Genomic DNA, 112213 nt, shown 5'->3' on the forward strand with positions numbered 1-112213 from the left:
GGCGAGCAGCGACTCGTACATCTCGATGGGGTCGGTGTCCGGGTCCACGACGGTGAGGATGCCCGCGTACGCGTCGGGGTGCCGGTCGGCGAGGAGCCGGGCGCCGCGCGAGGCGGCGGGCCAGGAGGGGCGTCCCGCGTGGTCGGTGCGCCGGGTGTTGTGGGCGGCCAGACCGCCGTCGAGGCTGATGCCGATCCGTATGGAGTGCCGGGCGAGGGTGGCGATGCGGGCGTCGGTGAGCAGGGTGGCGTTGGTCTGCACGGTGGTGTGGACGGTGCAGTCCGTGGGCGCCAGGTCGCGCACCCGGCCGGCGAGGGCGGCCAGCCGGTCGGCGCCCGCGAGGAGGGGCTCGCCGCCGTGCAGGACAAGGGCGACGTTACGCAGTCCGTGGGCCGCCGCGTGTTCGGCGATCCGCTCCGCGGTGCGGTCCAGGACGGCGGGTGCGGCGGCGGCCGGGCGGGCACGCCAGGTGTGGTCGGGGCCCTCGTAGAGATAGCAGTAGCGGCAGGCCAGATTGCACCGGCCGTGCACCTTGACGATGAACTGCCCGAAGGGGACAGGGAGTCGGCCGGTGGCGCCGGATTCCGAGCGCCCGGGTGTGTCCGGCGTCGCCTGTCGAGACACTCCGGCACCCCCGTGCTGCATGTCTGCCGGGACGGCCCCCGTTGCCGGCCCGAGGCGAGTATCCCTGGCCTGCCGTGCGGGCAAACCCGTCCCGGGCGACGATGTCCGGTTCAACCCGGCCCCGGACCGAAATCGTGCGGCCGAGGCGCCGTCCTGCGAAGCTGCGGCCCCGTCCCGCGGAGCTGCGGGGCAACCCGCCTCAGAAGGCGTTGTTGAATCCCCACAGCATCTCCCGCGGCTGCTCGGCCCGGCCGCGCAGATCCGCGACCACTGCGGAGAGCACCGGGTGGTCCAGTGTCCGCAGCGCCTCCAGATCGAGCCCCAGCAGATCCGGCAGCGCATCCGGCCCGCCGGACGACCCGCCGCCCGGCCCGCCGTTGCGTATCGACTCGCTCATCACGCCTCCCCGTACCGCGTACTGCCGCATCGGGCCTGCAATGACTCGCTCGCCGTTGAGCGCGTCCCGCCCGGCCCGTGTCCCTGACACACGTACATCTACTCGCGTTGCGATGGCGCCCGTACTGCCGGCTCCGGTACGAGTCGCACCGGTCACATCTGTACCGATGCCCCGCACATTCCGAGGTACGCCTTCTTGAGCATGCCATCGACCGGCGTCGGTCGTACGCCGGTCGTACACAGCGCGCATCACCCGGATCGCATCACACCGGCGTCGCACCGCCCGAACGCTCCGCTGCCCGGCACTCAGCGCTCCAGCTCCGCCAGCCGCTCGGCGGTCGACTCGCCCGCCGCGCCGCCGCCGTCCGGCAGTTTGCGCCATTCCTGGCGGGCCGCCCGGTACGCCTCGCGTGCGGCCCGGGGGCGTCCCGCCCTCTCGTATGTCATACCCCGCCAGTGGTTGGCTCTAGCACCCAACTCGACCGCCTGTTGGACCTGTTGTGGACTGTCCAGCTCCGCTTCCGCCGTGCCGGCCGCATCGGCCGCGTCCCGGAACGCCTCGGCCGCCTCGTCGAGCCGGGCCGGACGTTGCAGCACCCGGGAGGCATCGAGGTGGGACAGGCCCAGTTCCAGCCAGCAGCGCGCCGCGGTCAGCGGGTCGGTCGCCTCGTGGGCCGCGAGCCCGAAGAGATGCTCGGCCTCCCGCAGATCGACCCGGTCCTCGGTGGCCCGGTGCCGCAGCATCAGCGCCCGGCCCAGCATCAGCAGCCGCTCGGCCTGGCGCGCACTGCCCGCCGCCGTCTCCGTACGGCAGTCGCGCAGCACCCGTACCGCAGCGCCGATGTGCGCGCGGCCGTCCGGAAGTTGAGCGCGGCGCAGCAGGGTGCCGCCCCATTCGGCGAGCAGATCGGCGTGGGCCTGCGAGTCGCGCGGGACGCCGCGTGCGGCGCGGGCGAACCAGTCGGCCGCACCGACGAGTTCGTCCGGATTCCCGGTGTGTTCGTAGCGGGCGACACGGACTCGGCCGGCCCGGGTCCGGAGCAAGGCCAGCAGCCGCTGTTCCCGTACGGTCTCCAGGGCCTGCTCGATCAGGGTCGCGGCCTCGTCCGGTTCCTCGCCGGAGGCGAGCAGGGCGTCCACCAGGTCCAGCAGGATGCGCACCTCGGTGCCCATGGTGTGCCGGCCGCCGCCCTGTTCGAACGCCGTGCGCAAGGAGCGCGCCGCCTGACCGGCGTACACCCGGGACTGTTCGGTGTCGATGGTGGCCCCGGCCAGTTTCAGGAGGGTACGGCCGTGCGCCAGCGGCAGGGCGGCGGGCCGGTTCTCCTGGTCGGGCCAGACATCGGCGAACGCCTCCAGCATGCCGTACGCGGCCTGCAGCAGGGCGGTGTCGCCGTCGAGCCGCCATTGCGCCTCCAGGGCCCGGACCCGCTCCAGCGTGAGCCGGAGGGCCTCGGCGGGTTCCAGACCGGGGTCCGCGCAGGCGGCCGTGTACTCGCGGTCGGCGCGGCGCAGCAGTTCCAGTGCGCCGCGCCGGTCGCCGCGCCGCCGCCGGTCGTCGGCCGCGGCGTGCAGCACCTTGGCCAGTACGGCCCGTTCGCGTACCGCTCCGGGGTGTGCGGCGGCCCGTTCGGCGGCGTACTCGGCCTCACGGAGCAGCTCGGCGTCGCCCTGGACCTCCCACAGCCGCAGGACGCAGCGCGAGTACTCCGCCCACAGCTCGGGATCGGTGCCCGGCTGCTCCTCGCGCTCGGTGGCGCCCCGCAGCAGCTGCACGGCGTCGATCAGGTACTGCACCATGCTGTCCGATTCGAAGTGCCGCACGAGGACGCGGGCGCTCTCCACCGCCGCGTTCGGCGTCTGGACGGGGCTCCGGTAGCCGTCCCGGTCGGTCTGGACGACGAACTGCTCGGGCAGGGGCATGAAACGCTCCAGTACGCGGACCGCGACCTCGGCGAAGGGATGGGGGACGCGCGACCCGCCGCCTGCGTCGCCCTCCCCGTTCTCGTCACCCTCTTCGATCTCCCCGTCGGGTGCGCTGTTCTCCATGGTGTCCGTGGTGTGGGTGGCCCGCGCCGATCCGTACCTGCTCTCGCCGAGCTGGGCGAAGGCGAGGGCCGGGAAGTTCGGCCCGCCCTTTCCGAACCGCTGCTCGATGTACTGCGAGCAGTGCTTGAGTACGAGCAGCGCCTCGTCCCGGCCCAGCGGACCGAGCAGCGCTTCCCGGACGCCGGGCGCGAATTCGTACCACTGGCCGCCGCCCTCATCGCCGTCCTCGGCCTTGCTCCGTGACAGCAGTCCGCTCAGCAGCACCTCGGCGAGTTCGGACGGGCCGGAGTGGGGCAGCATCGTGCGCTGCACCAGCTGCATCACCGGCAGATACAGCGGGGCCGCCGCGAGGTAGACGGCCAGCTGCCCGGCGACCGGGGAGGCCGCGGAACGGAAGCGGCTGACCAGTTGGAGCGAGGACAGCCCGTCACCGGGGCGCTGTGCGGCCGCCGCGGGCTGATCGGCCCGCACCCAGCCGACGGCTCCGGAGATCTGCCCAGCGCCGGTGCCGGAGAGCAGCCTCGCCCAGGCCGCCAACGCGCCTTCCACCGGCGGGAGCACGGGAATCGCGAGGGCGCCCGGGTGCACGGCGGGCCCCGTTCCGGCGTGCTCCGTGACCTTCAGTGCGGCGGCTCCGCCTGGCCCGTCGCCGCGGGACAGCGAACCATAGGTGACCGGCAGCCTGGTCCGGTTCCACATCCGCTGCGGCAGGGGCTGGAGCACGGCGGTCGGGGCCTGTCCGGCCAGTTGGTGCAGCAGCCGGTGGGCCCGGCCGCTGTGCCACAGCGGACCGGCGCAGTCGCTGACCAGGACGGTGACACGGCGGCCGGTCGGATCGCTCAGCCGGTCGGCGGAGTTCAGCGGTGCGGCGGCCGGGTCGGGGCTGCGGCTCACCGCGGCCGCACCGTCGGGCCCCTGGTGCAGATAGCGCACCTGGACGTCCCGGAAGGCTCCCAACTGGCCGAAGATCTGCTGGAGTTCGCCGAACATCCGATCCCACACCAGCATCGAGGACGAGGCGTCCATGACGCACTGCAGCAGCGCCTCGCCCCGGGACACACCACGGAACACCGGCATGATCACCCCGCCGGCCCGGGCGCTGAGCTCCGCGGTCGCCGTCTCGTCGAGGGTGCGGCGCAGCGGGGGCGCGGCCGGGCGGTAGCGCTGCAACGGGCGTAGGGCTCGCTGGAGTTCGAGCGGCGCGGGGAGGGCCGGGGCGGCGGGTACGCCGAGGGTGAGTGCTCTCGCCCGGCCACCCCGGGCGGCGCTCCGCCCGCGCCCGGCCGGGCGCGGGCCGCCGGGTGGCGCGGTGCGGGGTACGGGGTAGAGGGCGATCCGCCGGTCGGCGTCGCCGAGGTCCTGCTGCTCCGCGAGCTCGCCGTCGTCCGGTGCGGGGTCCGGGGCTTCGTCGCGTCCGGTCACCGGCGGGGTGGGGTGTCCTGTCGGCCGGCCCTCCTGGGCCGGGCCGACGGGCAGGGGCGGCCCGGTCGCGTCGCCCTCGTCGTCCGGGGCGTCGGGGTGGCGGGTCCAGCGGGCCAGCCAGAGGGCGTCGCAGAGCTGCTCGGCGTCGGGGTCGAGCCCGGCCTCGCGTAACCGGGCGACGAATGCGGGCAGCAGACCTCCGCCGTACGGCTCGGAGTCCGGCTGTGGCTCACGGCCGGGCTCCGGCACCGAGTCCGGTTCCGGCTCAGAGTCCGGTTCCGGCTCCGACATCGGCCCGCCGGCTTCGGGCCGAGTGTCGACGACCTTGTCGTCCTCGTCCGAGGCAGGGATGCCGTGAGCCTCCGCGGCCTCCCCCGACACATGGGCGTCGTAAGGCTCCACGACGTCACCCGGACCGCCGTCGAGGCCGCGTCCCTCATCCGGTCCGTGCCGCGCCTTGCCGTCGGCCATCAGCGCATCACCTCGGCCGGTCGAGTCGCTGGATGAGCAGGTCGGCGAGGCGGTCGCGACCGGCCGGGGCGGCGGCGTCGGTGAGATAGATCGCGTTCAACAGCTGGTCGGTGGCGAGGAGTTCACTGCGGGAGCGTTCCAGGAAGTGGGCGATGAGGTCGTCCCCGGAGCGCGCCGCCTCGTCGCCGAGGTGGGCGCGTACGAAGGTCGCGAGCCGCTGGTGGTCGGGACGTCCGAGCTCCAGGTGGATGCAGCGGCGCATCAGGGGCGCCGGAAAGTCCCGCTCGCCGTTGCTGGTGAGCACCACGAAGGGGAAGGACCGGCACTGCACCCGGCCGCCCCTCACCTTCACCTTGTTGCCGTCGTCGTCGAGGACCTCCGCCTCGCCGTCGGGCAGCCGGTCGGCGATCCGCTCCAGCTCGGGGATGCCGAACTCGCCCTCCTCCAGCACGTTGAGCAGGTCGTTCGGCAGATCGATGTCGCTCTTGTCGAGCTCGTCGATGAGCAGTACGCGCGGCCGGTCCGAGGGCAGCAGCGCGGTGCCGAGCGGTCCGAGCCGGATATAGCTGCCGACACTCTCCGCCGATTCGGCGCCGGCCGCCCCGGACGCGGCGCTGTGCGCGGCGATCTGTACGTCCTGGAGCCGGGCGATCGCGTCGTAGTGGTAGAGGCCGTCCTGGAGCTCCGAGCGGCTGACGATGGGCCAGCGCAGGACCCGGCCGAGCCCGAGCTCATGGGCAACGGAGTGGGCCAGCGTGCTCTTTCCGGCGCCGGGGCTGCCGGTGACCAGCAGCGGACGCCGCAGATAGAGCGCGGCATTGATCATTTCGAGCTCTTCGGCGCCCGGCCGGTGGAGTTCGGCGATGTGCCGGTAGCCGCCGAGGCGGCGGTCGGCGGATCCGTCCCCGTCCTGCTCGTCGGGGGCCGGGGCGCCGCGGCCCGCGAAGTCCCGCCAGGGCGGCGGGGGCGGCAGCTGCTCGATGCCTTCGTGCGGTTCTCCGGCCCCTCGGTAGATGAGCCACTCGCTGGGTTCACTCATAGCGTGTTCCTCGTCGTCACTCGTCCGCCAGGGGCAGCAGTCGAACGTGCATCACGGTAGCGATCCGGCGTACACCCCGTAAGGGGCCGGCCGGCCCGGTCGTTCACGGCGCCTCCAGGAACTGCCCGGAGCCGGGCAGCGGATGGTGCGGATCGTCGTAGAACAGGGCGACACCGTCCGACCAGTACGTCTCCGCACGGCCCGTATGCACCCCCTGCCTCAACTCATGGACTTTTTTGGGGAGTTGAACGGCAATGCGGGCCTCGGCGACCGTATCGGCGGCGCGCCGGTGGAATTCCGTGCAGACCGCGGCCGGCTCGGCGGCCCGGCGCCGCCACAGGGCCACCCCGAAACCCCCGTCGAGCACCCGCCCGAGACCGGCCGCGCTCTCCGGGTGGACCCGGTCGCCGTAACGGCAGAGCACCGGGACTGTCTCGTAGGCCAGTTGGCGCAGGTCCCCGACCACGGGTACGGGTACCCGCATTCCGTCCTCGCAGTCGACGACGGCGGCCCGCATCGCGGCGGCCATGGTCCGGTTCCAGCGCGCCTCGCGCTCGTCGATCCCGTCATCGGCCAGGAGCGGACGGTGGTCCAGGCGGCGGATGACCACGGGGCGCAGCACTCCGAGCGGCCGCCCGTCGGGCGGCACCTGCCATCCGTCGACCTCCAGGTCCATGAGGGCCTGGGGTACGGCGACCTGGAGCACGGCGGGGTCGTCGGGTTCGTCGCACCGCCGGAACGCCTCCGCCAGCGGCCCCGCCAGCCGGGCCGGGAGGGCGTCCGGTGCGGTGCCCCGGCTGTCCTCGGCGACGGGCAGGACGTCCCCGGTGTTCTGCGCGACGCCGATCCACCAGTCGTAGCGGTCCCGTTCCCAGCCGCGCGGCTCCAGAGCCAGCAGGACGAACGGGGCGCTGCGTGTCCTGGTGGGTTCGAGCGTCGGCGTCGGGGTCCGCAGGTGTTCGAGGCCCGGGGCGTGCCGGCCGTTGTGCCGGAGCCCGGCGAGTTCATGCCGGAACTTGCGGGAGAGCCGGTCCTCGGCGATCCGCTTCACCCATTCCCACAGCGATGCCTCGGCGGGCCGGGTGGACGGCAGGACGTAGGGGCGTTCGGCGGAGATGGCGCTCATGCAGTAGCGCAGGATCAGTTCCAGTGCGCCGTCGCCGCCGGGGGCGTCGTACAGCGTCCCCAGTCCGTCGCGCCAGCCGCGCGGTGCCGCGTGGTGCTCGGTCGGGTGGGTGTCCGGCAGCCGGTCCAGGAGGTCGAGGAGGCTGCGGGTGCTGAGCGGGGGCGGGAGTTCGGCGAGCCGTCCGAGCAGGTCGACGCGTTGCTGGGGGCTGAGGGCGAGCCCCGATCCCGCACCCAGTTCCCGCTGGAGATCGGCCCAGGTCCGCTCGGTGCCGACCGGGCTGGTGTGCCGGTCGGCGTGGTAGCGGTCGTGGGCGTGGAAAACGGCCTGGTAGGGGTCGTCGGACTCGGCGGCGACCGTCCCGGGCGGCACGGGGAGCGTACGCAGCCGCTCGACGCCGATCGAGGTCCCGCCGGTCGTGCCGTCGGAGCGCGACTTGAGTACGCCGACGACCTCGCCGCGGGCCAGGTCCACCACAGGTCCGCCGGACAGGCCCGGGTACATCCGGTCGCCGTCGAGCCGCATCTGTTCGTCGTCCTCGGCCCAGTCGCCGAAGGTGCCCATCACCTGGCAGCGCCCGCTGAACCGGGTCAGCTGCCCCGACCCGCCGTCGGTCCAGCCCGTGTAGAGGACCGAGCCGCCGCCGAACATGCCCGCCGGGCGCTCGGTGACGTACACGCAGGGGTGCTCGACGGGCCGGAGCAGCCGGATGAGCGCGAGGTCGGGGGCGGGCCAGCCGCCCGAAGGCGTCGGAACCCGCGCGCCGCCGGGCCCGGCCGGGCCGTGACGGCTCTCGGGCAGGGCGGCGACCACGGTGCCCTCGACCGCGGTCTCGGCACTGCCCGGGTCCGGCTTGAAGACCACGTTCACGTGACGCCCCTCCCCCTCCATCGCCACGTGCGCGCACGTGAGGACCCAGCTCGGGGCGATGAAGAAGCCGCTCCCCAGAAAGCCGCTGTCGGATCCGTCAGGGGCATACCCGGGCTCCGGGCGATGGATGCGTACGGTCGCCGCCATCACGAGGCCCGCCAGCGCACGGTACGTACTCTCCGAGCCGCCCCCTGCGCCCCTGCCGGGTGGCTGGGTCATGACCGGCTTCCGGCGTCCGGCCCGGCCCCGTCCGGATGCGCCGGTGCGCCGGTGGATGCCCCGGCGTCCGGATTCCTCCCGGATGCGCCCGGGGCCGCCGCCGGCGGTGCTGTGGGCACGGGCGGGTGCCCGGGCAGCGAGGAGGGCGGGGAAGGCAGGGGCGGGGCGGGGTGCGGGGGTGCTTGTGGTGCGGGCTGCCCCGCATGGGGCGCGGCCGCCTGTGGCGGCGTCTGCCCCGCGTGGGGCGCCCCCGTCTGCGCCGGGATCGTCGGATCGGCGGGCGGACCGCCACCGCTCCACGTCAGCGTGACCTTGATGCCGCCCTTGGCCTCGCCGTCCGCGAGGAGGCCGACGACCTTGCCCGCCTTCGCGGTGAGCTCGATGCCGAATTCGACACTGACCTCGTCGGGCCGCACCGCCCGCAGCGGCTCGGCGAGCGAACGCGCGACGCTGGTCACGACCGCCTGGAGGCTCTCGACCCGGGCCTGCACCTGCTCGGCGAAGTCCCCGTAGCCGATGTCCGTGAACGCCGGACCCCGGGCGGGCTTCGCCAGTTCCTCCGCCCCGGAGATCCGCGCCCAGACCGGTGTGCCGTCCGGCATCTCGATGCGCGTGATACGGGCCCCGCTGTCACCCATGAAACCCCCCGTTCCCCCAACTACCCGCAGGCTAACGGCAGTACGCTGCCGATGCGAGACACATGGACCATGACGCCGGGGTACTGCGGGCCGGTTCTCGGCGGGCTCGCGCGGCCGCCGCGGACCGCGCCCGGGGACGTACTCCCGGCCTCCGAGGAGCTGCCACCAGGCATTACGCTTGCCGCATGTACTTCACCGACCGCGGTATCGAGGAGCTGGAGAAGCGGCGAGGCGAGGAAGAGATCACTTTCGAGTGGCTCGCCGAGCAGCTGCGTACGTTCGTCGATCTCAATCCCGATTTCGAGGTGCCGGTCGAGCGCCTCGCCACCTGGCTGGCCCGCCTCGACGACGAGGACGAGGACGAGTAGTCGGAGCGGCCCGGCGTCTCCGACGCCCCCGGCCCCCTCGGCCCTGAACCGGTCGTGGGCGAGGCCGAGCGCTCCGTGCGTCATCAGCAGCGCCCCCCGCGAAGACCCAGCCGCCACTGCGGCGCCCGATCCCCCGGAGGGCGAGCGGCAGCCCGGGCGCCGCCCAGTACGCGGGCCCTGGGGCCGTGCGTCCAGGGGCCGAGGCGGCTGTTCTCGACCGCGTCGAGTTCGGCCTTCACCGCCTCGCGCCGGCCGGTCCAGGTGATCGGTTCCGCTTCGGGCCGGCCGTCGGCCGCCGCGTACAGCCGGTCGCCGGGCGTGTCCGGGTCCGGACCGGACGGGAGGGCCGGGCCGATGCGGCCGAGGACGGCGAGCAGCCCGCGCAGCCGGATGCGGGCATCGGCGTCCGGGTCCGGGCGGGTCAGCCCTTCGAGCGCCTGGACATCCAGTACGGGGTCGAGGCCCAGCCGTTCGGCGAACGTACGCATGGCCTCGTCCTCACCGACCGGCGTGCCGTCCGCGAGCCAGACGCGGCCGACCGGCCGGCGGAATCCGGACGCGCGCGTGTGGCCGACCCGGTCGCCGTCCCACCACAGGGCGAGGACGGGCCGGGCCGAGCCGACCGCGAGTGCGGTGGCCCAGCCGGCCACGACCCGGTCGACCGGCTCCGCGCCCGCGCTCCCGCCACCGTCCTGCCAGGGCTTTCCCTCGGGCACGAGGACGGACCACCCGTCTCCGGCGGGCGCGAGCAGCATCCGCTCGCGCAGCAGATGGGCCACCTGCCGTACGGCCTCGGGTTCGGCACGGCACAGCAGCAGCGCCCCCACGGGGGATGTCGCGTTCATACCCCACACGTAGGGCAATTTGCCCATATTTGGCGCCCTTTGATGGACCACCGGCATCGCAACGTCCGTCACTTTCCCTTGACTTCCCCGATCCGCGATATATCGTGTTCTGCAAGAGACGCGATATGTTGCGTCATTCCGCGCTCCCCGGGAGGTCAGATCCATGCCTGTGTCGACATGGACCATCGCCGAGCCCCAGAAGCTGACCTTCGACGGCCCCGTGACGTCGCTCAATGTGCGCATCGTGGGCGGCACCGTCAATGTCGTCGGCACCGAGGAGCCGACCGCCCGGCTGGAGATCTCCGCGATCGATGGCCCGCCCCTGATCGTGACCCAGGAGGGCGGCACCCTGACGGTCGCGTACGAGGGCCTGCCGTGGAACGGCTTCCTCAAGTGGTTCGACCTCAAGGGCTGGCACCGCAGCGCGGTCGTCTCGCTCACCGTGCCGGCCGGGTCTGCCGTGGAGGTGGGCGTGGTCGGCGCCGGAGCCGTCGTATCCGGAATCCGCGGACGTACGGACGTACGGGGCGTCAGCGGCGACACCACGCTCGTCGGGCTCGCAGGTCCGGTCAGGGCCGAGACGGTCTCCGGCAGCGTGGAGGCCCAGTCGGTCACCGGCGAGCTGCGCTTCCAGACGGTCTCGGGCGATCTGACGGTCGTCGAGGGCGCCGGGGCGCCGGTCCGGGCGGACTCGGTCAGCGGCAACATGGTCCTGGACCTGGACCCGACCGGGAAGCCCACGGACATCCAGCTGGCCACGGTCTCCGGCGAGGTCGCCATCCGGCTGCCGCACCCGGCGGACGCGACGGTCGAGGCGAACACCGCGAGCGGCGCCGTCTCCAACGGCTTCGAGGATCTGCGGGTCAGTGGCCATTGGGGCGCGAAGAAGATCACCGGCACGCTCGGCGCCGGGACCGGGAAGCTGAGGGCGACGACCGTCTCGGGATCGATCGCCCTGCTGCGCCGCCCACCGGCCGAGGACGATCCGCACGATGCCGAGCCGACCGGAAAGGTGCTCTGACATGCCCCCCGTATTCGCCCACGGCCGCCTCCGCCTCTACCTGCTGAAGCTGCTCGACGAGGCCCCTCGCCACGGCTACGAGGTGATCCGGCTCCTGGAGGAGCGCTTCCAGGGGCTGTACGCACCCTCGGCGGGCACGGTCTATCCGCGCCTCGCCAAGCTGGAGGCCGAGGGCCTCGTCACCCATACCACCGAGGGCGGCCGCAAGGTCTACTCGATCACCGACGCGGGCCGCGCCGAACTGGCCGGCCGCACGGGCGAACTAGCCGATCTGGAACTGGAGATCAGGGACTCCGTCTCCGAACTGGCCGCCGAGATCCGGGACGACGTACGCGGTGCCGCCGGCAAGCTGCGCAGCGAGATGCGGGCCGCGGCACACGAGACCAGGCACACCTCCGCCGGCGCCACCGGCCGCAAGGGCGAATGGGAGTCCGCCTTCGGCGACCTCGGCGACTTCGGCGACAAGGAGGCGTGGCGCGCCGCGAAGGAGGAGCTGCGCAAGGCCAAGCAGGAGTGGAAGGAGCAGGCCCGCCGGGCGAAGGACGAGTCCCGCCGCGCCCGCGAGGACGCCCAGCAGGCCCGCCGCCAGGCCAAGGAGGCCCAGGACAGGGCACGCGAGCAGATGCAGAACGCCGCCCGCCAGGTCCAGGAGCACTTCGCGCGGGGCGACTGGCCCTCGGGCGTACGGGAGGGGCTGGCCGAGATCACCAGCCAGCTGGGCAGCTTCGCGAGGACGGGCAGCTGGCCCCCGTACATCAAGCCGGAACCCGCCGACGCCGACCCGGAATGGGGCAAGGACACCGCCGGCACCGGCGACCCGGCCCGCGATCTGGACCGCCTGCTCGACCGCTTCCGCGACGACATCCGCGACGCGGCCCGGGACCGGGGCGTCACGCAGGAGCAGCTGACGGAGGCGCGCCGCCATCTGTCGACGGCGGCGGCCCACATCGGGGCGCTGCTGCGGAAGGACGGCGCGGGGAGCTGACGCGGGACCGGGGACGGGGGCCCTCAGGTGCCGGACGGGCTGAAATCACCCCCGTCCCCGTCCCCATACAACGCACGGTTCACCGCCTCGTGCGTCGCGCCATGTGCGGCGAGTACGTCGGCGACCACGCCGGGGCAGGCGGTGAGCGCCAGGAAGAGGTGCTCGTCGCCGATGAAACGGTCTCCGCGCCCCACCGCGATGCGCAGCGTCTTCGTCAGGACGTCCTTCGAGCCTCGGGTGAACGGGCGACGCCCCGCCCCGCGCCGCCGGGCCCTGTCCAGCGCGCCCTCCCCATGGGCCTCCTCGACGCGGGCGACGATCTCGGTGACATCGATGCCGATACCGGCGAGTGCGTCCGTATCGGCCTGGGTCAGCCCGCCACGGCGGCGCGCGGTGACCAGATCGGCCTCGACCGCCGCGCGGCGGTCGGCGAGGCCCAGCGAGGTGATGGCGAAGGAGGCCCGGCCGCTCCGCCGGTCCAGCAGGGCGAGCAGCAGATGTTCCTCGGTGACCGATTCGGCGTCGGTCCGTTCGGCGTGGGTCACGGCGCCGGTCACGGTCGCCCGGGCGCTCTTGGTGAATCGTTCGAACATCAATGCCTCCCGTACTTCTTGTGCACGGCCTGCCGGCTGACGCCCAGTTCGGCCGCGATCTCCTGCCACGACCAGCCCTTCACGCGGGCGCTTCTGACTTGCACGGCTTCGAGTTGCTCCAGCAGCCGTCGCAGTGCGGCGACCGCCCGCAGCCCCACCCGGGGGTCGTGGTCACCGGCACGCGCGGCGAGATCCGTTGCTTCGGTCATGATGTCAACTTACGTTGACACGGAATCCGTGTCAACCACGATTGACAAAGGTGTTGCCGGAACCCGCTCAGCCACGCGCCGCCCAGGTCACCGTGACCGTGACGCGATTCCCCCTGCGGGCCTGGATGCGCACCTCTCCCCCGTGCCTGCGGACCTTGGCGTGCCCGTCCACGGAGACCCGCCACGCCCCGGCCGTCGGCGGCAGGGAGATCTCCGTGGTGCCACGGCGGCCGGCCGTGTAGGAGAGCCGGTAGACGCCGGTGGTGTCGTCGTACGTGTCGGAGTGGACGGCTCCGGCGACGGCGGGAGCGTACGGCGTGGCGGTGCGCTCCTTGTTGGTCGCGAAGGCGCCTTCCTTGTCCAGTGCGCAGTAACCGCCGCCGTAGCACCACACATAGCCCGCCCAGCCGGAGGTGTAGCGGCTCAGGGAGGCCATCGCGTCCCGGTAGAAGCGGGCCATCCGCGGGAGTGTGTTGTTCAGCGGGCCCCACTCGCCGACGACGACCGGGATGTTCCGCTGCTCCGGGTACGCGGTGACGGCGGCTTCGTACGACTCGATCCAGCCCGCCGACGGGTCGTAGTCGCCGCCCGCCTCCATCGCGGTGTTGTAGAAGTGCGGTGCGTAGACGGTCCGGTGGTCTTTGACCGCCCCCAGCCCGGTGGGGACGCCCTCACCGACGATGGGGGTGGGCTCGACGAACAGCCAGTTGGCACGGTCCACCGAACGGACCGCGCGGGCCAGCCGGTTGTACATCGGGGTGAGCTGCTGAGCCTCGATGCGGCGGGCAGCCGTCGCCAGGTCCTCCCCCTCCCCGATCTCCCCCATCGGCTCGTTGATGAGGTCGTACCCGAGGACGGCGGGGTGGTGCTCGTAACGGCCGGCGACGACTTTCCACATCTGCGCCTGGGCGCGCTGGAGATCGGGATCCTCGTAGAGATGGGTGAAGGCGCGCTGCACGGCGGGCTCGAAGTACTCGGCGAACCAGTCGTCGGGGTGCGGCGTGAAGGGCAGACCATCGGTACGGGTCGCCCAGGCCGGGATGCCGCGGTGGCCGAACGCCGGGCCGAAGACGTCCTGATGGGCGTCGAGCAGCACGTGGATGCCGTACGTGCGCGCCCAGTCCAGGACCCGGTCGATCCGGCGCAGATACGCGGCGCTGTAGTGGCCCCGGCGCGGTTCCAGATCGTCCCAGAAGATGAGCAGCCGGGCGAAGTCGAAACCCTTGGCGTGCAGATCGCGGAAGTGCTTCTCGGTGATGGCGGTCAGCGCCTGGCCGCCGCGGTTCGCCTTGTCCTCGACGTTCCATCCGCGCAGGGTGAGGGTGCGGCCCTCGTCATCGGTGAGGCGGGGGATGCCGGACCGGCCCGATGGTGCGGAATGTGCGTCCGGTGCGGGATGTGCGTCCGGTGCGGGATGTGCGTCGGCGGCGGGGGCGAGGGCCCCCGCCGCGAGCACGAACGAAGTGACGACCGAGGTGAGTACGCTGCCCATCCGCATCCGCGTCCGCATTCGCATGGCGCAGATGAGAGCAGTTCACCCCGCACACCTCAAGAGCAGGTGAGCACAATCTTTCCGAACTGGTCACCCGAGGCCAGCCGTTCGAATCCCTCGCGGGCCCGGTCCAGCGGCAGCACCTCGTCGATGACGGGCCGCACGCCGGTCGTCGCGCAGAACGCCAGCAGATCCTCCAGCTCGTCCTTGGACCCCATGGTCGAGCCGACGACCTTCAGCTCCAGGAAGAAGATCCGGGTCAGCTCGGCGTGCGAGGGCCGGTCGCCGCTGGTCGCACCGGAGATGACGAGCGTGCCGCCGGGGCGCAGCGACTTCACCGAGTGGGACCAGGTGGCGGCGCCGACCGTCTCGATGACCGCGTCGACACGCTGCGGCAGCCGCGCGCCCGGCTCATACGCCTCGATCGCACCGAGTTCGACGGCGCGCTTGCGCTTGGCCTCGTCGCGGCTGGTGGCGTAGATCCGCAGCCCGGCCGCCCGGCCGAGCACGATCGCGGCGGTGGCGACACCGCCGCCCGCGCCCTGGACGAGAACGGAATCGCCGGGACGCACCCCGGCATTGGTGAAGAGCATCCGGTACGCGGTGAGCCAGGCGGTCGGCAGACAGGCGGCCTGCTCGAAGGTGAGCTCCTTCGGCTTGGGCAGCACATTCCAGCTGGGGACGGTGACCTGCTCGGCGAAGGTGCCCTGGTAACGCTCGGTCAGGATGGAACGGGGTTCCTTCGGGCCGACGCCGTGCCCGGTCTGCCCGATGACGGAGTGCAGGACGACCTCGTTGCCGTCCTCGTCGATCCCGGCGGCGTCGCAGCCGAGAATCATCGGCAGCTTGTCCTCGGCGAGACCGACGCCGCGCAGGGACCAGAGATCGTGATGGTTGAGGGAAGCGGCCCGGACACTGACGGTCGTCCAGCCGGGACGCGCCTCGGGGGCGGGGCGTTCGCCCAGCTCAAGGCCGTTGAGGGGGTGGTCGCGGTCGATGCGGGATGCGTAGGCGGCGAACATGGCCCTGACGATAGGCCGGGGCGCGGGCCGATGTAACCAGCCACGGGTGTGACGCGCACCGCGGGGGGTGCGCCCGCGGCGGGCCTGTTCCCCGCACCTTTCCGAAATGGGGCTCCGCCCCGGACCCCGTGCCTCAAACGCCGGCCGAGGCCGGTTATTCAGCCCCTCCGGCGATTGAGGAGCGGGGGTCCGGGGGCAGAGCCCCCGGCTACGGGAAGGGGCGGGTAGGGGAACGCCCGCCGCAGGCGCACCCTGCAACCGGCACCCACACCCGCCCCGGACCTCAGCGCCGAGCCACACCCTCCGCCCGCGCCGCCGCGGCCACCGCGGCCGTCACCGCCGGAGCCACCCGCTCGTCGAACGGCGACGGAATCACGTAGTCCGCCGCGAGCTCGTCGCCCACGACATCCGCCAGCGCGTTCGCCGCAGCGATCTTCATGCCCTCGGTGATCCGGGAGGCCCGGACCTGAAGGGCACCCGCGAAGATGCCGGGGAAGGCCAGCACGTTGTTGATCTGGTTCGGGTAGTCGGAACGCCCGGTCGCCACGACGGCCGCGTACTTGTGCGCGATGTCGGGGTGGACCTCGGGGTTCGGATTGGCCATGGCGAAGACGAACGCACCGGGCGCCATCGACGCGACGGCCGCCTCGGGCACCGTACCGCCGGAAACCCCGATGAAGACGTCCGCGCCGGCCAGCGCGCTCTCCAGCGGACCGGAGATCCCGGCCCGGTTCGTGAGCTCGGCCAGCTCGCGCTTGACGTCCGTCAGGTCCTCGCGGTCCCGGCTGACAATGCCCTTGCGGTCGGCCACGGCGACATCGCCGAGCCCCGCCTCCAGCAGGAACTTGGCAATGGCCACCCCGGCCGCACCGGCGCCGGAGATGACGGCGCGCAGATCGCCGAGACTCCGGCCGGACAGCTTCGCGGCGTTACGCAGGGCCGCGAGCGTCACGACGGCGGTGCCGTGCTGGTCGTCGTGGAAGACCGGGATGTCGAGCCGCTCCTGCAGCTTGCGCTCGATCTCGAAGCAGCGCGGCGCCGAGATGTCCTCCAGGTTCACGCCGCCGAAGGACGGCGCGAGCCGGACGACCGTCTCGACGATCTCGTCCGCGTCGGTGGTCGCGAGCGCGATCGGGACGGCGTCGACGCCGCCGAACTGCTTGAACAGAATCGCCTTGCCCTCCATCACGGGGAGGGACGCCTCGGGGCCGATGTCACCGAGGCCGAGCACCGCGGTGCCGTCCGTCACGACTGCGACGACCTGCGACTTCCAGGTGTAGTCGTGGACCAGCTCGGGATTCTCGGCGATGGCGCTGCACACCTTGGCGACGCCGGGTGTGTACGCGAGGGACAGGTCGTCCTTGTCACGGACGGGAACGGTGGCCTGCACGGCCATCTTGCCGCCGCGGTGGAGCGCGAAGGCCGGATCGAACGGCTCTTCGGTGGCGCTGTCAGTGGTGCTGTCGCTGCGAGGATTGACGATCTCCGCTGCCATGGTGTTGACCCCTTAAGTCTTCATCGTTTGAGGGTGGCCACTCCTGGTTGAGGAGGGGTGGGCGGGCACCGCGTACGTTCCCTGCGCCCGGCGGTTGGCCCGCCCCGGCAGGGGGAAATACATACGCGCGGGCGCGCCGCACACGCGCCCTGAGCCCCGGATGAGGGGTGTAAAAGTCTTTCTTACCCGACGGACCACGTCACGGACGAGTCCATATCGACGCGGTGATGTGACTCATAGTCGAATATCTGGACAAGTCGGCCAACCGATGAAATGGCGTCCATCAGTCGAGACGCGCCGAAAATCCTCCGGCGTGAAGAAGAAAACCCCACAGATGGTCCGGCCTTGATGTACCGGCCCCTTGAAGTTCGGGGATCGCCCGTTACCCGATTTTGACATGGCTGGCCCCCTGTTTGGACTAATCCGAATGGCAAGATGCCGTAATCACGCAGGTCGGCGACGTCCGACGTCGTGTGTCCTTACCGCCTGGCAACGCCACCCTCATCTGCCGGAGGAACCCGATCATGACCGCAAGCACCACACGTCGTACGGCCGCGAAGTCCCGGATTGCAGCGGTCGGCGCCATCGCGGTCGCCGGCACCATGCTGCTGACCGCCTGCGGCGACCAGACCGACAGCGGAGGCGGCACCGACACGAACGCGAAGAAGAACGCCGCGCCGCTCTTCAGCAAGCTGCCCAAGGACATCCAGGACGCGGGCGTCATCAAGGTCGGCACCAACGCCGAGTACGCCCCGATGGAGTCCGAGGTCGACGGCAAGATCGTCGGTGTCGACCCTGACATCGCCGCCGCCCTCAGCAAGCAGCTCGGAGTGACGTTCACGTTCACCTCCGGCTCGTTCGACGGCCTGATCAGCTCCCTGAACTCGGGCCGCTACAACATCGCGATGTCGTCGATCACCGACAACAAGCAGCGCCAGGAGGGCCTGGACGACAAGGGCAAGAAGCTCGGCGAGGGCGTCGACTTCGTCGACTACTTCACCGCCGGCACGGCCGTGTACGTGAAGAAGGGCAACCCGAAGGGCATCAAGTCCATCGAGGACCTGTGCGGCCGGACCGCCGCCGTGCAGAAGGGCACCACGTACGAGAAGGCCCTGACCACCCAGTCCAAGAACTGTACGGACGGGGGCAAGAAGGCCATCAGCATCGAGCCCTTCGAGAACGACACCGAGGCCCAGACCCGCGTGAAGTCCGGCGGCGCGGTTGCCGGGGTCAACGACTACCCGGTCGCCCTCGACCTGGTCCGCAAGGCGGACAACGGCCAGGCCTTCGAGATCGTCGGCGAACAGTACGACGCCGGCCCCTTCGGGATCGCGGTCAGCAAGAAGAACACACAGCTCCGGGACGCCCTCAAGGAGGCCGTCGACGCCATCATCAAGGACGGCTCCTACAAGAAGGTGCTGGAGAAGTGGGGCGCGGAGACCGGTGCCATCGACGCGGCCGTCATCAACGGCGGCAAGTGAGCCGAGCTCACCACTGAAGGGCAGTCGCTGTGACTGAGAAGTTCGACAAGGTGCCTGCGGGCACCACGCCGGGCGGGGGCGCGGTCTCCAAGGGGTCCGCGCTCCCCGCCGAGGCGATAAAGGCAATTCCCGTCCGCCACTACGGGCGCTGGCTCAGCGGTGTGATCGTCATCGCGCTGCTGGCAGCGCTGGTGTACGCGTTCGCGCAGGGCAACGTCCAGTGGCACGCGGTGTCCGACAAGCTCTTCGACGACACCGTCGTCAAGGGCGCGGGCCGCACCCTGATGATCACCGTGCTCGCCATGGTGCTCGGCGTGGTCCTCGGCGTGATCCTGGCGGTCATGCGGATGTCCAAGAACCCGGTGACCAGTGGCGTCGCCTGGCTGTACATCTGGTTCTTCCGCGGCACGCCGGTCTACGTGCAACTGCTGCTGTGGTTCAACCTGGCGCTGATCTTCCCCATCCTGAACATCCCGTTCATCTACAAGAACGAGATGACGGACGTCATGACGCCGTTCATGTGCGCCCTGCTGGGCCTCGGCCTGAACGAAGCGGCGTACATGTCGGAGATCTGCCGCGCCGGTATCCAGTCGGTGGACGAGGGCCAGACCGAGGCGTCGCACGCACTGGGCATGACCCAGGCCAAGACGATGCGCCGGGTGGTGCTGCCGCAGGCGCTGCGGGTGATCATCCCGCCGACCGGCAACGAGTTCATCAACATGCTGAAGACCTCGTCGCTGACGGTCGCGGTGACCTATCCGGAGCTGCTCCGTGCCACGTCGAGCATCGGCTCGACCTCGTATGCGGTGATGGAGATGCTCTTCGTCGCGTCGATCTGGTACATCGCGATGACCAGCGTGTTCAGCGTCGGGCAGTTCTATCTGGAACGCCGTTACGCCCGGGGCACGACCCGCAGCTTGGCTCCCACCCCTTGGCAGAAGGTCAAGGCGAACCTGGCTACGTTCAGCAACCGCACGGGGGTGTCCTCATGACCGCCATGGTGAAGGCCGAGGGCGTCCACAAGTCCTTCGGCGCCGCGCACATCCTCAAGGGCATCGACCTGGAGGTCGCCCCGCGTGAGGTCTTCTGTCTGATCGGCCCGTCCGGTTCCGGCAAGTCGACCTTCCTGCGGTGCATCAACCACCTGGAGCAGATCAACGCCGGCCGGCTGTCCGTCGACGGCGAGCTGGTGGGCTACCGCCAGAAGGGCGACAAGCTCTACGAGCTCAAGGACAGCGAAGTCGCCCTGAAGCGCCGGGACATCGGCATGGTCTTCCAGCGCTTCAACCTTTTCCCTCATATGACGGCGATCGAGAACGTCATGGAGGCTCCGGTCCAGGTCAGGCGCGAGTCGAAGGCCGTCGCCCGGGCCCGTGCGGTGCGGCTGCTGGACCGGGTCGGTCTGGGCGACAAGGGGAACAACTACCCCTCGCAGCTCTCCGGCGGCCAGCAGCAGCGGGTGGCGATCGCCCGCGCCCTGGCCATGGAGCCGAAGCTGATGCTCTTCGACGAACCGACGTCGGCACTCGACCCGGAGCTGGTGGGCGATGTCCTGGACGTCATGCGCGGTCTCGCGGAGGACGGCATGACGATGATCGTCGTGACCCATGAGATGGGCTTCGCCCGTGAGGTCGGCGATGCGCTGGTCTTCATGGACGACGGTGTGGTGGTCGAGTCGGGCCACCCGCGCGACGTACTGACCAACCCGCAGCACGACCGGACGAAGTCGTTCCTGTCGAAGGTGCTTTAAAGGTGCTCTGAGAGCGCACGAGGAGGGCGGTACGGACCTGGGTCCGTACCGCCCTCCTCTCCGTATCCCTACTTCTTCGGCAGCAGCTCCGGGCTGAGCATCAGCGTCCGCAGCTGGGCACGGGTGAGCGGCGGGGTCTTGAGAAGCGGGCCCTGCGCCTGCTCGCTCTTGATACCGGTGCTGTCGCGAACGGCCGGCACCCCGCCGTCCTTCAGGGCGAGCCGGCCGACCGGCTCGGCCCCCCACAGAGGCCGCCTCGATGTTGTCGAGCCGCCCGTGCCGCCGTCCGCCGAGCACCACTTCGACCAGCGTCGCCTGGACCAGGTCCTCGGCCTCGTGCCGGTCGCCGCACAGCAGATACGCGCTGCGGAACAGTGCGGTACGTCTGCCCTCGACGAAGGCGTGCAGCGCGGCACCGTCAGCGATCCGCATCGTCGGCGCCCCTCTCCGGGTCCGCGGGTGCGGACCGTCTCACCCTTCAAGTGCGGCGGGACGCACGGTGGGTTGCAGCAGAGTGCAGAAAAAGAAGGGGCGGTACGGGCCAGGGCCGTACCGCCCCTTCCCGGGCATGCTGCCGCTACTTCACCGCGAGCACCAGAGTGTCCGAGGGGGACGCCCAGACGGCCCGTGCCTCACCGAACCCCGCCTCGCGCAGGGTGTCGGCGTGCCACCGCACGGACGGCATGTCGCCGTCCGCGTGCTCGCCGTAGATCTTGTACCGCTCGGCGGTCGGCCCGGCGAGGACCGGGTCCTTGGCGGCCAGTGCCCACCAGTCCGCCCAGTCGAGAGCGCCCGCGGCCTTGGCGCGGTCCATGACTGCGTGCCGGTGGGCGCGTTCGGCCGCGTTGATACGGGGGGTCCCGGTGTCGATCATGTGGTCGGCGTTCATGAACACTCCGCCGTCCCTGACGAGCCCGCCGATCCGCCGGTAGAGCGCGGTGAGCGGTTCGGTGTGCAGCCAGTGCAGGGCGGTGGCGGTGAGAACGGCGTCGTACGAGTCGTACGGCAACTGCCCTGTCCAGTCGGGATCCTTGAGGTCGGCGGTGACGAAGGTGACGCGCTCGTCGCCGTCGAAGTAGCCGCGGGCGATGGCGAGCAGTGCCGGGTCGAGGTCGACGCCCGTGCTGGTGGCCTCGGGGAACCGCTTGAGCAGCCGGTCCGTAATACTTCCCGTACCGCATGCGAGATCGAGCACTCTCGGCCGGGGCCCCACAATGGCCTCGACCATGTCCAGCATCACCCGGAACCGTTCCTCGCGGTCGGGCATGTACCACTCCTGCTGGCGGTCCCAGCTCTCCTGCCAGGCCGCCCAGTCAGTACCTGTCGTTGTCTCCGCCACGAAGAACCTCCCATGTAATACCCTGGAACCGCAAAAGCCCATTACATCGTTCGCTGCACCGACTTTAGACCGACGCCGTAAGGACTACAAGTGGAACTGGCCTATTACTCGGACTATGCCGTGCGTCTGGTCAACACCGAGGAGCCGGCCCGCAACAAGGACTCCCTCACCTCCGTCGAGGCGGTCCGCGAGCTGTTCGGCGTCAACCAACAGGCGGCCCGGCGGGCGACCGACGCGGATGTGACCCGCTTCCGGTCCGTACGGGCACGGCTGCGCGCGGTCTTCGAAGCGGCCGACGGCGGTGACGAGACACTCGCTGTCGACCTGCTCAACTCACTGCTGCTGGAGTTCCCGGTCAGCCCGCAGATCTCCGGGCACGATTTCCGCGACGAGGACGGCAAGCCGGACTGGCACATGCACCTGGCCGACCACCCGTCGAACGCGACGGCCGGGTACGCCGCCATCGCGGCCATGGGCCTCGCCTTCCATCTCACCTCGTACGGTGTGGGCCGGCTCGGCCTGTGCGAGGCGGCGCCGTGCCGCAACGCCTACCTCGACACCTCGACCAACCGCTCCCGCCGCTACTGCTCGGACCGCTGCGCGACCCGCGCCAACGTGGCCGCCTACCGGGCCCGCAAACGCCTGGAGACGGAACGCGCCGCCGACACCGGCCGCAGCGCGGAAACCGCCCAGGTCGCCACACCCCGAACCGACCGCTGATCCTTCTTCAGCGGCCGGTAGCGCGCCCGGACCCTGGCCAGCACGAGCTCCTCGGGCACCGTCCCGTAATCCGTGCTGTCACCGCCCGCGAAGGTGTTGTCGGCCAGCACCCACCAGCCGCCCCGACGGCGCTCGGCGGCCCGCTTGACGATCAGCAGATCCTGCTGGAACGGGTGCCGCAGAATCACCACATCCCCGGGGCGCACCGTTGCCCCGTACTGCACGAGCAGCCAGTCCCCGTGATGGAGCGTGGGCACCATCGACGGCCCCGTCACCTCCACCACCTGGAACGGCACGCGCGCAGTCAGCCCTCGCCCGGGCTGCTCCTGCGTCAGCTCAGGCAACTCCGGCACCTCCCGCATCTCTCCGGCACCTCCCCGGTCCGTCCAGTACACCGTCCTGTACAGCGTTCCGTACATTCGGCCACTGGGCCCATCCTCACCCTGGACTTTTGGCCTAAGCCCATGGGGGCACCCGCTAAAACCCGCCTCTCACGGAGTAATGTCCCACCTGAGAAGACGATCACGAGGAAGGACAGCTCAATGCTTTCCCGCCTGTTTGCCCCCAAGGTGAAGGTCAGCGCCCACTGCGACCTGCCCTGCGGCGTGTACGACCCGGCCCAGGCCCGCATCGAGGCGGAGTCCGTCAAGGCCGTCCAGGAGAAGTACCAGGCCAACGAGGACCCGCACTTCCGGGCCCGCGCGGTGGTCATCAAGGAGCAGCGCGCCGAGCTCGCCAAGCACCACATCTCGGTGCTGTGGAGCGACTACTTCAAGCCCCCGCACTTCGAGAAGTACCCGGAGCTGCACCAGCTGGTCAACGACGCCCTGAAGGCGCTGTCGGCCGCGAAGGCCTCCACGGACCCGGCGACGGGCCAGAAGGCGCTGGACTACATCGCCGAGATCGACAAGATCTTCTGGGAGACCAAGAAGGCTTGATCTCTGGCTAGGCTGCCTGACCTGCGGTTTCGCGGGTCGCATCGCCTACCTGTCCGCACCCGGTCCGCAGGCCGCCGAGAACGGCGTCCATCACGGACCGGGTGCGGTCTTCTTCTCCCGGCCACAGATGCGCGTAGATCCGCAGGGTGATGACGGCGGACGCGTGGCCGAGGACCAGCTGCACCTGCTTGACGCTCGCCCCGCCCGCGATGAGTGCGGGGGCGAAGAAGTGCCGCAGGTCGTGGGTGACCATGCGGGGCAGCTGGACGGGCTTGCGGCCCTCGTTCCCTGCCGCCTTGTCCTCCAGCGCCTGAAGTGCCTTCCGGGCGCAGTTCCATCGCGCGCCGGGTCGTCGCCGCCACCGGCATTGCCCCGGGGGGACGAGAAGGCGTGCCGGTGGATCGCGGTGCGCATCTTGGCCGACCCCGCGTGGCCTGCCCTGGCCACCGCCTTGGGCCGCGCCGAGACCGGAGGCCGCCCGCCGGCCGCCGTTCTCACTGCGGCCGCTGAGGGGCGTGAACTCGACACCGCCGAACACCCTGCTCAAGTGCTGATCTGGCGGCTCGATGACGCGTCCAACCGACGACTCGCAGCCGCAACAGCAGGTACCACAAAGTTTCTCCCTCTCGTCGGCGTGGGCGATGATGCCCCGACCAGGCGGACGGATTCTCGTCAAAGTGACATGCTGGATACTTCACTGGAACAAGGGAGTTGGGCTCATGCAGTGGACCGTCCATGGCGAGCGGCAGATCTACAGCAACCCATGGGTGAACCTCTGGCTCGTGGACGTTCAGCAGCCTGACGGCCGGCGGTGGGAACACCATGTGGTCCGGATGCGGCACCTGGCCGTAGCGGCCGTGGTCGACGACCAGAAGCGCGTGTTGATGATGTGGCGGCACCGGTTCATCACCGACACCTGGGGCTGGGAGCTTCCGATGGGTCTCATCGAGGCCGACGAGACCCCTGAGCAGGCTGCCGCTCGCGAGGTGGAGGAGGAGACCGGCTGGCGGGTGGAGAGCGTCAAGCCGCTGGTCTACGCGCAACCCGCGAACGGCATCACGGATTCCGAGCACTTCGTCTTTCGCGCTGAGGCCGCCTCGTATGCAGGCCCACCGACCGAGGTGAACGAGTCCGACCGGATCGAGTGGATTCCGATCTCTGAGATCCGAGGCATGATCGACCGCCGTGAGGTGGTCAGCAGCGGCAGCCTGGTCGGCCTCCTGTATCTGCTGCTGGACGAAGGGACCAGCAGCTCGTAGGGGGGTCAGCCGAGGGCGTCGCGCATGCGTTGCTCGAAGGCGAGGACAGGGGCCTCGCGTGCGTAGGGCAGCATTCGGCGGTGAAGTTCCTGGACGTGGCCGCTCACTCGTGGCGAGTCAATAGCTGCGGTGAGGTCGAGGGCGAGGCCAGCGCTGGTGCATGCCTCGTCGAGTTTGCCCAGCTGGAGCTGGGCGCTGGCCAGCCAGTAGGCGTGGAAGGCGCGGCCTCGCTGTTGGTCGGCATTTTCTCGACGCAGGCCCTCGGTGATGAGGGGTTCGGCGCGGGCTGGTTCGCCGAGGCGCGCGTAGGCGATGCCGGTGTCGACGAGGAGTTTCGTCTCGTCGAAGTAGTGGACCCAGGGAGGCGCCTCGGCTTCGTGTCCGCGTGAGCGTTCGTACTGGTCACGGGAGCGGTCCACGGCCTGGTGGCAAGCCTGGGCATCTCGGAGGGCGGCGTGGGCGAACGCTTCGCGCAGGTGCAGCATCGACATGACGAGCGGCTGTTCACCGGCGACGCGGGCCGCGTCCTGGGCACGGCATGCAAGGGTCACAGCATCGTTCGGGTTGCCGTCGTAGGTGGCCAGCAGGCTCATGCAGGACAGCACATTAGCCATGAAGAGGCTGTCGCCGTGCGCGTGCGAGAGCTTGAGCGCCTGGGTGAAGTAGGTGCGAGCGGTGCTGTACTGGCGGGCGTCGAAGTAGGCCCACCCGGAAAGCCGTGCCAGTTCGGCCGCGACCCCTTGGAGGTCGTGCCGTAACCCACCCTCGGCAGAGTCGAGGAGGCGACCGACATAGCGCAGGTGCCCCACGACGGCCGGCCGCAGGGTCGCACCGCCGTGTGCGTTGTCACGCCGCCAGTAGTCCTGGACCGAGGAACGCAGGGCCGTGAGGGTGGAACGGGTGGCACGGCCGTCGACCAAGGCGAGCAGGTCGTCCAATTCCTGTGCCGGTTCCGCGCACTGAGCCCGGTACGCAAGTGCGTGCCCTTGGCCCGCAGCCTCGCCTCCAAGACGCTCGCTAGTTGGGGATACGACCAGGAGGACATCGACCGGGTGGTCCTCGTCTGCGGAGAGCTCTCCGCCAATGCCGTCGAGCACGGCGGCAGACGAGGGCACCTCTTCGAAGTTCGGCTGACTGTTGACGGCCCGCGCTGCCTGGTCGAGGTCTCCGATGCCAGCCGCACCCCGCCCCGCCCCATAGAGGCCGGAGAGGACGACGAAGGCGGCCGGGGCCTGCTTCTCGTCCATTCGCTCTCTGAGGAGACCGGCCACCACGACCGCCATCCGGTCGGCAAGACCGTCTGGGCCCGCCTGGTCCTCGGCAGCCCGAGTGAGGAGTCCGTATGCACGAGCTGATCGCCGCCCCGTACCTCGACCACCACCTCCTCGTGCGACCGGGCAGTCCGAAGGCGGCACGCCTTCCTGTTCACCGGTACGAGGAACTGCACACCGCGCCGGGCACCTCAACAACGCCCACCTGGCTGGCCGACGTGGCCGGCCGGGCCTGGGAAATCGATCTGAGCGGCCGACGCCTCGGTGAGACTGTGCTGGTCCGCGCCCGCTCTCCCTATGGATACGGGCGCGCCTCGTACGAGCTGAACCTCGGCTGCAACTACGACTGCGAGCACTGCTACCTCGGCCTGAAGCAATTCGCCGGTCTGGAATGGCCGGAGCGTGAGCGCCTGCTGCACGCCATCCGGGACTCCGGGGTGCTCTGGCTCCAGCTCACGGGCGGTGAGCCAATGATCGACAAGCTGTTCCCCGAGACGTACCGACTGGCGTACGAGCTGGGCATGATGGTCGAGATCCTCACCAATGGCTCGCGACTTGCCGCACCGAAGAACCTCGCCCTGCTGACACGCCTGAGGCCGAACCGGATCACACTCAGCCTGTACGGGGCCACTGCGGAGTCCTACGACGGGCTGACCCGGCGTCGAGGCGCGTACCGCATGTTCGTCAAAGGACTGGACGCAGCCCACGAGGCCGGACTACCCCTCGATCTGACCTTGATCATCACGCGGCACAACGCCCATGAAGCCGACCTGATGCGAGCCTTCGCCGATCGCTACGGGCTGCCGTACCGCGAGTACACCCACATGTCGCCGACCATCTACGGCGGCGCCGAAACCCTCGCCACTCAGGCCCCGGACCACCTCGCAGATCGCGATCCCTTCAACGGCTGCAACGCCGGCCACACCTTCTTCCACGTCGACCCGCACGGCATGGCTTCCATCTGCAAGGTCGGCCGCGACGAAGCGATTCCCCTCATGACCACCGGAGTCGAGGGCCTGAGCCGCCTCGGCGGCATCGCCGACTCCCTGATGCTTCGCACCGGTGGCTGCACCGGCTGCCAGCTCTCCGGCACCTGCCGAGTCTGCCGGCCGCTGGCCAAGGTCTACCAGGAGGCGAAGGCACCACTGGACAGGTACTGCCAACACGCGACAACAAGGAGCTGAACCATGACCGCAGTAGCAGTACAGATCGCCCCCATCCGCCCGCCGTCCGAAGCCAATGAGGAGATCATCGTCATCGAAGACGTGGACGCCTTCGCAGCAGCCACCACGCCCGGCTGTGGGGACGACAATCCGTACAACTGACCACTGAGCCAGGGGCTTCCGGCAGCACTTCGTGCCGGAAGCCCCTGTTGGCACGCCAATCTGGAAACCTGACGACCATGCCCGCACCCCCCATCGCCTTCGATGAACTCCCGTCCGGCGTCCGCACCGCCATCGAGGCTGAGACCGGACCGAACCTCAGGATCGAGAACATCGCCACCGGCCTCAACAGCTCTCTCTCCGCACGTGCACACACCACCGGCGGAGCCGTCTTCCTCAAGGGCCTGCGCACCGACCATCGTTGGGTCTGGACCCAGCAGCGCGAGGCTGACATCAACCCGTACGTCACTCCGCTCGCACCGCACTTGCTCTTTCACGTCATCGCCGACGGCTGGAACGTCCTCGGCTTCGAGAACATCGACGGCCACCACGCCGACTACTCACCAGGCTCCCCCGACCTGCCCAAAGTCACGGACGCACTCCAGGAACTGGCCTCCCTCCCCTGCCCGGACATCGAACTCCGCCACGCCGAACAACGCCTGGCCAGCTACGTCCCGCACCCCGCCGACGCGGACGTATTCAAGGGCGACGCGCTACTCCACACGGACTGGAACAGCCACAACGTCCTCATCACGAACCGCCGCGCCCACCTCGTCGACTGGGGATGGGCCACCCGCGGAGCCGTCTGGCTCGACCCTGCCCACTGGATCATCTGGCTCATCGGCGCAGGCCACACGCCAGCCGAAGCCGAAGACCTGGCTGCGCGGCTGCCCGCCTGGGAATCAGCACCACCACGTGCGGTGGACGCCTTCGCTCACGCCAGCGCAAAGCTCTGGAACGAGATCGCAGGTGCTGATCCCGATGACTGGACGAGGCAGCTACTCGCTGCCGCGCTTCGGTGGCATCGACATCGACGCTCTGCGGCCGCGGGCGAGTAACTCCCTATACCAGAATCAGCAGTTCCTCATTAGCTTTTCTATGAAGTCTTGGCGTTCGCCCATTTGCGCTGCTATTACTAATGGCGGAGCGCGCCCGTACTGGGTATCGACTCTGCACCCCATGCCGGAGCTCTTCCGGAGGGACGAAGCAGCCCCACCTTGCGCAGGCAAGATCGGGCAGCTGGCAGAGGCACGAACGCAGAGAGCGGTCCTACCCGCCTTGCCACTGTTCTGGTGGATCGTGCCCGGTATGACGGCAACAGACCTTCCCCTGGTGAGGTTGGAGCCCACTTCCTGGTGACCGATTGGTCGCTGGTCGCATGCGGCTCGGCCTCACCAACGGCTGCGCTGCGCACCGGAAGGTCCCGTTGTGGATCCCATCGAAGAAGATGCCCCATTCCCTACCCCTGCCCCGGCCGACTGGCAGAAGCGCTGGGTCGACGCTGTCCTCGCCACCGAAGGCGTCAACGTCCCCAGGGCCGCGATGGAGCAGATCGCCCCGTTCATCGTGCAGCCCAAGGCCCTGCTCTATTCGCCCCGCGCGCACGACAAGGTAGAGCGTCTCCGAGACGACGCACTCATTCCCATCCTCACCGACGCTGGCACCGCGCTCGCCGTGAGCGTGAAACTGGCGGGCTACGCCGGGGCAACCTGGTGGCACAACGAGCGCATCAGCACGGCCTTCCGCTCCCCGGTCGACCCGTCTGACGGCCCCAAGCCCAACTTGCCTGCTGTGCGCCCGTGGACAGCAGTCACCACCGACGGCTCGGAAAAGACCTTCAGTGCACTGCGTAGCGAGTTCCGAGCTCTCCCAGATCTCCTCACCACCATCGAGCGCTCTGGCAACGAACTCGCCGGGCGTGACGGCCATCGGCCTTACGACCTGCGCGAGGACCTCGTCCTGAACGGCCAGATGGAACCGTGCATGTACATCGCACAACAATTGGTGCTGGACGAAGCCTCCCTAAATGATTCTGGAGACCAGCGCCCCTCCTCGTATTGGGTATGGCCGGCAGTCCGCGGCAACAACCGAACCAAAGCACGGCAGGAACTACTTGGCCTGAGCTCCGCCGAGGTCGTGGCCGGCGTCCCCATGTCGAAGCTCGGCATGGACAGCCTGGACGTCTCCACCAATCCGTCTTACTGGCTGCCAAAGTACTCGTCGAAACTCAACGACGAGTACAAGGCAGCCCGCGAAGCCGGCGATCTCGACACACTCGCAGTCCGAGCCCGCAAGGTCGCCGTCGTTACAGCGCACCTGGTTATCGGTAGCCCCACCCCGGAGCGGCTTTACCGCATCGTCCAGAGCAGTAACCGTCGCGACCATGTGCACCCTCCGTTGGAGTTCAAGCCCAACGACCGGAGCCGGTCACTCGGACGCAGCATCCTGGGGGCGTACAGCGCCGCCGGCATCCTCAGCGAAGATGTCGCTGATGTCCTGGCAGGAACCCAGCCCATCAGCCGGTTGGCCAGCGGCCCCGGAGACGCATCCGTTTCCGTGCAACGAGACTGGCGGTCGATGCGGCTCCTAAGTGAACTGTTCCCTGCGGAAGGCGACCTGCGGCGTGATCTCATCCGCGCAGCACTAAGCGAACCCGCCCCTTCCACTCTCGGACGACAGCATGTAAACCGACGCCTACGCGCCTGGTCGGCTCTCACGTCGGAGAGCTACCCCGAACCCTGGAATCCCCGCGTTGCGGATGCGCTTCCCGTTGCACTCGCCAAGGAAGGCGTGACGCCTTCAGAACGTCCCCTGCTGGACCTACTCGGCACCGCAAGTGAAGACGCCGATGCCTTCGAGGAACTGCTGCTCTACCGAGCACCTCATTGGCTCGCAGCATTCGATCTCATCGACGCAGACCGAGGGTCTGTAGGCGCGCAACGCGGTGACAGCGACACCGACCAGACGGTCGATAACGAAGAGTCGTTGCGCATTCGCCGTGGGGTGAACAACGCCATCGCCGCCATGCGTGCTAATCGAGTCCGCGCGGTTGGATTGCTTCGCGAGCTGGCGGCTGCAATGGACGAGTCCGACCGACCGCCCATGCAGATTGGCGAGTCAGGAGAGGCGCTGGATAAACCGGCTAGTCGGGCCTGGTTCAACAGGACGTTCCCGAAGGTGGCTGGAGCAACTCGGATGAGCACGTCAGTGCCTCAGCCGAATATGGCAGCTGCTCCGCCAGAGACCGACACCGAGGCCGTCAAGCGGCTACGTCGGGAATTGACCGACGTACTGACAACGCTCGAGGAGGGAGTCAAGTTGCTCCCCACCATCGCGTCCCAGATGCGGACTCACGCCCGCGCGGCAAACATCGCTCAACCCATCTCTGACAGCCGCGCCCAGAGTGCCGTTCTTCAGGTGACCGCATTGGTCCAGCCACTACGGGAGCTCCCCGAAGTGCTCCTCGCCCTCGGAAATCGTGAAGCGTAACGATGCCTCAGGCGGTCACTCGGGCTGCCTGTAGATCTCGTCCGCAGTCCGCACACAGTCCGCAGGCCACCCGATCACGACCGCCGGAAGCCATCGCCAGCAAACACGAAAAGGCCAGGTCAGCGCCCCGCAGCGATGATCGCTGCAGGTCGCCGACCTGACCGATTACTTGGAGACCAAGAAGGCTTGATCGCCCCGCCCCGACGACCGCGGCCGAGCCGCAGGCCGGACGGGCAATCAGAAGGGCCCGACCGCTCGACCGGTCGGGCCCTTCTGCGTTTCCCGGGATCATCCGGGAACAGCGCACCAGGCGTCAGGTCTTGACGATCCAGACGTCGCGGTTACCGCTCACCCTCGCGCCTGCCACCACCTTCCCGGACTTCGAGACCTTGAGGTACCCACCCACCGGGTTCCACGGGGTGTTCTTCGAGTTGTTGTTGTGGGAGTACAGGTTCCAGCTGATTCGATTGCCCTTCATCTTCGAGCAGGCCCGCCCGTACACCCGCCCCTCGTGCTTGCTCGGGCCGGTCAGACAGCCCTCGCCCACGAGAGGCGTGGCCAGACTGACCAGGTGAGTCCCGCCGACACCCCAGTACTGGCTCTTCGCTTTTGCGCAGGACACCTGCGTGACCGGCTTGTTGTATCCGTTCCACTTCAGACACTTGCCCGTGGTCTGGTTCTTGAGACGGAACGACATCAGCGCGGCATTGGCCGGAGTGCTGGCAAATCCCAGCGTTGTAGCGGCCGTAAGCGCACAGACGACGACGGCTGCCTTGAAGTCATGCCTCATTGCTCTCCCTGTGTGTCTGGAGTCCGATCCCGCTGGACCGGTAAAGCCCGAACGGGATCATGCACCGTTGAATTCGCGAACGCAACGGTGTTGAGCAAAATTTGAGGGCCCGTCACCGGACCGAGGGGTCAGGTGGTGGCGGTCGGCGGCCGATTCTCCGCCATCACCTGACCTTGTCGGTGCCCGGCCGGTCCGGGGCCGCGTGGAGCCGAACGGCGCTGATACCCCTCTTCGTACCCGGCGGACGGGAATGGCCCCGGCCCGGACCGGACACCCGCTGAGCCGCGGCTGTCCACCGTGGGCCGGGGTGCCACCGATGCCTCCCATATGCGACCGATGAGTTTCCGGTATGGGATCAGTCGGTATGGGTGGACATGCGCACACGACGGGGATGCGCTCACGACAGGAGACAGCGATGACCACCGAGGGCTTCACCACATGTCTGTGGTTCGACGGGCAGGCCGAGGAGGCGGCGGAGTATTACCTCTCGGTCTTCAAGAACTCCCGCCTCGGCAGGATCGGCCGCTACACCGAAGCAGGGCCCGGGCCCGCCGGATCGGCGATGGCAGTCGAGTTCGAGATCAATGGCCAGAAGTTCGTCGGGCTGAACGGCGGGCCGCAGTTCACCTTCAACGAATCCATCTCGTTCCAGATCCGCTGCTCGGACCAGGACGAGGTGGACTACTACTGGAGCAGCCTCACGGACGGGGGCGAGGAGGGGCCCTGCGGCTGGCTGAAGGACAGATACGGCGTCTCCTGGCAGGTCGTCCCCGAGGTGCTGATCGATCTGATCGGCGACCAGGACGCCACGAAGGCCGCGCGGACCACCGCGGCGATGATGACCATGAAGAAGCTGGACATCGCCACGCTGCGGAAAGTGCACGCCGAGGGCTGAGAAGGGCTGGGAAGCGCTGACACGGCGGAGATGCCGGACGGAGGTCCATCCGTCCGGCATCTCCGCGTCATCGGCGGGTGGGCCCGTTCTCACCGACGCGCGCCACTACCTGCTCGACGCGGGCCGAGGAAGGTGCCGGCCAGCAGGGCGCCGGTCAGGACCAGTGCCGAGTTGACCAGGATCGCGACCGAGACTCCCGACAGGACACCCTCGGGGCCGGTGTCGCCGAGGGCGGACATCCGGGCGGTGACGACGGCGCTCATCACCGGGATGCCCATGGTGATGCCGACCTGCTGGGTCATGGTGGCGAGGCCGGTGGCCAGACCCTGTTCCTCGTCGGGGAGTCCGGAGGTCGCGGTGACCATGAAGCCGACGATCATCAGCATGTTGCCGATGCCGCCGGTGAAGGTGGCCACCAGCAGAAGCCAGATCCAGGCCCCCGACGTCCCGAGCGCCACCAGGGACAGCGTGGCTACGGCCTGGATGACACCGCCGGTGACGATGGTCCTGCGGCTGCCGTACCGGCCGACCGCACGGCCGCCGAACGCGCCGCCGATCACGGTGCCGATGCCCAGGACGCCGAAGGCGAGACCGGTGGCCAGCGGTGAGTAGCCAAGGACTTCCTGCAGGTAAAGGGTGAGCAGGAAGACCAGTGAGGTCTCGGTGACGAAGGCGATCAGGCCGGCGGCATTGCCCCAGATGACGCTGCGCCGCTTCAGGATGCGTACGGGAACCAGGGGCGCCGCGGCCCTCTTCTCGACGGACCGGAAGCCGATGAGGAGCGCGAGACCTGCGAGGAGTGCGGCCAGGGTGGTGGGCGTGGTCCAGCCGGACTCACCGGCCTGGGTCAGTCCGTAGACGAGCAGCAGCAGTCCGCCGGTGACGGTCACGGCTCCGGGGACATCGAGCCGGGGGCGTTGTGCGGGGCGCGAGTCGGTGATGACGGCCGGGGCGAGGGCCACCACCAGGGCGGCCACGGGCACGTTGATGAAGAAGGCCCAGCGCCAGGAGAGCAGATCAGTGAGCAGGCCGCCGAAGATGGCCCCGGCGGTGAATCCGGCGGACATAAGTGCGCCGTTGAGGCCCAGCGCGCGTTCCCGCAGCGGGCCCTCCTTGAAGGCGGTGGTCAGCAGCGCAAGTCCGGCCGGGGTGACGGCCGCCGTGGCGAGACCCTGCAACACCCGTGCAGCGAGCAGGACTTCGGGCGAGGTGGCGAGTCCGCCCAGGGCGGAGGAGAGACCGAGAACGACCATGCCGCCCAGGAACAGCCGTTTGCGGCCTACGAGATCGGCGACGCGGCCGAACAGCAGCGTGAACCCGGCGGCGGCGAGCGCGAACGCGGTGGCGATCCACTGCAGGTGGGCGAGGGAGAAGCCGAGGCCCTCGCCGACGACCGGCAGCGCGACGTTCAGGATCGAGAAGTCCACGGCGATCATGAACTGGGCGCCGAGGAGGAGAGCGAGGACCAGCTTCTGCCGTCCGGTCATGCGAATTTTCGAGGACACGGCGGGCGGAGCGGAGGTGTCGGCGGTGTCGGGAGACTGGGCCCGGCTGGGTGCGGACATGATTGGCCTTCCTCAGAGAGAGGTTTAACGGGGCTACAGTTCCGTTAAGGTGGGAGTCACCGTAACAGAGGAAGACTTACTAATGGAACTGGAGACCCGTTATGACGTCTGAGGGTGTGGAGCCCGGCACCGTACGGCCCGGTGGCCGTACCGCCCGGGTCCGTGAATCGGTCCTGCGGGCCGCCGGCGACGCCCTGGCCGAGCACGGCTTCGACCGGCTGGACCTCGCCGATGTTGCGCGCCGCGCGGAAGTCGGCAAGACGACCGTCTACCGGCGCTGGTCCACCCCCACCGGCCTGATCGCCGACCTGCTCGACGACATGGCCGAGCAGTCCTCACCCCGTACGGACACGGGTTCCCTGGCCGAGGACCTCCGGGCCAATGCCCGGCTGGTGGTCACCACCCTCACCGATCCACGGCAGGGCGCCCTCTTCAAGTCCGTGATCGCCGCGGCGACCTGCGACCCGCGCACGGCCGAGGCACTGCACCGCTTCTACGCGATCCGCATCAAGGAGTGGTCCGGCTGCGTCACCGAGGCCGTCGAACGCGGGGAGCTGCCCGCGGGCACGGACGCGGACGAGGTGGTCCGCGCCGTATCGGCCCCTCTCTACTACCGGCTGCTGGCCAGCGGCGACCCGCTCGACGAGGCGGCGGCGGACCGCGCCGCCGAGGCCGCGGCCGCGGCGGCGCGGGCGGGCGCGTATGTGAGGTGAGGGGCGATCAGCCGTCCTCGTCCCGCGCTCTTCGCCGCGTCAGCCGGCCGGGTGGGCGCGCAGACGTGCCGCCCACGGGTGGCCGGCGCCCTGGGCCAGGGTGATCGTCTCGGTCAGCCAGGCGCGCTGGTCCGCGGTGAGCGTCGGCAGCGCCGTCGCGAAGTCCTGCTCGTCCTTGGGGCGCGGGGACTCGGCCTTGTACAGGAGCTGTACCTCAGGGGAGAGGTACGGGACGCCGCCCTTCGAGACCCGGCCGAGCCGGTCGAGCGGGAGGCGGATACGGGGGTCGCGGCGAAACAGCCAGTCGGCGCCCTCCGCGTCGTCGAGCATGAGCTGGATACGCCAGGGTTCGGCGGGTCCGGGGCGGCACCAGATGTCGTGGACGTACGGCGGCAGGACCTCGCCGGGGAGCCAGGGGCGCAAGGTGCCGGGCGGATCGGCGGCCCACCACTCCCAGCCCACCAGGATCTGCTGGGCGGTGAGCTGGTCGCGGCGGAGCAGGAGTACGTCGATGTCGCCGTGGTCCCGGAAGGTGTGGCCCACGGCGAGTTCGACCGCGTATCCGCCCGCGATCCACCAGGGGGTGCGCAGCGGGGCGAAGAGCCGGGCGGCCTCTTCGGGCGGGGCCGGGTCCCAGGGGCCCCAGGCGGTTTCCGTACGCATGGGCCGGCGGCCCCTCTCCTTCTCCGGTGTCGCCCGCCGTGGGGTCAGTCCGTCCTCAGCAGATGCCGATAGCTGTCCGGATGCTCCCTCAGATACGTGGCCAGGTTCATCGCCGGGTGCCCGGTGAGGTTCGGTACGGCGTCCGAGACCGTGGACATCTCACCGGTGGCGATGGCCTCGTACGACGTCACCCAGCCGGCCACCTCCCAGTCCTCGGCACCGTACTGCGCCCGTGAGGCATAGGCCTCCTCGCGGGTCTCCGGTACGTAGGTGATGGTCCGGCCGGTGACCCGGCCGATCTCCTCGGCCGCTTCGGCGAGGGTGAACGCCTCGGGGCCCGTGAGGTCGTACGTGACCCCGTCGTGGCGGGTGTCGGCGCTCTCGGTGTCGGCCAGCAGCACGGCGGTCGCGGCGTCCGCGATGTCCTCGTGCGCCACCGCCGCCACCCGGCCGTCGCCGCCCGGACCGCGCAGTGCCCCGTCGGCGCCGGTCATCGCCGGGAGCCCGGCGAGGTACAGGCTGTCGCGCAGGAAGGTGTAGCGGACATCGGCGGCCCGGATGTGCGCCTCGGTGTGCCAGTGGTCCCGGGCGAAGGTGAACGTGGCTTCCGGCGCCGCGCCGAGGAAGGAGACGTACACGATGCGTTCGACGCCCACGGCGACCGCCGCGTCCACGGCCGTCGTGTGCTGGCGCACCCGGTCGGGGCTCTCGTGCGCCGAGACGAGGAACAGGGTGTGCGCCCCGGCGAGGGCGCGGCGCATGGCCTCCCCGTCGCCGTAGGGGGCGGGCGGGGCGGCGACGGCGCCGGGCAGCTCCGGCAGCCGGGACGGGTCGCGGCCGAGGAGCCGCACGGGCACGCCGGCGCGCGCCAGGCGCTGTGCGACACCGCCGCCGACCGCACCGGTCGCGCCGGTGACGGCAACGATGGGGGCGCCCGGGTCCGTGGGGACTGTGGGCTCTGCGGGGTCTGTGGGGGGTGGGGGGTTCATGCGGGGTCGCCTTCCTTGCGCAGCCAGGGGTGCACCTCCACGACCGCGTCCACCGGGACGGGTCCGTAGATGTGCGGGAACTCCTCGCCGCCGGGCGCGACGGACTCGTACCGTACGGGTGCCGGGAGCCGGGCGGGATCGATGACGAGGACCACCAGATCCTGGTCACCGGCCCCGGCCCGGCTCCCGGCGCCGTACAGCATCTCGGCCACGCCGGCCAGCTGGTGCGGCAGCGAGCAGTGGATGAAGCCCTCTTCGTGCAGGGTGCGGCCGCGGGTGGACATCTCGTATGTCCCGATCCCGCGGGCCGCCTCCCACAGCGGGCCTTCGGTGAGGTGCAGCAGCAGTTCGGCCATGGGCCAAAGCTAGCTGCGTCGACGCGCTCCGCGGGCCATCAGCGTGGCCGCCGATCCGGCCGCGAGCAGAACGGCCGCGATACCGCCGAGAATCCATTCACCGCCTCAGGAACCCGTGTTCGGGAGCGATCCCCCGTGGCCGGGGTGGTGCGGCCAGTTCCGGTCGGGCTCGTCCGGCCAGCTGTATGGATGAAACGATTGAAATGCCACGGCGTTCGGTGTCCCATGCACCCGGATACCCGGATACATGGAACCGCGTCGGGGTATTCATGCGCGCGAGCGCGCGTCAGGCCGTCTCCGCCAGCAGTGCGGCCTCCACCCGCGGGTCCAGACCGACCGCGGCCCGGTCCGGCCGTTGCGGGGCCGCACCATCCAGTTCGACCAGCCACTTCCAGGTGTCGGCGACCGTCTCATCGACCGGCCGGCAGCGCAGACCGGCCGCGTACGCCTTGCTGACGTCGCCCCCGTGCATGGTGTCGTACAGCTCACCCGGCGGCAGCCAGACCGGCAGGTCGCTCCAGGGCTCCACACCTGCCGCGAGGATGGTCTCCGCAGGGGTCCAGCGGAGCTCCGCACCGGAGCCGGTGGCGCGGACACAGGCGTCCAGCAGTTGCCCCATGGTGGCGTGGCCCGGGCGGCTGACCAGGTTGTACGGCCCGTGCAGACCGCTGAGCCCGGCGTCCAGGAGCCAGTTCGCGAGGTCACGGGCGTCGATGTACTGGAGCATCAGGTCCGGTGTGCCCGGGGCCAGTACGGGTCCGCCGCGGGCGATCCGCAGCAGCCACCAGGGCAGCCTGCCCACGTTCTCCCAGGGGCCCAGGATCAGTCCCGCGCGGGCCAGCAGGGCCCGGTCCCCGAAGGCGTCGAGTGCGGCCAGTTCGCCGCCGCGTTTGGCGAGGGGGTACGGGACGTCCGCACCGGCGTCGGGCGAGGCACCGGCCACCAGCGGGCCGTTCTCGGGCAGACCGGCCGGGGCCGGGTAGTCGTACACGGAACGGCTGGAGACGTACGCGTACCGGGCGGCCCGGTCGGCCAGCAGACGGGCCGCGTCCCGTACGGCCGAGGGGGCGCCGCTCCAGGTGTCGACGACCAGGTCCCAGGCGTACGTGCCCGAGCCGCTGCCGGCGGCTGCGGCCAGCGCGGCGAGGCCGTCGTCGGTGATGCGGTCACCGAGGAGCTCCGTCACGCCCGGCGGGGGTGCGTGACGGCCGCGGTGGAACACCGTGACCTCCCAGCCGCGTGCGAGCGCCGCCTCGGTGACGGCGCGACCGACGAATTCCGTACCGCCCAGCATCAGAAGCCTCATGGGACCGACTCTGCCCGCCGGACGGCCGGGCCGGAACCGGTCCTCGCTCTCGGCAGAATCGGACAGCGGTCCTTGGAGTCGGGCGACGGTCCTTCACTGTGTGCGGGCGAGCGGACAGCGGCCCTTCACTGTGTGCGGGCGAGCGGGCTGCGGTTGCGCAGCAGCCACTGGTGGTACCCGGCCGCCTGCTGGGCCGCCTCCCGGTAGGCCGCCTCCAGCTCCCCGTACACCGTCGCCATGTCGGCGCCCGGCCGGGACACCAGCAGCAGCCGTACGGCGAGGGGGTCGTCGCGCAGCGGCCGGATCGCCATGTCGTCGCGCGGCCCGGAGGTGGGCTGGCAGGGGGCGACCGCCTCGCCGAGCACGACGAGGGACGCGGCCGTGAGGTAGTCGCCGTGCAGGACGGTCGGTGCGAGGCCGGCCTCGCCGAGCACCCGGCGCAGCCCGTCCCATTCGCCGTCCACCGTGGGGTCGACCATCCACCGGTCGGCGGCCAGGTCCACGAGGTCGACCACGGGCCGGGCGGCGGCCGGATGGTCCCGGGCCATGGAGATGAACTGCGGTTCACGGTCCAGGAGTACGCGCTGCTCCAGGCCGTCCGGGATGGCCAGCGGGCAGCCCTCGACCTCGTGCACGAAGGCGACGTCGAGCCCGCCGGCCTCGACCGTACGCAGCAGGGCACTGGCCGATACGTCGACCCGTAGCGAGATGTCCGTGCCGGGCAGCCGGAGCCGGAGCCTGCGCAGCCAGCCGCCGATGACCCGGCTGGCGGTGCAGCCGATGCGCAGCCTCGGGCCCGAGGTGCGGACCGCTTCGGCCTCCGCCTTCGCTTCGCTGACCAGGGCGGTCATTCCGTCGACCAGGGGGCGGGCCCGGCTGAGGACGGCGCGGCCGAGCAGCGTCGGTCGGCAGCCGGTCCGTTCTCGGCTGAACAACTCGGCGCCCAGGGTGTTCTCGATCCGCTGCAGCTGGGTGGTCAGGGAGGGCTGGCTCACGCCCAGCCTGCGGGCGGCTCGGTGCAGGCTGCCCGTGTCGGCGATGGCGCACAGCGCCCTGAGGTGTCTCACCTCAAGCTCCATACGGTCGAGCGTAGGACGACGGGCGGTTGTCGCACCAGACGTCACAATCCCATCAAAGGACGTTAATTCACCGGGAGTTGGCGGATGCGTCGACGGCGGTACCGGTGATGGCGATAGGCCGGTGCTATCGCCGGTTGACATCATCCGCCACGGCCTCCGCTCCCCGACACTCTCTCCGTACCGCACCCCGTCCGAGTCCGATGACCGGACGGGTTCATCGGACAGGTAATCGGTAGGAGACCCCCCATGAGACACCCCAGGACCGTCATGTCGGCCGTGGTCGGCCTCGGCTTCGGCCTCGCGGCCGCGCTGGGCACCGCACCCGCCATCGCTTCCTCTCCCGCACCCGCCGCACCCCCCGCCGCCACCTCGGAGGCCCACGCGGGCTACACCTCCCACTCCGGGTCGCACGAGAGCGCCGCCGCGAACAAGGCGTTCTTCGAGGCGGTCGCCAAGTCCGTGGCCAAGAAGCGGGCGGCGAACCCCGGCGCCCAGGCGGTCACCATCGTCTACAGCACCGCCAACGCACCGAGCTTCCGCACCGAGATATCCAACAGTGCGCAGATCTGGAACAGCTCGGTCTCCAACGTCCGGCTCCAGGAAGGCTCCAGCGCCGACTTCTCCTACTACGAGGGCAACGACCCGAGCGGCTCGTACGCCAGCACCGACGGGCACGGCAACGGGTACATCTTCCTCGACTACGCACAGAACCAGCAGTACGACTCGACCCGCGTCACCGCGCACGAGACCGGTCATGTGCTCGGCCTTCCGGACCACTACTCCGGTCCGTGCAGCGAGCTGATGTCGGGCGGCGGCCCCGGCCCGTCCTGCACCAACCCGTACCCGAACGCGAACGAGAGCAGCCAGGTGAACTACCTGTGGCAGAACGGCTTCGCAGCCGCACTCGCACGCAGCGCCTCCTGACCGCTGTCCGGCTGCTCCACACCGCTGGGGGCCACCTCGTAGGACGGGGTGGCCCCTTGGGCCTTCGCCGGTCGGTGAACGCGCGCCCCCGCTTGATCCGCCCGCAGCGAACGGGCCGGGCGCGCCGCTCGTTCCGGGGGATGCTGGAAACGGCCGCACAGGCGGGCCGTCCCCCATGGAGGTACGAGTGTGAGCGAGCGCCCTGAATCCCTGTACGAAGCCGTCGGCGGCATGGACGCACTGCACCGGCTGAGCAACACCTTCTACGACAACGTGCTGGCGGATCCGCTGCTCGCACCCGTCTTCGCGGATTTCACCCCGACCCATATCGAGCATGTCGCCGTCTGGCTGGCCGAGATCTTCGACGGTCCCGCCGGCTTCACGGCGGAACACGGCGGCCACCAGGCCCTGTTGCGCGCCCACCTCGGGCTGTCCATCACCGAGCCGCAGCGGCTGCGGTGGATGGAGCTGATGACGGCCGCCGTCGAGAAGGAACTCCCGGACGACGCGCTGCTGCGCCGCCGGGTCCTGGAGTACTTCGACTGGGGCACGGGCGTCGCCCGCGATGTGTCGGCGTCCCCGGTCGGCGAGGACCTCGGCGATCCCGGCCCGACGCCGCGCTGGGGCTGGGACGGCCTGCGCTGACCCACGGGATGTCGAGTGCGGCTTACGGGTGGTCGAGTGCGGTCTACGGGTTGTTGAGTGCGGTACGGACCAGGGTGAGCAGCTCGTCTTCCGTCATCCCCAGCTCGCGTGCGTCCGCGACCACTTCGCGTACGCGGTCCAGCAGCCGGGCCCGGTGCGGGGAAGCACCGCCGGTGACGACCGCTCCGCGCCCCCGGCGCAGCTCGATCAGTCCCTCCTCGCGGAGCTGCTGGTAACCGCGCAGCACCGTATGGACATTGACCCCGAGGGACTCGGCGAGCACCCGGGCGGCGGGCAGCCGCTCGCCCGGTACCACCGCCCCCTCGGCGACGGCGCGGCGCACGGACGCTGCGATCTGATCACCGAGCGGCACGGTGGAGGTGGGATCGACCCGGAAGAGCATGGTCAGTGCTCCGCCCGTCGCTGGTCGATCAGGGTGTTGAGGAGCGCGGCCCCGGTGGCCGAGTCGTCGACGGTCACCGCGAAGTCCCGGCCGCCGGCCAGTGTCGCCACGATTCCCTCACCGGAGCGGATCATGACACCGCTCCGTCCGGGGCGGATGCGGTAGCCCCAGCCGCCGTACTCCGCGAGGGGGTTGATGTCCCTGCTGGTCGCGGCCTCGATCCGGTCGAGTGGCACCCTGAGGCGCGGCCAGGGCAGCATTCCCGAGATGGTGATGCCACGCCGGTCCACCACCACGTACGGCCGGGCGAAGGCGGCCAGCAGCAGGCCGAGGAGGAGCAGCGGAATCGCGGCCGCCCAGCCCGAGACGAACAGCAGCCCCACCCCGCAGGCCACGAGCGCGAGCGCGACCAGCGGCAGCCACCAGCTCCCTGCGCTGCGCGCCCATCCGGCGACCTCCCCGTCGGAGAGCGCGATCCGCGCACCGTCCCCGGCCCGCCCGGTCGCGGCCGGCTGCTCCGGTACGGGAGCGAGCGCGGCCAGCACCAGCCCCAGCCCTGCGGCGAGCACGGCGACCCCCAGGGCGACGGCGAGCTGCCACATCGGGAACGACACACCTTGCGCCTCCCTCTGCGCATTCTCACCGGCATCCACGTTGGCGAGCAGCACAGCGGCCATCACCCAGCCGAGGAACCCGGCGAAGGCATAGCCACCGGCGACCAGCCAGCGGTAGGCCCGCCCGTAGAACTTCCCCCGCACCACCATGAGGGCCCACAGAGCACCGGTCACGGCGAACAGCAGGACGTTGGCCACGGCGTACCACACCTGCCCCGCATGCCCGTCCGCCCGGCCATCGGACCGGAAGTGGCTGGCCAGTTGTCCGGGGAGCCGGTCGCGGAAGACCGCGAGCAGCACCAGATCGACGACGAGCGCGAGCAGGAACGGCAGAGCGGCGAGGGTCGCGCGGCCCAGGTTCTTACGCATCATGAAAACCTCCATTGTTCGCATGTTAGTAGAACAATGAAGATGTGGCAAAGCTTTGGCGGCGTGCCGTCGGCGGCAAAAGCAGCAGCCCGCTTCAGCCCGACCGGCCGACAACGACCGGTCGGGCAGGGTGGATCAGGCCAGCTCCAGCGGGAACGCACCCCGGTGCCCGGTGCCGGCGCCCCGGTCCGGGCGTGGCTCGTACTCGCGGCAGCTCCAGATCTCCTGGACGAATCCGGTCCGCCGGTCCCACAGGTCCAGGACATCGCCCTCACCGGCCACCCCGCGGTAGGCGTCCTTGGCACCCCGGAAGCAGGCGAGTCCGCCGGAGAGGCCGCGGCCGGGGGCCGGGAAGTAGTCCGAGAAGGCGCAGGCGATGCAGGTCTGGAGGCGCACGTCGGGCGGCAGGGCACGCTGGATCGTGGCGAGGGCGGATGCGAAGTCGCTCTCGGCGCGATGGGATCGGTAGGCCGCGCCGCCGAACTGCAGCTCCAGGTAGAGATACGGATCGGGACGGCGCAGCGACAACAGGCAGCTGAGCGTGGCCTGATGGACGGCTCCGTCCCAGAGGACCGGGAGCGGCAGGTCCCACTCCAGGACGCAGTCGCCCAACGCACCGTCCACCAGAGCGAACAGGTCGTCGGCCGGTGGTGTGCCGGCCACCGGGGTGAGGCTGTCGAAGCTTTCGCCCTCGAAGTCGATGCCCCTGATCCGGAGGCGGAGTTGCTGTCCGTCGGTGGTGAGGATGACGGCGTCGGAACCCTGTCGGTCCCGGTACCACCCTGTCCATGACTCATCTGTCATGGGCACGGACTGTAGCCCGTGCCCATGACAGTCGCCCGGTCGCCCTCCTTTTCGTCTCACGGGCCTTGTGACCTCGGCACCTTGCTCCGTTCTCCTTCCTCTGCCCCCTTCGTCACCATCGGCTCCCCGCTCCCTTCTCCGTGCCCCCTCCGATGCCGCTGTGCGTACGGCTCCCTCCTTTCTGTGCTCAGTGCGTCCGGCGGGTGACGAACTCCGCCAGGGTCAGGAGGTCGCCCGCCGGGGCCAGGTCGGGGACCGCCCGGGACAGGTGGTAGACCGCGCGTGCCATTCGGTCCGCCGCGCAGATCTGCGCCCAGTCCCGGCCGCCGGCCCGGTCGACGGCGTCGGCGGCGCGGCTCACTTCACCGGGTGTGTTCATGGATCCCCGGTAGAGCACGGCGAGTTCGTCCGCTGCGGGCGTGCCGGAGGTGAGTGCGGCGACCACGGGCAGGGACTTCTTATGGGCCACGAGATCCGCCCCGACCGGCTTCCCGGTCCGTGCCGGATCGCCCCAGATGCCGATCAGATCGTCGATGAGCTGGAAGGCGAGGCCCGCCTCCCGGCCGAATCCGTCCATCGCGCCGACCGCCCGCTCCCCCGCGCCGGCGTACAGCGCTCCCAGTGCGCAGGCGCAGCCGAGCAGGGCGCCCGTCTTGGCGGTGGCCATGGTGAGGCACTCGTCCAGCGTGACTTCGTCCGGGCCGCGGTCCTCGAAGGCGCAGTCGGCCTGCTGCCCCGCGCACAGCTCGATGACACAGGTCGAGAGCCTCGCCGAGGCGCGGGCCGAGGCCGGGCCGGTGTCCTCGGCGAGCAGCCGCTGGGCGAGGGCGAGCATGGCGTCACCGGCGATGACCGCGTCCGGGATGCCGAAGACCGCCCAGGCCGTGGGCCGATGCCGACGGGTCCGGTCCTCGTCGATGACGTCGTCGTGCAGCAGGGTGAAGTTGTGGGCCAGCTCCACGGCGACGGCCGCCCGTACCGCCCGTTGCGGGTCACCGCCCAGCGCCCGGGCGGCGGCGAGGACGAGCGCGGGCCTGATCGCCTTGCCCGCCCGTCCCGCTGACGGGGTGCCGTCGGCCTGCTGCCAGCCGAAGTGGTACATCGCGACGCGGCGGATCGATCCGGGCAAGGAGTCGACGGCTGCGCGCAGTTGGGGATCGACGAGGGTCCGGGTCTGTTCCAGGAGGGCTGCGGCCTCATGGCCCTGCGTCGCGAGGGCAGCCGGATCGTTGTCACCCGGGGCCCGGGGCATGGGTGGTTGGGGTGCGTGGTGGGTCTTCACTGGGGCGTCCTCCCGAGGCCGCCCCGGGCACGGCTGCCCGGTGGCGGAGGTTGACGGGGGCCCGGACATCGCCGTCCGGGCCCCCGATGGGCTACCGCCAGCGGCTCACCTCGACGTTTTCCAGTACGCCGAGGGCGTCCGGTACGAGGATGGCCGCGGAGTAGTAGGCCGTCACCAGGTAGGAGATGATCGCCTGCTCGTCGATGCCCATGAAGCGGACCGACAGGCTGGGCTCGATCTCGTCGGGGATGCCGGTCTGCTGGAGTCCGACGACGCCCTGCTCGGCCTCACCCGTCCTCATGCAGATGATCGATGTGGTCCGGGCATCGGTGACCGGGATCTTGTTGGACGGGAAGATCGGTACGCCCCGCCAGGCCGGGACATGGTGTCCGCCGACCTCCACGCTCTCCGGCACCAGTCCGCGCTTATTGCATTCGCGGCCGAATGCGGCGATGGCCCGCGGGTGGGCGAGGAAGAGCTTCGAGCCGCGTCGGCGCGAGAGCAGTTCGTCCATGTCGTCGGGGCCGGGCGCCCCGTCGTGCGGCTGGAGGCGCTGCCCGTAGTCGCAGTTGTTGAGCAGACCGAACTCACGGTTGTTGATCAGCTCGTGCTCCTGGCGCTCGCGCAGCGCCTCGACCGTGAGCCGCAACTGCTGCTCGGTCTGGTTCATCGGCTGGTTGTAGAGGTCGGCGACCCGGCTGTGGACCTTCAGCACGGTCTGGGCGACGCTCAGTTCGTACTCGCGCGGCGCCGATTCGTAGTCCACATATGTGTGCGGGACGACGGCTTCGCCGACATGGCCGGCGGAGAGATCGATCTCCGCCTCGCCGTACTTGTTGGTGCGCTGCCGCGGGATGCTGAGCAGTCCGGCGAGATGAGTGCGGAGCGAATCCGCGCGCTCGGCGAGATTCAGCAGATCGGACCGCCTCAGCGTCAGCACCGTGCAGGCGGTGACGGCACGGGCCGTGTACTCCCAGACGGCGTCGCCGTCGATCAGGGCGTGGTCACCGAAGTAGGCCCCGTCGGCGTGGACCCCGAGCACCGCCTCGTCCCCGTACGGGCCGGTGCCGATCTTCTCGACCTTGCCGTGCGCCAGCAGGAAGACGCGGTCCGCCGCGTCCCCGGAGGCGGCCAGCACCTGGCCGGCGGCGATATCGCGCTGCTCGCACCGCCGGGCCAGCTCGCCCAGCACCTCCTCGTCGCCGAACTCCCGCAGGGCGGGAAGCTCTCCGAGCTCGGCGGGGATGACCGCGACCCGGTCACCGGTCTGCACGAAGGTCACCCGGCCGTCCCCGACCGAGTAGCTCAGCCTGCGGTTCACCCGGTAGGTGCCACCCTGCACCTGCACCCATGGCAGCATCTTCAGCAGCCACCGCGAGGTGATCTCCTGCATCTGCGGAGCGGACTTGGTGGTCGTCGCGAGGTTCCGCGCCGCTGCCGTGCCCAGACTCTGCTGCGGCGGCACCGGCGCGTTCTGAACCTCTTCACCAACGGACATCTGACGTCCTCTCGATCATCGGCTGACCTGCCCGAAGAAGCCTTTCAGCACGGAGAGTCGCCCCGCCATTACACAAAAGAGTGTGACTATTCGGGCTTTGGGCTGGGCACGACGCTCGGCGATGTCCACGGATCCCATTAAGTTGCATCCTTGATGCAACTTATCTACCGTGACCGTCATGCGGCTGACGAGATTCACCGACGTGGCGCTGCGCGTACTGATGCGCCTGGCCGTCGTGGAGAACGAGGACCCGCCGACCACCCGGGAGGTGGCGGCGACCATGCAGGTGCCGTACACCCACACCGCGAAGGTCGTCGCCAAGCTCCAGCACCTGGGCCTCATCGAGGCGCGCCGGGGCCGTGGTGGCGGGCTCAGCCTCACCGGAGCGGGCCGGTCCGCCTCGATCGGCGGACTCGTCCGGGAGCTGGAGAGGCCCGGCGGCGTCGTCGAGTGCGAGGGCGCCACCCCCTGCCCCCTGCGCTCGGCCTGCCGGCTGCGCGGCGCCCTGCACCGGGCGGAAGAGGCCTTCTACGCCTCGCTCGATCCGATCACCGTCGCCGAACTCGTCACCTCCCCCACCGGACCGCTGCTGATCGGCATCAGCGGCAGCCACCCGGCAGTCGGCTGAGCCACCGCACACCACACCATGGGCGCCACCGCCCGGCTACACGCCGCCCAAAAATACGAATCTCACATACCGATTCAAGCTCCGCGAGACCCAGGAGTCACCGATGCTCTCCGAGACGTCCACCGCCACCGTCCGTGCCACCCTCCCCGCCGTGGGAGCGGCCATCGGAGACATCGCCGATCTCTTCTACCGCAGGCTCTTCGACGCCCACCCCGAGCTGCTGCGCGACCTCTTCAACCGCGGCAACCAGGTGTCCGGCGCCCAGCGCCAGGCCCTTGCGGGCTCCATCGCCGCCTTCGCGGCCCAACTGGTCGAGCACCCGGACACCCGCCCCGATGTGATGCTCAGCCGGATCGCCCACAAGCACGCCTCGCTCGGCGTCACCGCCGCGCAGTACGACATCGTGCACGCCCATCTGTTCGCCGCGATCGCCGAGGTGCTCGGCGACGCGGTCACCCCGCAGGTCGCCGCCGCCTGGGACGAGGTCTACTGGCTGATGGCGGGCGCCCTGATCTCGATCGAGGAGCGGCTGTACGCACAGCAGGGCGTCGTCGCCGGTGACGTGTGGCGCGAGTGGGAGGTGACCACCAGGATCGAGGAGACGGCGGATGTCGCCACCTTCCAGCTCCGCCCGGCCGACGGCGCACCCGCCCCCGCCTTCCGCCCCGGCCAGTACGTCTCCGTACAGGTGGAACTCCCCGACGGGGCCCGCCAGATACGCCAGTACAGCCTCTCCAGTGCCCCCGGCTCCCCGCTGCGCTCGATCACCGTCAAGCGGGTGCACGGCGGCGGCTCGCCCGACGGCGAGGTCTCCCGCCGCCTGCACGCCGAGGTCGGGGCCGGCGACCGGCTGCGGGTCTCCGCCCCGTACGGAGATCTCGTACTCGACTCCGCCGATGCCCCGCTCCTGCTCGCCTCCGCGGGCATCGGCTGCACCCCGATGCTCTCGATGCTGGAACACCTCGCGGCGACCGGACACCGCGCCCCGGTCACCGTCGTGCACGGGGACCGCTCCCCCGCCGACCACGCGATGCGCACCGACCACGCCCTGCTCACCGGCAGACTCCCCGACGCCACCGCCCACTTCTGGTACGAGGACCCGGAGCCCGGCCACCCCGCCGACCGCACCGGCCTGGTCGACCTGAGCGGCCTCGCGGTCGCCCCCGGCACCCACGCCTACCTCTGCGGCCCGCTGCCCTTCATGCGCGCCGTACGAACCCGGTTGCTGGCCAAGGGCGTCCCGGCGGCCGACATCCACTACGAGGTGTTCGGCCCCGACCTGTGGCTCGCCCAGGGCTGAACCCGGCCCATTGCTCACGGAATTGACCGGATCGACTCGCACACGGCCCGAACAACCGCTTCGGGGATGGCCCGGAGAGGGACGTTCCGGTACAAGCGGATCAGAGCGTCCGGACGCTCTGAGGCCCGATCCCCCCACGCGCAAAAGGAGTCGGCCATGTCTTCCCCCATGTCCGCGAGCACCTTTCTGGAAGCCCTGATGAACGAGGGGATCACCGTCGTCCAGGTCGGCGACTGGCGGACCCACAACCGCAACCACAAGGGCTCCTGGGGCCCGGTCAACGGCGTGATGATCCACCACACGGTCACCGAGGGCACCGCCTCCACCATCCGCATCTGCCGCGACGGCTATCCGGAGCTGCCCGGCCCGCTGTGCCACGGCGTGATCGCCAAGGACGGCCGGGTCCACCTGGTCGGCTACGGCCGCGCCAACCACGCCGGACTCGGCGATGACGACGTACTGCGCGCCGTCATCGCCGAGAAGCGCCCCCCTTCCGACAACGAGGCCAACGCCGACGGAAACAGGCACTTCTACGGCTTCGAGTGCGAGAACCTCGGCGACGGCAAGGACCCCTGGCCCGCCGCCCAGCTCGAAGCCGTCGAGAAGGCCGCCGCCGCCATCTGCCGCCACCATGGCTGGACGTCCCGCTCGGTGATCGGTCACAAGGAGTGGCAGCCCGGCAAGATCGATCCCCTCGGCTTCACGATGGACTCCATGCGGGCACGGATCCGCGACCGGCTGAAATGACCCGCACCCACCCGCACCCACCCGGCACGACATGGCACAGCACGGCGACAATTGCGGCATGCCCTCCGAAGCACTCGACCTCTCCCGGCTGCAGCCGCTGCTCCCCTCACCCCTGCAACCGGCCGAGGACGGACGCTTCGCGCGCCACGGCGTACGGCTGCTGCTCAAGCGCGACGATCTGATCCACCCCGATCTGTCCGGCAATAAATGGCGCAAACTCTCCCCCAACCTGCGGGCCGCCGCCGGGCGCCCCGTGCTGACCTTCGGCGGCGCGTACTCCAACCATCTGCGGGCCACGGCTGCCGCCGGGCGGCTGCTCGGCTTCCCCACTATCGGGGTCGTACGCGGTGATGAACTGGCCGGCCGCCCCCTCAACCCCTCGCTCGCCCAGTGCGCCGCCGATGGAATGACCCTGTACTTCGTGGACCGCACGACGTACCGCACGAAGGCCGATCCAGAGGTCCTGGCGGGGCTGCTGAGCGCCTTCGGGGAGTGCTGCGTCATCCCGGAGGGTGGCAGCAACGCGCTGGCCGCACAGGGCTGTACGGAGCTGGGCCGCGAGCTGCGCGGCCGGGCCGATGTGGTCGCGGTGGCCTGTGGCACCGGCGGCACCCTCGCCGGGCTGGCCGCCGGCCTCGCACCGGGGCAGCGCGCCCTCGGCATCCCGGTGCTGCGCGGCGGCTTCCTCGGTGACGCGGTACGGGAACTGCAGCAGGAGGCGTTCGGCGGGCCCGCCGGGTCGTGGTCCCTGGACGAGCGCTTCCACTTCGGCGGCTACGCCCGTACGCCCCCGCAGCTGCACGCCTTCGCGGACGACTTCGAGCAGCGGCACCAGCTGCCCGTCGAGCGGCTCTATGTCGCCAAACTGCTGTACGCGCTCACCGCGCTGGCAGAGGAAGGCGTGTTCCCTACGGGAACCACGGTCGCGGCCGTCGTCACGGGCCGGCCGTAGGCCCACCCCCTCAAGGCGCGTCCGACTCCTCCCGGTAGGCCGCCGCCTCCTCCAGGTCGAGCCGTCTGAGCAGCGTCCTGAGCATCTCGTCGTCGATCCGCCGCTCGTCCCGAAGCCGTACGAAGACCTCGCGCTCGGCTTCGATCATTTCCCCGGCCAGGCGCCGGTACGTGTCGTCCGCCGACTCCCCGGTCACCGGATTGGCCGCGCCCAGCCGCTCCCACACGGCGTTGCGGCGGCGCTCCAGGACGGTACGCAGCCGGTCGGTGAGCGGTCCCGGCAGACAGTTGCGCCGGTCGGTGAGCAGCTCCTCCAGGCGCGCCTCGGCGGCCGTGGACGCCTCGCTCTGCGCCTGTGCCTCGGCCAGCGTCTCCGCCGTGACATCGCGCCCCGGAAGCTTCAGGACGCGCACCAGCAGCGGCAGGCTGAGCCCCTGGATGACGAGGGTGCCGATGACGGTGGTGAAAGTCAGGAACAGCACCAGGTTGCGGGCCGGGAAGGCCTGCCCGTCGGTCGCGACCAGGGGGATGGAGAAGGCGATGGCGAGCGAGACGACGCCGCGCATCCCGGCCCAGCCGACGATCAGCGGCGCCGTCCAGTTGGTCCCGGGCTCGCGCTCCCTGATCCGTTTCGACAGCCACCTGGGCAGATACGTCGCCGGGTAGACCCAGATGAAGCGGACCACGACGACGGCGAGGAACACAGCCACCGCGTACCAGAGGGCGTCTGCCACGGCGTACGTACCGAGCCCCTTCAGTACGAAGGGCAGCTGGAGCCCGATCAACGCGAAGACCGCGGACTCCAGGATGAACGCGACCATCTTCCAGACGGCGGCCTCCTGGAGCCGGGTCGCGAAGTCGACCTGCCAGGACCTGTGGCCCAGATAGAGCGCGACGACGACCACGGCGAGCACTCCGGAGGCGTGCACGCGTTCGGCCGCCGCGTACGCCACGAACGGGATCAGCAGCGACAGCGTGTTCTGCAGCAGGGCTTCCTTGAGGTGCGTACGGAGCCAGTGCAGCGGCACCATCAGCGCCAGGCCGACCACGACGCCGCCGACCGCGGCGAGGAGGAATTCGCCGATCCCGGCGCCCCAGCTCATGCCCTCGCCGACGGCGGCGGCGAGCGCTACCTTGTAGGCGGTGATCGCGGTGGCGTCGTTCACCAGGGACTCGCCCTGCAGGATCGTCGTGACCCGGCCGGGCAGCCCGACCCGGCGGGCGATCGCGGCGGCCGTGACGGCGTCCGGCGGAGCGACGACCGCGCCGAGCACCAGCGCGGCGGTGAGTGGCAGGTCGGGCACGAGGCGGTACGCCAGCCAGCCGACCGCGACGGTCGCGAACAGGACGTAACCGACGGAGAGCAGCCCGACCGGCCGGAGATTGGCCCGCAGATCGAGATACGAGCTGTCGACGGCCGCTGTATAGAGCAACGGCGGCAGCAGCAGCGGCAGCACGATGTGCGCGTCCAGGGTGTACGTCGGCACCCCGGGCAGGTACGAGGCGATCAGCCCCGCCGCGACCAGCAGCAGGGGTGGCGGCACAGGGGTGCGGCGGGCGGCCCCCGCCACGGCCGCACTCACCGCGACCAGTGCCACCAGCTGCAATGCGTCCATTTCACGGTCCTCGCATCCGTCGTAACCTGACAATCATGAGTGAATGCCCGCACGTGTCCGAACTGCCGCGCCCCGAGCCGGCCCCGCTCAGCGGGACCTGCCTCGGATGCCTCGAGGCGGGCACCCACCCGGTGCAGCTACGACTCTGTCTGCTCTGCGGCCATGTCGGCTGCTGCGATTCGTCGCTGCTGCAGCACGCCACCGCGCACTTCAAGGAGACCGGTCATCCGGTGATGCGGAGCTTCGAATCGGGCGAAAGCTGGCGATGGTGCTTCGAGGACGGTTCGATCGTCTGACGTCTGGGTACGTCAAACCGGCGCCGGTTGTTCGTAATTGACCACCGCAGACCTCTACCCACCGTGCGTACTCATGGGCTTACCATGAGTGACAGTCATGGGCTGGGCAGGACCCAGGGGGCCTGCGACACGGCATCATGGATCGCGATAGCGTCGCCGGGCCAGAACCGAAGACGTACCGCATGGCTCCGGGGCACCCTTCCCGGATCCTCGAAAGAGTTTGTGCCACCTTGGAGGTGAGGGTGTCCCAGATCGCAGGCGAGCCCGGGAATCAGGACTTCGTAGAGGTCCGGCTGCCCGCTGCGGGTGCCTACCTGTCGGTGCTGCGTACGGCCACGGCCGGTCTCGCAGCGCGCTTGGACTTCACTCTCGACGAGATCGAGGATCTTCGCATCGCGGTCGACGAGGCCTGCGCGATCCTGCTTCAGCAGGCCGTGCCGGGCTCCGTCCTCAGCTGCGTCTTCCGGCTCATCGAGGATTCTCTTGAGGTGACGGTGTCGGCCCCGACGACGGACGGCCGGGCGCCGGAGCGGGACACCTTCGCCTGGACGGTGCTCTCCGCACTGGCCGGAAAGGTCGACTCCTCGGTCGCCGACGACCGTACTGTCAGCATCAGCCTCTACAAACAGCGCGGCGCGGGACCCGGGCCGGCGTGAGCAACGGGAACGGGGACGGTCCTGTGCGGGACGAGACGATCCGACCAGGGGTGGTGCGCGCAGCAGGCATCCCGGAACAGCAGGCCCTGCCCCATCCGGTGGACGGGGCGGACGGGCCTGCGGGCCGTACGGTCGCGGTGGAGCAGTCGCAGGCGGAGCGGGCAGGCCAGATGAGCGAGCACAGGCACCACGATCCACACGACCGCAGCGGGGCGCGGGCGCTGTTCATCGAACTGCGCGAGCTTCCCGACGGGTCGGCCGAGAAGGCGGAGCTGCGCAATCAGCTGGTGCGGATGCATCTGCCGCTCGTGGAGCATCTGGCCCGCCGGTTCCGCAACCGCGGTGAGCCGCTGGACGATCTGACCCAGGTCGCCACGATCGGCCTGATCAAGTCGGTGGACCGGTTCGACCCGGACCGCGGCGTCGAGTTCTCGACGTACGCGACCCCCACGGTCGTCGGCGAGATCAAGCGCCACTTCCGTGACAAGGGCTGGGCGGTCCGGGTGCCACGCCGGCTTCAGGAGCTGCGGCTCTCGCTCACCACGGCCACCGCCGAACTCTCCCAGCAGCACGGTCGCTCGCCGACGGTGCACGAGCTGGCGGAGCGGCTGGGCATCTCCGAGGAAGAGGTCCTGGAGGGCCTGGAATCGGCCAATGCGTACAGCACGCTCTCGCTGGACGTACCGGACACGGACGACGAGTCCCCGGCGGTCGCGGACACGCTGGGCTCCGAGGACGAGGCGCTGGAGGGCGTCGAGTACCGGGAGTCGCTCAAGCCGCTGCTGGAGGACCTGCCGCCGCGCGAGAAGCGGATTCTGCTGCTGCGCTTCTTCGGCAACATGACCCAGTCGCAGATCGCGCAGGAGGTCGGCATCTCGCAGATGCACGTCTCGCGGCTGCTGGCCCGCACACTGGCGCAACTGCGCGAGCGGCTGCTCGTCGAGGAATAGCGGCAAGGGCCGATTCGGGCGCGGGAGGGGCCGGCGGAAACGGCCATGCCCGCGCATGGGGCAGCCGGGCCCGGACAGTCGACGGCACCCGAAGGACGCCTCATCCGGTCACCCGGGCATCCGGTTCAGGCGTCCGGCGTGGTGCCCGGCCGGCGGATGCCGAGTGCCTCGACCGTCGTCGGCCTGACCAGCTGGTAGAGCGCCGTCAGCACCACCGCGGCGAGAACGATCCCGGCCGGGATCAGCGCGCCGTGAGACCTCAGCAGCGTCCAGGCCACCGGAAGCGCGATGATCTGCGTGATGAGCGCGGGGCCGCGGCTCCAGCTGCGCCGCCGCAGGAGACCGCGCGCGGCGATCAGCGGGATCAGGCCGAGCGCGATCAGCGTGAGGCCGCCCATCTCCGCCTGCTGCGGGCTCTCGGGGCGCCCGAGCAGCCCCATCACCAGCATGTAGATCCCGCCGGCGACGAGCGCCGCCCCTTCCAGGGCGGTGAGTCCGGCCACGAGGGTGATCCTGCTCGGCTTCGCCGGTTCGACCGACGGCAAGGGCGACGAGGAGGGCGTGTTCTGCTGAGTACTCACTCTTGCAGGTTGACATCCCGGCCCTGCGAAAGCGAAGCCGGGGTCGGGAACGGTTACGGGAACGGACGACCATCCCCGCCCGACCGCCCCGGCCCGTCACCGAGCGTGAAGGTCTTGGGGCAGGACTTCAGAGCGATACCGCGCGGTAGGTAGTCTGGCCGTCATGCGCGCACTTCTTGTGGTCAATCCAGCTGCTACCACCACCAGTGCGCGGACGCGTGATGTGCTCATCCACGCGCTGGCCAGCGAGATGAAGCTGGAGGCCGTGACCACGGAGTACCGGGGCCACGCCCGGGACCTGGGGCGGCGGGCCGCCGACTCCGACGACATCGACCTGGTGGTCGCCCTGGGCGGCGACGGCACGGTCAACGAGGTCGTCAACGGACTGCTCCACAACGGCCCCGACCTGGACAACCTGCCGAGTCTCGCAGTGGTTCCCGGCGGCTCCACCAATGTTTTCGCGCGCGCCCTGGGCCTGCCCAACGACGCGGTGGAGGCGACCGGCGCAATCCTGGACGCGCTCGCCAACCACACCGAACGCACGGTCGGTCTCGGACTGGCGGCCGGCACCCCCGGCACCGAGGACGAATCGGTCCCGGAGCGCTGGTTCACCTTCTGCGCCGGACTCGGGTTCGACGCGGGCGTGGTCGGCCGGGTCGAACAGAAACGCGAACGCGGCAAGCGCTCGACGCATGCGCTGTACGTACGCCAGGTGGTCCGGCAGTTCCTGGAGGAGCCGCACCGGCGGCACGGGACGATCACGCTGGAGACCCCCGGGCAGGAACCGGTCACCGACCTCGCGCTGTCCATAATCTCCAACACGGCCCCCTGGTCCTACCTGGGGAATCGCCCGTTGTACGCATCCCCGAAGGCAACCTTCGACACCGGCCTGGACGTACTCGGGCTGAAGCGCCTCTCCACCCCGGCGGTCGCCCGCTACGGCACTCAGCTGCTCACTTCGAGCCCGGAGAAGGGTCCGTCCGGAAAGCACGCCGTTTCACTTCATGACCTCACGGACTTCACCTTGCATTCAAAGGCGCCGCTGCCCTTCCAGATGGACGGCGACCACCTGGGAGTGCGTACCAGTGTGACGTTCACAGGCGTACGCCGTGCACTGCGTGTGATTGTGTGAGTGGAAGAGACCAAAGTCCTTTAACTCGAACGTTTGGGCTGGGCTCCACCCCATAGAAGTACGGCTGTGACCTAGTCGACACCGAGGAATCAAAAAAAAGTTTCCGGAAGGGGTTGTATCCGCCGCCGAGGTTTGCGAATCTCTACATGGCGATCGGGACGGCCCGCAACAACGGCCTCCACTGAGAGCCAGAACCCCTCCTCACTTCACAGGACCACAACCAGTTCGTCTGGGCGTCGGCCCATCACTTGTGGGGGGATTCGTGAAAGCGTTCACATTCACAAGCAACTGTATGTAATACCAAGGAGAGGTAGCAGCCATGGACTGGCGTCACAACGCCGTTTGTCGTGAGGAAGACCCCGAGCTGTTCTTCCCCATCGGCAACACCGGTCCTGCGCTGCTGCAGATCGAGGAAGCCAAGGCCGTCTGCCGTCGCTGCCCCGTCATGGAGCAGTGCCTGCAGTGGGCGCTCGAGTCCGGCCAGGACTCCGGCGTCTGGGGTGGCCTCAGCGAGGACGAGCGCCGCGCGATGAAGCGCCGTGCCGCTCGCAACCGGGCGCGTAACGCCAGCGCCTGATCCGACGCCACCGCTACGAGCCTCAGCCAGGCGGCGCGTACAGAGCGTACGCACAACCCCGCCCCCCGAGTCGCAGCGCGCAGTACCCCCGAAGCGCATGCATGAACAGTGAGCCCGGACCGTGATCAACGGTCCGGGCTCACTGCTGTGTTCGTGTCTTGCCGGCCGCCGGTACTACTTCTCGGCGCGGACCGGGATGTCGAGGACGACCTGGGTGCCGCGCCCGGGGGCCGGGACCATGCCGAAGATACCGCTCAGCTCGCCCTCCACCAGCGTCCTCACGATCTGCAGTCCCAGATTGCCGGCGCGCTGCGGGTCGAAACCCTCGGGCAGTCCGCAGCCGTCGTCCTGGACCGTGATCAGCAGCCGCGTCCCGGCGGAGGAACCGCCGCGTACCGCCGACACCTCCACCGTGCCGGACTCGGCGAGAGTGAAGGCGTGTTCCAGGGCGTTCTGCAGGACCTCGGTGAGCACCATCGCCAGCGGTGTGGCCACTTCGGCGTCGAGAATGCCGAAGCGCCCCGTGCGGCGGCAGGTGACCTTGCCCGGGGAGATCTCGGCGACCATCGCGATGACCCGGTCGGCGATCTCGTCGAACTCCACCCGCTCGTCCAGATTCTGGGACAGCGTCTCATGGACGATGGCGATCGAACCGACGCGCCGTACCGCCTCGTTGAGCGCCTCGCGGCCCTGCGCGGAGTCCATCCGGCGGGCCTGGAGCCGCAACAGGGCAGCAACGGTCTGGAGGTTGTTCTTCACCCGGTGGTGGATCTCCCGGATGGTGGCGTCCTTGGTGATCAACTCCCGCTCTCGGCGGCGCAGTTCGGTGACGTCCCGGAGGAGGACCAGGGAGCCGATCCGGACTCCCTTGGGCTTGAGCGGGATCGCCCGGAGCTGGATCACCCCGCCCGCGCACTCGACCTCGAACTCGCGGGGCGCGTAACCGCTGGCGAGTTTGACCAGGGCCTCGTCGACCGGGCCGCGGGAGGGGGCGAGTTCGGCGGTGATCCCGCCCAGGTGCTGGCCCACCAGGTCGGAGGCGAGGCCGAGGCGGTGGTACGCGGAGAGGCCGTTGGGGCTGGCGTACTGGACGACTCCGTCGGCGTCGAGCCTGATCAGCCCGTCGCCGACGCGCGGCGATGCGTCCATGTCGACCTGCTGGCCGGGGAACGGGAAGGACCCGGCGGCGATCATCTGGGCCAGGTCGGAGGCCGACTGGAGGTAGGTGAGCTCCAGTCGGGACGGCGTACGTACGGTCAGGAGGTTGGTGTTGCGGGCGATGACTCCGAGGACCCGGCCCTCACGGCGTACGGGGATCGACTCGACCCGCACCGGCACCTCCTCGCGCCACTCCGGGTCGCCCTCGCGCACGATCCGGCCCTCGTCCAGCGCCGCGTCGAGCAGCGGCCGGCGGCCGCGCGGCACCAAGTGGCCGACCATGTCGTCCTGGTAGGAGGTGGGGCCGGTGTTGGGCCGCATCTGGGCCACGGACACGTAGCGGGTGCCGTCGCGGGTGGGAACCCACAGCACGAGGTCGGCGAAGGACAGATCGGAGAGCAGCTGCCACTCCGAGACCAGCAGATGCAGCCACTCCAGGTCGGTGTCACTGAGGGCTGTGTGCTGGCGGACGAGGTCGTTCATGGAGGGCACGTGTGCGAGCGTACCCGCGGATGGGTAATGGTTCCGAACCGAACGACGCGGCCGTACGTGTAAGGGGAAGGGGCCCGGAAAATTGCGGTGCTCCGATGGATGGACACGGGCGAATGGTCTAGTCCACAATGCTCAAGACAGAGCTTCCGCTCTCCCCGCACAGGAGAGTGGATCGAGGTACCCGCGCTCTCTGCCCTGACTGCGCAGGCACCTCTCCCCGGCCGGGGGCACCGCACACCGCCGGCCGAGCAGACCGTCCGGCGCCCAGGCGGTGGTCGGTCTTACTCCGGGCTGCGGTGCCGGACGGGCTGAGGGTCCCGTCCCGGCGCCGCGGCCCGCGGGTGTTTCCGTGGGCCCCGCCCCCGTGATCAGCGGGTCTCGGTGACCTTGGCCAGCGCGCGCGGCGCGTCCGGGTCCTGGCCGCGTGCGATCGTCACCTCGTACGCCAGCATCTGCAGCGGCAGGATCTCCAGGATCGGCTGGACCTCTTCGGCGACCCCGGCCGTCGGCAGCACGAAGCCCGCGGACGCCGCCTCCACCTGGGCCTTGGGGCCGACCACGAAGAGGTCCGCGCCACGGCCGCGCAGCCGGTCCAGGACCGGCTGGAGTGCCTGGCCACCCCGGCCGTCCGTGACGACGGCGATCACCGGGGAGATGTTGTCGACCATGGCGAGCGGGCCGTGCAGCAGATCGGCGCCGGAGTAGGAGAGAGCCGGGATGTAGCTGGTCTCCATCAGTTTCAGGGCGGCTTCCTTGGCCGTGGGGTAGCCGTAGCCGCGCGAGGTGATGACCATGCGCTCGGCAAAGCGGTAGCGCGAAGCCAGGGCCCTGACCTCGTCCCTGCGGGCCAGGATGGCCCCGGCCAGCTCCGGCAGGATCTGGGCGGCCGCACCGTCGCCGCCGCCCAGCCCCTCCACGAAGAGGTAGAGGGACAGCAGCGACGCGGTGTACGTCTTGGTGGCCGGGAGGGCCTTCTCCGGGCCCGCCAGGATGTCGATGTGGTACTCGGAGACGGCGGCGAGGGGCGAGTCCGGGTTGTTGGTGACGGCCAGGGTGATCGCGCCGGCCTCGCGGGCCGCCTTGGTGGAGGCCACCAGGTCGGGCGAGCCGCCGGACTGGCTGACGGTGATGACGAGGACGTCCCGCAGATCCGGCTTGGCGCCGTACGCCGTGGTGGTGGACATCGAGGCGAGACCACAGGGCAGGCCGAGCCGGATCTCCAGCAGGTACTTGGCGTAGAGCGCGGCGTTGTCCGACGTACCGCGGGCGGTGAGGAGGACGAAGCGCGGCTTCTTCGCCGCGATCTCGGCTGCCACCTCGCGGATCCTGGAGGCACCCCGGCCGAGGATGCGCCGCAGCACTCCGGGCTGTTCGGCCATCTCACCGGACATGATCCGGCCCGGCCGCTCGCTCTCCTCGGCCGGAGACGTGGCGGACATGTCGAGTGCCTCCCAGGGGTGTCCCGGTGCGTCAGGAACGCCGTTCGACCCAGTCGACCACGGGTGACCGGAGACCCGCCAGCGGGGTGCGGCCGGGACGGGCACAGCCGTCGTGTCCGCGTTACCGGATTCTGCTAGATTGGACCTCGATTGGTCTATACCACATGATTCAACTCTTCAGATCGGCAGGCCACGCGTGGAAGTTGTCATCGTCCCGGACGCCAAGGCAGGCGGCGAACTCATCGCGGAGGCCATCGGCGCCCTGCTGAGCCGCAAGCCCGACGCCCTTCTCGGCGTTGCCACCGGCTCTACCCCGCTGCCCATCTACCAGGCGCTGGCGGCCAAGGTCCGCTCCGGCGCCGTGGACGCCTCGCGCGCCCGCATCTGCCAGCTCGACGAGTACGTCGGGCTGCCGGCGGGCCACCCCGAGTCCTACCGCTCCGTGGTGCTGCGCGAGGTCGTCGAACCGCTCGGCCTGTCCGAGGCGTCCTTCATGGGCCCCGACGGCTCCGCCGAGGACGTCCTGGCCGCCTGTCAGGCGTACGACAAGGCGCTCGCCGAGGCCGGCGGGGTGGACCTGCAGCTCCTCGGCATCGGCACCGACGGGCACATCGGCTTCAACGAGCCGTGCTCCTCGCTGGCCTCCCGTACCCGGATCAAGACGCTCACCGAGCAGACCCGGGTCGACAACGCGCGCTTCTTCGACAACGACATCACGCAGGTGCCGCACCACGTGATCACCCAGGGCATCGGCACCATCCTGGAGTCCCGCCACCCGATCCTGCTCGCCACCGGCGAGGGCAAGGCGGACGCCGTGGCGCAGACGGTGGAGGGGCCGGTGGCCTCGATCGTGCCCGCGTCGGCGCTGCAGTTGCATCCGCATGCGACGGTGGTGGTGGACGAGGCTGCGGCGTCGAAGCTGAAGCTGGCGGACTACTTCCGCGCCACGTATGCGGCGAAGCCGCTGTGGCAGGGCCTTTAGTCGTCCCGGACGTGGGAGAGGGCCGGGGCACCCGTGGTGGGTGCCCCGGCCCTCTCGTATGCCGTCGCGCGTCCTGCGGACGTGCTTGTCCTCACACGCCGGACGGGACTTGGATTTGCCCTCGCGCCGCGGGGAGGCGTGTCCGGGTGGACAAGTGTCCTCAAACACCGGACGGGCCTGCAGTTGCCGTCGGGTGCGTGCGTGTGCGCGAGGGTGTCCTCAAACGCCGGACAGGCTTGATTTGCCCTCGCACCACGGGGAAGCGCGGCCGCGTGGACGGGGTTTCCTCAAACGCCGGACAGGCTTGAATTACCGGGGGCGGGCCTGATCTGCCGGGTGGGCTCGGAATGGTTCGTACAGGGCTGCATTGGTCCGTACAGCAGGCAACGCCCGTCCATCCGGACGGGCGTTGGGCAGGCGTGACGCGGCCCCTCGTTCCGCGTTGGGCAGGCGTGACGCGGCCCCCCGTTCCGCGTCACGCCCTGCTTCAGGTCTGGGGGCGGTCCGTACCCCTGGTGATGATCTCCGCGGCCGCGAGGCCGCAGACGCGGGCCGCGCCGTGGGTGGCGATGTGCAGGGCGCCCCTGGGGTCCGCCTGCGGGACACCCATTTCGACCACGACCGTGTCGGGGCGCTCCGCCACCAGGGCGTCGAGGGCCTCGGCCATCCAGGCGTGGCGGTGGGCGTCGCGGACGACCACGACGATGCGCCGCTCCCCCGCGGCCCCCAGCACGGCGGCCGTCGGCGCCTCGGTCTCGCTGCTGTACGTGCCGGTCTCCGTGCCCGGCAGCAGCCGGCCCAGCTCCGCGGCGACGCCCCACGGAGTCTCGTCACCGACCGCGATGTTCGACTCGGAGGTGAACGCGGCGACGTACGCGGCTTCGGTCAGCGGCTCGGCTGAACCGGTCGCCTTCACCGCGCGGCGGGCGGCGACCAGGCCGATGTCGGAACCGATTCCGGTGCCGGGCGCAGTCCCCTCCTGCACTGCCGCACCCGGCTCCGAACCGGCCCCCTTGACCCCCTGCGTCCAGGACGCGAGGGCGCGTACCCGTGCGGCCGCGTCCGCGAGCCGCTCCTCGGCGAGTTCACCGCTGCGTACCGCCGCGACCAGCGCGTCGCGCAGCCGCTGCACCGTGCCGTCGTCCTCCAGGCCGCCACCGATGCACAGGGCGTCGGCCCCCGCGGCGATCGCGAGGACGGAGCCGCGCTCGATGCCGTACGTCCCGGCGATGGCCTGCATCTCCACGGCGTCGGTGACGATCAGGCCGTCGTACCCCAGCTCCTCGCGCAGCAGACCGGTGAGGATCTGCCGGCTCACCGTCGCGGGGCGGTCCGGATCGAGGGCGGGCAGCAGGATGTGGGCGCTCATCACACACTTGGAACCCGCGGCGATGGCGGCCCTGAAGGGCACCAGTTCACGGGCGTGCAGCGTCTCCAGGTCCACGTCGATGCGCGGCATCGCGTGGTGCGAGTCGATCGCGGTGTCGCCGTGCCCCGGGAAGTGCTTGGTGCAGGCGGCGACTCCGGCGGCCTGGAGGCCCTCGATGTACGCGGCGGTGTGCCGGGCCACGAGCTCGGTGTCGGCGCCGAAGGACCGTACGCCGATGATCGGGTTGCCCGGGTTGGAGTTGACGTCCGCGGACGGCGCCCAGTTGAGGTTGACGCCGCACTCGGCGAGCCGGCGGCCCAGCTCCTGGGCGACCGCACGGGTCAGCGCCACGTCGTCGACGTGGCCGAGCGCGAGGTTGCCGGGGAAGGAGGAGCCGGTACGCACCTCGAGGCGGGTGACGTCACCGCCTTCCTCGTCGATCGCGACGAGGAGGTCGTCGCGCTCGGCCCTGAGCTGGGCGGTGAGCGCGGCAACCTGCTCGGGCGTCTGGATGTTGCGGCCGAACAGGGCGACGGAGGCGAGGCCTTCGTCGACCCTGCGCAGCACCCAGTCCGGTGCGGTGGTGCCGGTGAATCCGGGCTGCAGGACGGCGAGGGCGTCGCGGGTGACGGTGTCCGTGGTGGATATCAGGGTGGTCATGGAGCGGTGTTATCCCTTCACGGCGCCGTCGGTGAGGCCGCTGACGGCCTTGCGCTGCAGGAAGACGAAGAGGATGAGGATCGGGATGGCGAAGATCGAGGCCGCCGCCATGGTGGCGCCCCAGTCGTCGCCGAACTGGCTCTGGAACTGGGAGAGCCACAGCGGAAGCGTCTTGGCCTCGGGGTCCTTGTTGAGGATCAGGACCAGCGGGAATTCGTTCCACGCCGTGATGAAGCCGAAGAGCGAAGTGGCCATCAGGCCGGGGGCGAGCAGCGGCAGGATCACCTTGACGAAGGCCTGCGGACGGGTGCAGCCGTCGACCATGGCCGACTCCTCCAGCTCCTTGGGCACCGCGGCGACATAACCGCGCAGCGTCAGGATCGTGAAGGGGAGCACCATCACCATGTAGAAGAGCGTCAGCGGGACGAGGCTGTTGAGCATGTCGGCGTCGCGGACCAGCATGTAGATCGCGATGACCATGACTTCCCACGGGGCCATCTGCGCGATCATGAAGACCAGGATCATGCTCTTGCGGCCCTTGAACCGCATCCGGGCCAGTGCGAACGACGCGAAGAGCGCGATGATCAGCGAGAAGACCACGGCGAGCAGCGTGACGGTGAGCGAGTTCCCGACCAGGGTCAGGAAGTTCGGTGCGTGGTACGCCGTCTTGAAGTGCTCGAACGTGACGTCGGTCGGGAACCAGACCGGTGTCTCGGTGATGATGTCGCCGGTCGGCTTGAACGCCGTGCTGAACATCCAGTAGACGGGGAAGACCAGTGCGGCGAAGAGGACGATCGCCGTTGCGTTGGGCCAGATGCGGCTGAGCAGTGAGCGCTTCACAGCTCGTCCTCCTCTTGCTTGAGAACGATGCGGAGGTAGTACGAGGTCAGCCCCAGCATGATCAGGATGGTCAGCAGCGAGATCGCCGCGCCCATGCCGTAGTGCTGGTTGCCGACACCCTCGACGAAGGCGTAGACCGGCAGTGTCTCGGTGAGACGGTTGGGGCCGCCCTCACTGATGGTGAAGATCTGCGGGAAGGCCTTGAAGACCCAGATGACCTCAAGGAAGGTCGTGGCGTAGAGGAAGGGCCGCAGGAACGGGAACGTCACCGAGGTGAAGCTCTTCCAGACGCCGGCGCCGTCGAGCGAGGCGGCTTCGTACAGCTCCTTGGCGATGGTGGTGGTCGCCGCGTACAGGTTGATCGCCACGAACGGGATCGACTGCCAGACGATCATCAGGGTGACCACGAAGAAGGTGGAGAACTGCGATCCGGTCCAGTTGAAGTCGGCCATCGAGTGCCAGCCGAGCTTGTCCAGCACGTAGTTGACCACCCCGAAGCGCGAGGCGAACAGCCACTGGAACACGGTGGACGCGGCCACGACCGGCATCGCCCAGGCGAGCACCAGGCCGATCATCAGGGTGAGGCGCATCTTCTTGCCGAGGCGGGCGAGCAGCAGTCCGACCAGGGTGCCGATGATCATGATCAGAACGACGTTGACGCCGGTGAACACGACCGTGCGGAGCGTGACTTTCCAGAAGTCCTCACCGGTGAGGATCTCCTGGTAGTTCTTGAAGCCGTTCCACTCGGTGACATGCTGGATCAGCTGTCCCATATTGAGGTTCTGGAACGACAGCATGACGTTCTTCACCAGGGGATACCCGAGGAAGACCGCCGTCACCGCAAGTGCGGGAACCAGCAACAGGTACGGCGCTGTGCCGACACCCATCTTCCGCTTGCTTCCCCCGTGCTGCCCGACGGGTGTTCTCCCGTCCTGCCCGCGGGCTGCGGCCGTCTTGGCCACATCCGAGGGGTTGGTCTGCACTGCCATGCTCGCCATCTCTTCCAACAAAGCCCAACACGGAACGGTGCGTACAGCCGGGGCGGCGGGTCGAGACCCGCCGCCCCGGCGCGGGACGCGCTACTGCGATTACTGCTGCTGGCTGAGGCGCTTGTTGAGCTCGCCCTCGACCTGCTTGGCGGCGTCGGCGGGCGACTTACCCTGCAGGACCAGCGTCATGTAGGTCTTGATCGGGTTCGGCGGGTTCTCGACCGGCGCCCACTCCGGGATCAGCGGGGTGGTGCCACCGGACTTGGCAGCGGCCGGGCCGGCCGCCTCGGCGGCGGGCTGGCCGACGGTGTACTTCTGCATGGCGTCGTTCTTCGGGGACCAGCCGGCCTCGGTGATGAGCGCGCCGTCGCTCTTCTCGGAGAGCGCGATCTTCAGGAACTCCTTGGCCAGCTCCTGCTTCTTGCTGCCTGCGGCAACGGCGAGGTTGGAGCCACCGAGGAAGACGCCCTCGGGCTTGTCGGCCGTCTCGCCGGGGATGGTGAAGAAGCCGATGTCGTCCTTGAGCTTCGGGTTGGCCTTGAGGGCGGTGCCGGCCTCGTAGCCCATCGCGATGATGGCGCCGGTCTTGCCCTTGGCGAAGACCTCGGCCTGCTGCGGGGTGGCCTCGTCCTTGTCCTTGGGGGCCTTGGAGTAGGACTGGTACTGCTTGTACACGTCCATGGCCTCGGCGACCTTCGGGTCGGCCAGGTTGGAGACGTACTTGTCGCCTTCCTTCTTGACCGGCGAGACGCCCTTGCCGACGAGCAGGCCGTCGAAGAAGTACCAGTTCTGGCCGGGCAGGTAGATCGGCTCGGCGTCGCCCTTCGCCTTGATGGCGTCGAACGCCTTGAAGAGGTCGGCGCGGGTCTTCGGCGTCTCGGTGATACCGGCGTCCTTGAAGACCTTCTTGTTGTACATGACGACGCGGTTGCCCACGTACCACGGCAGGGCGTACTGCTTGCCGTCGTAGACGGAGGGCTGGTTGACGCCGTCGGCCCAGGCGGAGCCGATCTCCTTCTTCAGGTCACCGAGGTCGGCGAGGCCACCGGTCTTGGCGTACGCCGGGGTCTGGGTGTTGCCGATCTCCAGGATGTCCGGCGGGTTGGACTCGGAGAGGGCCGTGGTGACCTTCTGCTGAATGCCGTTCCAGTCCTGGACTTCGATCTTCAGCTTGGCCTTGGTCTTCTTCTCGAACTCATCGGTGACCGTCTTGGTCCACCCGGGGGGGTTCGATCCGGACATCGTCCAGACGGTGAGCGTCTCGCCCTTGTAGCTGCCCGGGCCGGTCTTCTTACCGCTGTCGCTGCCGCCGTCGTCGGACCCACATGCCGCGAGGCCGATCATCATGCCCGCGACGCCGACCGCCGCGATGAGCTTGCGCTTCACGCCAAACCCTCCTCAGGGATACTGCAACCCCGCCCACCGCGAAGACATTCGACGAGTACTGCTGGGGCTGGACCTGGTCTTTAATGGTTTAGACCAGTACCGGGAGCTTGGCCTAGACCTTTAGGGGTGTCAAGGGTGTATAAGAAGTGCACTCGCGTCCGTTATAGGACCGACACCTAAGGGAGGGCGACGAGCCGTGACCGGACCGTGCCACCATGTGAGCCGCGACAGACGGAGGAGCCGGTGACGGCAGCAACGCAGCAGTCGGGAAGGCGGGCCATGGGTGCCGACGGGGGCAGTACGGAGAACGAGACGGGCGTGGCCACGCGGACGGCGCGCGTCCCGAAGTACTACCGGCTGAAGCGACATCTCCTCGACATGACGGACACCATGCCGCCGGGCACCCCCGTGCCGCCGGAGCGGACCCTGGCCGCCGAGTTCGACACCTCGCGCACGACCGTGCGCCAGGCGCTCCAGGAGCTGGTCGTCGAGGGCCGGCTGGAGCGCATCCAGGGCAAGGGCACCTTCGTCGCCAAGCCGAAGGTCTCCCAGGCCCTGCAGCTCACCTCGTACACCGAGGACATGCGCGCCCAAGGACTCGAACCGGCATCCCAGTTGCTGGACATCGGCTATGTCACGGCCGACGACACGCTCGCCGGGCTGCTCGACATCACGGCCGGCGGCCGAGTGCTGCGGATCGAGCGGCTGCGGCTCGCCAGCGGGGAGCCGATGGCGATCGAGACCACGCACCTTTCGGCCAAACGCTTTCCGGCGCTGCGCCGTTCGCTGGTGAAGTACACCTCGCTCTACACCGCCCTGGCGGAGGTGTACGACGTCCGGCTGGCCGAGGCCGAGGAGACCATCGAGACCTCGCTCGCCACCCCGCGCGAGGCCGGACTGCTCGGTACGGATGTGGGCCTGCCGATGCTGATGCTGTCCCGGCACTCGCTGGACGGGCGGGGCGAGCCGGTGGAGTGGGTGCGGTCGGTCTACCGGGGCGACCGGTATAAGTTCGTGGCGCGTCTGAAGCGGCCGACGGACTGATCCCGAGTGCGCCGGCCGACTGATTCCGGCCACCGCACCCGTACGCACAACCGTCGCGGCCCCCATGGAATCCACTACTCCACGGGGGCCGTTCGCGCATCTTGGTACAGACCAACTTCCGTACGTTTGACGGCATTCCGAACATTCGCGCCCGCTCGCGAGACCGTTGCCGGACCGCAATGCGGACAGGGGGTGACGGTGACCGGAAGCCTCCCCTAGATTTCGTGCGCATTACACCAGGTGATCAGCGAGGGGACGGAGTCGCCGCATGCCAGCAGACCCAGAAGGAAAACCACCCACCGTCACACCTGTACGGGTGGTCATCGCCCTCTGTCTCATCGCGCCGTTCGTGGCGATGCTCTGGGTGAGTTCGTACGCGAAGGTGGACCCCACCTTCATCGGTATTCCGTTCTTCTACTGGTACCAGATGCTCTGGGTGCTGATCTCCACCGCGCTCACGATGACCGCGTACAAGCTGTGGCAGCGTGACCAGCGCTCCCGCAAGGGGGGTGCGTCCGCATGAAGGACGGCGTGAACGGCGTCGCGCTCGGCGTCTTCATCTTCTTCTTCCTGGCCGTCACAGTCGTCGGCTTCATGGCCGCGCGCTGGCGGAAGGCCGAGAACGAGGCCAGCCTCGACGAATGGGGTCTGGGCGGACGGTCGTTCGGCACCTGGGTCACCTGGTTCCTGCTCGGCGGCGACCTGTACACCGCGTACACCTTCGTCGCCGTTCCCGCGGCGATCTACGCGGCGGGCGCGGCCGGCTTCTTCGCGGTGCCGTACACCATCCTCGTGTACCCGCTGATCTTCACCTTCCTGCCGCGGCTGTGGTCGGTCTCGCACAAGCACGGGTACGTGACCACCTCGGACTTCGTCCGCGGGCGCTTCGGCTCGAAGGGGCTTTCGCTGGCGGTCGCCGTCACGGGCATCCTCGCCACGATGCCGTACATCGCGCTCCAACTCGTCGGCATCCAGGCGGTGCTGGACGTGATGGGCGTCGGCGGCGGCGAGAACACCCACTGGTTCGTCAAGGACCTGCCGCTGCTGATCGCGTTCGCGGTGCTCGCCGCGTACACCTACTCGTCCGGTCTGCGGGCGCCGGCACTGATCGCGTTCGTCAAGGACGGGCTGATCTACCTGGTCATCGCGGTGGCGATCATCTACATCCCGATCAAGCTCGGCGGCTTCGACGACATCTTCGCCAAGGCCGGCGAGGCGTTCTCGCAGAAGAATCCGGCCACGGGCGCACCGCGCGGCGCGCTCGCGCCGGGTGAGGCGGGCCAATGGGGCTACGCCACCCTGGCGTTGGGCTCGGCACTGGCGCTGTTCATGTATCCGCACTCGATCACGGCGACGCTCTCCAGCCGCAGCCGCAATGTGATCCGGCGCAACACCACGATCCTGCCGCTGTACTCGCTGATGCTGGGTCTGCTGGCACTGCTCGGCTTCATGGCGATCGCCGCCGGGATCAAGGTGGACAACGGGCAGTTGGCCATCCCGCAGCTGTTCGAGAACATGTTCCCGGACTGGTTCGCGGGCGTCGCATTCGCCGCCATCGGCATCGGCGCGCTGGTGCCCGCCGCGATCATGTCGATCGCCGCGGCGAACCTCTTCACCCGCAACATCTACAAGGACTTCCTGAAGCCGGACGCGACCCCGGAGCAGGAGACCAAGGTCTCCAAGCTGGTGTCGCTGCTGGTGAAGGTCGGCGCGCTCGCCTTCGTCCTCACCATGGACAAGACGGTCGCGATCAACTTCCAGCTGCTCGGCGGGATCTGGATCCTCCAGACGATGCCGGCCCTGGTCGGCGGCCTGTTCACCCGCTGGTTCCACCGCTGGGCGCTGCTCGCGGGCTGGGCGGCCGGCATGGTGTATGGGACGGCGGCCGCGTACGGGGTCGCCAGCCCGACCCAGGCGCACTTCGGCGGGTCGTCCAAGGAGATCCCCGGCATCGGTGAGATCGGTTACATCGGTCTGACCGCGTTCGTGCTGAACGTGGTGGTGACGGTGGTGCTCACCTTCGTCCTGAACGCCGTGAAGGCACCCGCCGGGATCGACGAGACCTCCCCGGCCGACTACACGGCCGACGCGGGCGACCCGGGCGTCCGGGCGGAGCTCCCGCCGGCCACGGCGGGGGCACCGGGCGGCGGCCACTGACGGCCGCTCCCAAGACCGCTCCCACGGCCGGATGGCGGCCCGTCGAGCCCTTCTCACCGGGGCGCGACGGGCCGTTCGTCTGCTCCGATAGGGGATCGCACGGCTTGTCCCGCCGGCTCGGCTTCCGTTGCGCGACACAACATGTGGGGGCTGCCTCATCGGGCGGCCCCCACATGTATGCTCGTGCTCGCTGTCGCCGCAGGGGAATCCGGTGCGAATCCGGAACTGTCCCGCAACGGTGTGTTCGGTGTGCTTTTGCGCACCCGGGAGTCCGAAGACCTGCCGACAGTGCGTCCGGCTCGACCGAACCGGATGCCAGACGTCCGGGCCTCGCGGAGGGCCGGTGGACGCCGTGCGCAGCGCCGCCCTTCCCCGGGCATCGCCCTGCCCGGCTCCCCGCTCCCGCCGGCCCCGAGCCGAGCGAGGGATAGCCCCAGTGACCATCGCGCCAGCCGATCCGGTTTCAGTGGCCGATTCAGCCGAGTCCACGCACGCCACGACCGACGGGCCCGGGACCGCACTGCTGCGGACCCTGACCGACCTCACCGTCGATCTGCCCGACACCGACCCCGGTCGCGTCGCCGCCGCCGCGCTGCGCGGCCGTAACGCCCGGTCGGACGAGGCCGAGCTGCGCTCGCTGGCCACGGAGGCCGCCGCGGGGCTGATCTCCGAGGACCCCGCCTACTCCCGGCTCGCGGCCAGGCTGCTGACCCGCATCATCGCGGACGAGGCGGCCGGCCAGGGCGCGGTCTCCTTCTCCGCCTCGGTCGCCGTCGGGCACCGCGAGGGCCTGATCGCGGACCGTACCGCCGAGTTCGTCGCGCTGCACGCGGCCGCCCTCGACACGCTGGTGGAGCGTTCGCTCGCCGACCGCGCCGACGACCGCTTCGGTTACTTCGGGCTGCGGACCCTGCACAGCCGCTATCTGCTGCGCCACCCGCTCACCCGCCAGGTCATCGAGACGCCCCAGCACTTCATGCTGCGCGTCGCGGCCGGGCTCGCCGAGGACGACTCGAAGCGCGCCCTGGACGAAGTCGCGGCGCTGTACGGCCTGATGAGCCGGCTCGACTATCTGCCGTCCTCGCCGACTCTGTTCAACTCCGGCACCCGGCACCCGCAGATGTCCTCCTGCTATCTGCTGGACTCCCCGCTCGACGAGCTCGACTCGATCTACGACCGCTACCACCAGGTGGCGCGGCTCTCGAAGCACGCGGGCGGCATCGGGCTCTCGTACTCCCGCATCCGAGCCCGCGGTTCGCTGATCCGTGGCACCAACGGGCACTCCAACGGCATCGTGCCGTTCCTGAAGACGCTCGACGCCTCCGTCGCCGCCGTCAACCAGGGCGGCCGGCGCAAGGGCGCCGCCGCCGTCTACCTGGAGACCTGGCACGCGGACATCGAGGAGTTCCTGGAGCTGCGCGACAACACGGGTGAGGACCAGCGGCGTACGCACAACCTCAACCTGGCGCACTGGATCCCGGACGAGTTCATGCGCCGGGTCGACGCGGACGGCGACTGGTCGCTGTTCTCGCCCGCCGATGTGCCCGAGCTGGTCGACCTGTGGGGCGACGAGTTCGACGCCGCGTACCGGAACGCCGAGGCCAAGGGGCTGGCCCGCAAGTCGATGCCGGCCCGTGAGCTGTACGGCCGGATGATGCGTACCCTCGCGCAGACCGGTCAGGGCTGGATGACGTTCAAGGACGCCTCCAACCGGACCGCGAACCAGACCGCCGAGCCGGGCCGCGTCGTCCACTCGTCGAATCTGTGCACCGAGATCCTCGAAGTCACCGATGACGGCGAGACGGCGGTCTGCAACCTGGGTTCGGTCAACCTCGGCGCGTTCGTCGCCGACGGGACCATCGACTGGGAGCGGCTGGACGCCACCGTCCGCACTGCCGTGACCTTCCTCGACCGGGTCGTCGACATCAACTTCTACCCGACCGAGCAGGCCGGCCGCTCCAACGCGAAGTGGCGCCCCGTCGGCCTGGGTGCCATGGGTCTCCAGGACGTCTTCTTCCAGCTGCGGCTGCCGTTCGACTCCCCCGAGGCCCGCGCGCTCTCCACGAAGATCTCCGAGCGGATCATGCTCGCGGCGTACGAGGCGTCCTGCGAGCTCGCCGAGCGCTCCGGCCCGCTGCCCGCCTGGTCCCAGACGCGTGCCGCGCGCGGTGTGCTGCACCCCGACCACTACGACACCGAGCTGAACTGGCCGGAGCGCTGGGACGCGCTGCGCGCCCGGATCGCGAAGACCGGGATGCGCAACTCGCTGCTGCTCGCCATCGCGCCGACGGCGACGATCGCCTCGATCGCGGGCGTGTACGAGTGCATCGAGCCGCAGGTCTCCAACCTCTTCAAGCGCGAGACGCTCAGCGGTGAGTTCCTCCAGGTCAACGCGTATCTGGTGGATGAGCTGAAGCAGCTCGGCGTGTGGGACGCGCGGACCCGTGAGGCGCTGCGCGAGGCGAGCGGTTCCGTGCAGGGCTTCGCCTGGATCCCGGAGGATGTGCGGGCGCTGTACCGCACGGCGTGGGAGATCCCGCAGCGCGGTCTGATCGACATGGCGGCGGCCCGTACGCCGTTCCTCGACCAGAGCCAGTCGCTGAACCTGTTCCTGGAGACGCCGACGATCGGCAAGCTCTCCTCGATGTACGCGTACGCCTGGAAGCAGGGGCTGAAGACGACGTACTACCTGCGCTCGCGCCCGGCGACCCGGATCGCCCGTGCGGCCTCCGGACAGGCAGCGGCCGCCGCCCCCATTCCCGTGCAGCAGGCATCGGCTCCCGACGCGGACGCGATCGCCTGCTCCCTCGAAAACCCCGAGTCCTGCGAGGCCTGCCAGTAATGAGCTCCACCAACTCCGACAAGAACCTGCTCGACCCGGGCTTCGAACTCACCCTGCGGCCCATGCGCTACCCGGACTTCTACGAGCGCTACCGCGACGCGATCAAGAACACCTGGACGGTGGAGGAGGTCGACCTCCACTCCGACGTCGCCGACCTCGCCAAGCTGTCCCCCGGCGAGCAGCACATGATCGGCCGGCTCGTCGCGTTCTTCGCGACGGGTGACTCGATCGTCTCCAACAACCTCGTGCTGACGCTGTACAAGCACATCAACTCCCCCGAGGCGCGGCTGTATCTGTCGCGGCAGCTCTTCGAGGAGGCCGTGCACGTCCAGTTCTATCTGACGCTGCTGGACACGTATCTGCCCGATCCGGACGACCGCGCGGCGGCGTTCGACGCGGTCGAGGAGATTCCGTCCATCCGTGAGAAGGCGCAGTTCTGCTTCAAGTGGATGGATTCGGTCGAGAAGATCGAGCGCCTGGAGACGAAGGCCGACCGCCGTCGCTTCCTGCTGAATCTGATCTGCTTCGCGGCGTGCATCGAGGGGCTGTTCTTCTACGGCGCGTTCGCGTACGTGTACTGGTTCCGCTCGCGGGGTCTGCTGCACGGTCTCGCCACGGGCACCAACTGGGTGTTCCGTGACGAGACGATGCACATGAACTTCGCGTTCGAGGTCGTGGACACCGTCCGCAAGGAGGAGCCGGACCTCTTCGACGACGAGCTCCAGCAGCAGGTCATCGACATGCTGAAGGAGGCCGTCGAGGCGGAGCTGCAGTTCGGCCGCGATCTGTGCGGCGAGGGTCTGCCGGGCATGAACACCGAGTCCATGCGCCAGTACCTGGAGTGCGTGGCCGACCAGCGGCTCACCCGGCTGGGCTTCCCGACGGTCTACGGCTCCGAGAACCCGTTCTCGTTCATGGAGCTGCAGGGCGTGCAGGAGCTGACGAACTTCTTCGAGCGCCGGCCGTCCGCCTACCAGGTGGCGGTGGAGGGCTCGGTCGCCTTCGACGACGACTTCTAGATCCTGGCCCAGCTTCTGAGGTGGGGGCGCCGCGTGGCCGTGATCGGCTGCGCGGCGTCCGCCGTTTCCGGGGGCGCGTCCCCCCGCTCCCGTTCCGCCTCCCGCAGCTCGCGGTCGATGCGGCGCTCCCGGGCGAGCCCGAGCAGGGTGGGCAGCAGGACGAGAGCGAAAAGTACGGCTATGCCCAGGACGTTCGGGAATGTGTTCATGGCTCTACTCTCGTCCGTGCGGACGAATTCCGGCAGTGGCAGGACTGTCATAGAGCATCGAATTACTGCCACACTGGCTCCATGCTGAACAATGTCGCCGCCCTGCTGCTCGACGAGGTCCACCCCTTCGAACTGGGCGTGCTGTGCGAGGTCTTCGGCCTCGACCGCAGCGACGAGGGCCTGCCGGTCCACGATTTCGCCGTGGTCTCCGCCGAGGGCCCGGTGCTGCAGACCCATGCCGGGTTCACCATCAGTACGCCGCACGGCCTCGACCGTCTGGACGAGGCCGACCTCATCGCCGTGCCGGCCGGCAGCCACTTCATGCAGCGGGACTACCCCGAAGAGGTCCTCGACGCCCTGCGCCGGGCCGTGGACCGGGGCGCACGCGTACTGAGCGTCTGCTCCGGCGCGTACGTGCTCGGCGCGGCCGGACTGCTGGACGGCCGCCGCTGCACCACCCACTGGCGCCACGCCTCGGAACTGGCCCGTCGCTTTCCCCGGGCCGTCGTCGAACCCGATGTGCTGTACGTGGACGAGGGCCCGGTCATCACCTCGGCGGGCACGGCGGCCGGGATCGACGCCTGTCTACATCTGGTCCGGCAGGCGTACGGCCCCGATGTCGCCAACGCGATCGCCCGCCGCATGGTGGTGCCGCCGCACCGGGACGGCGGGCAGGCGCAGTACATCAAGCGGCCGCTGCCCCGCACCCGGTGCGACACGGTCGGCGAGGCGCTGGTCTGGATGGAGCGCCACCTCGACCAGGAGATGACCGTCGAACAGCTCGCCGTACAGGCGCACATGTCGCCGCGCACCTTCGCCCGTCGCTTCCAGCAGGAGACGGGCACCACTCCGTACCGCTGGCTGCTCCGCCAGCGAGTGCTGCTGGCGCAGCATCTGCTGGAGACGTCCGATGAAACGGTGGACACGATCGCCGGGCGCACCGGCTTCGGGACCGCCGCCGCGCTGCGCCATCAGTTCGTACGATCGTTGAGCACCACGCCGAATGCATACCGCCGCACCTTCCGCGGTCCGGGCGCCATGTCCGAAGTTGCTTGACCTGTCACAGATCTGACCTCCGATCATTCGTCCAATCGTCCGCCGCATCTGTCCATGGACCGCGGCCCCCGTGACCCAAGAGGGTCGGGCGCATGGACATGCGGATGGCAAGACGAAGGACCATCGGGGCCGTGGTGGCTGCGCTCGCCGCCGCACTGCTGCCCTGGCAGAGCGCCGCAGCCGAGGACGCCCCCGCAGCCGCGTCCCCGCCCGGGGTGCTGCCCACGCTGCGTGAATGGCAGGGAAGTCAGGGCGAGTTCACGCTGACCGATCGGGCGCGGATCGTGCTGGACGGGGCGCGTGACGGCCGCACGGCCGCCGATGCGCGCCGCTTCGCCGGTGAGCTGCGGGGGAGGGCGTCGGTGTCGCAGGGCCGGGTATCGGCCCGTTCCGGTGACATCGTGCTGCGCCGGGATCCGTCTCTGAAGGGCGCGTTGGGCGCGGAGGGCTACCGGCTCGATGTCGGCGACCGGGTCACCGTCACCGCCGCGACCTCCACCGGCGTCTTCTACGGTTCCCGGACCGTCCTCCAGCTGCTGAACGACGACGGGCGGGCGGCGCGGGGCTCGGCGACCGATGTGCCTGCGTACCGTGAGCGCGGGGTCGGGGTGTGCGCCTGCTACATCAATGTCTCGATCCCGTGGTTCGAGCGGCTGATGAAGGACATGGCGTCGCAGAAGCTCAATCAGCTGTGGATCGAGGCCAAGGTCAGGAGCGACACCGACCCGGCATCCGCGTTCTGGGGCTACTACACCAAGCCGCAGGTCCGCTCCCTGGTCGCGATGGCGAAGAAGTACCACATCGAGCTGGTGCCGGAGATCAACTCCCCCGGCCACATGGACCCGTATCTGGAGAACCACCCGGAGCTCCAGCTCAAGGACAAGAACGGCGTCGCTTCCCCGCCCCGGCTCGACATCTCGCGGCCCGAGGCGCTGACGTACTACACCTCGATGGTCGACGAGGCGCTGAAGGTGTGGGACACCCGCGCCTGGCACATGGGCGCCGACGAGTACATGATCGGCTCCTCGTACCCGGACTACCCGCAGCTTCAGACCGCCGCGACGGCGAAGTTCGGCGCGAGCGCGACCCCCGACGATCTTTTCGTCGACTTCATCAACCAGGTCGACAAGCATGTGAGGGCCGAAGGCCGGTCGCTGCGGATCTGGAACGACGGCCTGGCAGGCAAGAACGGCGTCGTCCCGCTGAACCGTGGCATCACCGTCGAGCACTGGCTGAGCGGCGGCACCATCCAGAAGCCGTCCGCGCTGCTCGCCGAGGGCCGACCGGTCATGAACTCGGCGTACGCGCTCTACCTGGTGCGCGGCGGCTACACGACACAGACGCAGCAGCTCTACGAGAGCGATTGGACGCCCCTGCGCTTCGAGGGCGAGACGCTGCCCGCCGCGGCCGCGAACCTCACCGGCGCGAAGATCAGCCTGTGGCCGGACAACGCGACGGCCGAGACGGAGAACGAGGTGGAGGCGAAGACCTTCATGCCGCTGCGCTTCCTGGCGCAGGCCACCTGGGGCGGCCCGAAGCCGAGCCCGACGTACGCCGGTTTCGAGGCGCTGGCCCGGAAGACCGGTCACGCACCGGGCTGGTCGAACACCGACCGCACCCCGCTCGCCGACGGTACGTACCGGCTGACCACGGGCGACAGGGCGCTCGCCCCCGGGGCGGACGCGGGCGTCTCCCTCGTCCGCGGCAGCGCTGCCTCCTGGGCACTGACTGCGACCGCCGACGGCTACTACACGGTGCGGTCCACGGAGACCGGCCAGTGCCTGGACGCGGTGCGCGGCAAGAAGTACCTGGGCGCTCCGCTGGAGGTGGGGGCCGAACTCTCGCTCGGGGCCTGCTCGGCGACGGTGCGTACCCAGCGCTGGCAGCTGGACACCGGGGCGGGTGCGCTGACCCTGCGCAACGCGATTTCGCAGCTCCATCTGACGGAGCGGGCTTCGGACGGCGCCGCGGTCCAGACGACGGGCGCGACGCGGCTGACGGCGAAGACCGCCTGACGCGGCGCACGGAAGGGCCCCCTGCGCCGGTTCGGACGGACCGGCGTACGGGGCCCTCGTGTGTCAGATGCCGCAGTTCGGCGCCGACCAGAAGTGGCTGGGGCCCTGGTTGACGTGGACGTGGTCGCCGTGGTCCGGGTAGCCCGGGCCGAGAATCCCGTTGAAGCCGTGGTTGCGGGCCTCCTTGGCGAGGGTGCACAGGGCGTGCGGACCGGCGCCGAGGTCGGCTGCGTCCCCGTACAGATGACGGCTGTTGGACGCACCGCCGACCGCACTGTTGCAGGAGGTGGAGCGGAAGCCACTGGTGATCCGGATCGGCTGGTCACCGAGTGCGTGCCGCAGCGCCTCCAGCTTCCACATGGTGCTCAGGGCGCCGGCCTTCGCCGTGCCCGCCGCGACGGCACCACCCGCCCAGGTCGTATTGCACTGGTTGTGCTCGGCGTACGTGAAGTGGACCGGGGTGCAGTCGTTGTCCTGGAGCTCATAGATCTTGGCCTGGGTGGCCGGGCCCGCGATGCCGTCGGCGGCGAGGCCGTAGGCGGCCTGGAACCGCTTGACGGCGGCGGTGGTGGCCGGTCCGTAGGAGCCGTCGACGGCGAGCACGGAGTTGTAGCCGGGGTAGCCGGCCACCCGTATCTGGAGCTGGACGACGTCGTTGCCGGTGGCGCCGGGGGACAGTGTGCGGGTCCAGGTGTAGCAGCCGTCGGCCTGTGCGGTGCCGGCGGTGACCACGGCCCCGCCCAAGGCGAAAGCCATGGCCATGACAAGACCGAGCAGGAGTCGTGCGGTGCGTCCGAGCATGAGGGGGCTCCCTACCGCGACGGAGATGGGGTGAGAGAGCTTGTCGGACGAGTCGACGCGCGTCAACTGCATGTGAACAAACGGCAGTTGACGATCCGCAGAGTGGTGGAGAACCGGCGGACCCGGTCGCCCTCGTAAGGGAGACCGGCTCCGCCCGGTGGCCATCGGATGCTCAGTCGTTCGGCACGATCTCGTAGCGCGGCGTGTTCTCCGCCATCTGCCGCAGCGCGTCCTTGCGGTCCCGCTTCGAGAGCCGGTCGATGTACAGGTAGCCGTACAGGTGGTCCGTCTCGTGCTGGAGGCAGCGCGCGAAGTAACCGTCGCCGCGGACCTTGATCGGGTTGCCCTTGGCGTCCTGTCCGCGCACCACCGCGTAGTCCGGGCGGGCCAGCGAGGCGTACGCCGTCGGGACGGAGAGGCAGCCCTCGTTGGAGTCGTCCAGGATCCGGTCCTCGGGCGCCAGCTCCTCCAGCACCGGGTTGCAGACGGCGCCCACGTGCCGCACACCCTCGTCGTCCGGGCAGTCGTAGACGAAGACCTTCAGGTCCACGCCGATCTGGTTGGCGGCCAGGCCCACGCCCTCCGCCGTCTTCTGGCTGGCGAACATGTCGTCGATCAACCGGGCCAGCTCGTCGCCGAACTCGGTGACGTCCTTGCACTCCTTGTGCAGCACCGGGTTGCCCACGACCGTGATCGGACGGGAGGTGCCGCGCTCGCGATATGCCGCCTCGCGCGCCTCACAGTCCTCGGTGTCCACGACAAAACCTTCGTCGTCGACGCTGATCTGCTCGTCCGTCTCCTGCTGCGCCATGTCCGCCGTACGCCTTCCTCAAAACCCGAATCGATGCCCGTACAGCCTAACGGCCGGGCCGCGGACGCACGGCTCAGCAGACTTCTTCGAGATCCCGCCACTCACGGCTGTCCGGGCCGTCCGCCACCCAGCCGTCCAGCAGGCCGCGCACGAGCCCGGCCGGTGCCGCTATCCCGCACTCGCGCTCGGGCACCCACAGCTCACCGGCGGTGCGGTGCCCCAGCGGGCCCGGATGCCCCGGCTCGCTGTGGTCGTGCGGGTCCAGGTGCTCGCCGTCGCCCTCGTCGCTCTCCATCCGGCTCTCCGAGCAGGCCCGGCAGAGCAGCCGCACGGAGGACGACCAGTCCTCGGCGGCGAACCCGGCGTCGGACGCCAGCTGCTCCAGGGCGTCCCGGTCCTCCTCGGTGGCCGCTTCGAGCAGCACGACCCAGGTGGGTACGGGGGACGGCGCCCACAGCTCGATCTCGTCGAAGACGGGGTACGAGGGGCCGGCCGAGGTGACCCGCTCGCCGTGCGGCACGCCGTCGTGCAGGACGACCTCGCCCCAGCGGCGGCCGGACGACGGCAGCGGGATGGACAGCACTTCCATCCGGGCCGGATCGAGCCTGCGGCCCCAGACGACCTCGGCCTCGCCCTCCGGCGACAGCCGTACCGCGGCACTGCCCAGCTCCATGCCGACCGGCTCGCTGTTGGCCGCCGAGGTGTGCTGGCCCGCGCCCGGCACCTTCAGGCCGTACGCCTGCCAGGCGCGGCGCGCCAGCGGCCAGTCCTGAAGTGCGGTGGCGGCGATCCCGACGTTCCACCAGTCGGGAGCGCCGGATTCCTTGTCGAGCAGCGCGACGGCCCTCAGGCCGGCGGCTCTCGCCTGTTCCCAGTCATGCCGGAATTTGTGCAGCAGCGCCAGGTTGAACCACGACTCGGAGAGCCAGGGTTCCAGGTCCGCCGCACGTGTCAGCAGTGCGCCCGCGTCCTCGTACCGGCCGTCGCCGATCAGCGTGAACGCGCGGTCCGTGGCCTGCCGCCAAGAGGCGGAGGGCCGATGCCGTACCTTCCCGAAGATCCTCACGATTCCCGCCTGTCCCGACTGGACACCCTCGTTTTCCGCTCTTCTTCGCATCCAACCATGCCAGGCCGGACACCCGCTCATTACCCATGGGTTACCCAGGTGGGACGGGGGTCAGACCGCCCCGGGCCAGGACCCTGGCCAGTGATTCCACGACCTCGGGCTGATAGTCGTGACCGGTACCGAGCCTGAGTTGTTCCAGCGCACCCAGCGGCCCGATGAGACTTTCCCCGGAGAGGTCGTCGTATGCGTTGACGGCCCTGACGATCCTGGCGGACAACGGCTGCTCTCGGTAGGGGTCGGCCTGCCGCTCCACCACGACGGCGACCTCGGTGTCCACCCCGGTCTGCCGGACCACGGCCCCGCCGAGCAGCGCGATGCGGCGCTGCTCGGCGGCGGGCAGGGTGGCTGTCGCCCCGTCCGGGACCGGGTCGACGAGGGAGAGCTGGCCGATGTCGTGCATCAGGGCCGCGTACTCCAGCACGGTCAGCTCGCTCCCGGAGAGCCCGAGCTCACGGCCGACGGCCGTGCAGAGCACGGCGACCCTGCGGGCATGCCCGTGCGGGGTGTATCCGGCGATCTCGGTGGACCGGGCGAGCGAGGTGATCGTCTGCCGGTAGGTGGTGCGCACGGCGACGAACCGGCGGAACGAGACCTGGGTCAGCAGCAGCGGTACGCACAGGACGGGCAGCGCCCACAGCCCGGCGACGGCGACCCCGAGGGCCATCACGACCCCGGTCGCGCAGACCGCCGACCCGATGCCGGTCAGGGCGCGCAGCTCGTCGCGGAGCACCGGCCCGTACGGGTAGCCGGTGCGCGAGCGCAGCAGCAGGGCGGCGAGCACGGCGTCGCACAGGGCGGTCAGGACGAGGAACAGGAGCATGAAGAGCACGTAGTACGGGCCTTCGCCGAACCAGTCCGCGGCGCGGCCGGAGTTGTACAGCGGCTGGAAGCACACGGCGGCGAAGGTGACGGTCAGGATGCGGCGGGCCACCCGGTCGGGTGCGGGTCCGCTGCCGCGCGCCACATGGGGCACACAGGCGACGAGCTGTGCCGCGACGAGTACGGCGATCACCTGGAGGACACCGTGGGTGGTGGGTGTGCCGCCGCTGCGGCCGAGGAGGGCGTACGCGAGTGCTCCGGCGGCTCCGAGCGGCGCGGGCTCGCGCTCGCCGGGCAGCGCGCCCCAGCGGGCCAGTTCACCGACGGTGATGAGCACCCCGAAGGCGAGGGCGTGTCCGGGTTCGTGGACACCGTCCCAGAGGGTGTGGCCGAGCCCGGCGACGGCGAGCACCACGGCGGCGCCGCGGACGGCGAGGACGACGGGGGGCAGCCGCGTCCCGACCCGGGTCATCGGCGGCGGTCCGCGGACGACTGCGGAGCGGGGGTGACATGATCAGGCCCGTCGGGTGCCTCCTCAGGCCCGTCGGCGGGTGCCTCCTCAGGCCCGTCCGGCGATTGAGGACGGACCGCCCCCCGGACGGCCCCGGCACCCCCGCCCGCCGTCCCCTCCCTGCGCGGCCGCGGAATCGCTTCGTCCGCCGTCACCACCACCGTTGCGGCCGACCACCCGTGCCGGTCCACCGCCTGCACCAGCGCCCGCACCATCTGCGGATCGAACTGTGTGCCCGCGCACCGCTTCAGCTCCTCCAGCGCCGCGGGCACCGGTCTCCCCCGCCGGTAGGACCGGGTCGACGTCATCGCGTCGAAGGCGTCCGCCACCGCGACGACCCGTGCGAACTCGGGGATCTCCCGCCCGCTGAGCCCGTACGGGTAGCCGCTGCCGTCGAGCCGTTCGTGGTGGTGCAGGATCGCGGCCCGTGCCTCGCCGAGGAAGCCGATGCCGCGGACGATCTCGTGCCCGTACTCCGGATGCAGTTCGATCACCCGCCGCTCCTGAGGGGTGAGCGGTCCGTCCTTGCGAAGCACCCGGGTAGGCACGCCGAGCTTGCCGACGTCGTGCAGGATGCCGGCGAACCGGAGGACCTCCAGCCGGCCCTGGTCCATGCCCAGTTCGCGGGCGATGAGGACGGAGGCCTGCCCGACCCGTTCGCTGTGACCGCGGGTGTACGTGTCCTTGATGTCGACGGCCTGCACCAGTGCCCTGATGGTGGCGCGGTGGGCGGCGTGCTCACGGTGGTACTGGGCGAAGACCCAGCAGGAGATGTACATCGGCAGCAGGACGATGAGCGCGGACAGCGGCCCGTACGGACCGCGCCACAGGACGGCCATCATCAGCCCGGCGAGTCCGTGCACCAGATGCGGTCCCAGCGAGCGGGACAGCAGTCCGCTCCAGGCACGCCGGACGGGCAGCCGTTCGGCCGCGACCAGGATGGAGCCGTCCAGAGCGGTCAGGACGAGGCTGAAGGCCAGGGCGGCGGCGCAGGCGGGCAGCAGGGCGTACGGGAGGTCGGGGAGCCGGTCGCGGCCACTGCCGGTGCCGCCGAGCGTGGCAGCGCCGCCGAGCAGACCGTGGACGGACGAGGCCGCCCAGACGGTGAGGGCGAGCTGCGCGGTCCGCCAGATACGCCGTGCGGTGGCGGGCGGGGTCTCCACCCGGCCGACGAGCGATCCGGGGATCGCGACCAGGGCGGCCGCGGCGGGCGGCAGCAGGAAGGCGGCGGCGAGCAGCAGCGGAAAGAACGATCCGGCGCTGATCGGCACGGAGCTGCCGAAGAAGGGGCAGCGCCCGGGGAGTTCACAGACCAGATAGAGCCCGGTGAGCAGTGCGACGGTGGCCCACGGGGTCCCGGCGCCCGTTCCCAGCGCGGGGAGCACACATAACAGGGCGCCGACCGCGGCCGCCAGAATGTACGCGCGCGCCGCCCCGCGTGTGGCTCTCACCCGCCCCACCCGCCCCCCAACATGGTCAATGAAGGCGCCAGGCTAGCGAGTTGTGTGTCCCGTCGAGCGTCAATAAGCCCGATTAGCACATTCGGGTGAAGTGCGCGGGACGCGGGTGATAGGGGGCGCGGCTACGACTGACGGCCGCCGGGCGTCACTCCTTGGCGGCGGTCGGCTGACCGCTCTCCGACGCCGTCACGTCCTGCTCGGGCACCGCCTGCCCCGAGCGGATCAGATCGATCCGGCCCATCACCTTGGAGCGCAGATCGGTCGGCACGTCGTCCTGGCCGCAGCAGCGCTTCACCAGCTTCTTCACGGCCTGTTCCAGGCCGTACTTCTCCAGGCACGGGGAGCACTCCTCGAAGTGCACCTCGAACTTGGTGCAGTCGCTGTCGGGCATCTCATGGTCGAGAAACTCGTAGAGATGATCGAGGACCTCTGAGCAGTCCGTCTCGTGCGGCTCTCCGCAGCTCATGAGCCCGAGCCTTTCCGATCGTCCGACTCACCGGCACCGGCCGGGACGAGCCCGCGCTCACGGGCGTAGTCCTCCAGCATGCCGCGCAGTTGGCGGCGGCCCCGGTGCAGTCGGGACATCACCGTACCGATGGGAGTCCCCATGATGTCCGCGATCTCCTTGTAGGCAAAGCCCTCTACATCGGCGAGATACACGGCAATGCGGAACTCTTCGGGGATCGCCTGCAGAGCGGACTTCACATCCGAGTCGGGCAGGTGGTCGAGAGCCTGCGACTCCGCGGAGCGCAGACCGGTCGACATGTGCGACTCGGCGCGCGCCAGCTGCCAGTCCTCGATCTCCTCGGCGGCGCTGCGCTGCGGCTCGCGCTGCTTCTTGCGGTACGAGTTGATGAACGTGTTGGTGAGGATGCGGTACATCCACGCCTTGAGGTTGGTGCCCTCACGGAACTGGTGGAAGGAGCCGTACGCCTTGGCATACGTCTCCTGGACCAGGTCCTCGGCGTCTGCGGGGTTGCGCGTCATGCGCAGCGCGGCCGAGTACATCTGGTCGAGGAAACCGAGAGCGTCCCGCTCGAAGCGCGCATTGCGCTCGGCGGTCGTCTCCTGTGCGCGGCCGTCGTCGGTCCCTGTGTCGGTCCCAGTGACCGGACCCACCTCCTCCAACGCTGTGGCGGAGCCGAAACCGGACCCGCTCGAATCGGAGAATAGTCGACCTTGCTTCGAGACGGGCTGTCGATCCGATCCGCTCAGTGCCCGCTCGGGAGTGGTCTTGGCCGCATGCAGCACCGTCCACTCCAGGTCAGCGGCGTTCGAGCGGCGCGGGCAGATGGTCGAACCCATGCGACGGACTCCCTCTCCACATACGACGTTGATGTACCGATGTCACCGACAACAGTGGCCCCTCGCTCAACATTCCCGGGGGTGTGCCCGGGCTGCTGCCGTGGGTGTGACCGGCTCCACCGGCAGGGGGGCGTACATCAGGGGCGTACGTCATACGAGGGTGGACAGCCACGCGGTCACGGCAGCGGTCAGGATCTCCATCGTCTGATCCTCGGTCAGGCCGGCCTTCTTCGGTACGGCGAACCCGTGGTCGCCGTACGGCACCTCGGCGATCTCGTACTCCCCCGGAGGGAATTCGGCGGGCCGCCCGAACGGGTCATTGCCGCCCTGTACGACGAGGGTGGGTACGCCGGACCCGAGGAGCTCGTCCTTGCGGGACTTCTCCGGCTTTCCCGGCGGGTGCAGCGGAAAGCTGAGTGCGAGGACGGCGTGGGCGCCGAGCTCCGTCGCCGTACGGCAGGCCACCCGGGCCCCGGCGCTGCGCCCTCCCGCGACGACGGGCAGCCCCGCGGCGGTGAGCGCCGGCCACAGGCCCCGCCATCCGGTGTCCAGGGTCTTCGGGGCGGGCGCGAGTTTCTTTCCGGCAACCCGCCACGGCTGCTCCACCAGGGCGACGGTCACCCCGTGGGCGGGCAGTGCGGCAGCCAGGGCCCGGAGGTCACGGGCCTCGATGCCGCCGCCCGCGCCATGGCTGACGGCGAGCACCAGGCGGGCGTTCTTCGCGTTCTTCGCGGGCACCCAGGTGATCCTGGCCGGCCCGGCATCCGTGTCGACCGTCTCGGCCCTGCGGCCCGTCTCTGCAGTACTCACGCGCCCCATCCTGCCCGGTCGCAAGAGGTTCAGAAGAGCGTGCTCGCTTCCGGCGCGGCCAGCTCCTCCAGCAGCTCGGGACCGTTGTTGCGGACGTTGCTGACGGCCGTGGCCACCGGATAGGCCCGCATCAGCCCGCCGGGCGGCGGTACGAGCAGCCCCTTCAGCTCCTCGATGCCGGTGCGCGACGGGTCGAGCCAGGCGTCCCACCGGTCCGGGGTCAGCATCAGCGGCATCCGGGGGTGGATCTCGGCGAGCGTGGCCGGGCCCTCGGCGGGGGCGACGGCGAGCGGGGTGGTCTCCGCCTCGGTCGTGATCACCGAGCAGGTCACCCACCAGGCCATCGGGTGATCGTCCGGCAGGGTCCGGTCGCGCCAGAACTCGTACAGCCCGGCCATCGCGAAGACCGATCCGTCGGCGGGTGTCACGAAGTAGGGCTGCTTGCGCGGCCGCTTCTTCTTCCCCTTCTCCTCCAGCTGCCGCTCATCCGTGCCGGTGACCCACTCGTAGTAGCCGTCGGCGGGCAGGATGCAGCGCCGGGAGACGAAGGGGCGACGGAAGGACGGCTTCTCGTGAACGGTCTCCGCGCGGGCGTTGATCATGCGCGCGGCACCCTCGGGGGACTTCGCCCAGGACGGTACGAGCCCCCATTTCAGGACGCGCAACTGGCGAACCGGACGCTGGTCGTCTGCGTCTTTCACAGGACGTTCCAGTACGGCGTAGACCTCCTTGGTCGGCGCCACGTTCCAATCGGGCGCCAGAGCCTGTGCCGGTTCCCACTTCTCGACCTTGAAGAGTCCGGTCAGATCCTCGGGCCGCCGACTCGCTGCATACCGTCCGCACATAAGTGCCAGACTGCCACGACCGTCACGACGGCAGGACGCCGATACCGCAAGGAGCCGCCCGCACCATGGACAGCACCGATCTGGGCAATCTGTGGGACCGCGTCTTCGGCACCCAGCCCGCACCCGAGCAGTGGCTGGTGGTGGTGACCGGCACGCTCGCGCTGATCGCCGTCGTACCGAACCCGATATGGCGGCTGACCCGCAACGCGATCACCATCGCGCACGAGGGCGGGCACGGACTGATCGCGCTGCTCACCGGACGGCAGCTGTCCGGCATCCGGCTGCACTCGGACACCAGCGGGCTGACGGTCAGCCGCGGCAAGCCGACCGGCATCGGGATGATCCTGACCGCGGCGGCCGGCTACACCGCCGCGCCGCTGCTGGGCCTGGGCGGGGCGTGGCTGCTGGTCGACGGCAGGATCACACTGTTGCTGTGGCTGGCCACCGCGCTGCTCGCGGTGATGCTGGTGATGATCCGCAATGTGTACGGGGCACTGACGGTGATCTTCACCGGGTCGGCCTTCCTGCTGGTGTCCTGGCTCGCCTCGCCCGCCGTGCAGTCGCTGTTCGCATACACCGTGGTGTGGTTCCTGCTGCTCGGCGGCGTACGCCCGGCCTTCGAGCTCCAGTCGAAGCGGCGGCACGGCGGTGCGCCGGACTCGGACGCGGACCAGCTGTCGCGGCTGACGGACGTACCGGCCGCGCTCTGGCTGTTCCTCTTCCACGCGGTGTCGCTCTGCTCACTGATCGGCGGCGGGCGCTGGCTGCTGGGCATGTGAGGGCCACTGCCGCCCGGCGCCACCTACCATGCTCACGTTACGCCCCCGTTTCGTCTCATTTGATCGAGATTCGGGTTTGCGGTGAGCCACTAAAGTGAGGTTCATGACCGAAAGTGCCGTGCACCCCGCCCTCTGGCCCGCCCCCCGAGCGAGCGGCGCCGTCGACGCGACCGTCACCGTGCCCGGATCGAAATCGGTCACCAATCGCGCGCTCGTCCTCGCCGCTCTCGCCGCCGAGCCCGGCTGGCTGCGCCGCCCGCTGCGCTCCCGCGACACCCTGCTGATGGCCGAGGCGCTGCGCGCGATGGGCGTCGGCATCGAGGAGACGGTGTCGTCCAGCTCCTCCGTCGCGGGCGGCCCGGACGGCTCCGGCGAGGCCTGGCGGATCATCCCGGCCGGGCTGCACGGCCCCACCACGATCGACGTCGGCAATGCCGGAACGGTCATGCGCTTCCTGCCGCCGGTCGCGGCCCTCGCCGACGGCCCGATCCGCTTCGACGGCGACCCCCGTTCGTACGAGCGCCCGCTGAACGGCGTGATCGACGCGCTGCGGGTGCTGGGCGCCCGGATCGACGACGACGGGCGCGGCTCGCTGCCGATGACCGTGCACGGCGGCGGTGCGCTGGACGGCGGACCGGTGGCGATCGATGCCTCCTCGTCCTCCCAGTTCGTCTCGGCGCTGCTGCTGTCGGCGCCGCGCTACAACCAGGGGGTGGAGGTGCGTCACACCGGCGCCAGGCTCCCCTCCATGCCGCACATCCGGATGACCGTCGACATGCTGCGGGCCGTCGGCGCCCAGGTCGACGAGCCGGAGACGGGCGGCGAGCCGAACGTCTGGCGGGTCTCCCCCTCCGCCCTGCTCGGCCGCGATCTGACCGTCGAGCCCGACCTCTCCAACGCCCAGCCGTTCCTCGCCGCCGCGCTGGTCACCGGCGGCCGGGTCACCATCCCCGACTGGCCCGAGCGCACCACCCAGCCCGGTGACGCCCTGCGGGAGATCTTCACCGCGATGGGCGGCAGCTGCGAGCTGACCGAGCACGGCCTCACGTTCACCGGTTCGGGCCGGATCCACGGCATCGACGTCGACCTCGGTGAGGTCGGTGAGCTCACCCCGGGCATCGCGGCGGTCGCGGCCCTCGCCGACGGCCCGTCCACCCTGAGCGGTGTCGCCCATCTGCGGCTGCACGAGACGGACCGGCTGGCCGCGCTCACCAAGGAGATCAACGAGCTCGGCGGCCGGGTCACCGAGACCGCCGACGGGCTGCACATCGAGCCGCGCCCGCTGCACGGCGGTACCTTCCATACGTACGACGACCACCGGATGGCAACCGCGGGGTCGATCATTGGCCTTGCCGTCCCCGGAGTGGAGATCGAGAACGTGGCGACAACCGCCAAGACCCTGCCGGACTTCCCGCAGATGTGGACCGGAATGCTCGGGGCCTGAGACATGCGCCGCTACGGCAAGAACCCCGACGAGGACGACATCCGGTTCCGCCCCAACCCGAAGGGCAACCGGCCTCGTACACATACCCGCCCGAAGCACGAGGACGCCGAGGAGGGGATGGTCCTCACCGTCGACCGCGGCCGTCTCACCTGTCTCGTCGACGGCCGTACGGTCATGGCGATGAAGGCCCGTGAGCTGGGCCGGAAGGCCGCCGTGGTGGGTGACACCGTCTCCATCGTCGGCGATCTGACCGGCGCCAAGGACACCCTCGCCCGCATCGTCCGCATCGGTGAGCGCCGCTCGGTGCTGCGCCGGACCGCGGACGACGACGATCCGTTCGAGCGGGTGGTCGTCGCCAACGCCGACCAGCTGGCGATCGTCACCGCACTGGCCGATCCGGAACCCCGCCCGCGGATGATCGACCGCTGTCTGGTCGCCGCGTACGACGGCGGGCTCTCTCCGCTCCTGGTGCTGACCAAGTCCGATCTGGCCTCCCCGGACAAGCTGCTGGAGGCGTACATCCCGCTGGGCGTCCCGTACATCGTCACCAACCGCGAGGAGCTGGAGAACGGCGACGCGGCCGAGCGCGTCCGCGAGCAGCTGCACGACCGGGTCACCGCCTTCGTGGGGCACTCCGGTGTCGGGAAGACGACGCTGGTCAACGCACTCGTGCCGAAGGACCGGCGGCGTACCACCGGGGTCGTCAACGCGGTCACCGGCCGTGGCCGGCACACCACCACATCGGCGCTGGCGCTCCCCCTGCCCGACTACCGCGGCTGGGTGATCGACACCCCCGGTGTGCGCTCCTTCGGGCTCCACCACATCGACCCGTCCCGGGTGATCCACGCGTTCCCGGACCTGGAACCCGGCACCGAGGGCTGCCCCCGCGGCTGCACCCACGACAGCCACGAACCGGAATGCGCCCTGGACGCCTGGGTGGCGGACGGTCACGCGGATCCGGCGCGGCTGGAATCGCTGCGGCGGCTGATGTCCACCCGGGAACGACGCGAAGGCGACTGACCCGGGCACGTTTGCGATCTGCTGACGCCGGTAAGTGCATAATCACGCCCAGCGAGGCAAGGCGGTCACCGACGTGGGAGGGCACTGACGATGGAGTGGCTGCTGGTCGTGGTCGCAGGACTTCTGGAGACCGGCTTCGCCGTCTGTCTGAAACTCTCGCACGGTTTCACCCGGCTCTGGCCGACCGTCGCGTTCTGCGTCTTCGCCCTCGGCAGCTTCGGTCTGCTGACGATGTCGCTGAAGAAACTCGACGTGGGGCCCGCCTACGCCGTGTGGACGGGCATCGGCGCGGCGGGCACCGCGATCTACGGCATGGTCTTCCTCGACGACGTGGTCTCCACCCTCAAGCTGATCTCGATCTCCCTGGTGATCGTCGGAGTGATCGGGCTGCAGCTCTCGGGCTCGTCCCACTGACCGAGCCTCGCGCTCACACCTCGGCAGCCGTTCGCGGGAAGTGGCAGGCGGCGGTGTGACCGGGGCCCGCGCCGACCGGCACCTCGCTCTCGCACCGCCCCCGCTCCTGGTCGCCCAGCTCCGCATAGACGGGGCAGCGCGACCGGAAACGGCAGCCCTCGTACTGCCGCGTCGGGCTCGGCGGGTCGCCCGCCAGCAGAATCCTGGTGCGCCGGCGCTCACGCTCCGGGTCGGGCAGCGGGACGGCCGAGAGCAGCGCCTGGGTGTACGGGTGCCTGGGTCGCTCGAAGACCTCTTCGGCGGTGCCCGTCTCGACCGTACGGCCTAGGTAGACGACGCTCACCCGGTCCGCGATATGCCGTACCACCGACAGATCGTGCGAGACGAAGAGATAGGCGAGGCCCAGCTCCGCCTTCAGCCGTTGCAGCAGATTGAGCACCCCGGCCTGTACGGAGACGTCCAGCGCGGAGACCGGCTCGTCCAGCACCAGCAGTTCCGGTTCGACGGAGAGCGCGCGGGCGATACCGATGCGCTGGCGCTGCCCGCCGGAGAACTCGTGCGGGAAGCGGGTGGCGTGGGCCAGCTCCAGGCCGACCCGGGTCAGCAGTTCGGGGATCCGCCGGGCCACGGTCGCCCGGTCCGCGCCCTGGGCGCGCAGCGGTTCGGCGATGATGTCGCCGACCGGCATGCGGGGGTCGAGGCTGGCCATCGGGTCCTGGAAGACGATCTGGACGCGGCTGCGCAGCGCCTTGCGGTCGGCCTTGGTCAGCGTGGCGAAGGAGCGCCCGAACAGCTCGATGTCGCCGCCCTCGGGCCGGGCGAGGTTCAGCAGCTGGAAGAGCGTGGTGGACTTGCCGGATCCCGACTCCCCGACGAGGGCGAGTGTCTGACCGGCCCGGATGTCCAGGTCGACGCCGTCCACGGCGCGGATGGAGCCGACGCGTCGTTTGAACGCGGTGCCCTTGAGGACGGGGAAGGTCTTGGTGAGCCCGGTGACGTGCAGGACCGGGTCGCCGGGCCGGCTTGTGCGTTCCGGGATCGCGGGGACGGGGAAGACCTCGGCCGGGGTGAGACCGCGCTCGGCGATCTCGTCGGAGCGTACGCAGGCGGCGAGATGGTCCGAGGCGGACGCGGCGGGTCCGGTGTCAGCCGTGGAGGCCGTCAGCCCGGGCTCCGCCGCCGTGCAGCGCTCCTCGGCCAGCGGGCAGCGCGGGGCGAAGGCGCAGCCCTTGGGCAGCCGGCCCGCCGCGGGCGGTGCGCCCGGGATCGGTACGAGGACTTCGGACGGGCCGTCGATCCGGGGCACGGCGCCGATCAGCCCGAGGGTGTACGGCATCCGGGGCCGCCGGAAGAGCGCGGGCGCCGGTGCGGTCTCGACGACCCGGCCCGCGTACATCACCGCGACCCGGTCGGCCGCTCCGGCGATCACCCCGAGGTCGTGGCTGACCAGCAACAGCGCGGCGCCGGTCTCCCGTTGGGCGGTGCGCAGGACGTCCAGGACCTGGGCCTGGACGGTGACGTCCAGGGCGGTGGTCGGTTCGTCGGCGATGATCACGTCGGGGTCGTTGGCGATGGCCATGGCGATCATGGCGCGCTGCCGCATGCCGCCGGAGAACTCGTGGGGGAACGCCTGGGCCCTGGTCCGGGGTTCGGGGATACCGACGAGGTCCAGCAGACCGACGGCGTCGGCGCGGGCCTTTTCGCGGGTGACGTCGCGGTGGGTGCGGATGGCCTCGGCGATCTGGTCGCCGATCCGGTACACGGGGGTGAAGGCGGAAAGCGGGTCCTGGAAGACCATGCCGATGCGGCTGCCGCGTACGGAGGACAGCACCCGGTCCGTGGCGCCGACGAGTTCGGTGGCCGGCTCCTTGTCGCGCCCGGCGAGGCGGACCGATCCCCGTACCCCCGCATTGGCGGGCAGCAGCCCCAGCACGGCCAGCGCGGTCGCGGACTTGCCCGAGCCGGACTCCCCCACCAGGCCGAGCACTTCGCCCCGGCGCAGGGTGAGGTCGACGCCCCGGACGGCCGGCACACCGTCGAAGTCGACGGCGAGGGAGGACACCTCCAGTACGACGTCGCTGCTCATCGTCCCGACTCCTCTGCGTCTTGCTGAACTGTGGTGGTGCGGCCGTGTCCACTGGTCGGGTCGAGGGCGTCGCGCAGTCCGTCGCCGGCCAGATTCACCGCCAGTACGAAGACAATGAGGAGCGCGGCGGGGAAGAAGAACATCCATGGATAGGTCACCGCGGCGCCGGTCGTCGACGCGATGAGCGTGCCGAGCGAGACATCGGGCGCCTGGACGCCGAAGCCGAAGTACGACAGTGCCGTCTCGCTCATCACGGCGCCGCCGACCGCGATGGTCGCGTCGATGATGAGGAAGGAGGCGACGTTCGGCAGGATGTGCCGCCAGATGACGCGGAAGGGTCCGACGCCCATGTACCGGGCGGCCTGCACGAATTCGCGTTCCTTGAGGGAGAGCGTCATCGAGCGCACCACCCGTGCGGTGATCATCCAGCCGAAGACGGCGAGGAGTCCGACGAAGGCGAACCAGCCGCCGTCGCGCAGCCGGGGCGAGATGATGGCAATGATCAGGAAGGCCGGGAAGACCAGCAGCAGATCGACGCCGAACATGAGTATCCGGTCCGTCCAGCCGCCGAAGTATCCGGCGCAGGCGCCGACCAGTGAGGCGAGGACGGTCGAGAAGAACGCCACCAGCAGCCCGATCAGCAGCGACTTCTGGAGTCCGCGGACCGTCTGGGCGAAGACGTCCTGGCCGATGCGGTTGGTCCCCCACCAGTGCTGTCCGCTCGGCCCTTCGCGCAGTGCGCCGTAGTCGATGTGGCTGTAGTCCCAGTGGCTGATCAGCGGCCCGGCGAAGGCGAGCAGGAAGAGCAGCAGCAGGATCGTTCCTCCGGCGAGCGCGCCGCGGTTGCCGACGAAGCGGCGGAGCACCACACCGGCGCGGCCGACCGGGCGCGGCGGCGCGGCCCCTGCGGCGGCGTCGGCAGCGGTCTCGATGACGGTGGTCATGACAGTCATACTCCTCGGGCTGTTCGGGCGTTCGGGATGTTCAGGCGTTCCGGATGCGCGGGTCGAGCGCGGCGTGCAGAACATCCGCGAGGAAGCCGGACAGCAGGACCATCACGGCGGCGAACACATTGACGGCGACGACCGAGTTGACGTCGTTCTTGCCGATGGAGGAGACGAACCACTCGCCCATGCCGTGCCAGCCGAAGATCGTCTCGGTGAAGGTGGCGCCGGTGAAGAGGGCGAGGAACCCGTAGCTGAAGTAGGTCGACATGGGGATGAGCGCGGTGCGCAGCCCGTGCTTGAGCAGGGCGGCGTTCCGGGTGAGTCCCTTGGCCTGGGCGGTGCGCAGATAGTCGGAGCCGAGGACGTCGAGCATGGTGGAGCGCTGGTAGCGGCTGTAACTCGCGATGGTGCCCAGCGCGATGGAGACGGTCGGCAGCAGCAGATGCACCGACCGGTCCTTCAGTACGGTCCAGAATCCGGAGTCGACGCCGGGTGTCTTCTCGCCGGTGAACTTGATGGCCTCGGTGCCGGTCTTCTGGTTGATCCAGATGGCGGCGATCTTCAGCAGAACGGCGAGCAGGAAGACCGGAGTCGACAGGAGCACGAACGAGACGAGGGTGGTCAGCCGGTCGGAGAGCCGGTACTGGCGTACGGCCGTCCAGGCTCCGGCGAGCACGCCGATCACGGTTCCAAGGACGGTGCCGAGCAGCAGCAGCCGCAGGCTGACCCCGATCCGACGCCCGAACTCCGCCCCCACCGGGGTCCCGTCGATGGTCTGCCCGAGATCGCCGCGCACCACGTGGCCGGCCCAGTTGCCGAAGCGGGAGAACAGCGGCTCGTGGTCGTTGACACCGAGCGCGGTGAGGTGGTGGTCGACCGAGCTGGGCGACAGGGGCGGTTGGCGTCCCTCGTAGTACGAGCGCGGGTCCAGCGCCAGTGACGCCAGGAGGTACGAGAGGCAGACGGCGGCCAGCAACAGGACGGCGTAGTAGCCGAGTCGCTTGGCCAGGAAGGCGGCCACGGGTGTTGGTCCTCCGCAGTGGGTCGTTCAGGAGTCGGGCGACGGGATCACCACCGCGGCAGGCTCCATTGGTGCAGGTCGTCGGCGTATTGCCCCAGCTTGACGGTTGATTGTTGCGAACATGCAAAGAATCCATAAAAGCATCCCGGCTGCTCTCCCGCCAGGCTCCGGGATCGACTTACGGTCTGCGGAGTCTGGGGCCCCGATCGGGCCGCACCGAGCCGGAGGAATGAATACCGATGCGCAGAACCACCGTGATCGCCGTCGCCGCAGCTCTGTCGGCCACCCTGGCGGTGACCGGCTGCGACTCCTCCGGCGGGGACGGGAAGGCGTCGAAGAAGCAGGCGGCGCCGAAGGTGGACGGGCAGGACATCAATGTGCACCCGGTGAGCGACCTCAAGCAGGGCGGCTCGCTGAAGTTCAGCATCGACCAGTGGATCACGCAGTACAACATCAACCAGGTGGACGGGCAGCAGGGCGACGCCCAGGACCTCATCAAGGCCGTGCTCCCCGACCTGTTCGACTCCGATGCCAAGGGCGCGATCCACGCCAACCCGAACTTCCTCGTCTCGGCGAAGGTCACCTCGACCAGCCCCCAGGTGGTGGAGTACCAGCTCAACCCGAAGGCCAAGTGGTCCGACGGAAAGCCGCTGAGCTGGAAGGACTTCGAGGCCCAGTGGAAGGCGCTGAACGGCTCCGACAAGGCCTATGAGGCCGTCGACACCTCGGGCTACGACCAGATATCCAAGGTCGAGCAGGGCGCCGACGCCCAGGGCGTGAAGGTCACCTTCGCTTCTCCGTACGCCGACTGGCAGCGGCTCTTCGACCCGCTGTACCCGGCCGCGTACACCGATACCCCGGAGAAGTTCAACAAGGGCTGGTCACAGAAGGCCCTGGCCACCGCCAACTCCTTCAAGGTCGGTACGTACGACAAGACCGCACAGACCATCACCATCGTTCCCGACCCCAAGTGGTGGGGGGCCAGGGCGAGGCTCGACTCGGTCGTCTACCGCGTCATCGACGCCTCGGCGAAGACCGAGGCGTACCTCAACAAGGAGATCGACGAGGCGCCCGCACTCCTGCCGGAGGACTACAAGCGCCTGGTCGAGGCCGCGGACACCGACATCAGGCGAGGAGCCCGCTGGGACGAGGTGCACATCACCCTCAACGGTGGCCACAGCCCGCTAAAGGACGTGAAGGTGCGCAACGCCATCCAGGCGGCGATCAACCGCAGCGGCGTCAACGAGAGCTTCAGCAAGGACCTCTCCTTCGAACTGAAGCCGCTGAACAACCACTTCTTCATGCCGAACCAGGAGGGGTACCGGGACAACTCCAGCGAGTTCGACAAGTACGACCCCGAGAAGGCGAAGAAGCTCCTGGACGAGGCGGGCTGGAAGGACGCGGGCGAGGGCAAGCCGCGCACCAGGGGCGGCAAGCAGCTGGTGCTCGACTACACGCTGAGCGCGGGCGGCACCTCGGCCCAGACCGACCAGGCCGAGCTGGTGCAGCAGATGCTCGGCGCGGTGGGTGTGAAGGTCAACCTCAAGAAGGTCCCGGCGAACGACTACTTCAACAAGTTCGTCAACACCGGCAACTTCGACATCGTCAGCTTCCGCAATGTCGACGCCGTCTACCAGACGATGCTGACCCCGGTCTTCATCCAGCCGAAGGGCAAGAACCTCTTCCAGAACTTCGGTTCGGTCGGCTCCCCGAAGATCGACGAACTGCTGAAGAAGGCCGCCGAGACGACCGACCACGCCGAGGCCATCAAGCTGTACAACGAGGCCGACGTCGAGATCTTCAAGCTCGGCCACTCCATCGAGCTCTACCAGCGCCCGCAGATCGACGCGGTCCGCAAGGGCCTCGCCAACTACGGCGCCTTCGGCCTGGCCGACACGGACTACGCCAAGGTCGGCTGGCTCAAGTAGGGACCGGCGTTCACCCGGCCGGCCGCCACTCCACCACCTCGCGCACCAGCGGTGCCGGCTCCCCCTCCGTCCCCGGGGGAGCCGGCACCAGCGCGTAGCTCAGTGCGAGCCGCAGCGCGATCTCGCAGGTCGCGGCCAGTACCTCCGGGTCGTGCGGTGGCCGGCCCTCGTCGAGGGCGGCCACCGCACGCGCTCCGACCTGGCCGAGCAGCTCGGCGGGCGTCGGCGCCCCGGCATCGGCGCGCCGCTGGGCGGGCACGAGCGACGCGGTCGGCGCCGCGGGTCGTACGGGACGGGGTAATCGCTCACCCCAGCAGCCCGTGAGCAGCCCCCTGACCAGCGCGTTCGCTCGGACGGCGCGGACGGTCCAGGCAGCGGTGGCGGCCAGCCTGTCTCCCGTACCGCCGGCTGATCCCAGCGCCCGTTCGACACCGGCCAGATAACTGTCGGCGGCGCTCCGGACCAGGGCACGGGCCAGGCCGTCCTTGCTGCCGAACTCGTTGTAGAGGGTCTGCCGGGAGACTCCGGCGGCGGACGCGACATCGACCATGCGCACCGCCGACCAGGGCAGGGCGACCAGCGCCGAGAGGGCGGCGTCCAGCAATGCGTCTCGCGCTGTGGGCATCGTCGCCTCCCGCGCCAAGGGCTCTGCGTCCCAGAGTTGACGCGCTTGCGGGGACTGTCAATGGTTCGAGCGGCCGCGGGGTCCTGTAGCTCTTGTTCACCTGCGGTCGATACTGTGACGGCATGCCCGACTACCACGATGATCTGCGCCTCGCCCATGTGCTGGCGGACGCCGCCGATGCGGCGACGATGGACCGGTTCAAGGCTCTGGACCTCAAGGTCGAGACGAAGCCGGACATGACGCCGGTGAGCGAGGCCGACAAGGCCGCCGAGGAACTGATCCGCGGCCACCTCCATCGGGCGCGCCCGCGCGATGCGATTCTGGGCGAGGAGTTCGGAATCGAGGGCACCGGCCCGCGGCGCTGGGTCATCGACCCGATCGACGGCACCAAGAACTACGTGCGCGGTGTGCCGGTCTGGGCGACGCTGATCTCGCTGATGGAAGCCGGTGAGGAGGGCTTCCAGCCGGTGGTCGGCGTGGTCTCGGCCCCCGCGCTGAACCGGCGCTGGTGGGCGGCGAAGGGTGCGGGGGCGTTCTCCGGCCGCAGCCTGACGTCCGCGACCCGGATGCGGGTGTCGAAGGTGGAGCGGATCGCGGACGCCTCGTTCGCGTACGCGTCGCTGAGTGGCTGGGAGGAGCAGGGCCGGCTCGACGGGTTCATGGATCTGACCCGGGCCTGCTGGCGTACTCGCGGGTACGGGGATTTCTGGCCGTACATGATGGTCGCCGAGGGATCGGTCGACATCTGCGCGGAGCCGGAGCTCTCGCTCTGGGACATGGCCGCGAACGCGATCATCGTCCAGGAGGCGGGCGGGAAGTTCACCAGCCTGGACGGGGTGTCCGGCCCCGGCGGCGGCAATGCGGCTGCCTCGAACGGACTGCTCCACCACGAACTGCTGGGCTATCTGAACCAGCGCTACTGATCGGGATCACGCCCCCGAGGGGCGTCGCGCACCTCCGCACGCCCCTCGGATGATCTCGTCCCCCCTTGTTCCCGTCCCGTTTCGGTGCAACTCTGAGAGTCCCCCCGCTTGTGAACTTGTGAATCGGCTCACGCAGTCGCTTCACGAAGGAGGTGGCTCCCTTCATGCTCGTCCGTGACGCCATGAGCACGCTGGTCCTCACCATCGGCCCCACCCATACGCTCCGCCAGGCCGCCCGGCTGATGTCGGTCCGCCGCGTCGGAGCCGCGGTCGTCCTCGACCGGGACACCAGCGGGCTCGGCATTCTCACCGAGCGCGACATCCTCAACGCGGTCGGCTCCGGTCTGAATCCCGATGCCGAGACCGCCTCCACCCACACCACCACCGATGTGGTCTTCGCCGCGCCCACCTGGACCCTGGAAGAGGCCGCGGAGGCCATGACACACGGCGGGTTCCGCCATCTGATCGTGCTGGACGACCACGGGCCCGTCGGCATCGTCTCGGTCCGCGACATCCTGCGCTGCTGGGCGCCCACCAGGCGCCGCCACCACGCGGAACTCGTCGGCTGAGCCCCCATGAACGACCGGTGGGCCGGTCCCCTCCGAAGAGGCAACCGGCCCACCGTCGACGACAGGCGTCGGTTCAGCCGCGCAGGGCCTGGACCGCGGCCTCCAGACGCTTGCCGAAGTCGCCGTCCGCCTGGCGGAAGTTGCTGATCGCGCGCTCGGCGATGTCATCGCGCGACACCTTGGCGATGAACCCGGCGAGGTTGTCGATCAGCCGAGCCTTCTCATCCTCGGAGAAGAGCCGGTAGAGGTTTCCGGCCTGCACGAAGTCATTGTCCTCGGCGTGGCTCGGAGCCTCGTGCGTACCGGTCCCACCCGTGACCGAGGTGGACCCCCACAGCGGCCGGTCCGTCTGCACCGGGCCGCCGAAGCTGTTCGGCTCGTAGTTCTTCGCGCCCTTGTGACGGCCGTCGTACAGGTAGCCGTCACGGCTGTTGGTGCGCGCCTCGGTGGCGTGCGGGCGGTTCACCGGCAGGTGGTCGGCGTTGATGCCGACGCGGTAGCGGTGGGCGTCGCCGTACGCGAAGAGACGGCCCTGAAGCATCTTGTCGGGGGACGGACCGATGCCCGGCACGAAGTGCGCGGGGCTGAAGATCGACTGCTCGGTCTCCGCGAAGATGTTCTCCGGGTTGCGGTTGAGCTCCAGCTTCCCGATCTCGATCGGCGGGTAGTCCTCGTGCGGCCACACCTTGGTGAGGTCGAACGGGTTGAAGCGGTACGTGGCCGCCTCGGCCGCCGGCATGATCTGGACCTGCACCGTCCAGGACGGGAAGTCGCCGCGCTCGATCGACTCGCGCAGATCACGCTGGTGGCTGTCCGGGTCCTCACCGGCGAGCTTGTTGGCCTCGTCCTGGGTGAGGTTCTTGATGCCCTGGTCGGTCTTGAAGTGGTACTTGACCCAGAAGACCTCGCCGGCCTCATTGTTCCACTGGTACGTGTGCGAGCCGTACCCGTTCATGTGACGCAGCGTGGCCGGGATGCCGCGGTCACCGAAGAGCCAGGTCACCTGGTGGGTGGACTCGGGCGACAGACCCCAGAAGTCCCAGACGTTGTCCGCCTCCTGCGAACCGGTGTACGGGTCGCGCTTCTGGGTGTGGATGAAGTCCGGGAACTTGATGGCGTCCTTGATGAAGAACACCGGGGTGTTGTTGCCGACGAGGTCGTAGTTGCCCTCTTCGGTATAGAACTTCAGCGCGAAGCCGCGGGGGTCGCGCACCGCGTCGGCCGAACCGAGGTTGCCCGCGACGGTCGAGAAGCGGAGGAACGTCTCGGTCTGCTTGCCGACCTCGGAGAGGAACTTCGCCCGGGTCCACTGCGAGACGTCGCGGGTCAGCGTGAACGTGCCGTACGCGCCGGCGCCGCGGGCGTGCACGATCCGCTCCGGTATGCGCTCGCGGTTGAAGTGCGCGAGCTTCTCCAGCAGCGACTGGTCCTGCACCAGGACCGGACCGCCGACGCCCGCGGTCTGGCTGTTCTGGTTGTCGGCGACCGGCGCCCCGGCCTCCGTGGTGAGCGGTCCCTGCGTCACGTGCGCCTCCTGCGTCGTTCCTGCACATTCGTCATGTCCTGCACAGCCTGTCCTTGGCGTATGCCGATCCCGATCCTACAATGGACTTAGTCCAAGTCAAGTAGACATCCAAAGTCACACCTGTTCGGGACCTGGTCCCCACACTGTTAGGCTTGTTCTCATGAGTGACCTGTTGGAACGACTTCGCGGACGCGGCTGGCGCATGACTGCGCAGCGGCGCGTCGTGGCCGAGGTCCTCGACGGGGACCATGTGCACCTGACGGCCGACGAGGTCCACGCCCGGGCCGTCGCCAAGCTGCCCGAGATCTCCCGCGCCACCGTCTACAACACCCTGGGCGAGATGGTGACGCTCGGTGAGGTCATCGAGGTCTCCACGGACCGCCGGGCCAAGCGGTACGACCCGAACGCACACCACCCCCACCACCACCTGGTCTGCGCGAGCTGCGGCACCATCCGCGACGTGCACCCGGCGGGCGACCCCCTGGCGGATCTCCCGAGCGACGAACGGTTCGGTTTCACGGTCTCCAATGTCGAGGTGACCTACCGCGGCATCTGCCCGAACTGCTCCGCGACGGCCTGAGTCCTGCTGCGGAAGGCCCCGGTGCGAACATCACGCGCACCGGGACCTTCCTCATGAACTCCTGCAGGGGATAAAGCACATCCCCGCCCACACCACGCGCGCACCCCCTTCCCGAATCTGACGGGTAGTCATATCGTCGGCGGCGATCACGTCCGCCCCGCGGCGGATCCGCACCTCGATACGCGCGAGGAGAGACCCGTGGGAGATCCGCACCCGACCCCACCCACAGCCACCAGCCCCAAACTCCGCGCCGACGCGCTCACCCGCTCGTTCGGGCGCGGCGCCAAGGCCCTGTCCGCCCTCGGCCCGCTCGATCTCTCCATCGCACCGGGCGAGTTCACCTGCATCGTCGGCCCGTCCGGCTGCGGCAAGTCCACGCTGCTCAGGATCGCCGCCGGACTGCTCCGCCCCAGCTCCGGCGAGCTGTCCATCCGTACGGCCTCGCCCCGCCCGGCGGCGATGATCTTCCAGGACTACGGGATCTACGACTGGAAGACCGTGCTCGCCAATGTCCGGTTCGGCCTCGACATCCAGCGCGTACCGCGCAAGGAGGCCGACGCCAGGGCGCGCGACTGGCTGGCCCGGATGGGGCTCCTGGACTTCGCGGGGGCGTATCCGGCCACCCTCTCCGGTGGGATGCGGCAACGGGTCGCGATCGCCCGCGCCCTCGCCGTCGAACCCGAGATGCTGCTGATGGACGAGCCGTTCGCGGCGCTCGACGCCCAGCTGCGCACAATCCTCCAGGACGAGCTGCTCGACCTCACCCAGACCACCCGCACCACCACCCTCTTCATCACCCACAGCCTCGAAGAGGCGATCGTGCTCGGAGACAGGGTGCTGGTGATGTCGGCCAGACCGGGGCGGATCATCGCCGAGCGCCGCCCGCCGTTCGGCCGGCCGCGCACCGGCGCGGTCCGCTCGGCAACCGAATTCACCGCACTGAAGAGCGAGTTGTGGGAACTTTTGCGCGGCGAGGTACGCAGGGAGGCGGTCCCGGCATGACCACCACCGTGAACACCACGAAGCCCGGCGACGGCGTCCTGATCCGCAGACCGGGCCCGCAGGAGCTGCATCCGGTACGCACCCACCGCAGGCGCCGCGCCCTGGAGCTCACGCTCGCCGTCGCCGTACCGCTGCTGCTCGTGCTGCTCTGGCAGCTGGCCGCGGCACAGTCCTGGATCGACGACCGGGTCTACCCCGCCCCCTCCACCATCCTGGCCGACGGCTGGGGCCGGGCGGGCGCCGGTGAACTGTGGCCGGACGTGTGGGCCACGCTCAAGCGGGTCCTCGGCGGCTATGCGATCGGCACCGTCGCGGGATACGCGCTCGGCCTGCTGATGGGCTCGCTCTCCCTCGTACGGGCAGCGCTGGAGCCGTTGCTCGATGCCCTGTACGTCGTACCGAAGCTGGCTCTCCTGCCGGTCTTCCTCAATATGTTCGGCCTCGGTGAAGGACCGCAGATCGCCCTGGTCGCCGCGACCGTCTTCTTCTTCGTCTGGATCTCCACCATGGCGGCCGTGCTCGCCGTTCCGGTCGGCCACCGGGACGCCGGTCAGGTCTTCGGCGCCTCGCCCTGGCAGATGTTCCGCCATGTGCTGCTGCCCGCGTCGCTGCCCGCGGTCCTGGTCGGGGCGCGGATCGCGGCGGGGGTGGCCGTGCTGGTCATCGTCGCCTCCGAGCAGATCGCGGCGGCCGACGGTCTCGGCCATCTGATCTTCGACTCCCGGGCGCTGTTCCAGAACGACGTGATGTTCGTCGGCATCGTGTGTGTGGCGATCCTCGGTGTCGTCTTCTCCGAAGTGGTGCGGATCGCCGGGCGGTTGCTCACACCATGGGCCCCGCGCGACCGCGGCCGCAGCCAGCCCTGAACGGCTCCCCCACGTTCCTCGTACGGAGGCACTGTGCGTACACGTACCCCCTTCACCTGCACCGTCGTGCTCGTCACGGCATCCCTGCTCGGCGCGGCAGGCTGCGCCGGGAACGACTCCGACAGCGGCGCAGCCGCCGCGCCGCGCACCGTCAAGCCCGTCGCGGGCTGCGGCGCCGGCAGCTGGACCGACCCGGCCGACCTCGCCCCCGACCGGAAACCGGCCCGCTGCGACAAGGGCGCCCCGGCCGCCCAGCCTCTGGCGAAGAAGCGGAAGATCACCGTCGCCACCGGCACCCTGAGCGCGGAGTACGTTGCTCCGCTCCAGGTCGCGGTGGCAAAGGGCGAGTTCGCGAAGGAGGGGCTGGACGTCGAACTGAAGGTGCTGCCCACCCCGGACGCCCTGCCGCTGCTCGCCAAGGGCGATGTGGACGCCCAGTGGGCGGCTCCCGAGGCGGCCGTGATGAACGGCATCAACGGCGGCTTCGACATCAAGTGGGTGGCAGGGAACTTCTCCCCCGACCCCACCTCCAAGAGCGGCCTGTGGGTGCGTCTCAAGGACGGCGAGAGCGCCGATCACGTCGAGATGGCGGGCCGGAAGATGGGCACGATGATCGGCAAGGGCTCGGTGATCGCGTACCCGATGGACACCTCCCTGAAGAAGCACGGCGGCGGCCTCGACAAAATCAGCTTCCAGCAGCTCGGTTCCGCGGATGTGCTGACCGCGCTGCAGAACGGCGGCGTGGACTCGGCCTGGCTGCTCGACCCGATCTGGCGCAAGGTGGACGGCGACAAGAAGTACGCGTTCCTGGGCGGCCAGCCCGTCGGCGAACCGCTCGGCGGCCTGCTCTTCGGCCCGACGCTGCTGAACAAGGACCCGGACGCGGGCGTCGCCTTTCTCCGCGCCTACATCCGGACGGTGAACACCTATTTCGCCGGCGACTACAAGGCCGATCCCGGGTTCGTCGCCGAGCTGGCGAAGCTGATGAAGACCGACGAGGCCACACTGCGGTCGACCCCGTCGATGCGGATGGACTGGGAGATACGGAAGGGCACGACGGACCGGCTCCAGAAGGCGTACGCCGATTCGGGCGTCTCGAAGGGCACCCCGGTGCCGGAGATGAAGGCCGTCGACCGGGCGATGTACTCGGAGGCGGTGGGCCACAAGCTCTGAATCGCGCGCATGGGCATGCGCAGAAGGCCGGATCCTCTAAAGGATCCGGCCTTCTGCGTTCAGTAGCGGGGACAGGATTTGAACCTGCGACCTCTGGGTTATGAGCCCAGCGAGCTACCGAGCTGCTCCACCCCGCGTCGTTGAACCCAACAGTACGTGACGCCCTGGACCAGCGCAAATCCGTTCCTGCGGGCCGTGCGGGGCCGCCGCGCGCTGCTACGCGGTGAGCTCCTGGTGCAGAGCCTCCCGCAGCCGGGCAGCCCGCTCGGCGACCTCCGCCGGGCCCAGCTCGACCGCCCGCGCGCACCAGCGCTGCCCCTCGGTGAGCTCCCCGCGGCGGGCGGCCAGCAGGGCGAGGCGCAGAGCGGCCCGCCCGTGTCCGTCGTTCGCGGCACGGCTCCACCACAGCGCGGCCTCGCGCTCGCTGCCCTCGCGGGCCAGCAGCAGCCCGAGGTTGAAGGCGCCGTTGCGGCTGCCCGACTCGGCGGCCTCGCGGTACCAGCGGGCCGCGCTGTCCACGTCGCCCCGGGCCGCCGCGAGCATCCCGACCCGCACCTGGGCGCGGCGGTGCCCCTGCTCGGCGGCCCGCTCGTACCACTCCTCGCACTCGGTCTTCTCCGGCATCGGCTCGCCGAGCGCGGGAGGTCCGGGCGGCGGCTGCCGCGAGTCCAGCACCCCGGCCAGCCGGAAGGCGGCCTCGGCGCTGCCGCCGCCCGCCGCGCAGCGCAGATGACGCTCGGCCTCCTGCTCTTCGCCGTGGTGCAGCAGGGCCATGCCGACCTGGAGCGCGGCCTCGGTGTGGCCGGCCGCCGCGGCGCGCTCGTACCAGACCAGTGCCGTACGGTCCTCGTCGCGTCCGGCGTGCAGGATGCCGAGGTTGAAGGCCGCATCGACGCTGCCCGCCTCGGCGGCCTTGGAGAACCAGGGCTCGGCGCCGGTCGCGTCGCCCGCCTGGAGCAGGAGTACGGCCAGTGCGTTGGCGGCCTCGCGGTGGCCCGCGTAGGCGGCGCGGCGGTACCACTGCTCGGCCTGCGGCGTACGGTCCTGGGCCGCGCAGAGCAGCCCCAGGTTGTAGGCGCCGTTGACGTCGCCCGCGTCCATGGCGGCGCGGTACCAGCGCTCGGCGGTCTGCTGCTCGCCACGGGCGGCGTGCAGGGCACCCAGGGCATTGGCGGCGTTCCCGTCGCCGTCCTGGGCGGCGCGCAGCCACCACACGGCGGCGCTCTCCTCGTCGCCCGCGTCACGCAGCAGGAAGCCGAGCGCGCAGGCGGCCCGCGCCTCGCCGGCCTTCGCGGAGATGAGGTACCAGCGGCCGGCCTCCTTGGGCTCGCCGCGCTGTTCGAGGATGGCGCCGAGGTGCAGGGCGGCACGCCGGTGGCCACGCGCGGCGGCCTGCCGATACCACTGCTCGGCCTCGCCCACGCGTCCGGCCTCCGGACCCGCCACGGGGCCGTCGTCCTTGCGCACAGCGGAACGGGCGGCGGCACCCGGACGGCCGTCGGCACCCGGACGGCCGTCGGCGCCCGCGCCGGGTCCGGGGCCGGGTGCCGGGCCCAGGCCCGGGCGGCCGAAGGCGTCGTGCGGGTCGTCGGCGGCGTTGCGGTCCAGCATGCGCGCGAGGCGGTACGCGGCCTCCCGGTGCCCCTGCTCGGCGGCGGCGCGCAGCCAGCGCTCGGCGCCGACGTCGCTGCGGTGTTCCAGCAGGTCGGCGAGGGCGTACGCGCCGAGCGCATGGCCCTGCTCTGCGGACTGCCGCAGCCAGTACTCGGCGCCGGGCTCGTCGCCGCGCTCGCGGTAGTGGCGGCCGAGGGCGTGCGCGGCGGCGGCGGAACCGGCGACGGCTGCGATACGCCACCAGCCGGCCGCGTCGTCGGTGTATCCGCGCTGGTGGAGGAGGACGCCCAGGTTGTTGGCCGCGGCCCGGTCGCCGTCGGCGGTGGCCGCACGCAGATAGGACTCGGCGCCGTCCAGATCGCCGCGGCGCAGCAGCAGAGCGCCGAGGACGCTCATCGACGTGGTGTCCCCGGCGTCGGCGGCGCGACGGTGGCGCGCCTCACTCTCGGCGCTCTCCGGACTCTCCCGGGTCTCGGGGCTCTCCGCAGCCTCAATGGCCCCGGCGCTCTCCGTGTCCTCTGCACTCTCTGTGCTCTCGACGGTCGCGGCACACCCCACAGTCTCGGCGGTCTCGGTCGTCCCGATGATCTCAGCGGTTTCAGTGGTCTCGCTGGTTTCAGTGGTCTCGCTGTTCTCCGCGGCGGCGACACCAAAAGCCGCATTCATCACGCTATCCGGCCGATGACCGCGACGCTGCACAAACCGCCCTGTCTCCAACAGAGTTGCCCTGTCCCCCATAAATACCATCGTCGCACCACCTGCAACCCGCGTACACCTGGTATGCCGCGGCCAGTGAGGTCACTTCAGCGTTTTGTCGACATGCCCACAGAGAGATAAGTCAAACACGTCCGGGCTCAACTCGTGCCCCGCGAACCGCACTTCACACCCACCGCACAAGAAAGTCGTCGCGACATGACGAAGGCCCGGATCCTCGAAAGGATCCGGGCCTTCGTCTTTCAGTAGCGGGGACAGGATTTGAACCTGCGACCTCTGGGTTATGAGCCCAGCGAGCTACCGAGCTGCTCCACCCCGCGTCGTTGTGTTCAAACCGTACCACGACGCGGGGGTGAGCCTTTACCGAGTCACTCAGCCACCGCTGCCGGCATCAGACGCTCTATTCGAGTTGTCCGAACTATCCGAATTGCCCACACTATTCGCACTGCCCGACTTGGGCTGAGCGGCCGCCGCACGCTGCAGCGCGTCCTGCAGATCGGCCTGGGCCTTGGCGTAGGCGCTCCAGTCCGGCTTCTTCAGGGCCGCCTCGCCTTCCGCGTAGGCCTTCTGCGCATCCGCGATCGCCTTCTTCAGCGCCGCGTCACCGGTGGCCGGCGGCTGTGTGGTGCCTGGTGGCCGGGTGGTCTCCGCAGGCGGCTCGGTGGTGCCGGAGTCCGTCACCCCGAAGACCGAGTTGAGCGCCTCCCCGAGACTGTTCTCGAAGACGGTCTTCGACCCGTACGAGGCAGCGACCTTGCGCAGCAGCGGATAGTTCTGCGTGCCACCGCGCGTGTACACCGGCTCGATGTAGAGGAAGCCTCCTTCGAGCGGCACGGTCAGCAGATTGCCGTACTCGATGTCGGAGTCGGTTCCCTTGAGGTTTCTCACGAACTCGGCGACATCGTCGTTGCCGTTGAGCTCACTCTGTACCTGGCCCGGGCCCTTCACCGTGGTGGTGACTCTCAACAGCCTTATCGTGCCGTAGTCCTTGCTGGCCGCATCCGCGTCCACCGCCATGAACGCCCCGAGGTCGGGCCGTCCCTTCGGGGTGAACGTCGTCGTCAGCGAGAACTTCTGGGCTGTCTGGTCCGGCATCTTTATGCTCAGGTAGTACGGCGGGACGGCGCCGGACTCCTTGTTGGTCGGATCGTCCGGGACCTGCCACGCGTCACTGCCGCTGTAGAACTGGGCGGGGTTCGTGACGTGGTAGCGGGTGAGCAGCTCGCGCTGCACCTTGAACAGGTCCTGCGGGTACCGCAGATGGTCCCTGAGGTCCTGCGGGATGTCCGCCTTGGGCTGCACGGTCCCCGGGAACGCCTTGCGCCAGGTCTTGAGGACCGGGTCCTCGGTGTCCCACTCGTAGAGCTTGACCTTGCCGTCGTACGCATCGACGGTGGCCTTCACCGAGTTGCGGATGTAGTTGACCTGGTTCTGCTGGGCGACGACCGCACGCTGGTTGGTGGTCAGCGAGTCGGCTGTGGTGTCACCGAGCGTCGTACGCGAGGCGTACGGGTAGCCGTTGGTGGTGGTGTACGCGTCGACGACCCACTGGATACGGTGGTTCACCACAGCCGGGTAGGCGTCGCCGTCGATGGTCAGCCAGGGTGCGACCGCCTCGACGCGCTCCTTGGGCGTGCGGTTGTAGAGAATCCGCGAACCCTCGCCGATGGCCCCCGAGTAGAGGATCTGCGGCTCGCTGAACGCCACGGCGTACGCGGCGCGGTTGAAGGCGTTGGAGAGACTGACTCCGCTGTTGCCCCGGTAGCTGGTGGTCTTCTCGCCGTCCTCCTCGTAGTCGAGCTCCTTCTGGGGCCCACCGACGATGGAGTACTGCTCGGTCTTCTCGCCGTAGTAGATCTGCTGCTCGTACTTGGGGAGCTCACCCGTGGTCGGCAGACCGGACTCGGTGAAGTCCGGGGAACCCTTCGGGTTCTTGCCGGTCGTCGTGCCCCGGGCCGCGATGGCGCCGTAGCCATGGGTGTAGGTGAAGTGGTCGTTGATCCAGTTGCGCTTGGGGATGCCGTCGAGGTTGAGCTCGCGCAGACCGATGACCGTGTCCTGGTCCTTGCCGGCGGCGTCCTTGTAGCGGTCCACGTCCAGCGTCTTGGGGAACTGGTAGTAGTTCCTCTTCTGCTGGAGCTGCTGGAACGCCGGGGAGACGACGTTGGGGTCCATCACCCGGTAACTGGCGGCAGCGTCCGCGCCGGCGCGCAGCTTGGCGTCGTCGCTCGTTGTGCTCTTGCCCGAGTAGTCGTCCACCTGCGCGTCGTCGATGTCGTACGCGTCACGCGTCGCTTCGATGTTCTTCTGGATGAACGGCGCTTCCTTGGCCTGCTCGTTCGGCTGGACCTGGAACTTCTGCACGATCGCCGGGTACAGCCCGCCGATCAGGATCGCCGAGAGCACCATCAGACCGAAGCCGATCATCGGGAGCTGCCAGGTGCGGCGCCAGAGCGTCGCGAAGAAGAGCACGGCGCAGATCGCGGCGATGCAGAACAGGATGGTCTTCGCCGGAAGGTAGGCGTTGGCGTCGACGTACCGCAGGCCTGTCCAGTTGTCCGTTGCCTTGAAGTCGCTGGACTTCACGGCCAGGCCGTACCGGTCGAGCCAGTACGCCACGGCCTTCAGCGAGACGAAGACGCCGAGCAGCACCGACAGATGGCCGGTGGCCGCGCCGGTCGCCCGCGCGCCGGGGCTGGTGATGCGGAGTCCGCCGTACAGATAGTGGGTCAGCGCGGCGGCGATCAGCGAGAGCACCGTGGCCGCGAAGCCGAAGCCCAGCAGGAAGCGGTACCAGGGCAGGTCGAAGGCGTAGAAGGACACGTCCAGATGGAACTGGGGGTCCTTCTGGTTGAACGCCACGCCGTTCACATACATCAGCCAGGTACGCCACTGACCGGAGGCGGATGCTCCGGCAATCAGTCCGACGAGCGCGGTGATCGCGAGCAGCACCCACTTCTTGTACGGGGCGAGGCTCATCCGGTAGCGGTCCAGGCTCTGCTGCTCCAGCGACATCGCGCTCAGCGGCGGCCGGAGCCGGTGCGCGAGCCAGATGTTCAGGCCGACGGTGATCGCCATCAGCAGTCCGAAGACGAGGAACAGCCCGATCTTGGTCCACAGAGTGGTGGTGAAGACGGACGAATACGCGACCGACCGGTACCAGAGCCAGTCCGTCCAGAACCCGGCGAACATGACGAACGCCATGGCGAGAACCGCCAGGACGCCCAGTGTCATGAGCAGGGTACGGGCGCGCCGGGACGGGCGGCCGACTCTGATCCGTGGCCCGGTCGGGCCTCCGCCGCGGTCCGGCATCTGGAAAGCCAACGTGCGCACCTCGAAGTTCGCGGGTCGTGTGAAGCGGGCCCAGCGATCGTAGAGCCCACCTATGCAACTTACTGAGGCTTTACCTAGTTCCCGTTCCCGGGGCGGAAGGAGGCAGGATGTTGGCCATGTCCAACGTTTCCCCCTCAGGCCCCCCGATGGCCGCGAGCCCCCTCACCGTCGCCGTGCTCGAAATCGACGAGTACGTCTCCGGCCTCGGCTGGGACCAGCCGGCCCGGCTCTTCGCCCTCGTCGACACCGCCCGGCTGCGGACCCAGGAGCCCGGCCTCGCTGCCCAGCTCGGTCTCGACAGCTCCGACTCCCCGACCGCCTCACTCACCCCCATCGAGCAGGAGGAGCTTCCTCCGGGCACCGCCCTGGACGAGTTCCTCGCCACGATCGCCTGGCCCGACGCAGTGATCGGATGCGCGATGACGGTGGAGCGGCTGATGCTGCCGCCGTCCGCCGAGGCCTCCGTGCCGGAGGGGCTCAGCGATGCCCAGCTGACCAAGTGGGTCGCCAAACACCCGGAGCGCCAGGAGGTGCGGATGACCGTGGCCGTCCTGCGGGACGGTGCGCGCGAGTCGGCCGTACGGCTCCGCGAGAAGGACTCCCCGAGCGAGGTGCGGACCGGCGCCGGCCTGGTGCCCGGGCTGGCCGACGCACTGGCCGCGACCTTCGAGGCCTGACCCCGCCGCGTCCCCGCCGAGGGGGCGCGGTCAGCCTGCCGAGCAGCTCGGCAGGCCGGCCGTGTCCCCTGCGCGGATCTTCTCCAGCGACTTCTTCGCGTCGTCGATCGTCTTCACCTTCACCAGCGTGAGTCCGCTCGGGGTGTCGGAGGCGGCGGCCTTGCAGTTGTCGTTCGGCGTCAGGAAGTACCGGGCGCCCGCGTTGCGCGCGCCGACCAGCTTCATGTTGATGCCGCCGATCGGGCCGACCTTGCCCTTGTCGTCGATCGTGCCGGTGCCCGCGATGAACTTGCCGCCCGTGAGCTTTGAGGGCGTCAGCTTGTCGATGATGCCCAGGGAGAACATCAGACCGGCGCTCGGGCCGCCGACATCGGCGAGCCTGATGTCGATCCGGAACGGGAACGTGTGGTCCGTCCCGGCCTGGATGCCGACGATGGCGCGGTTCTCCTTGGGTGCCTTCGCGGTGGTGATGACGATCTTCCGGCTGCCCTCGGGCTCCTTGCCGGCCTTCTCGGCCGCCTGCGCCGTCTTCGTCGGGATGATCGTGAACGTGACGTCCTCGCCGGGCTTGTGGCGGGTGACGAGCTTCGCGACGTCCTCGGGCTGATTGACCGCGTTGCCGTCGACCTGCTTGATCACATCACCGGCGTGCAGCTTGCCCTGGGCGGGGCTGTCCTTGATGACCGTGGAGACCACGACGCGCGACGACACCGGGATGCCCAGCTCGGTCAGGGCGGCGACCTTGGCGCTCTCCTGGGACTGGCTGAACTCCTCGGCGTTCTCCTGCGTCGACTGCTGCTCGGTCTTGCCGTCGGGGTAGAGCGTGTCGTGCGGTACGACCACGCTGTCGTGGGCCAGCCAGCCGTAGACGGCCTCGACGAGGTTCATGTTGTAGTCGGCGCCGGTGACCCTGACCGTCGTCATATTGAGGTTGCCCGACGTCGGGTACGTCTTGTGCCCGGAAATCTGCAGGACCGGTTCGCCTTCGACCTTGCCGAGGGTGTTCACGGTCGGCCCGGGAGACATCTCCGAATACGGCACTGGAATCAGCACGCCTGCGCAGAGCAGCGCGATGAGGATCAGCGTGGAGGCGAGCATCGTCGCGGTGCGGCGTGGCATGGAACGACAGTACGGGAAGGGTCTGTCAGTGCACCGTCGGGGCCGGTCCGCACGGGGCGGGGAGCCGGGCATGGCGCTGTGCCGGAGGGCGTCGGCAGCCGGCACCGCTGTGCGGATTGGCGACTGCGTACGTTCGGCGGAGGGTCAGACAACATCGGAACCGGAGTCCGATTTCTCCATCGCCTCACGGAACCTGGCGTACCCGGCGAGTTCTGAGACATCACCGGCCGTGCGATTACGGGTGGCCCAGGTTCCCCATATCGCAGCACCGAGTGCAGCGAAAAGCGGAATCAGCAACCAAGCGAGTGCTGCCATTACGACCTCCCTACCCCATGAGCGACCGCAACTGACCTATCAGCAGATTAACCATCTGCAGGACCAACGCTCACGGCAGGGGTGCGGTTACGCAAATCGAGGCGGACGACCACCCGATCGGCTTGCGCTCAGCAGGCGCCGACCCACTCCTCGGTGCCGTCCGAGAAACGCTGGTGCTTCCAGATCGGAACCTCGTGCTTGAGGTCGTCGATCAACTTGCGGCACGCCTCGAACGCCTCCGCGCGGTGCGGGCAGGAAACGGCGACGACCACGGCGAGGTCGCCCACTTGGAGGTCACCCACCCGGTGGACGGCGGCCAGCGCCCGGACAGGGAAATCCGCGACGACCTTCTCGGCCACCCGGCGCAATTCGTCCTGCGCCGAGGGGTGGCAGGAGTACCCGAGCGCACCGACGTCCTGACCGCCGTCGTGGTTGCGCACCGTGCCCGCGAAGAGCGCCGTGCCGCCCGCGGCGTCGTCCCCGACCGCCCGGAAGATCTCGTCGACCGACAGCGGCGTGTCGCGAATCGCCAGCAGCCGGATGGGGTCGCTTGCCGCCTGCTCGCCGGGGTGGTCGTGGGTGGGAGCCATGGGGCCCATGGTGCCGTACCGCACCGACATCGTGGAATAGCGTTTTCCACCGGCGGGCCGCTCCTGGCCTTGGAGCCTTCTACAGACGTCCCGCAGCCCCCTAGATCCGGCGGCGGGCCTTGCGGGCGCGGCGGACCAGGGCGGCGGTGCCGAGCAGCGCCACGGTCGCACCGGCGGCACCTGCCGCGGTGGCGTCCTTGCGGCCGAGGCGGCGTCCGGCGACGGTGTGCCGGCCCTCGACCTCTTCGAGAAGCGCGGCGAGCACCTCCTCGTTGGTCCAGCTCGGGCGCCAGCCCGCGTCGTGCAGCCGGCTCACGCTGACCACCCAGGGGTGCATCGTGTACGCCAGATCGCCCGCCGGGGACGGGGTGAGGCCGATCCGGTGCAGCCGGGCGGCGGCGCCGAGTGCCACGGCGGAGGGCAGTTCCATCCGGCGGACGCCGCTGAGCTCCTCGACCTCCTCCTGTTCCAGCCAGCCGTCGCAGCCGACCGCGAACTCGCCGTCGATCTTCTCCAGCGCGGCGTACTCCAGGGCCGTGACCAGGTCCTCGACATGGCAGAACTGCCAGGTGGGGCGCGATCCGGCGACGACCAGGAGGCGCGGCGACTCGAAGTAGCGAGTCAGTGCGGTATCCGTACCGCCGACCAGGACGGTGGGCCGGACCACGGTCACATTGAGTCCGGGGTGGGCGCGGGGCGCGCGACGGCCGAGCCGTTCGATCTCCAGGAGGTCGCCGACGCCGGTGGCTTCGGCCGTGGCGCGCAGCTCGGCGTCCTCGGCGAGCGGGATGTCGTTGTCGGGCAGCGCCCCGTAGACCATCGCCGAGGTGCACAGCACGACCCGGTGGACCCCGACGGCCGCGGCGGCCGTCAGCACGGTCTGGGTGCCGCGCACGTTGTAGGCGGTGCGGGCGGCGGGGTCGGTCTCCAGATCGAGATCGAGTGCCAGATGCACGACGACATCTGCGCCACGCAGCTTCTCCGCGATGGCGGGATCCCGTACGTCGAGGATGTGCCAGGTCGCCTCGGAGACCTCTCCGCGGCGTTCATCGATGGCGATGACCTGCTTGATCTCCTCGGATGCCGCGAGGCGTGCGGTGAGCAGCTCACCGACGCCCCCCGCGGCTCCGGTGACCGCGACGACGGGGCCACGGTTCCTGGAGCGGCTCTTTGCGGGCTTGTTCTCGGTCGAGGGGTCGGACAGGTTTCGCGCTGCGCGAACCTGAGGATCTGGGGAACTCACCGGGCGTCTCCAGCGGTTGTCTTCAGTACGTACCCGAATGACGCGTACGTACCAGGTGGCGTCCATCCTGCCGCAGGCCGGGAGCCGACGGAGCACTGAGGCCCCAAGCGGACTTTTGGTGTCTACGCTGGATGGTGATGTCGGGCAGTCGCCGTCGGTTCGAGCCGGCGGCCCTACGAGCCGAGGAAACCCGTGAGTGACACCCCATTCGGATTCGGCCTTCCGCCGGAGGAGCCGGAAAACGGCGACGAGGGCAAGAAGAAGGACCCCACCGGAGGTGGGCAGGGTTCCGGCGGGCCGGCGAACCCGTTCGGCTTCGGGCCCGGCGCGGGCGGGGACAACCCGTTCGCGGCGATGTTCGGCACGATGAACCCCAACGACCTGGGTGCGGCCTTCCAGCAGCTCGGCCAGATGCTGAGCTACGAGGGCGGTCCCGTGAACTGGGACATGGCCAAGCAGATCGCCCGCCAGACGGTCTCGCAGGGCACGCCGGACGGCACCAAGGACGCGAGCGTCGGTCCGTCCGAGCGGTCCGCGGTCGACGAGGCGCTGCGGCTTGCCGACCTCTGGCTGGACGGCGTGACGTCGCTGCCCTCCGGTTCGGTCTCCACCGTGGCGTGGAGCCGTGCGGAGTGGGTCGAGGAGTCCCTCCCCGCCTGGCAGAGGCTGGTCGACCCGGTGGCCGAGCGCGTCGGTCTGGCCATGGGCGACGTGCTGCCCGAGGAGATGCAGGCGATGGCGGGCCCGCTGATCGGCATGATGCGGTCGATGGGCGGCGCGATGTTCGGCCAGCAGATCGGGCAGGCCGTCGGTGTGCTGGCGGGCGAGGTGGTCGGTTCGACCGATATCGGGCTGCCGCTGGGCCCGGCGGGCAAGGCCGCGCTCCTTCCGCTGAACGTCGAGAGGTTCGGCAAGGACCTCAGCGTGCCGCAGGACGAGGTGCGGCTGTATCTCGCCTTGCGCGAGGCCGCCCACCAGCGGCTCTTCGCCCATGTTCCGTGGCTGCGCTCGCATCTGTTCGGCGCCGTCGAGGGGTATGCGCGCGGCATCAAGGTCGACACCAGCAAGCTGGAGGATGTGGTCGGCCAGTTCGACCCGTCGCAGCCCGAGCAGCTGCAGGACGCCCTTCAGCAGGGCATGTTCCAGCCGGAGGACACACCGGAGCAGAAGGCCGCCCTGGCCAGGCTGGAGACGGCACTCGCCCTGGTCGAGGGCTGGGTGGACGCGGTGGTGCACGAGGCCGCGAAGTCCCGTCTGACCTCGGCGGACGCACTGCGCGAGACCATGCGCAGGCGCCGCGCCTCGGGCGGGCCGGCCGAGCAGACGTTCGCCACGCTCATCGGCCTTCAGCTGCGTCCGCGGCGGCTGCGTGACGCCTCGCGTCTGTGGGCCTCGCTCACGGACGCCCGCGGTCTCGACGGACGCGACGCCCTGTGGGAACACCCCGACATGCTGCCGACCGCCCAGGACCTGGACGACCCGGACGGCTTTGTGCACCACGAGCAGATGGACTTCTCCGAGCTGGACAAGATGCTCGGCGAGGCCGCGAAGGGTCCGCAGAAGCCCGGGGCCGAAGCGGGTGGCGCGGGCTCCGAGGGAACCGGCGACCGCAAGAGCGACGGCAAGGACGAAACCGACCAGTGAGCCTGTACGACGACGCCGTTCTCGTACTGAAGGGGTACGAGAACCCGGTGGATCCGGCCCAGGCGGAATTGCGCCAGGTCTATCTGGACCATCTGGCCCGGCATCCCGACGGCATGTGGAAAGCCTGCGAAGCCGGGCATCTGACGGCCAGCGCACTGGTCATCGATCCGGAGCGCGGCCGGGTTCTGCTCACCCTGCACCGCAAGCTGCAGATGTGGCTGCAGATGGGGGGCCACTGCGAGCCGCAGGACACCACACTGGCCGCCGCGGCGCTGCGTGAGGCCAGCGAGGAGTCCGGCATCAGCGGCCTGACCCTGCTCGCGGGCGGACCGGTGACGCTGGACCGCCACCGGATCCCCGCGCCCTGTCACTGGCATCTGGATGTGCAGTACGCGGCGCTGGCGCCGTCGGGCGCGACGGAGCAGATCAGCGACGAGTCGCTGGACCTGCGCTGGTTCGCGTACGACGAGGTCGCGTCGGTGGCCGATACATCGGTCGTACGGCTGATGACGCGCGTCCGCGCCGCGCTGGAGCAGCGCCAGTAGGAACGGCATACGGCATGGGTAAGGGGCGGTCTCCACGGAGACCGCCCCTTACCCATGTTGTCCGTGCCGGTGCGCTGCGGTTCAGTTCCAGGAGTTGTTCTGGTTCTGGCCGTGGGCGCCGTTCTCACCCATTCCGTACTGGGCGCGGATGCCCTGGCCGATCTCGTGGTTCTGCGGGGGCAGCACCTCGCTCGGCTGGACCAGGGCGAAGCCCTGGCCGAGGAAGCTGAGCTCCCAGCCCTCGCCGGTGTTGCCACGCCGCCGCCAGACGCCCGAGGAGTGCGTCTGGGCCTGCATCTGCACGCGCAGCGAGCTGGACCAGGCGACGACCGCGTCGGCATCGGCGTTGACGTACTTGTCCGGCGTGACCTGCATCATCAGCGGCTGGCCCGAGGTCATCAGAGCGACCTTGCCGGTGCCGGAGATGTTGAGCTGGTACTTGCCGGTGCCCGAGATGCCGTACTGGCTGTCCACCGCGATGACCTCGGTGTGCAGCGAGGAGTCGAGTGCCAGGACGTAGGCGCTGTCCACCGTCATGCCGTTGTGGTCGACGTCCACGACATGGATGTACTGCGCGAGGTTGGCGAGGTAGACGGTGCCCTGCCCGGAGCAGCGCATCAGATCGAGGCCCTCACCGGTGCTCGCGCGGGCGCGGCGCTGCCCGTGCGACTGGTACTCGCCGTCGAACTCCATCAGTCCCTGGTAGGCGACCATGGCGCCCTTGCGGGCGAGGACGTCGTCCTGGCCGG

The 112213-nt window shown here is 69.8% G+C and carries 105 protein-coding genes, 2 tRNA genes, 3 pseudogenes and 1 riboswitch (2 of these 111 running past the window's edge); of the genes and pseudogenes, 49 read left to right on the plus strand and 61 right to left on the minus strand.

Going from position 1 to position 112213, the window contains the following annotated elements; translation table 11 throughout:
* From ACGFU7_RS11745 to ACGFU7_RS11770, 6 genes are all read right to left on the minus strand, one after another.
* On the minus strand, positions 1 to 645 hold the 5' portion of the coding sequence (locus ACGFU7_RS11745; protein WP_393694660.1) for an FxsB family cyclophane-forming radical SAM/SPASM peptide maturase. 600 nt of this gene lie to the left of the window's left edge; only the first 645 of its 1245 coding nucleotides appear in the window; its start codon is at positions 643 to 645; its stop codon lies off the left edge, out of view.
* 178 nt (positions 646 to 823) lie between these two features.
* Positions 824 to 1021 (minus strand): FxSxx-COOH cyclophane-containing RiPP peptide, encoded by a 198-nt coding sequence (gene fxsA / locus ACGFU7_RS11750; RefSeq protein ID WP_393694662.1) that lies wholly within the window; start codon positions 1019 to 1021, stop codon positions 824 to 826.
* A 305-nt stretch (positions 1022 to 1326) separates the two neighbouring features.
* A complete protein-coding gene (locus ACGFU7_RS11755) occupies positions 1327 to 4962 on the minus strand; it encodes an SAV_2336 N-terminal domain-related protein (RefSeq protein WP_393694664.1) in 3636 nt (1211 codons plus the stop codon).
* Between the two features lie 7 nt (positions 4963 to 4969).
* Positions 4970 to 6001 (minus strand): AAA family ATPase, encoded by a 1032-nt coding sequence (locus tag ACGFU7_RS11760; RefSeq protein WP_393694666.1) that lies wholly within the window; start codon positions 5999 to 6001, stop codon positions 4970 to 4972.
* Positions 6002 to 6104: 103 nt separating this feature from the next.
* Positions 6105 to 8216 (minus strand): trypsin-like peptidase domain-containing protein, encoded by a 2112-nt coding sequence (locus ACGFU7_RS11765; RefSeq protein WP_393694668.1) that lies wholly within the window; start codon positions 8214 to 8216, stop codon positions 6105 to 6107.
* Positions 8213 to 8854, minus strand: coding sequence for a CU044_2847 family protein (locus tag ACGFU7_RS11770; protein ID WP_393694670.1), 642 nt, complete (start codon positions 8852 to 8854; stop codon positions 8213 to 8215). Before ACGFU7_RS11770 ends, ACGFU7_RS11765 begins: the two co-directional genes overlap by 4 nt.
* Before the next feature lie 185 nt (positions 8855 to 9039).
* Here ACGFU7_RS11770 and ACGFU7_RS11775 point away from each other — a divergent pair, with 185 nt between their 5' ends.
* Entirely contained in the window at positions 9040 to 9222 is a 183-nt protein-coding gene (locus tag ACGFU7_RS11775; protein WP_014176503.1) for a DUF6104 family protein, read from the plus strand.
* A 36-nt stretch (positions 9223 to 9258) separates the two neighbouring features.
* On the opposite strand, the pseudogene ACGFU7_RS11780 reads toward ACGFU7_RS11775, so the two are convergent.
* Positions 9259 to 10067 (minus strand): annotated as a pseudogene (locus ACGFU7_RS11780) (hypothetical protein); the annotation flags it as partial.
* A 163-nt stretch (positions 10068 to 10230) separates the two neighbouring features.
* Here ACGFU7_RS11780 and ACGFU7_RS11785 point away from each other — a divergent pair.
* Positions 10231 to 11088: a DUF4097 domain-containing protein gene (locus ACGFU7_RS11785; protein ID WP_393694672.1), complete on the plus strand. Its 858-nt coding sequence runs from the start codon at positions 10231 to 10233 to the stop codon at positions 11086 to 11088.
* A 1-nt stretch (position 11089) separates the two neighbouring features.
* Positions 11090 to 12073, plus strand: coding sequence for a helix-turn-helix transcriptional regulator (locus tag ACGFU7_RS11790; RefSeq protein WP_393694674.1), 984 nt, complete (start codon positions 11090 to 11092; stop codon positions 12071 to 12073).
* Positions 12074 to 12096: 23 nt separating this feature from the next.
* Here the strand turns inward: ACGFU7_RS11790 and ACGFU7_RS11795 are convergent, their stop codons facing one another.
* The 5 genes from ACGFU7_RS11795 to ACGFU7_RS11815 all read right to left on the minus strand — a co-directional run bounded on the left by ACGFU7_RS11795 (position 12097) and on the right by ACGFU7_RS11815 (position 16884).
* A complete protein-coding gene (locus ACGFU7_RS11795; RefSeq protein WP_393694676.1) occupies positions 12097 to 12666 on the minus strand; it encodes a Clp protease N-terminal domain-containing protein in 570 nt (189 codons plus the stop codon).
* The gene (locus ACGFU7_RS11800; protein ID WP_093899545.1) at positions 12666 to 12875 is read right to left on the minus strand and encodes a sigma factor-like helix-turn-helix DNA-binding protein; all 210 of its coding nucleotides are present in this window, start codon (positions 12873 to 12875) and stop codon (positions 12666 to 12668) included. Before ACGFU7_RS11800 ends, ACGFU7_RS11795 begins: the two co-directional genes overlap by 1 nt.
* Positions 12876 to 12942: 67 nt before the next feature.
* Complete coding sequence (locus ACGFU7_RS11805; RefSeq protein ID WP_393694678.1) at positions 12943 to 14391, minus strand: cellulase family glycosylhydrolase; 1449 nt, start codon at positions 14389 to 14391, stop codon at positions 12943 to 12945.
* A gap of 32 nt (positions 14392 to 14423) precedes the next feature.
* Positions 14424 to 15389 (minus strand): zinc-binding dehydrogenase, encoded by a 966-nt coding sequence (locus tag ACGFU7_RS11810; RefSeq protein ID WP_393694680.1) that lies wholly within the window; start codon positions 15387 to 15389, stop codon positions 14424 to 14426.
* Between the two features lie 283 nt (positions 15390 to 15672).
* A complete protein-coding gene (locus ACGFU7_RS11815) occupies positions 15673 to 16884 on the minus strand; it encodes an NADP-dependent malic enzyme (RefSeq protein ID WP_393694682.1) in 1212 nt (403 codons plus the stop codon).
* A gap of 524 nt (positions 16885 to 17408) precedes the next feature.
* Here ACGFU7_RS11815 and ACGFU7_RS11820 point away from each other — a divergent pair.
* From ACGFU7_RS11820 to ACGFU7_RS11830, 3 genes are read left to right on the plus strand one after another with little or no spacing between them, the layout of a single operon-like run.
* A complete protein-coding gene (locus ACGFU7_RS11820; protein ID WP_393694684.1) occupies positions 17409 to 18365 on the plus strand; it encodes an ABC transporter substrate-binding protein in 957 nt (318 codons plus the stop codon).
* 29 nt (positions 18366 to 18394) lie between these two features.
* A complete protein-coding gene (locus tag ACGFU7_RS11825; protein WP_393694686.1) occupies positions 18395 to 19357 on the plus strand; it encodes an amino acid ABC transporter permease in 963 nt (320 codons plus the stop codon).
* A gap of 5 nt (positions 19358 to 19362) precedes the next feature.
* On the plus strand, positions 19363 to 20115 hold the full coding sequence (locus ACGFU7_RS11830) for an amino acid ABC transporter ATP-binding protein (protein WP_393694916.1): 753 nt from the start codon (positions 19363 to 19365) through the stop codon (positions 20113 to 20115).
* A 68-nt stretch (positions 20116 to 20183) separates the two neighbouring features.
* On the opposite strand, the gene ACGFU7_RS11835 is transcribed toward ACGFU7_RS11830, so the two are convergent.
* The 3 genes and pseudogenes from ACGFU7_RS11835 to ACGFU7_RS11845 form a co-directional block, all read right to left on the minus strand.
* Positions 20184 to 20315 (minus strand): hypothetical protein, encoded by a 132-nt coding sequence (locus ACGFU7_RS11835; protein ID WP_393694688.1) that lies wholly within the window; start codon positions 20313 to 20315, stop codon positions 20184 to 20186.
* Between the two features lie 52 nt (positions 20316 to 20367).
* A pseudogene (locus tag ACGFU7_RS11840) lies at positions 20368 to 20547 on the minus strand (SigE family RNA polymerase sigma factor); the annotation flags it as partial.
* Positions 20548 to 20692: 145 nt separating this feature from the next.
* Positions 20693 to 21454: a class I SAM-dependent methyltransferase gene (locus tag ACGFU7_RS11845; protein ID WP_393694690.1), complete on the minus strand. Its 762-nt coding sequence runs from the start codon at positions 21452 to 21454 to the stop codon at positions 20693 to 20695.
* Between the two features lie 90 nt (positions 21455 to 21544).
* Between ACGFU7_RS11845 and ACGFU7_RS11850 the strand changes: the two genes are divergently transcribed.
* Complete coding sequence (locus tag ACGFU7_RS11850) at positions 21545 to 22174, plus strand: CGNR zinc finger domain-containing protein (RefSeq protein WP_393694692.1); 630 nt, start codon at positions 21545 to 21547, stop codon at positions 22172 to 22174.
* On the opposite strand, the gene sodX is transcribed toward ACGFU7_RS11850, so the two are convergent.
* On the minus strand, positions 22078 to 22593 hold the full coding sequence (gene sodX, locus ACGFU7_RS11855; protein WP_393694694.1) for a nickel-type superoxide dismutase maturation protease: 516 nt from the start codon (positions 22591 to 22593) through the stop codon (positions 22078 to 22080). The genes ACGFU7_RS11850 and sodX overlap by 97 nt on opposite strands.
* Positions 22594 to 22716: 123 nt before the next feature.
* Here sodX and sodN point away from each other — a divergent pair, with 123 nt between their 5' ends.
* Positions 22717 to 23112, plus strand: a complete 396-nt coding sequence (sodN, locus tag ACGFU7_RS11860; protein WP_266981604.1) for a superoxide dismutase, Ni — start codon at positions 22717 to 22719, stop codon at positions 23110 to 23112.
* A 7-nt stretch (positions 23113 to 23119) separates the two neighbouring features.
* Here sodN and ACGFU7_RS11865 read toward each other — a convergent pair.
* A pseudogene (locus tag ACGFU7_RS11865) lies at positions 23120 to 23467 on the minus strand (tyrosine-type recombinase/integrase); the annotation flags it as partial.
* Positions 23468 to 23831: 364 nt separating this feature from the next.
* Here ACGFU7_RS11865 and ACGFU7_RS11870 point away from each other — a divergent pair.
* A complete protein-coding gene (locus ACGFU7_RS11870; protein ID WP_393694696.1) occupies positions 23832 to 24371 on the plus strand; it encodes an NUDIX hydrolase in 540 nt (179 codons plus the stop codon).
* A 5-nt stretch (positions 24372 to 24376) separates the two neighbouring features.
* Here the strand turns inward: ACGFU7_RS11870 and ACGFU7_RS11875 are convergent, their stop codons facing one another.
* On the minus strand, positions 24377 to 25309 hold the full coding sequence (locus ACGFU7_RS11875) for a hypothetical protein (RefSeq protein WP_393694698.1): 933 nt from the start codon (positions 25307 to 25309) through the stop codon (positions 24377 to 24379).
* Between the two features lie 48 nt (positions 25310 to 25357).
* Here ACGFU7_RS11875 and ACGFU7_RS11880 point away from each other — a divergent pair, with 48 nt between their 5' ends.
* The 5 genes from ACGFU7_RS11880 (at position 25358) to ACGFU7_RS11900 (ending at position 30294) form a co-directional block, all read left to right on the plus strand.
* Positions 25358 to 25726 (plus strand): ATP-binding protein, encoded by a 369-nt coding sequence (locus ACGFU7_RS11880; RefSeq protein ID WP_393694700.1) that lies wholly within the window; start codon positions 25358 to 25360, stop codon positions 25724 to 25726.
* Positions 25714 to 26826 (plus strand): radical SAM protein, encoded by a 1113-nt coding sequence (locus ACGFU7_RS11885; RefSeq protein ID WP_393694702.1) that lies wholly within the window; start codon positions 25714 to 25716, stop codon positions 26824 to 26826. Before ACGFU7_RS11880 ends, ACGFU7_RS11885 begins: the two co-directional genes overlap by 13 nt.
* A 3-nt stretch (positions 26827 to 26829) precedes the next feature.
* Positions 26830 to 26967 carry a hypothetical protein gene (locus tag ACGFU7_RS11890; RefSeq protein WP_393694703.1) on the plus strand — a complete coding sequence of 46 codons (138 nt, stop codon included), beginning with the start codon at positions 26830 to 26832 and terminating at the stop codon, positions 26965 to 26967.
* A 77-nt stretch (positions 26968 to 27044) separates the two neighbouring features.
* Positions 27045 to 27863 carry an aminoglycoside phosphotransferase gene (locus ACGFU7_RS11895; protein ID WP_393694705.1) on the plus strand — a complete coding sequence of 273 codons (819 nt, stop codon included), beginning with the start codon at positions 27045 to 27047 and terminating at the stop codon, positions 27861 to 27863.
* Positions 27864 to 28233: 370 nt separating this feature from the next.
* Positions 28234 to 30294, plus strand: coding sequence for a hypothetical protein (locus tag ACGFU7_RS11900; protein WP_393694707.1), 2061 nt, complete (start codon positions 28234 to 28236; stop codon positions 30292 to 30294).
* A gap of 313 nt (positions 30295 to 30607) precedes the next feature.
* Here the strand turns inward: ACGFU7_RS11900 and ACGFU7_RS11905 are convergent, their stop codons facing one another.
* Positions 30608 to 31084, minus strand: coding sequence for a ricin-type beta-trefoil lectin domain protein (locus ACGFU7_RS11905; RefSeq protein ID WP_393694709.1), 477 nt, complete (start codon positions 31082 to 31084; stop codon positions 30608 to 30610).
* 415 nt (positions 31085 to 31499) lie between these two features.
* On the opposite strand from ACGFU7_RS11905, the gene ACGFU7_RS11910 reads away from it, so the two are divergent.
* On the plus strand, positions 31500 to 31979 hold the full coding sequence (locus tag ACGFU7_RS11910) for a VOC family protein (RefSeq protein ID WP_393694710.1): 480 nt from the start codon (positions 31500 to 31502) through the stop codon (positions 31977 to 31979).
* An 89-nt stretch (positions 31980 to 32068) separates the two neighbouring features.
* Here the strand turns inward: ACGFU7_RS11910 and ACGFU7_RS11915 are convergent, their stop codons facing one another.
* A complete protein-coding gene (locus ACGFU7_RS11915) occupies positions 32069 to 33544 on the minus strand; it encodes an MFS transporter (protein ID WP_393694712.1) in 1476 nt (491 codons plus the stop codon).
* Positions 33545 to 33645: 101 nt separating this feature from the next.
* Between ACGFU7_RS11915 and ACGFU7_RS11920 the strand changes: the two genes are divergently transcribed.
* Positions 33646 to 34257: a TetR/AcrR family transcriptional regulator gene (locus ACGFU7_RS11920; RefSeq protein WP_393694714.1), complete on the plus strand. Its 612-nt coding sequence runs from the start codon at positions 33646 to 33648 to the stop codon at positions 34255 to 34257.
* A gap of 39 nt (positions 34258 to 34296) precedes the next feature.
* Here the strand turns inward: ACGFU7_RS11920 and ACGFU7_RS11925 are convergent, their stop codons facing one another.
* The 5 genes from ACGFU7_RS11925 to ACGFU7_RS11945 all read right to left on the minus strand — a co-directional run bounded on the left by ACGFU7_RS11925 (position 34297) and on the right by ACGFU7_RS11945 (position 38650).
* On the minus strand, positions 34297 to 34920 hold the full coding sequence (locus ACGFU7_RS11925) for a nucleotidyltransferase domain-containing protein (protein WP_393694716.1): 624 nt from the start codon (positions 34918 to 34920) through the stop codon (positions 34297 to 34299).
* A gap of 44 nt (positions 34921 to 34964) precedes the next feature.
* Entirely contained in the window at positions 34965 to 35909 is a 945-nt protein-coding gene (locus ACGFU7_RS11930) for an NAD(P)H-binding protein (RefSeq protein WP_393694718.1), read from the minus strand.
* The gene (locus ACGFU7_RS11935) at positions 35906 to 36265 is read right to left on the minus strand and encodes a DUF952 domain-containing protein (protein ID WP_393694720.1); all 360 of its coding nucleotides are present in this window, start codon (positions 36263 to 36265) and stop codon (positions 35906 to 35908) included. The genes ACGFU7_RS11930 and ACGFU7_RS11935 overlap by 4 nt, the downstream gene beginning before the upstream one ends.
* 286 nt (positions 36266 to 36551) lie before the next feature.
* Positions 36552 to 37559, minus strand: a complete 1008-nt coding sequence (locus tag ACGFU7_RS11940; protein ID WP_393694918.1) for an NAD-dependent epimerase/dehydratase family protein — start codon at positions 37557 to 37559, stop codon at positions 36552 to 36554.
* Positions 37560 to 37696: 137 nt separating this feature from the next.
* Positions 37697 to 38650, minus strand: a complete 954-nt coding sequence (locus ACGFU7_RS11945) for a LysR family transcriptional regulator (protein ID WP_393694722.1) — start codon at positions 38648 to 38650, stop codon at positions 37697 to 37699.
* A gap of 246 nt (positions 38651 to 38896) precedes the next feature.
* On the opposite strand from ACGFU7_RS11945, the gene snpA reads away from it, so the two are divergent.
* Together snpA and ACGFU7_RS11955 are read left to right on the plus strand one after the other, a co-directional pair.
* Positions 38897 to 39574, plus strand: coding sequence for a snapalysin (gene snpA / locus ACGFU7_RS11950; protein WP_393694723.1), 678 nt, complete (start codon positions 38897 to 38899; stop codon positions 39572 to 39574).
* Positions 39575 to 39763: 189 nt separating this feature from the next.
* The gene (locus ACGFU7_RS11955) at positions 39764 to 40219 is read left to right on the plus strand and encodes a group II truncated hemoglobin (RefSeq protein ID WP_393694725.1); all 456 of its coding nucleotides are present in this window, start codon (positions 39764 to 39766) and stop codon (positions 40217 to 40219) included.
* Positions 40220 to 40262: 43 nt separating this feature from the next.
* Here ACGFU7_RS11955 and ACGFU7_RS11960 read toward each other — a convergent pair whose 3' ends face one another.
* The 5 genes from ACGFU7_RS11960 to ACGFU7_RS11980 form a co-directional block, all read right to left on the minus strand.
* Positions 40263 to 40622 (minus strand): GntR family transcriptional regulator, encoded by a 360-nt coding sequence (locus tag ACGFU7_RS11960; protein ID WP_393694727.1) that lies wholly within the window; start codon positions 40620 to 40622, stop codon positions 40263 to 40265.
* 2 nt (positions 40623 to 40624) lie between these two features.
* Positions 40625 to 41608, minus strand: a complete 984-nt coding sequence (locus ACGFU7_RS11965) for a DUF1648 domain-containing protein (protein WP_393694729.1) — start codon at positions 41606 to 41608, stop codon at positions 40625 to 40627.
* A 132-nt stretch (positions 41609 to 41740) separates the two neighbouring features.
* Positions 41741 to 42409 carry a DUF6304 family protein gene (locus ACGFU7_RS11970; RefSeq protein ID WP_393694730.1) on the minus strand — a complete coding sequence of 223 codons (669 nt, stop codon included), beginning with the start codon at positions 42407 to 42409 and terminating at the stop codon, positions 41741 to 41743.
* Between the two features lie 187 nt (positions 42410 to 42596).
* The gene (locus tag ACGFU7_RS11975) at positions 42597 to 43661 is read right to left on the minus strand and encodes a family 2 encapsulin nanocompartment cargo protein polyprenyl transferase (RefSeq protein WP_393694920.1); all 1065 of its coding nucleotides are present in this window, start codon (positions 43659 to 43661) and stop codon (positions 42597 to 42599) included.
* 121 nt (positions 43662 to 43782) lie between these two features.
* The gene (locus ACGFU7_RS11980; RefSeq protein ID WP_393694732.1) at positions 43783 to 45189 is read right to left on the minus strand and encodes a family 2B encapsulin nanocompartment shell protein; all 1407 of its coding nucleotides are present in this window, start codon (positions 45187 to 45189) and stop codon (positions 43783 to 43785) included.
* A gap of 178 nt (positions 45190 to 45367) precedes the next feature.
* Between ACGFU7_RS11980 and ACGFU7_RS11985 the strand changes: the two genes are divergently transcribed.
* From ACGFU7_RS11985 to ACGFU7_RS12000, 4 genes are all read left to right on the plus strand, one after another.
* A complete protein-coding gene (locus ACGFU7_RS11985; RefSeq protein ID WP_393694734.1) occupies positions 45368 to 45817 on the plus strand; it encodes an RrF2 family transcriptional regulator in 450 nt (149 codons plus the stop codon).
* A gap of 103 nt (positions 45818 to 45920) precedes the next feature.
* Positions 45921 to 47117 carry a globin domain-containing protein gene (locus tag ACGFU7_RS11990; protein WP_393694736.1) on the plus strand — a complete coding sequence of 399 codons (1197 nt, stop codon included), beginning with the start codon at positions 45921 to 45923 and terminating at the stop codon, positions 47115 to 47117.
* 156 nt (positions 47118 to 47273) lie between these two features.
* Positions 47274 to 47864 (plus strand): N-acetylmuramoyl-L-alanine amidase, encoded by a 591-nt coding sequence (locus ACGFU7_RS11995; protein ID WP_393694738.1) that lies wholly within the window; start codon positions 47274 to 47276, stop codon positions 47862 to 47864.
* A 58-nt stretch (positions 47865 to 47922) separates the two neighbouring features.
* Entirely contained in the window at positions 47923 to 48816 is an 894-nt protein-coding gene (locus ACGFU7_RS12000; protein WP_393694739.1) for a 1-aminocyclopropane-1-carboxylate deaminase/D-cysteine desulfhydrase, read from the plus strand.
* Positions 48817 to 48826: 10 nt separating this feature from the next.
* Here the strand turns inward: ACGFU7_RS12000 and ACGFU7_RS12005 are convergent, their stop codons facing one another.
* Positions 48827 to 50431, minus strand: a complete 1605-nt coding sequence (locus ACGFU7_RS12005; RefSeq protein WP_393694741.1) for a Na+/H+ antiporter — start codon at positions 50429 to 50431, stop codon at positions 48827 to 48829.
* Positions 50432 to 50466: 35 nt separating this feature from the next.
* Between ACGFU7_RS12005 and ACGFU7_RS12010 the strand changes: the two genes are divergently transcribed.
* The 3 genes from ACGFU7_RS12010 to ACGFU7_RS12020 all read left to right on the plus strand — a co-directional run bounded on the left by ACGFU7_RS12010 (position 50467) and on the right by ACGFU7_RS12020 (position 52333).
* A complete protein-coding gene (locus tag ACGFU7_RS12010; RefSeq protein ID WP_393694743.1) occupies positions 50467 to 50727 on the plus strand; it encodes a UBP-type zinc finger domain-containing protein in 261 nt (86 codons plus the stop codon).
* A 242-nt stretch (positions 50728 to 50969) separates the two neighbouring features.
* Complete coding sequence (locus ACGFU7_RS12015; protein WP_073781878.1) at positions 50970 to 51383, plus strand: anti-sigma regulatory factor; 414 nt, start codon at positions 50970 to 50972, stop codon at positions 51381 to 51383.
* Positions 51380 to 52333, plus strand: a complete 954-nt coding sequence (locus ACGFU7_RS12020) for an RNA polymerase sigma factor SigF (protein ID WP_393694745.1) — start codon at positions 51380 to 51382, stop codon at positions 52331 to 52333. Before ACGFU7_RS12015 ends, ACGFU7_RS12020 begins: the two co-directional genes overlap by 4 nt.
* Before the next feature lie 125 nt (positions 52334 to 52458).
* Here ACGFU7_RS12020 and ACGFU7_RS12025 read toward each other — a convergent pair whose 3' ends face one another.
* On the minus strand, positions 52459 to 52836 hold the full coding sequence (locus ACGFU7_RS12025) for a hypothetical protein (RefSeq protein ID WP_393694921.1): 378 nt from the start codon (positions 52834 to 52836) through the stop codon (positions 52459 to 52461).
* Positions 52837 to 53077: 241 nt separating this feature from the next.
* Here ACGFU7_RS12025 and ACGFU7_RS12030 point away from each other — a divergent pair, with 241 nt between their 5' ends.
* A complete protein-coding gene (locus tag ACGFU7_RS12030) occupies positions 53078 to 54046 on the plus strand; it encodes a diacylglycerol/lipid kinase family protein (RefSeq protein WP_393694747.1) in 969 nt (322 codons plus the stop codon).
* 319 nt (positions 54047 to 54365) lie between these two features.
* Positions 54366 to 54623, plus strand: a complete 258-nt coding sequence (locus tag ACGFU7_RS12035; protein ID WP_003953983.1) for a WhiB family transcriptional regulator — start codon at positions 54366 to 54368, stop codon at positions 54621 to 54623.
* Positions 54624 to 54797: 174 nt separating this feature from the next.
* Here the strand turns inward: ACGFU7_RS12035 and ACGFU7_RS12040 are convergent, their stop codons facing one another.
* A complete protein-coding gene (locus tag ACGFU7_RS12040) occupies positions 54798 to 56264 on the minus strand; it encodes a histidine kinase N-terminal domain-containing protein (RefSeq protein ID WP_393694923.1) in 1467 nt (488 codons plus the stop codon).
* 377 nt (positions 56265 to 56641) lie between these two features.
* Complete coding sequence (locus ACGFU7_RS12045) at positions 56642 to 57712, minus strand: SIS domain-containing protein (protein WP_393694749.1); 1071 nt, start codon at positions 57710 to 57712, stop codon at positions 56642 to 56644.
* 196 nt (positions 57713 to 57908) lie between these two features.
* Here ACGFU7_RS12045 and nagB point away from each other — a divergent pair, with 196 nt between their 5' ends.
* On the plus strand, positions 57909 to 58694 hold the full coding sequence (gene nagB, locus ACGFU7_RS12050) for a glucosamine-6-phosphate deaminase (protein WP_393694751.1): 786 nt from the start codon (positions 57909 to 57911) through the stop codon (positions 58692 to 58694).
* A gap of 487 nt (positions 58695 to 59181) precedes the next feature.
* On the opposite strand, the gene ACGFU7_RS12055 is transcribed toward nagB, so the two are convergent.
* From ACGFU7_RS12055 to ACGFU7_RS12070, 4 genes are all read right to left on the minus strand, one after another.
* The gene (locus tag ACGFU7_RS12055) at positions 59182 to 60723 is read right to left on the minus strand and encodes a glycoside hydrolase family 3 protein (protein ID WP_393694752.1); all 1542 of its coding nucleotides are present in this window, start codon (positions 60721 to 60723) and stop codon (positions 59182 to 59184) included.
* A 9-nt stretch (positions 60724 to 60732) separates the two neighbouring features.
* Positions 60733 to 61563: a carbohydrate ABC transporter permease gene (locus tag ACGFU7_RS12060; protein ID WP_393694754.1), complete on the minus strand. Its 831-nt coding sequence runs from the start codon at positions 61561 to 61563 to the stop codon at positions 60733 to 60735.
* Positions 61560 to 62552 (minus strand): carbohydrate ABC transporter permease, encoded by a 993-nt coding sequence (locus ACGFU7_RS12065; protein ID WP_393694756.1) that lies wholly within the window; start codon positions 62550 to 62552, stop codon positions 61560 to 61562. The genes ACGFU7_RS12060 and ACGFU7_RS12065 overlap by 4 nt, the downstream gene beginning before the upstream one ends.
* 99 nt (positions 62553 to 62651) lie before the next feature.
* Complete coding sequence (locus ACGFU7_RS12070; RefSeq protein ID WP_393694758.1) at positions 62652 to 63938, minus strand: extracellular solute-binding protein; 1287 nt, start codon at positions 63936 to 63938, stop codon at positions 62652 to 62654.
* A 279-nt stretch (positions 63939 to 64217) separates the two neighbouring features.
* Here ACGFU7_RS12070 and ACGFU7_RS12075 point away from each other — a divergent pair, with 279 nt between their 5' ends.
* From ACGFU7_RS12075 to ACGFU7_RS12095, 5 genes are all read left to right on the plus strand, one after another.
* Positions 64218 to 64982, plus strand: a complete 765-nt coding sequence (locus ACGFU7_RS12075) for a GntR family transcriptional regulator (RefSeq protein WP_393694925.1) — start codon at positions 64218 to 64220, stop codon at positions 64980 to 64982.
* Between the two features lie 268 nt (positions 64983 to 65250).
* Positions 65251 to 65505, plus strand: a complete 255-nt coding sequence (locus ACGFU7_RS12080; protein WP_393694760.1) for a DUF3311 domain-containing protein — start codon at positions 65251 to 65253, stop codon at positions 65503 to 65505.
* Complete coding sequence (mctP, locus tag ACGFU7_RS12085) at positions 65502 to 67139, plus strand: monocarboxylate uptake permease MctP (protein ID WP_393694762.1); 1638 nt, start codon at positions 65502 to 65504, stop codon at positions 67137 to 67139. Before ACGFU7_RS12080 ends, mctP begins: the two co-directional genes overlap by 4 nt.
* Before the next feature lie 164 nt (positions 67140 to 67303).
* Positions 67304 to 67441: riboswitch (cobalamin riboswitch) on the plus strand.
* Between the two features lie 134 nt (positions 67442 to 67575).
* Positions 67576 to 69981, plus strand: a complete 2406-nt coding sequence (locus ACGFU7_RS12090) for a ribonucleoside-diphosphate reductase subunit alpha (RefSeq protein ID WP_393694763.1) — start codon at positions 67576 to 67578, stop codon at positions 69979 to 69981.
* Positions 69981 to 71000 carry a ribonucleotide-diphosphate reductase subunit beta gene (locus ACGFU7_RS12095; RefSeq protein ID WP_393694765.1) on the plus strand — a complete coding sequence of 340 codons (1020 nt, stop codon included), beginning with the start codon at positions 69981 to 69983 and terminating at the stop codon, positions 70998 to 71000. The genes ACGFU7_RS12090 and ACGFU7_RS12095 overlap by 1 nt, the downstream gene beginning before the upstream one ends.
* Here ACGFU7_RS12095 and ACGFU7_RS12100 read toward each other — a convergent pair.
* Positions 70997 to 71209: a hypothetical protein gene (locus ACGFU7_RS12100; RefSeq protein ID WP_393694767.1), complete on the minus strand. Its 213-nt coding sequence runs from the start codon at positions 71207 to 71209 to the stop codon at positions 70997 to 70999. The genes ACGFU7_RS12095 and ACGFU7_RS12100 overlap by 4 nt on opposite strands.
* A gap of 81 nt (positions 71210 to 71290) precedes the next feature.
* On the opposite strand from ACGFU7_RS12100, the gene ACGFU7_RS12105 reads away from it, so the two are divergent.
* Positions 71291 to 72265, plus strand: coding sequence for a GlxA family transcriptional regulator (locus ACGFU7_RS12105; RefSeq protein ID WP_393694769.1), 975 nt, complete (start codon positions 71291 to 71293; stop codon positions 72263 to 72265).
* A gap of 98 nt (positions 72266 to 72363) precedes the next feature.
* On the plus strand, positions 72364 to 74280 hold the full coding sequence (locus tag ACGFU7_RS12110) for a family 20 glycosylhydrolase (protein ID WP_393694927.1): 1917 nt from the start codon (positions 72364 to 72366) through the stop codon (positions 74278 to 74280).
* A 63-nt stretch (positions 74281 to 74343) separates the two neighbouring features.
* On the opposite strand, the gene ACGFU7_RS12115 is transcribed toward ACGFU7_RS12110, so the two are convergent.
* From ACGFU7_RS12115 to ACGFU7_RS12155, 9 genes are all read right to left on the minus strand, one after another.
* Positions 74344 to 75081, minus strand: a complete 738-nt coding sequence (locus tag ACGFU7_RS12115; RefSeq protein WP_393694771.1) for a D-Ala-D-Ala carboxypeptidase family metallohydrolase — start codon at positions 75079 to 75081, stop codon at positions 74344 to 74346.
* A gap of 172 nt (positions 75082 to 75253) precedes the next feature.
* Positions 75254 to 75892 carry a peptide deformylase gene (gene def / locus ACGFU7_RS12120; protein ID WP_393694773.1) on the minus strand — a complete coding sequence of 213 codons (639 nt, stop codon included), beginning with the start codon at positions 75890 to 75892 and terminating at the stop codon, positions 75254 to 75256.
* Positions 75893 to 75965: 73 nt separating this feature from the next.
* Positions 75966 to 76958: a tetratricopeptide repeat protein gene (locus ACGFU7_RS12125; RefSeq protein ID WP_393694775.1), complete on the minus strand. Its 993-nt coding sequence runs from the start codon at positions 76956 to 76958 to the stop codon at positions 75966 to 75968.
* Between the two features lie 91 nt (positions 76959 to 77049).
* Entirely contained in the window at positions 77050 to 78309 is a 1260-nt protein-coding gene (locus ACGFU7_RS12130) for an HD-GYP domain-containing protein (RefSeq protein WP_393694777.1), read from the minus strand.
* On the minus strand, positions 78306 to 79799 hold the full coding sequence (locus ACGFU7_RS12135) for an HD-GYP domain-containing protein (RefSeq protein ID WP_393694779.1): 1494 nt from the start codon (positions 79797 to 79799) through the stop codon (positions 78306 to 78308). The genes ACGFU7_RS12130 and ACGFU7_RS12135 overlap by 4 nt, the downstream gene beginning before the upstream one ends.
* Before the next feature lie 154 nt (positions 79800 to 79953).
* Entirely contained in the window at positions 79954 to 80274 is a 321-nt protein-coding gene (gene rsrA / locus ACGFU7_RS12140; RefSeq protein WP_393694781.1) for a mycothiol system anti-sigma-R factor, read from the minus strand.
* Positions 80271 to 80927, minus strand: coding sequence for a sigma-70 family RNA polymerase sigma factor (locus ACGFU7_RS12145; protein ID WP_189273941.1), 657 nt, complete (start codon positions 80925 to 80927; stop codon positions 80271 to 80273). Before ACGFU7_RS12145 ends, rsrA begins: the two co-directional genes overlap by 4 nt.
* A gap of 336 nt (positions 80928 to 81263) precedes the next feature.
* On the minus strand, positions 81264 to 81923 hold the full coding sequence (locus ACGFU7_RS12150) for an alpha/beta family hydrolase (RefSeq protein ID WP_393694783.1): 660 nt from the start codon (positions 81921 to 81923) through the stop codon (positions 81264 to 81266).
* 29 nt (positions 81924 to 81952) lie between these two features.
* The gene (locus ACGFU7_RS12155) at positions 81953 to 82768 is read right to left on the minus strand and encodes an SOS response-associated peptidase (protein WP_393694785.1); all 816 of its coding nucleotides are present in this window, start codon (positions 82766 to 82768) and stop codon (positions 81953 to 81955) included.
* Positions 82769 to 82833: 65 nt separating this feature from the next.
* Between ACGFU7_RS12155 and ACGFU7_RS12160 the strand changes: the two genes are divergently transcribed.
* The 4 genes from ACGFU7_RS12160 (at position 82834) to ACGFU7_RS12175 (ending at position 86425) form a co-directional block, all read left to right on the plus strand.
* On the plus strand, positions 82834 to 83547 hold the full coding sequence (locus ACGFU7_RS12160; protein ID WP_393694787.1) for a M50 family metallopeptidase: 714 nt from the start codon (positions 82834 to 82836) through the stop codon (positions 83545 to 83547).
* A gap of 103 nt (positions 83548 to 83650) precedes the next feature.
* Positions 83651 to 84991, plus strand: coding sequence for a 3-phosphoshikimate 1-carboxyvinyltransferase (gene aroA / locus ACGFU7_RS12165; protein ID WP_393694789.1), 1341 nt, complete (start codon positions 83651 to 83653; stop codon positions 84989 to 84991).
* A gap of 3 nt (positions 84992 to 84994) precedes the next feature.
* A complete protein-coding gene (rsgA, locus tag ACGFU7_RS12170; protein ID WP_393694791.1) occupies positions 84995 to 86011 on the plus strand; it encodes a ribosome small subunit-dependent GTPase A in 1017 nt (338 codons plus the stop codon).
* 90 nt (positions 86012 to 86101) lie between these two features.
* Complete coding sequence (locus tag ACGFU7_RS12175; protein ID WP_393694793.1) at positions 86102 to 86425, plus strand: DMT family transporter; 324 nt, start codon at positions 86102 to 86104, stop codon at positions 86423 to 86425.
* A gap of 13 nt (positions 86426 to 86438) precedes the next feature.
* On the opposite strand, the gene ACGFU7_RS12180 is transcribed toward ACGFU7_RS12175, so the two are convergent.
* The 3 genes from ACGFU7_RS12180 to ACGFU7_RS12190 are packed head-to-tail and all read right to left on the minus strand — an operon-like array spanning position 86439 to position 90479.
* On the minus strand, positions 86439 to 88511 hold the full coding sequence (locus tag ACGFU7_RS12180; RefSeq protein WP_393694794.1) for a dipeptide ABC transporter ATP-binding protein: 2073 nt from the start codon (positions 88509 to 88511) through the stop codon (positions 86439 to 86441).
* Positions 88508 to 89455 (minus strand): ABC transporter permease, encoded by a 948-nt coding sequence (locus ACGFU7_RS12185; RefSeq protein ID WP_393694795.1) that lies wholly within the window; start codon positions 89453 to 89455, stop codon positions 88508 to 88510. The genes ACGFU7_RS12180 and ACGFU7_RS12185 overlap by 4 nt, the downstream gene beginning before the upstream one ends.
* Positions 89456 to 89495: 40 nt before the next feature.
* Positions 89496 to 90479 carry an ABC transporter permease gene (locus ACGFU7_RS12190; protein WP_393694796.1) on the minus strand — a complete coding sequence of 328 codons (984 nt, stop codon included), beginning with the start codon at positions 90477 to 90479 and terminating at the stop codon, positions 89496 to 89498.
* 239 nt (positions 90480 to 90718) lie between these two features.
* Here ACGFU7_RS12190 and ACGFU7_RS12195 point away from each other — a divergent pair, with 239 nt between their 5' ends.
* Positions 90719 to 92407 carry an ABC transporter family substrate-binding protein gene (locus ACGFU7_RS12195; RefSeq protein ID WP_393694798.1) on the plus strand — a complete coding sequence of 563 codons (1689 nt, stop codon included), beginning with the start codon at positions 90719 to 90721 and terminating at the stop codon, positions 92405 to 92407.
* A gap of 10 nt (positions 92408 to 92417) precedes the next feature.
* On the opposite strand, the gene ACGFU7_RS12200 is transcribed toward ACGFU7_RS12195, so the two are convergent.
* Positions 92418 to 93032 (minus strand): TetR/AcrR family transcriptional regulator, encoded by a 615-nt coding sequence (locus tag ACGFU7_RS12200; RefSeq protein WP_393694800.1) that lies wholly within the window; start codon positions 93030 to 93032, stop codon positions 92418 to 92420.
* Between the two features lie 122 nt (positions 93033 to 93154).
* On the opposite strand from ACGFU7_RS12200, the gene hisN reads away from it, so the two are divergent.
* Together hisN and ACGFU7_RS12210 are read left to right on the plus strand one after the other, a co-directional pair.
* Positions 93155 to 93955: a histidinol-phosphatase gene (gene hisN, locus ACGFU7_RS12205; protein WP_393694802.1), complete on the plus strand. Its 801-nt coding sequence runs from the start codon at positions 93155 to 93157 to the stop codon at positions 93953 to 93955.
* Between the two features lie 164 nt (positions 93956 to 94119).
* A complete protein-coding gene (locus ACGFU7_RS12210) occupies positions 94120 to 94524 on the plus strand; it encodes a cyclic nucleotide-binding/CBS domain-containing protein (protein WP_393694804.1) in 405 nt (134 codons plus the stop codon).
* A 73-nt stretch (positions 94525 to 94597) separates the two neighbouring features.
* Here ACGFU7_RS12210 and ACGFU7_RS12215 read toward each other — a convergent pair whose 3' ends face one another.
* Positions 94598 to 96049 (minus strand): catalase, encoded by a 1452-nt coding sequence (locus ACGFU7_RS12215; RefSeq protein ID WP_393694806.1) that lies wholly within the window; start codon positions 96047 to 96049, stop codon positions 94598 to 94600.
* Positions 96050 to 96209: 160 nt separating this feature from the next.
* Here ACGFU7_RS12215 and ACGFU7_RS12220 point away from each other — a divergent pair, with 160 nt between their 5' ends.
* From ACGFU7_RS12220 to ACGFU7_RS12235, 4 genes are all read left to right on the plus strand, one after another.
* Positions 96210 to 96629, plus strand: a complete 420-nt coding sequence (locus ACGFU7_RS12220; RefSeq protein ID WP_393694808.1) for a Fur family transcriptional regulator — start codon at positions 96210 to 96212, stop codon at positions 96627 to 96629.
* 198 nt (positions 96630 to 96827) lie between these two features.
* A complete protein-coding gene (locus tag ACGFU7_RS12225) occupies positions 96828 to 97631 on the plus strand; it encodes an ABC transporter ATP-binding protein (RefSeq protein WP_393694810.1) in 804 nt (267 codons plus the stop codon).
* The gene (locus ACGFU7_RS12230; RefSeq protein ID WP_393694812.1) at positions 97628 to 98497 is read left to right on the plus strand and encodes an ABC transporter permease; all 870 of its coding nucleotides are present in this window, start codon (positions 97628 to 97630) and stop codon (positions 98495 to 98497) included. Before ACGFU7_RS12225 ends, ACGFU7_RS12230 begins: the two co-directional genes overlap by 4 nt.
* 33 nt (positions 98498 to 98530) lie before the next feature.
* On the plus strand, positions 98531 to 99670 hold the full coding sequence (locus ACGFU7_RS12235; RefSeq protein ID WP_393694814.1) for an ABC transporter substrate-binding protein: 1140 nt from the start codon (positions 98531 to 98533) through the stop codon (positions 99668 to 99670).
* Between the two features lie 63 nt (positions 99671 to 99733).
* On the opposite strand, the gene ACGFU7_RS12240 is transcribed toward ACGFU7_RS12235, so the two are convergent.
* From ACGFU7_RS12240 to ACGFU7_RS12255, 4 genes are all read right to left on the minus strand, one after another.
* Positions 99734 to 99807 (minus strand) — tRNA-Met (locus ACGFU7_RS12240).
* Between the two features lie 79 nt (positions 99808 to 99886).
* On the minus strand, positions 99887 to 102031 hold the full coding sequence (locus tag ACGFU7_RS12245; RefSeq protein ID WP_393694816.1) for a tetratricopeptide repeat protein: 2145 nt from the start codon (positions 102029 to 102031) through the stop codon (positions 99887 to 99889).
* A gap of 213 nt (positions 102032 to 102244) precedes the next feature.
* Positions 102245 to 102318, minus strand: a tRNA-Met gene (locus ACGFU7_RS12250).
* Between the two features lie 52 nt (positions 102319 to 102370).
* On the minus strand, positions 102371 to 105310 hold the full coding sequence (locus ACGFU7_RS12255; RefSeq protein ID WP_393694929.1) for a UPF0182 family protein: 2940 nt from the start codon (positions 105308 to 105310) through the stop codon (positions 102371 to 102373).
* 128 nt (positions 105311 to 105438) lie between these two features.
* Between ACGFU7_RS12255 and ACGFU7_RS12260 the strand changes: the two genes are divergently transcribed.
* A complete protein-coding gene (locus tag ACGFU7_RS12260) occupies positions 105439 to 106008 on the plus strand; it encodes a PPA1309 family protein (RefSeq protein WP_393694818.1) in 570 nt (189 codons plus the stop codon).
* A 30-nt stretch (positions 106009 to 106038) separates the two neighbouring features.
* Here ACGFU7_RS12260 and ACGFU7_RS12265 read toward each other — a convergent pair whose 3' ends face one another.
* From ACGFU7_RS12265 to ACGFU7_RS12275, 3 genes are all read right to left on the minus strand, one after another.
* On the minus strand, positions 106039 to 107127 hold the full coding sequence (locus ACGFU7_RS12265; protein WP_393694819.1) for a PDZ domain-containing protein: 1089 nt from the start codon (positions 107125 to 107127) through the stop codon (positions 106039 to 106041).
* Between the two features lie 443 nt (positions 107128 to 107570).
* Positions 107571 to 108032, minus strand: a complete 462-nt coding sequence (locus ACGFU7_RS12270; protein WP_393694821.1) for a molybdenum cofactor biosynthesis protein MoaE — start codon at positions 108030 to 108032, stop codon at positions 107571 to 107573.
* 100 nt (positions 108033 to 108132) lie between these two features.
* Positions 108133 to 109275 carry an SDR family oxidoreductase gene (locus tag ACGFU7_RS12275; protein WP_393694823.1) on the minus strand — a complete coding sequence of 381 codons (1143 nt, stop codon included), beginning with the start codon at positions 109273 to 109275 and terminating at the stop codon, positions 108133 to 108135.
* A 192-nt stretch (positions 109276 to 109467) separates the two neighbouring features.
* On the opposite strand from ACGFU7_RS12275, the gene ACGFU7_RS12280 reads away from it, so the two are divergent.
* Both ACGFU7_RS12280 and ACGFU7_RS12285 read left to right on the plus strand, forming a co-directional pair.
* Positions 109468 to 110919, plus strand: a complete 1452-nt coding sequence (locus ACGFU7_RS12280) for a zinc-dependent metalloprotease (RefSeq protein WP_393694824.1) — start codon at positions 109468 to 109470, stop codon at positions 110917 to 110919.
* Entirely contained in the window at positions 110916 to 111464 is a 549-nt protein-coding gene (locus tag ACGFU7_RS12285) for an NUDIX hydrolase (RefSeq protein WP_393694826.1), read from the plus strand. Before ACGFU7_RS12280 ends, ACGFU7_RS12285 begins: the two co-directional genes overlap by 4 nt.
* A gap of 81 nt (positions 111465 to 111545) precedes the next feature.
* Here ACGFU7_RS12285 and ACGFU7_RS12290 read toward each other — a convergent pair whose 3' ends face one another.
* Positions 111546 to 112213: the 3' portion of an AIM24 family protein gene (locus ACGFU7_RS12290; RefSeq protein WP_393694828.1), read on the minus strand. The gene runs 88 nt beyond the window's last position; the window shows 668 of its 756 coding nt (coding positions 89-756); the start codon falls outside the window, past its right edge; the stop codon is at positions 111546 to 111548.

The sequence above is a fragment of the Streptomyces sp. NPDC048473 genome, from assembly GCF_043200155.1.
Taxonomy (GTDB): domain Bacteria; phylum Actinomycetota; class Actinomycetes; order Streptomycetales; family Streptomycetaceae; genus Streptomyces.

Bases quoted from the DNA above. Each gene is read 5' to 3' on its own strand.
- fxsA (WP_393694662.1), bottom strand. From the start codon at position 1,021: ATGAGCGAGTCGATACGCAACGGCGGGCCGGGCGGCGGGTCGTCCGGC.
- ACGFU7_RS11755 (WP_393694664.1), bottom strand. From the start codon at position 4,962: ATGGCCGACGGCAAGGCGCGGCACGGACCGGATGAGGGACGCGGCCTC.
- ACGFU7_RS11760 (WP_393694666.1), bottom strand. From the start codon at position 6,001: ATGAGTGAACCCAGCGAGTGGCTCATCTACCGAGGGGCCGGAGAACCG.
- ACGFU7_RS11765 (WP_393694668.1), bottom strand. From the start codon at position 8,216: ATGACCCAGCCACCCGGCAGGGGCGCAGGGGGCGGCTCGGAGAGTACG.
- ACGFU7_RS11770 (WP_393694670.1), bottom strand. From the start codon at position 8,854: ATGGGTGACAGCGGGGCCCGTATCACGCGCATCGAGATGCCGGACGGC.
- ACGFU7_RS11775 (WP_014176503.1), top strand. From the start codon at position 9,040: ATGTACTTCACCGACCGCGGTATCGAGGAGCTGGAGAAGCGGCGAGGC.
- ACGFU7_RS11785 (WP_393694672.1), top strand. From the start codon at position 10,231: ATGCCTGTGTCGACATGGACCATCGCCGAGCCCCAGAAGCTGACCTTC.
- ACGFU7_RS11790 (WP_393694674.1), top strand. From the start codon at position 11,090: ATGCCCCCCGTATTCGCCCACGGCCGCCTCCGCCTCTACCTGCTGAAG.
- ACGFU7_RS11795 (WP_393694676.1), bottom strand. From the start codon at position 12,666: ATGTTCGAACGATTCACCAAGAGCGCCCGGGCGACCGTGACCGGCGCC.
- ACGFU7_RS11800 (WP_093899545.1), bottom strand. From the start codon at position 12,875: ATGACCGAAGCAACGGATCTCGCCGCGCGTGCCGGTGACCACGACCCC.
- ACGFU7_RS11805 (WP_393694678.1), bottom strand. From the start codon at position 14,391: ATGCGAATGCGGACGCGGATGCGGATGGGCAGCGTACTCACCTCGGTC.
- ACGFU7_RS11810 (WP_393694680.1), bottom strand. From the start codon at position 15,389: ATGTTCGCCGCCTACGCATCCCGCATCGACCGCGACCACCCCCTCAAC.
- ACGFU7_RS11815 (WP_393694682.1), bottom strand. From the start codon at position 16,884: ATGGCAGCGGAGATCGTCAATCCTCGCAGCGACAGCACCACTGACAGC.
- ACGFU7_RS11820 (WP_393694684.1), top strand. From the start codon at position 17,409: ATGACCGCAAGCACCACACGTCGTACGGCCGCGAAGTCCCGGATTGCA.
- ACGFU7_RS11830 (WP_393694916.1), top strand. From the start codon at position 19,363: ATGGTGAAGGCCGAGGGCGTCCACAAGTCCTTCGGCGCCGCGCACATC.
- sodX (WP_393694694.1), bottom strand. From the start codon at position 22,593: ATGTACGGAACGCTGTACAGGACGGTGTACTGGACGGACCGGGGAGGT.
- sodN (WP_266981604.1), top strand. From the start codon at position 22,717: ATGCTTTCCCGCCTGTTTGCCCCCAAGGTGAAGGTCAGCGCCCACTGC.
- ACGFU7_RS11870 (WP_393694696.1), top strand. From the start codon at position 23,832: ATGCAGTGGACCGTCCATGGCGAGCGGCAGATCTACAGCAACCCATGG.
- ACGFU7_RS11885 (WP_393694702.1), top strand. From the start codon at position 25,714: ATGCACGAGCTGATCGCCGCCCCGTACCTCGACCACCACCTCCTCGTG.
- ACGFU7_RS11890 (WP_393694703.1), top strand. From the start codon at position 26,830: ATGACCGCAGTAGCAGTACAGATCGCCCCCATCCGCCCGCCGTCCGAA.
- ACGFU7_RS11895 (WP_393694705.1), top strand. From the start codon at position 27,045: ATGCCCGCACCCCCCATCGCCTTCGATGAACTCCCGTCCGGCGTCCGC.
- ACGFU7_RS11905 (WP_393694709.1), bottom strand. From the start codon at position 31,084: ATGAGGCATGACTTCAAGGCAGCCGTCGTCGTCTGTGCGCTTACGGCC.
- ACGFU7_RS11910 (WP_393694710.1), top strand. From the start codon at position 31,500: ATGACCACCGAGGGCTTCACCACATGTCTGTGGTTCGACGGGCAGGCC.
- ACGFU7_RS11915 (WP_393694712.1), bottom strand. From the start codon at position 33,544: ATGTCCGCACCCAGCCGGGCCCAGTCTCCCGACACCGCCGACACCTCC.
- ACGFU7_RS11920 (WP_393694714.1), top strand. From the start codon at position 33,646: ATGACGTCTGAGGGTGTGGAGCCCGGCACCGTACGGCCCGGTGGCCGT.
- ACGFU7_RS11925 (WP_393694716.1), bottom strand. From the start codon at position 34,920: ATGCGTACGGAAACCGCCTGGGGCCCCTGGGACCCGGCCCCGCCCGAA.
- ACGFU7_RS11930 (WP_393694718.1), bottom strand. From the start codon at position 35,909: ATGAACCCCCCACCCCCCACAGACCCCGCAGAGCCCACAGTCCCCACG.
- ACGFU7_RS11935 (WP_393694720.1), bottom strand. From the start codon at position 36,265: ATGGCCGAACTGCTGCTGCACCTCACCGAAGGCCCGCTGTGGGAGGCG.
- ACGFU7_RS11940 (WP_393694918.1), bottom strand. From the start codon at position 37,559: ATGCTGGGCGGTACGGAATTCGTCGGTCGCGCCGTCACCGAGGCGGCG.
- ACGFU7_RS11945 (WP_393694722.1), bottom strand. From the start codon at position 38,650: ATGGAGCTTGAGGTGAGACACCTCAGGGCGCTGTGCGCCATCGCCGAC.
- snpA (WP_393694723.1), top strand. From the start codon at position 38,897: ATGAGACACCCCAGGACCGTCATGTCGGCCGTGGTCGGCCTCGGCTTC.
- ACGFU7_RS11960 (WP_393694727.1), bottom strand. From the start codon at position 40,622: ATGCTCTTCCGGGTCGATCCCACCTCCACCGTGCCGCTCGGTGATCAG.
- ACGFU7_RS11965 (WP_393694729.1), bottom strand. From the start codon at position 41,608: ATGATGCGTAAGAACCTGGGCCGCGCGACCCTCGCCGCTCTGCCGTTC.
- ACGFU7_RS11970 (WP_393694730.1), bottom strand. From the start codon at position 42,409: ATGACAGATGAGTCATGGACAGGGTGGTACCGGGACCGACAGGGTTCC.
- ACGFU7_RS11975 (WP_393694920.1), bottom strand. From the start codon at position 43,661: ATGCCCCGGGCCCCGGGTGACAACGATCCGGCTGCCCTCGCGACGCAG.
- ACGFU7_RS11980 (WP_393694732.1), bottom strand. From the start codon at position 45,189: ATGTCCGTTGGTGAAGAGGTTCAGAACGCGCCGGTGCCGCCGCAGCAG.
- ACGFU7_RS11985 (WP_393694734.1), top strand. From the start codon at position 45,368: ATGCGGCTGACGAGATTCACCGACGTGGCGCTGCGCGTACTGATGCGC.
- ACGFU7_RS11990 (WP_393694736.1), top strand. From the start codon at position 45,921: ATGCTCTCCGAGACGTCCACCGCCACCGTCCGTGCCACCCTCCCCGCC.
- ACGFU7_RS11995 (WP_393694738.1), top strand. From the start codon at position 47,274: ATGTCTTCCCCCATGTCCGCGAGCACCTTTCTGGAAGCCCTGATGAAC.
- ACGFU7_RS12000 (WP_393694739.1), top strand. From the start codon at position 47,923: ATGCCCTCCGAAGCACTCGACCTCTCCCGGCTGCAGCCGCTGCTCCCC.
- ACGFU7_RS12005 (WP_393694741.1), bottom strand. From the start codon at position 50,431: ATGGACGCATTGCAGCTGGTGGCACTGGTCGCGGTGAGTGCGGCCGTG.
- ACGFU7_RS12010 (WP_393694743.1), top strand. From the start codon at position 50,467: ATGAGTGAATGCCCGCACGTGTCCGAACTGCCGCGCCCCGAGCCGGCC.
- ACGFU7_RS12030 (WP_393694747.1), top strand. From the start codon at position 53,078: ATGCGCGCACTTCTTGTGGTCAATCCAGCTGCTACCACCACCAGTGCG.
- ACGFU7_RS12035 (WP_003953983.1), top strand. From the start codon at position 54,366: ATGGACTGGCGTCACAACGCCGTTTGTCGTGAGGAAGACCCCGAGCTG.
- ACGFU7_RS12040 (WP_393694923.1), bottom strand. From the start codon at position 56,264: ATGAACGACCTCGTCCGCCAGCACACAGCCCTCAGTGACACCGACCTG.
- ACGFU7_RS12045 (WP_393694749.1), bottom strand. From the start codon at position 57,712: ATGTCCGCCACGTCTCCGGCCGAGGAGAGCGAGCGGCCGGGCCGGATC.
- ACGFU7_RS12055 (WP_393694752.1), bottom strand. From the start codon at position 60,723: ATGACCACCCTGATATCCACCACGGACACCGTCACCCGCGACGCCCTC.
- ACGFU7_RS12065 (WP_393694756.1), bottom strand. From the start codon at position 62,552: ATGGCAGTGCAGACCAACCCCTCGGATGTGGCCAAGACGGCCGCAGCC.
- ACGFU7_RS12075 (WP_393694925.1), top strand. From the start codon at position 64,218: ATGGGTGCCGACGGGGGCAGTACGGAGAACGAGACGGGCGTGGCCACG.
- ACGFU7_RS12080 (WP_393694760.1), top strand. From the start codon at position 65,251: ATGCCAGCAGACCCAGAAGGAAAACCACCCACCGTCACACCTGTACGG.
- mctP (WP_393694762.1), top strand. From the start codon at position 65,502: ATGAAGGACGGCGTGAACGGCGTCGCGCTCGGCGTCTTCATCTTCTTC.
- ACGFU7_RS12095 (WP_393694765.1), top strand. From the start codon at position 69,981: ATGAGCTCCACCAACTCCGACAAGAACCTGCTCGACCCGGGCTTCGAA.
- ACGFU7_RS12100 (WP_393694767.1), bottom strand. From the start codon at position 71,209: ATGAACACATTCCCGAACGTCCTGGGCATAGCCGTACTTTTCGCTCTC.
- ACGFU7_RS12105 (WP_393694769.1), top strand. From the start codon at position 71,291: ATGCTGAACAATGTCGCCGCCCTGCTGCTCGACGAGGTCCACCCCTTC.
- ACGFU7_RS12110 (WP_393694927.1), top strand. From the start codon at position 72,364: ATGCGGATGGCAAGACGAAGGACCATCGGGGCCGTGGTGGCTGCGCTC.
- ACGFU7_RS12115 (WP_393694771.1), bottom strand. From the start codon at position 75,081: ATGCTCGGACGCACCGCACGACTCCTGCTCGGTCTTGTCATGGCCATG.
- def (WP_393694773.1), bottom strand. From the start codon at position 75,892: ATGGCGCAGCAGGAGACGGACGAGCAGATCAGCGTCGACGACGAAGGT.
- ACGFU7_RS12130 (WP_393694777.1), bottom strand. From the start codon at position 78,309: ATGACCCGGGTCGGGACGCGGCTGCCCCCCGTCGTCCTCGCCGTCCGC.
- rsrA (WP_393694781.1), bottom strand. From the start codon at position 80,274: ATGAGCTGCGGAGAGCCGCACGAGACGGACTGCTCAGAGGTCCTCGAT.
- ACGFU7_RS12155 (WP_393694785.1), bottom strand. From the start codon at position 82,768: ATGTGCGGACGGTATGCAGCGAGTCGGCGGCCCGAGGATCTGACCGGA.
- ACGFU7_RS12160 (WP_393694787.1), top strand. From the start codon at position 82,834: ATGGACAGCACCGATCTGGGCAATCTGTGGGACCGCGTCTTCGGCACC.
- aroA (WP_393694789.1), top strand. From the start codon at position 83,651: ATGACCGAAAGTGCCGTGCACCCCGCCCTCTGGCCCGCCCCCCGAGCG.
- rsgA (WP_393694791.1), top strand. From the start codon at position 84,995: ATGCGCCGCTACGGCAAGAACCCCGACGAGGACGACATCCGGTTCCGC.
- ACGFU7_RS12175 (WP_393694793.1), top strand. From the start codon at position 86,102: ATGGAGTGGCTGCTGGTCGTGGTCGCAGGACTTCTGGAGACCGGCTTC.
- ACGFU7_RS12180 (WP_393694794.1), bottom strand. From the start codon at position 88,511: ATGAGCAGCGACGTCGTACTGGAGGTGTCCTCCCTCGCCGTCGACTTC.
- ACGFU7_RS12185 (WP_393694795.1), bottom strand. From the start codon at position 89,455: ATGACCACCGTCATCGAGACCGCTGCCGACGCCGCCGCAGGGGCCGCG.
- ACGFU7_RS12195 (WP_393694798.1), top strand. From the start codon at position 90,719: ATGCGCAGAACCACCGTGATCGCCGTCGCCGCAGCTCTGTCGGCCACC.
- ACGFU7_RS12200 (WP_393694800.1), bottom strand. From the start codon at position 93,032: ATGCCCACAGCGCGAGACGCATTGCTGGACGCCGCCCTCTCGGCGCTG.
- hisN (WP_393694802.1), top strand. From the start codon at position 93,155: ATGCCCGACTACCACGATGATCTGCGCCTCGCCCATGTGCTGGCGGAC.
- ACGFU7_RS12210 (WP_393694804.1), top strand. From the start codon at position 94,120: ATGCTCGTCCGTGACGCCATGAGCACGCTGGTCCTCACCATCGGCCCC.
- ACGFU7_RS12220 (WP_393694808.1), top strand. From the start codon at position 96,210: ATGAGTGACCTGTTGGAACGACTTCGCGGACGCGGCTGGCGCATGACT.
- ACGFU7_RS12230 (WP_393694812.1), top strand. From the start codon at position 97,628: ATGACCACCACCGTGAACACCACGAAGCCCGGCGACGGCGTCCTGATC.
- ACGFU7_RS12245 (WP_393694816.1), bottom strand. From the start codon at position 102,031: ATGGTATTTATGGGGGACAGGGCAACTCTGTTGGAGACAGGGCGGTTT.
- ACGFU7_RS12255 (WP_393694929.1), bottom strand. From the start codon at position 105,310: ATGCCGGACCGCGGCGGAGGCCCGACCGGGCCACGGATCAGAGTCGGC.
- ACGFU7_RS12260 (WP_393694818.1), top strand. From the start codon at position 105,439: ATGTTGGCCATGTCCAACGTTTCCCCCTCAGGCCCCCCGATGGCCGCG.
- ACGFU7_RS12265 (WP_393694819.1), bottom strand. From the start codon at position 107,127: ATGCCACGCCGCACCGCGACGATGCTCGCCTCCACGCTGATCCTCATC.
- ACGFU7_RS12270 (WP_393694821.1), bottom strand. From the start codon at position 108,032: ATGGCTCCCACCCACGACCACCCCGGCGAGCAGGCGGCAAGCGACCCC.